The 96,666-nt window shown below is 40.4% G+C and carries 74 protein-coding genes and 1 riboswitch; of the genes, 35 read left to right on the plus strand and 39 right to left on the minus strand.

Annotated elements, in window-relative coordinates; all coding sequences use genetic code 11:
• Positions 1-147: 147 nt before the first annotated feature.
• On the minus strand, positions 148-819 hold the full coding sequence (locus Q0954_RS04045; RefSeq protein WP_299453954.1) for a hypothetical protein: 672 nt from the start codon (positions 817-819) through the stop codon (positions 148-150).
• A 636-nt stretch (positions 820-1,455) separates the two neighbouring features.
• Here Q0954_RS04045 and Q0954_RS04050 point away from each other — a divergent pair.
• Complete coding sequence (locus Q0954_RS04050) at positions 1,456-2,391, plus strand: N-acetylmuramoyl-L-alanine amidase (RefSeq protein ID WP_299453956.1); 936 nt, start codon at positions 1,456-1,458, stop codon at positions 2,389-2,391.
• A gap of 47 nt (positions 2,392-2,438) precedes the next feature.
• Here Q0954_RS04050 and Q0954_RS04055 read toward each other — a convergent pair whose 3' ends face one another.
• The gene (locus tag Q0954_RS04055) at positions 2,439-3,065 is read right to left on the minus strand and encodes a metallophosphatase domain-containing protein (protein WP_299453957.1); all 627 of its coding nucleotides are present in this window, start codon (positions 3,063-3,065) and stop codon (positions 2,439-2,441) included.
• Positions 3,066-3,083: 18 nt separating this feature from the next.
• Complete coding sequence (locus Q0954_RS04060; protein ID WP_299453959.1) at positions 3,084-5,156, minus strand: 7TM diverse intracellular signaling domain-containing protein; 2,073 nt, start codon at positions 5,154-5,156, stop codon at positions 3,084-3,086.
• 506 nt (positions 5,157-5,662) lie between these two features.
• Between Q0954_RS04060 and Q0954_RS04065 the strand changes: the two genes are divergently transcribed.
• From Q0954_RS04065 to Q0954_RS04090, 6 genes are all read left to right on the plus strand, one after another.
• Complete coding sequence (locus Q0954_RS04065; protein WP_299453961.1) at positions 5,663-5,794, plus strand: hypothetical protein; 132 nt, start codon at positions 5,663-5,665, stop codon at positions 5,792-5,794.
• Positions 5,795-5,900: 106 nt separating this feature from the next.
• Positions 5,901-6,905: an MvdC/MvdD family ATP grasp protein gene (locus Q0954_RS04070; RefSeq protein ID WP_299453964.1), complete on the plus strand. Its 1,005-nt coding sequence runs from the start codon at positions 5,901-5,903 to the stop codon at positions 6,903-6,905.
• 40 nt (positions 6,906-6,945) lie between these two features.
• On the plus strand, positions 6,946-8,184 hold the full coding sequence (locus Q0954_RS04075) for a hypothetical protein (protein ID WP_299453967.1): 1,239 nt from the start codon (positions 6,946-6,948) through the stop codon (positions 8,182-8,184).
• A 247-nt stretch (positions 8,185-8,431) separates the two neighbouring features.
• On the plus strand, positions 8,432-12,643 hold the full coding sequence (gene dnaE / locus Q0954_RS04080) for a DNA polymerase III subunit alpha (protein ID WP_299453970.1): 4,212 nt from the start codon (positions 8,432-8,434) through the stop codon (positions 12,641-12,643).
• A 458-nt stretch (positions 12,644-13,101) separates the two neighbouring features.
• Positions 13,102-13,686 (plus strand): DUF4291 family protein, encoded by a 585-nt coding sequence (locus tag Q0954_RS04085; protein WP_299453973.1) that lies wholly within the window; start codon positions 13,102-13,104, stop codon positions 13,684-13,686.
• 472 nt (positions 13,687-14,158) lie between these two features.
• On the plus strand, positions 14,159-15,379 hold the full coding sequence (locus tag Q0954_RS04090) for a serpin family protein (RefSeq protein WP_299453976.1): 1,221 nt from the start codon (positions 14,159-14,161) through the stop codon (positions 15,377-15,379).
• Between the two features lie 56 nt (positions 15,380-15,435).
• Here the strand turns inward: Q0954_RS04090 and Q0954_RS04095 are convergent, their stop codons facing one another.
• Positions 15,436-17,217, minus strand: coding sequence for a transporter substrate-binding domain-containing protein (locus Q0954_RS04095; protein WP_299453979.1), 1,782 nt, complete (start codon positions 17,215-17,217; stop codon positions 15,436-15,438).
• Positions 17,218-19,025: 1,808 nt separating this feature from the next.
• On the opposite strand from Q0954_RS04095, the gene Q0954_RS04100 reads away from it, so the two are divergent.
• Positions 19,026-20,348, plus strand: coding sequence for a hypothetical protein (locus Q0954_RS04100; RefSeq protein WP_299453982.1), 1,323 nt, complete (start codon positions 19,026-19,028; stop codon positions 20,346-20,348).
• Positions 20,349-20,709: 361 nt separating this feature from the next.
• On the opposite strand, the gene Q0954_RS04105 is transcribed toward Q0954_RS04100, so the two are convergent.
• From Q0954_RS04105 to Q0954_RS04180, 16 genes are all read right to left on the minus strand, one after another.
• The gene (locus Q0954_RS04105) at positions 20,710-22,101 is read right to left on the minus strand and encodes a pitrilysin family protein (RefSeq protein WP_299453985.1); all 1,392 of its coding nucleotides are present in this window, start codon (positions 22,099-22,101) and stop codon (positions 20,710-20,712) included.
• A 38-nt stretch (positions 22,102-22,139) separates the two neighbouring features.
• Positions 22,140-23,468, minus strand: a complete 1,329-nt coding sequence (locus Q0954_RS04110; protein ID WP_299453987.1) for a pitrilysin family protein — start codon at positions 23,466-23,468, stop codon at positions 22,140-22,142.
• A 436-nt stretch (positions 23,469-23,904) separates the two neighbouring features.
• Entirely contained in the window at positions 23,905-24,834 is a 930-nt protein-coding gene (locus tag Q0954_RS04115) for a hypothetical protein (RefSeq protein ID WP_299453990.1), read from the minus strand.
• A gap of 119 nt (positions 24,835-24,953) precedes the next feature.
• Positions 24,954-25,595, minus strand: a complete 642-nt coding sequence (locus Q0954_RS04120) for an acetyltransferase (RefSeq protein WP_299453992.1) — start codon at positions 25,593-25,595, stop codon at positions 24,954-24,956.
• A 262-nt stretch (positions 25,596-25,857) separates the two neighbouring features.
• Positions 25,858-26,697: an SDR family oxidoreductase gene (locus Q0954_RS04125; protein ID WP_299453995.1), complete on the minus strand. Its 840-nt coding sequence runs from the start codon at positions 26,695-26,697 to the stop codon at positions 25,858-25,860.
• Between the two features lie 383 nt (positions 26,698-27,080).
• Positions 27,081-28,094 (minus strand): SDR family oxidoreductase, encoded by a 1,014-nt coding sequence (locus Q0954_RS04130; RefSeq protein WP_299453998.1) that lies wholly within the window; start codon positions 28,092-28,094, stop codon positions 27,081-27,083.
• Between the two features lie 114 nt (positions 28,095-28,208).
• On the minus strand, positions 28,209-29,420 hold the full coding sequence (locus Q0954_RS04135; RefSeq protein ID WP_299454000.1) for a retropepsin-like aspartic protease: 1,212 nt from the start codon (positions 29,418-29,420) through the stop codon (positions 28,209-28,211).
• Positions 29,421-29,515: 95 nt separating this feature from the next.
• On the minus strand, positions 29,516-29,956 hold the full coding sequence (locus tag Q0954_RS04140; protein ID WP_299454002.1) for a lipocalin family protein: 441 nt from the start codon (positions 29,954-29,956) through the stop codon (positions 29,516-29,518).
• Between the two features lie 23 nt (positions 29,957-29,979).
• Positions 29,980-30,423, minus strand: coding sequence for a hypothetical protein (locus Q0954_RS04145; protein ID WP_299454004.1), 444 nt, complete (start codon positions 30,421-30,423; stop codon positions 29,980-29,982).
• Between the two features lie 37 nt (positions 30,424-30,460).
• The gene (locus Q0954_RS04150; RefSeq protein ID WP_299454007.1) at positions 30,461-30,949 is read right to left on the minus strand and encodes a hypothetical protein; all 489 of its coding nucleotides are present in this window, start codon (positions 30,947-30,949) and stop codon (positions 30,461-30,463) included.
• A 92-nt stretch (positions 30,950-31,041) separates the two neighbouring features.
• Positions 31,042-31,479, minus strand: coding sequence for a lipocalin family protein (locus Q0954_RS04155; protein WP_299454009.1), 438 nt, complete (start codon positions 31,477-31,479; stop codon positions 31,042-31,044).
• 140 nt (positions 31,480-31,619) lie between these two features.
• The gene (locus Q0954_RS04160; RefSeq protein WP_299454012.1) at positions 31,620-32,027 is read right to left on the minus strand and encodes a hypothetical protein; all 408 of its coding nucleotides are present in this window, start codon (positions 32,025-32,027) and stop codon (positions 31,620-31,622) included.
• Positions 32,028-32,171: 144 nt separating this feature from the next.
• Entirely contained in the window at positions 32,172-32,582 is a 411-nt protein-coding gene (locus tag Q0954_RS04165) for a hypothetical protein (RefSeq protein WP_299454015.1), read from the minus strand.
• Between the two features lie 151 nt (positions 32,583-32,733).
• Positions 32,734-34,149 (minus strand): histidine kinase dimerization/phosphoacceptor domain -containing protein, encoded by a 1,416-nt coding sequence (locus tag Q0954_RS04170; protein ID WP_299454018.1) that lies wholly within the window; start codon positions 34,147-34,149, stop codon positions 32,734-32,736.
• 171 nt (positions 34,150-34,320) lie between these two features.
• Entirely contained in the window at positions 34,321-34,758 is a 438-nt protein-coding gene (locus Q0954_RS04175) for a response regulator (protein ID WP_299454021.1), read from the minus strand.
• Between the two features lie 107 nt (positions 34,759-34,865).
• Positions 34,866-36,755 carry a PAS domain S-box protein gene (locus Q0954_RS04180; protein ID WP_299454023.1) on the minus strand — a complete coding sequence of 630 codons (1,890 nt, stop codon included), beginning with the start codon at positions 36,753-36,755 and terminating at the stop codon, positions 34,866-34,868.
• A gap of 496 nt (positions 36,756-37,251) precedes the next feature.
• On the opposite strand from Q0954_RS04180, the gene Q0954_RS04185 reads away from it, so the two are divergent.
• A complete protein-coding gene (locus tag Q0954_RS04185; protein ID WP_299454025.1) occupies positions 37,252-37,515 on the plus strand; it encodes a hypothetical protein in 264 nt (87 codons plus the stop codon).
• 118 nt (positions 37,516-37,633) lie between these two features.
• On the opposite strand, the gene Q0954_RS04190 is transcribed toward Q0954_RS04185, so the two are convergent.
• Positions 37,634-37,876 (minus strand): hypothetical protein, encoded by a 243-nt coding sequence (locus Q0954_RS04190; RefSeq protein WP_299454028.1) that lies wholly within the window; start codon positions 37,874-37,876, stop codon positions 37,634-37,636.
• A gap of 253 nt (positions 37,877-38,129) precedes the next feature.
• Positions 38,130-39,317, minus strand: coding sequence for an aminotransferase class V-fold PLP-dependent enzyme (locus tag Q0954_RS04195; protein ID WP_299454031.1), 1,188 nt, complete (start codon positions 39,315-39,317; stop codon positions 38,130-38,132).
• A gap of 377 nt (positions 39,318-39,694) precedes the next feature.
• Between Q0954_RS04195 and Q0954_RS04200 the strand changes: the two genes are divergently transcribed.
• From Q0954_RS04200 to Q0954_RS04240, 9 genes are all read left to right on the plus strand, one after another.
• Positions 39,695-41,335: a pyruvate dehydrogenase complex dihydrolipoamide acetyltransferase gene (locus Q0954_RS04200; RefSeq protein WP_299454034.1), complete on the plus strand. Its 1,641-nt coding sequence runs from the start codon at positions 39,695-39,697 to the stop codon at positions 41,333-41,335.
• 446 nt (positions 41,336-41,781) lie between these two features.
• Positions 41,782-42,045 carry a hypothetical protein gene (locus Q0954_RS04205; protein WP_299454037.1) on the plus strand — a complete coding sequence of 88 codons (264 nt, stop codon included), beginning with the start codon at positions 41,782-41,784 and terminating at the stop codon, positions 42,043-42,045.
• A 775-nt stretch (positions 42,046-42,820) separates the two neighbouring features.
• The gene (locus Q0954_RS04210; RefSeq protein ID WP_299454040.1) at positions 42,821-43,084 is read left to right on the plus strand and encodes a hypothetical protein; all 264 of its coding nucleotides are present in this window, start codon (positions 42,821-42,823) and stop codon (positions 43,082-43,084) included.
• Positions 43,071-45,359: a hypothetical protein gene (locus Q0954_RS04215; protein WP_299454043.1), complete on the plus strand. Its 2,289-nt coding sequence runs from the start codon at positions 43,071-43,073 to the stop codon at positions 45,357-45,359. The genes Q0954_RS04210 and Q0954_RS04215 overlap by 14 nt, the downstream gene beginning before the upstream one ends.
• A complete protein-coding gene (locus tag Q0954_RS04220; RefSeq protein ID WP_299454045.1) occupies positions 45,359-45,748 on the plus strand; it encodes a hypothetical protein in 390 nt (129 codons plus the stop codon). Before Q0954_RS04215 ends, Q0954_RS04220 begins: the two co-directional genes overlap by 1 nt.
• A 74-nt stretch (positions 45,749-45,822) precedes the next feature.
• A complete protein-coding gene (locus tag Q0954_RS04225) occupies positions 45,823-46,800 on the plus strand; it encodes a CHAT domain-containing protein (RefSeq protein WP_299454047.1) in 978 nt (325 codons plus the stop codon).
• A gap of 743 nt (positions 46,801-47,543) precedes the next feature.
• Entirely contained in the window at positions 47,544-48,929 is a 1,386-nt protein-coding gene (locus tag Q0954_RS04230) for a Mur ligase family protein (protein ID WP_299454050.1), read from the plus strand.
• 145 nt (positions 48,930-49,074) lie between these two features.
• A complete protein-coding gene (locus Q0954_RS04235; protein WP_299454053.1) occupies positions 49,075-49,887 on the plus strand; it encodes a 3'-5' exonuclease in 813 nt (270 codons plus the stop codon).
• Positions 49,888-50,636: 749 nt separating this feature from the next.
• Positions 50,637-51,215, plus strand: a complete 579-nt coding sequence (locus tag Q0954_RS04240) for a Maf family nucleotide pyrophosphatase (RefSeq protein ID WP_299454056.1) — start codon at positions 50,637-50,639, stop codon at positions 51,213-51,215.
• Here Q0954_RS04240 and Q0954_RS04245 read toward each other — a convergent pair.
• From Q0954_RS04245 to Q0954_RS04280, 8 genes are all read right to left on the minus strand, one after another.
• Positions 51,212-52,459 carry a hypothetical protein gene (locus Q0954_RS04245; RefSeq protein ID WP_299454058.1) on the minus strand — a complete coding sequence of 416 codons (1,248 nt, stop codon included), beginning with the start codon at positions 52,457-52,459 and terminating at the stop codon, positions 51,212-51,214. The genes Q0954_RS04240 and Q0954_RS04245 overlap by 4 nt on opposite strands.
• A 275-nt stretch (positions 52,460-52,734) precedes the next feature.
• Positions 52,735-53,406, minus strand: coding sequence for a hypothetical protein (locus Q0954_RS04250; RefSeq protein WP_299454061.1), 672 nt, complete (start codon positions 53,404-53,406; stop codon positions 52,735-52,737).
• 42 nt (positions 53,407-53,448) lie between these two features.
• Entirely contained in the window at positions 53,449-54,165 is a 717-nt protein-coding gene (locus Q0954_RS04255) for a hypothetical protein (RefSeq protein WP_299454063.1), read from the minus strand.
• A gap of 545 nt (positions 54,166-54,710) precedes the next feature.
• Complete coding sequence (locus Q0954_RS04260) at positions 54,711-55,442, minus strand: hypothetical protein (RefSeq protein WP_299454066.1); 732 nt, start codon at positions 55,440-55,442, stop codon at positions 54,711-54,713.
• A gap of 12 nt (positions 55,443-55,454) precedes the next feature.
• Positions 55,455-56,279 carry a hypothetical protein gene (locus Q0954_RS04265; protein WP_299454068.1) on the minus strand — a complete coding sequence of 275 codons (825 nt, stop codon included), beginning with the start codon at positions 56,277-56,279 and terminating at the stop codon, positions 55,455-55,457.
• Positions 56,280-56,288: 9 nt separating this feature from the next.
• Positions 56,289-57,050, minus strand: a complete 762-nt coding sequence (locus Q0954_RS04270; RefSeq protein WP_299454071.1) for a hypothetical protein — start codon at positions 57,048-57,050, stop codon at positions 56,289-56,291.
• 87 nt (positions 57,051-57,137) lie between these two features.
• Positions 57,138-60,740, minus strand: a complete 3,603-nt coding sequence (gene smc / locus Q0954_RS04275; protein ID WP_299454073.1) for a chromosome segregation protein SMC — start codon at positions 60,738-60,740, stop codon at positions 57,138-57,140.
• Between the two features lie 269 nt (positions 60,741-61,009).
• Entirely contained in the window at positions 61,010-61,675 is a 666-nt protein-coding gene (locus Q0954_RS04280) for a type 1 glutamine amidotransferase family protein (protein WP_299454076.1), read from the minus strand.
• A 121-nt stretch (positions 61,676-61,796) separates the two neighbouring features.
• Between Q0954_RS04280 and yaaA the strand changes: the two genes are divergently transcribed.
• Entirely contained in the window at positions 61,797-62,558 is a 762-nt protein-coding gene (gene yaaA, locus Q0954_RS04285; RefSeq protein WP_299454078.1) for a peroxide stress protein YaaA, read from the plus strand.
• A gap of 283 nt (positions 62,559-62,841) precedes the next feature.
• Here the strand turns inward: yaaA and Q0954_RS04290 are convergent, their stop codons facing one another.
• Positions 62,842-63,600: a metallophosphoesterase family protein gene (locus Q0954_RS04290; RefSeq protein WP_299454081.1), complete on the minus strand. Its 759-nt coding sequence runs from the start codon at positions 63,598-63,600 to the stop codon at positions 62,842-62,844.
• Between the two features lie 107 nt (positions 63,601-63,707).
• Here Q0954_RS04290 and Q0954_RS04295 point away from each other — a divergent pair, with 107 nt between their 5' ends.
• Positions 63,708-64,733 (plus strand): ABC transporter ATP-binding protein, encoded by a 1,026-nt coding sequence (locus Q0954_RS04295; RefSeq protein ID WP_299454084.1) that lies wholly within the window; start codon positions 63,708-63,710, stop codon positions 64,731-64,733.
• Between the two features lie 42 nt (positions 64,734-64,775).
• Here the strand turns inward: Q0954_RS04295 and Q0954_RS04300 are convergent, their stop codons facing one another.
• The gene (locus Q0954_RS04300; RefSeq protein ID WP_299454086.1) at positions 64,776-66,038 is read right to left on the minus strand and encodes a nucleotidyltransferase domain-containing protein; all 1,263 of its coding nucleotides are present in this window, start codon (positions 66,036-66,038) and stop codon (positions 64,776-64,778) included.
• 109 nt (positions 66,039-66,147) lie between these two features.
• On the opposite strand from Q0954_RS04300, the gene Q0954_RS04305 reads away from it, so the two are divergent.
• Positions 66,148-68,424 carry an OmpA family protein gene (locus Q0954_RS04305; RefSeq protein WP_299454089.1) on the plus strand — a complete coding sequence of 759 codons (2,277 nt, stop codon included), beginning with the start codon at positions 66,148-66,150 and terminating at the stop codon, positions 68,422-68,424.
• A 167-nt stretch (positions 68,425-68,591) separates the two neighbouring features.
• Here the strand turns inward: Q0954_RS04305 and Q0954_RS04310 are convergent, their stop codons facing one another.
• Positions 68,592-69,020: a hypothetical protein gene (locus Q0954_RS04310; RefSeq protein WP_299454091.1), complete on the minus strand. Its 429-nt coding sequence runs from the start codon at positions 69,018-69,020 to the stop codon at positions 68,592-68,594.
• A 195-nt stretch (positions 69,021-69,215) separates the two neighbouring features.
• Between Q0954_RS04310 and Q0954_RS04315 the strand changes: the two genes are divergently transcribed.
• Complete coding sequence (locus Q0954_RS04315; RefSeq protein ID WP_299454093.1) at positions 69,216-69,728, plus strand: hypothetical protein; 513 nt, start codon at positions 69,216-69,218, stop codon at positions 69,726-69,728.
• Here the strand turns inward: Q0954_RS04315 and Q0954_RS04320 are convergent.
• Positions 69,725-71,593, minus strand: a complete 1,869-nt coding sequence (locus tag Q0954_RS04320; protein ID WP_299454096.1) for an ABC transporter ATP-binding protein — start codon at positions 71,591-71,593, stop codon at positions 69,725-69,727. The genes Q0954_RS04315 and Q0954_RS04320 overlap by 4 nt on opposite strands.
• Positions 71,594-71,758: 165 nt before the next feature.
• A complete protein-coding gene (gene hslV / locus Q0954_RS04325) occupies positions 71,759-72,298 on the minus strand; it encodes an ATP-dependent protease subunit HslV (protein WP_045112921.1) in 540 nt (179 codons plus the stop codon).
• Positions 72,299-72,951: 653 nt separating this feature from the next.
• Here hslV and Q0954_RS04330 point away from each other — a divergent pair.
• From Q0954_RS04330 to Q0954_RS04350, 5 genes are all read left to right on the plus strand, one after another.
• Positions 72,952-74,382 carry a hypothetical protein gene (locus Q0954_RS04330; protein ID WP_045112920.1) on the plus strand — a complete coding sequence of 477 codons (1,431 nt, stop codon included), beginning with the start codon at positions 72,952-72,954 and terminating at the stop codon, positions 74,380-74,382.
• Between the two features lie 261 nt (positions 74,383-74,643).
• Positions 74,644-75,027, plus strand: coding sequence for a glycine cleavage system protein GcvH (gene gcvH, locus Q0954_RS04335; protein ID WP_002693929.1), 384 nt, complete (start codon positions 74,644-74,646; stop codon positions 75,025-75,027).
• Between the two features lie 203 nt (positions 75,028-75,230).
• Entirely contained in the window at positions 75,231-75,527 is a 297-nt protein-coding gene (locus tag Q0954_RS04340) for a VanZ family protein (RefSeq protein ID WP_366916707.1), read from the plus strand.
• Between the two features lie 102 nt (positions 75,528-75,629).
• Complete coding sequence (locus tag Q0954_RS04345) at positions 75,630-76,319, plus strand: energy transducer TonB (RefSeq protein WP_299454114.1); 690 nt, start codon at positions 75,630-75,632, stop codon at positions 76,317-76,319.
• Positions 76,320-76,765: 446 nt separating this feature from the next.
• On the plus strand, positions 76,766-77,455 hold the full coding sequence (locus tag Q0954_RS04350) for an energy transducer TonB (protein WP_299454116.1): 690 nt from the start codon (positions 76,766-76,768) through the stop codon (positions 77,453-77,455).
• Between the two features lie 192 nt (positions 77,456-77,647).
• Here Q0954_RS04350 and murB read toward each other — a convergent pair whose 3' ends face one another.
• A complete protein-coding gene (murB, locus tag Q0954_RS04355; RefSeq protein ID WP_299454119.1) occupies positions 77,648-78,664 on the minus strand; it encodes a UDP-N-acetylmuramate dehydrogenase in 1,017 nt (338 codons plus the stop codon).
• Positions 78,664-80,199 (minus strand): leucine-rich repeat domain-containing protein, encoded by a 1,536-nt coding sequence (locus tag Q0954_RS04360; protein ID WP_299454122.1) that lies wholly within the window; start codon positions 80,197-80,199, stop codon positions 78,664-78,666. Before Q0954_RS04360 ends, murB begins: the two co-directional genes overlap by 1 nt.
• A gap of 210 nt (positions 80,200-80,409) precedes the next feature.
• Between Q0954_RS04360 and Q0954_RS04365 the strand changes: the two genes are divergently transcribed.
• The 8 genes from Q0954_RS04365 (at position 80,410) to Q0954_RS04400 (ending at position 89,165) form a co-directional block, all read left to right on the plus strand.
• Positions 80,410-81,468 (plus strand): class I fructose-bisphosphate aldolase, encoded by a 1,059-nt coding sequence (locus Q0954_RS04365; RefSeq protein ID WP_299454124.1) that lies wholly within the window; start codon positions 80,410-80,412, stop codon positions 81,466-81,468.
• A 232-nt stretch (positions 81,469-81,700) separates the two neighbouring features.
• A riboswitch (cobalamin riboswitch) is annotated at positions 81,701-81,893 on the plus strand.
• Between the two features lie 152 nt (positions 81,894-82,045).
• On the plus strand, positions 82,046-82,456 hold the full coding sequence (locus Q0954_RS04370; RefSeq protein WP_299454127.1) for an acyl-CoA thioesterase: 411 nt from the start codon (positions 82,046-82,048) through the stop codon (positions 82,454-82,456).
• A 617-nt stretch (positions 82,457-83,073) separates the two neighbouring features.
• Positions 83,074-83,916, plus strand: coding sequence for an acetyl-CoA carboxylase, carboxyltransferase subunit beta (accD, locus tag Q0954_RS04375; RefSeq protein WP_299454130.1), 843 nt, complete (start codon positions 83,074-83,076; stop codon positions 83,914-83,916).
• Positions 83,917-84,046: 130 nt separating this feature from the next.
• A complete protein-coding gene (locus tag Q0954_RS04380) occupies positions 84,047-84,532 on the plus strand; it encodes a DUF6265 family protein (protein WP_299454133.1) in 486 nt (161 codons plus the stop codon).
• A 977-nt stretch (positions 84,533-85,509) separates the two neighbouring features.
• Complete coding sequence (locus Q0954_RS04385; RefSeq protein ID WP_299454136.1) at positions 85,510-86,598, plus strand: hypothetical protein; 1,089 nt, start codon at positions 85,510-85,512, stop codon at positions 86,596-86,598.
• A gap of 480 nt (positions 86,599-87,078) precedes the next feature.
• On the plus strand, positions 87,079-87,255 hold the full coding sequence (locus Q0954_RS04390; protein ID WP_299454139.1) for a hypothetical protein: 177 nt from the start codon (positions 87,079-87,081) through the stop codon (positions 87,253-87,255).
• Between the two features lie 277 nt (positions 87,256-87,532).
• Positions 87,533-88,108, plus strand: a complete 576-nt coding sequence (locus Q0954_RS04395) for a Crp/Fnr family transcriptional regulator (RefSeq protein WP_299454142.1) — start codon at positions 87,533-87,535, stop codon at positions 88,106-88,108.
• A gap of 112 nt (positions 88,109-88,220) precedes the next feature.
• Positions 88,221-89,165 (plus strand): NAD(P)-dependent alcohol dehydrogenase, encoded by a 945-nt coding sequence (locus tag Q0954_RS04400; protein ID WP_299454145.1) that lies wholly within the window; start codon positions 88,221-88,223, stop codon positions 89,163-89,165.
• A 64-nt stretch (positions 89,166-89,229) separates the two neighbouring features.
• On the opposite strand, the gene Q0954_RS04405 is transcribed toward Q0954_RS04400, so the two are convergent.
• Entirely contained in the window at positions 89,230-94,722 is a 5,493-nt protein-coding gene (locus Q0954_RS04405) for an alpha-2-macroglobulin (RefSeq protein ID WP_299454148.1), read from the minus strand.
• Between the two features lie 1,137 nt (positions 94,723-95,859).
• A complete protein-coding gene (locus Q0954_RS04410; RefSeq protein WP_299454151.1) occupies positions 95,860-96,423 on the minus strand; it encodes a hypothetical protein in 564 nt (187 codons plus the stop codon).
• Positions 96,424-96,666: the final 243 nt, after the last annotated feature.

Genomic DNA, 96,666 nt, shown 5'->3' on the forward strand with positions numbered 1-96,666 from the left:
TTCTCCTAAGTGCATTGCTTTTTTGAAGGTAAAGATAAAAATTAAGAAGAATATTCCGAAGTAGTGCGTTTAACCTATCTATTTTTTGACTTTTACCATTCCTAACGGTAAAACCCACCCTTGGTTGCCTCCAATAAACTAAGCCCGCTAGTATTCTCTTACCTGTGCGGCGGCTTCCTCAGATATCACCGCTTTGGGTTTGGTGATGATGGGTATACAACTGGTAAAACGAATATTGTCCAAACCAAAGTCGTTGCCTCCTTTCAAAGTTGACAAATTTACAATACAAATATTGGCGGTCGTTTCATTGCCCGAAAACCAAGTCACTTCAAACTTTTTCCATTGATATTGCCAATCAGGTGCATTGATATTGGTACCCAATACCTGCCCATTGACACTAAAATGCAGGCGTGCCGGGCTACGTGCCACCAAAGTAGTAATCCAGGCAGAAAAGTTATAATAGGTTTTAGGGCGTATTTTTATCTGTTGGCACCACACCGATACATTGGGGCGTGGACTACCGTTTACAATCAAAAACTTATCTCTGACGCCTCTCCTGCTCCGTCCCTTAAAATGCCCATGGTATTTGGTAGGGTTGGTTCCTACCTGATAGGTTCCTTCAGGGTACAAATCGTTAGAAACACGATAGCCCGACTGAAAATAACGGTTGCCTTGCGAAAAGTTTCCATTAACCACCAAATTATTTGACTCTACCGAACCTTCGGGGCACTGGGCATAGGTAGTGGTAAACAGGGTGGTGCTAAATAATATAAAACTGAACCACTTTGATAGGCGAATCAATGGAAATACTGTATTCATAATAATGATTGTTTAGATAAAAGAGCGGGCTTATGCATATAAACGCCAGATAAAATGTGGAGTTACAGATAATAAAGCTTAATTTATACTGGTTGACATGGTAATATTTTGGTATTACCTTAGTACAATAGTCCATAGTATTTAGTCAATAGTCCATAGCTGATTCGAGTAAATGTTCACCTTATTAAATGCTGTAAACCAGTATTTTATATTAAGATTGCGTACTCACTTTATTTTTAAAAGTGTTTCGGTTTTATGCCTAAACACCCAATTATACTAAGATTAAAGTGATTACCTGCGGTGAGCTCGTCACAGCAAGCTGCCCCGATGAGTCGGGATTTATAAATAGACTCGGTTTTAGGATTTACAGGATTAGCTGAAGCAGAACTCAGCACAGCAAAGCTGTAGCTTCGGTTGATTAATGTTGGTATTCAAACAATTAGTCAAAATCCATCTTCAAAACCATTTTTGTTTAAGTATAAATAGTTTTTAAATTCATAAATAACTGATAACCGAGCCTCTGGCGAGTCCTTAGATACCGATGTATATCGGTGCTCAACAAAGTTAATCAGCAACCAACTTTGACTAAAATCACTACGGAGTATTGTTAGTACTTCACTATAAAAAAATCATATAATGCACATTAGGCTTTTATCTTTCGGGGTTGTCATTGCTTGGTTGGTTACGCTCACGCTGACGCCAGGAGTAGCTCAAAAAAAGAAACGCTCCAAAACAATTCAAAATAAGGGTTTTGTATTGGTGATTGATCCCGGACATGGGGGAAAAGATACCGGACGTTTACGCGGTTCAAAAAGTATGAAGCACGAAAAGAGTCTCAACCTTGCCATTGCGCTTAAGCTGGGGAAGTATGTAAAAAAATACCTGCCTCATATCAAAGTATACTATACCCGCACTACCGATCGCTACCTGTCGCTGGAAGATCGGGTAGATTTTGCCCACGACAAAGATGCCGATGCTTTTATAAGTCTACATTGTAACTCGGTAGAACATAAGCAAGTACACGGCACCGAGTTGCACATTCATAGTTTTGACTTACCCGCCAGCAAATACCTGGCAAAATTGATCAACAAACAGTTTAAACAACGAGCTGGGAGAAAAGTCAGGGGCATTTATGATGCAGACAAACGCCAAAAGAATTTTTATGTAGTGCAATATACCCGTATGCCTAGTGTGCTGGTAGAGTGTGGCTACATGACCAACACCCGCGAAGAAAAATACCTGAACTCTGACCAGGGACAAAGCATTATTGCTTCGGCTATTTTCAGGGCTTTTAGAGCTTACACCCAGTCTAAACGCCCCCGCGAGCGTCGCGAAATTGTATACCAGGTGCAATTGATGGCTACTCAAAAACCCATACCGCCAGACTCTGAGCATTTCAAAGATGTGCCAAAAAAAGTAAAACGAGTACCTAACAAACACTCAAAAAAATATAAATACCGCTATGTGACAGGCTGGGAATATACGCTTAAGGGGGCGCGTCGTTTACTCAACGAAATTCACGCTATAGGTTTCAAAGAAGCTTTTTTGGTAGCAAGCAAATCGGGACGATAAACCATCTTGCAATAGGCAGGTGTCCTTAACAACCAGTAGCGCCAAGTTTACCTCATATAATCTATGACAATGGCCTGATGTACTGCTTCATATTGTAGGTTCAACATGCTGGCATTGATATAGTGGGTGCCGTTAACTTCTACCCTGCCACGTGCTTCGTGAATGTGACCAAAAATATGGTATTTTGGACGTATATCCTGGATTACTTCGGTTAATTCTTCACAACCTACCTCCTCCCCTTTTGCCGTTTGATCTAACACTCCTTTGGGTGGTCCGTGGGTAACCAAAATATCAGTATTTTCAGGAATCAAATCCCAATGTTTACGAATGTCGACTCCTCTGGCACGATTAAACGCCCAATCGAAAAACCAAGGGGTAATGGGAGATCCCCATATATTGATGCCTTCTATAGTAACCCCGCTATCGTTGAGATAAATGGCATTGGTTAAAAGTGCTTCTGCCTGGTGGGGTTCATCTTCAAACAAAAAGTCGTGATTTCCGGCAATGACTACCTTATGACGGTGAGGCAACGTGGCCAACCAGTTGTTAAAACGACGTATTTCTTTGGGTCTGCCCCTGGAGCTTAAGTCTCCAGCGTGAATCAACAAATCACCTTCAGGCACCGCTATTTGGTTGTGTTTTCCGTGGGTGTCTGATATACAAACTATTTTCATGAGGGTTCATTTTAATATTTAGAGCCTCAAGCCCAACATTGTTACATCATCGCGGGCATCCTGGCTTCCCTGGTGTTTGGCTAGAGTAGCTTCAAAAGCCACTTGTTGTTCTTTCATAGACAAATGCGCATAATGACTAATCATTTTTTTGATGTTACGAGACCCAAATCGGCGACGTTCGGCATCGGGAGTATCGCCAAAACCATCGGTCATCATATACAAAGCGTCGCCTTTAGCCAATATGAGCTCTTGGTTGGTAAAAACCCTGGCACGTTCGTCTTCGTATACCTCACCACCAATAGAAAAACGGTCAGCCTTGAGCTGGTTAAACTCCCCTTCCTGTACATAATACAGGGGACGTTTGGCACCTGAAAAAGTCACCTTAAACTGTTGAGCAGTCAGCGGCTCAATCACACAGAGCGACATGTCCATTCCATCACTGTTGTTGGTTTCTGCCTGCCGCAAGTCACTGCGAATTTTTTGGTGCAAAAGGGTAATCACCTTTGCCGGATCAAAGATGTGCTTTTCGTTGATCGTTTCGTTGAGCAATGTATTGCCTATCATACTCATAAAAGCACCTGGTACCCCGTGTCCGGTACAGTCTATCACTGCTACTACGGTTTTGGTAAAGTTTTCACCTTTGATGGTGTTAAACCAGTAAAAATCGCCTGACACAATGTCTTTGGGTTGATAGATAATAAAGTACTCTTCAAAAATCTGCTTGATTTTGGGTTCAAAAGGTAAGATGGCATTTTGAATGGTTTGGGCGTAGCGTACACTATCTGTGATTTGATTGTAGGCAAACTGTAGCTCTTCGCCTCGTTCCTGCAACGAATCTCGTTGGGTCAGTATTTCTTCTTTCTGAAGCTGGAGTTCCTCGTTCTTTTCGGTAATCTCTTTGGTACGTTCTTTTACCTTGCGTTCCAAGGTTACATTTTGTTCTCTCAGTATTCGGGCGTTTTCTTCTTGCGCCAACCGCTTGTCTTGCTCGTTTTTTCGTTCACGGTATCCCAAACCTACCGAGAAAAGTACTAGCTCAAGAAATAAGCCTGCTTGAGAGAAGTAGTTTTTATTAAAGTCTACGTGTACTAAATCTGAGAAACTGATAGTACTTAATATCCAGCCCAACATTAAGAAAAATGAACCAGTAACAAAATAACGTGCAAGTATACTATTAGATATAAGTAAAACAACAATCGTTATCAAAAACAGTATAGCGTCAATATAAAAATTTGATACCATGTAAATCTCCAAGAAAGATGTATTAAAGGAGATGTTCAAATATACTACGGATATTAGTAAAACAGATGATTTTAACACAATCCAAGTATATATTACTTTATCCCATTTGCTAATAAGTTGTCTTGCTCCTACAAAAAGACGCATAAACTGGAAATAAAACAACATACTAACCTGACTACTAATCATGGATGTATAAATTTGTAATTTGGGCAACCCATTATACAAATCATTATACATGATGTAGTATAATGAATATGATAATGTATACATTACATAATATAAATAGGTTTTGTCTTTAACCAAGAGGAATAAAACGAAATTATACAATATAATAATCCACAACCCTCCTTGAAAAATACTCTGAATAACTTTCTGCAAAGCCTCTTGTGACAAAAATGCCTCTGGCTCTACCAATTTTACAGAATAAGAGGGTTTAAATAATGTCCCTTGTATTTTGATATAAAGTACTGTTTTTTGTTTAGAGTAAAGTTGTAAGTAAAACTTGTATTTAAACTCCACAATACTACTCTTGATCTCTCTTTGATTACCAGGGATAAGATTCCCACTTACTTTTTTTAAATACTTATTTTCATCATCAGGAGCATATAACTCTATATAAGATGCATTACCTACATATAAAACCCAATGATTACGATTAGACTGATTATCTAAGCTTAACTTTGCCCAATAGTTTCTATTTTTTTGAAAGCTCGTTTTTTTCTTTCTAAATGTAGGGTAAGGGATAAACTGAGATTGGTATTTTAAAGATTTGAGGTGTTTAAATGTTATGGTGTTTGTAGAGTCTTCTAAGATGAGTAAATGAGGGTTCAGGTCTGTTAATTTACTCAAATCATTTGTCACTTTTACAACTAATGAACTGGATGGATTTTGGGCAAAAGTCAATGAGTTTATACAAAAACATAAACTTGTTACCCAAAGACAAGAGTAAATAGTTAGATATTTTTTTTTATACTGATGAAATATTTGAATTAAATTAAACAAGGTCACTGCCACAATTTTATTAAAACTTCACTTTCGCATTTATGTATTAATGCCTTGATAAGCCTATACTAAAACATTGTTGCACAAATATTATTTCACTTTTAGGAGTATTTGCTATGTTTTATTATTGCAAAATGCGCTATATGCTTTACTTATACACTTTACAAGTAAACACAAATTTCATTATATCAGGAAAAAAAAATGCTACGACAATTAATAAAAAAAGTTTCACTACTTGTAATATTTTTCAAAAAAACCATTTTTTTATCTACTTGTTCCCCCTTTACTTTGCAGCCATAATACAACAAACAACTATTATTTAAAACAAAGGTTAAATTAAAAATTCGAAAAACATGGGAACAATTATTGGTGATTTAGACAGCCCCAACACATTTGGTAGCAAAGAAATAAAAACTGCTAAAAGTACTACCAAACCTTTCTTTGCCAAACAACTAGAAAAAAGAAAAGTGGTTAAAAGAAAATAATCACATTTACCCACCAGTGAATCAAACAAAAGGGACTAGCAATAGTCCCTTTTTTTATGTAGTTTGGTAAGCAATATACCAAAAAAATTTAGCTACTTATAACTTTATGGAAGTGTTAATTGTCACGTACAGTGACGACGACGAAGGTATCAACAATGTAACCGAGGCATTGCAAAGTAAAGGAGCCAATGTGTACAGGTTTAATACCAACTATTACCCCACCCAAATACAACTTGCCAGTCATTATATTAACAATACTGAACAGGTAAAAATCATCAGTGAAGATGTTGTGCATAATTTGGCAAAGTTTGATGCAGTATGGTATAGACGCATTCGTATTGGGCAAGAACTGCCCGAAGAAATGGCCGATGAGTATAAAATACCTGCCATAGAAGAATCAAAAACCACTTTTTGGGGCACGCTTGCCAGTTGGGGCATTGGCAAGTTTGTGTTAGACGCTGTAGCCGACATTAGACGTGCCGAAAATAAACAGTTGCAGCTTAAGGTAGCCAATCGCCTGGGTTTGCGTATTCCTGCCACCCTTATTACCAACTCGGCACAAGAGGTAAAAGCTTTTGCTCACAACTATTCGGCGGTGATCTCCAAGATGCAATACGCTTTTAGCATTTATGATGGTACTGAAGACGAGTACAAGGTATATAGCCACAAGTGGCAACCCGAAGAGTTGGAGGATATGACGGGGTTGGAGTTTTCGCCTATGATTTTTCAGGAGTATGTAGAAAAAGAGTGTGAGTTTAGGGTGGCCATTGTAGGAGAACAGATTTTTTGTGGTAAAATACCCTCTCAACAATCTACCGAAGGGCAAGCTGACTGGCGCAAAGATGGGAGCCTGATAGATGACATAGTACCTTATGACTTACCCGCCAGTATTCAGCTAAAGTTGCTCCATCTTATGGACTATTTTGGGCTCAATTATGGAGCAGTAGATTTAATTAAGACTCCAGAAGGTAAGTTTGTATTTTTAGAGGTTAACCCGGTGGGTGAATTTAGTTGGCTGGATCAGGCTTTTAATAACAAAATATCTGAAGCCATTGCCAATGTATTGCTCAACCGGGCTCGAAGACGAAACAGTCCACTCAACCTTTATTAAGTAAACATTTTCAAATCACTATCACTATATTTAGTAACTAATGGCATCTACAACTCCTCCTCCTACCGTTTTTAGCCAAGCCTGGTGGAATGAACTTTTAGAAGAGTCTAACTACCTGACAGAGGCTTGTTTGATCAAAAACAGTGTGCCTGCTCAGTTTTTTACTGAACAAGACATTCTAAATATTATCCAAGAAGTGCCAGATAAGCTTTCGTTTAGTGCTCCGGGGCTTAGGGTATATACAGATGGCAAGCAGGTGATTAAAGAGTTGAGCGAAATGTACCGTTCTCCTTTGCAACCCCATGAAGGTCTTCAGGAATTTACTCAACGTATATTTGGCCAGCAAAAATTTGGCATTATTCTCAATCGTGCTACCCAATACCACGATACGCTTGCCCGACGGCTTGCGCCGCTTTATCAGGGGATTGTAGAAGAGCTTGGAGTACCTTGGTTAGACCTCAATGCTACTATATTTGTGGGCAATTATGGGTATACTCCGTTTGGGGTGCACTACGACGGTGAAGCCAATAGTGTGATTCATTTTCATCAGGGGCCGGGTAAAAAACTAATGACGCTGTGGGATGAAGAGGTGTTTGTAGAGAAGACCGGGTCAAGGTTGCATTATTGCGAGCCAGAGAAAATATTGCCCTATGGTACTACCTGTCAAATAGAAGCCCACGATACGTTTTACTTGCCCGAAGGTCCTTTCCACATTGGCAACACTGAGGAGTTTTCAATGGCATTGACGGTGGTGATCAAGGGTATTTCGGTCAAAGACTGGCTCAGTAATGCTTTGGCTGAAATGAATACGGAGTCGTTTGACCCAGAGATTTTGGCAGGGTATGAGTCTGAGGTGAACGATATTTTAGCCAGTGGTTTGATTGGTACTGAGGTAAATGAACAAAAATTTGGTAGCTGGGTAAAGGCGGCTATGGAAGATTACCAGTGGTCGCTCAAAAGCAATTGTGGGTTTCGCCCTCCACGTTGGTCTGATCAAAAAACTTTTCCTGAATTAGCCAGGCAAAGTGTACAAATCATCACCCCTTTTTGTATATACCATCAACCGCTAAAAAATGACCAGGTAAGGCTCTATTATCGACGAAACAAAAGTAACTTTGCCCATGCTTCTCTGTTGCTGCCTTTGCTAGAGCGGTTGAACGCGGGCGAGGTAATAGAAATAGGGCAAATAATGGCTCAACATCCTGATTATCAAACATTTTTAATTGATTTTTTCACTTTGTTGTTAAATCACCAGGCTATAGAGCTAAAGCAAACCTGATTGCCTTGTATATTACTATTACCCAACTTTATAGGCAATCAACTTTAGCCACAAAACAATGCCTTTGATGAAAGAAAAAACAAAAGGAATAGCCTGGGTAATGTAAGATGTAGCCTTTATCAACATACCCTATTGAAGCCTTTCAAATCCTTCTTTTTTTTCGTAATTTAGAAGCTGCCTTAAAGTTAAGATTTCAACATGAGTGCCCTTGGGGGCTTAACTCATTGACTATAAAAAGACTCGCTGCATGTATTTAATTTTTGATACGGAAACTACCGGGCTTCCAAAAGATTTTAATGCGCCACACACCGATGTGGACAACTGGCCAAGGTTGGTACAAATTGCCTGGCAGCTGCACGATTACAACGGTAAGCTTGTCAGTGCCGAAAATATGATTGTAAAGCCCGAAGGTTTTACGATTCCTTTCAACGCTGAAAAGGTGCACGGTATTTCTACCGAAATTGCCATGGAAGAAGGTTTACCGCTAAACGAAGTGCTCGAAAAGTTTGCGGTTGACATTGCCCGTTCCGAACTCATCATTGGTCATAACATTGGCTTTGATGTAAACATCATGGGGGCCGAGTATGTGCGGGCTGCCGTAGATAGCAAGCTTCACGATGTGCCTACTTATGACACTAAAAGCGAAGAAACCGCTGAGTATGTAGGCATTCAGGGCGGACGAGGTGGTAAGTTTAAATGGCCTACCCTTACCGAGCTTCACACCAAGCTTTTTAATGAAAGCTTTGACGACGCTCACGATGCAGCCTATGATGTGTCGGCAACTGCCCGTTGTTATTTCGGCTTGATCTCAATAGGTATTGCGCCACCTCTGGGCGACCTGGAAGCAGATGCCGTGGTGTATGAGCCTCCTGTGCTGGATGCTGCCAACTTTGAGAAGCGTAAAAAGAAAAAAGGGATTAAAATCCCGGAAGTATTTAAGGGAAAAGTAGACAAATTTATCCCTTTCTCTCACCTACATGTACATTCTCAGTTTTCTATCTTACAAAGTACAGCAAGTGTAGGCGGTTTGATCAAATTTGCTAAAGAAAACGGAATGCCTGCCATTGCTTTTACTGACCATGGCAACATGCACGCAGCTTTTAAGGCGGTAGGCGAAGGTGCCAAAAATGATGTAAAGGTAATTATTGGGTGTGAGTTTTATGTAGCACAAGAGCGTACTAAGACTAAATTTACTAAGAGCGACCGCGACCGAAGGTTTAACCAAGTATTGCTTGCCAAAGACCAGGAGGCTTACCACCGCCTCGCCAAACTGAGCTCTTTAGGCTATATAGAGGGTTATTATGCTGGTTTTCCACGGATTGGCAAAGACCTGATAGAAGAATATCACGAGGGCTTGATTGCCTTGACGGGTAACTTACAAGGCGAGATTCCTGATTTGATACTGAACCAAGGCGAGCATGAAGCAGAAGAGGCCTTTAAATGGTGGCATAACTTGTTTGGCGATGATTTTTATGTGGAAATTATGCGCCACGGACAAGAAGAGGAAGAACGGGTAAATGAGGTATTGCTTAAATTTGCGGCAAAATATGGGGTAAAGCCCATTGCCACCAACAATGTATATTATATTGGTGATGAAGATGCCGATGCGCACGACTCGTTGCTTTGTGTAAAGGGAGCTGACAAGAAAAGTACGCCCAAAATGTTTACGCCTGATATAAAGCGGCGTAACCTGCGTTATGGAATGCCCAACGAGGAATATTACATGAAAACGCAGGAAGAAATGAACGAACTTTTTTCTGACATTCCTATTGCTCTGGAAACCACTCAGGAAATTGTAGATAAATGCTCGCCTATCAAACTCAAGCGAGACATACTAATGCCTGTATATGAAATGCCGTCTGAGTTTGCCACTCAGGATGATTACTTGCGTCACTTGACCTACGAAGGGGCCGCCAAACGGTACGGAGAAATTACAGAAGAAATAAGAGAGCGCCTTGACCATGAACTCAATATCATCAAATCGATGGGTTTTCCGGGGTACTTTCTCATTGTGCAAGACTTTATCAATGCTGCACGTGACATGGGTGTGTTTGTAGGCCCTGGACGGGGTTCGGCGGCAGGTTCGGCGGTCGCGTTTTGTATTGGTATTACCAATATTGACCCTATCAAGTATAACCTGCTTTTTGAGCGTTTCCTCAACCCGGAAAGGGTAAGTATGCCTGATGTGGACATTGACTTTGACGACGAAGGGCGACAAGATGCCATTAATTATGTAATTGATAAATATGGTAAAAATCAGGTAGCCCAAATCATTACCTATGGTACGATGGCGGCTAAAATGGCCATTAAGGATGTAGCACGAGTACTGGAGCTACCCATTCCTGACTCAAACAAACTTGCCAAATATGTACCCGACAAACCGGGAACAAAGCTCAAAGATGCTTTTGCTGAAGTACAAGAACTAAAGGATGTACTGGCAAGACCCGAAGGCGACTTGGAAAACCAGGTGTTGCGTCAAGCCAAAATTTTGGAAGGTTCGGTCAGAGGTACGGGTATTCACGCCGCGGGGGTAATTATTGCTCCCGATGATTTGCTCAAATATATTCCAGTATGTACCTCTAAGGATGCCGACTTGCTGGTAACTCAGTTTGACGGTAAGGTGATTGAAGATGCCGGAATGCTGAAGATGGACTTTTTGGGGCTTAAAACCCTGACCGTGATCAAGGATGCCTTGCGGATGATCAAGAAAAACTATGACATTGACATAGACATGGACAAGATTCCACTGGATGATCAGGCAACCCTTGAACTTTACCAAAATGGCGAAACCGTGGGAACATTCCAGTTTGAGTCGGAAGGAATGCGGATGTACCTCAAGCAGCTTAAACCTACCAACATTGAAGACCTCATTGCAATGAACGCCCTTTATCGCCCTGGTCCATTGCAGTTTATCCCCAACTTTATCAACCGTAAGCACGGAACCGAAGAAGTTGAATACCCCCACGATTTGCTGGAGCCTATCCTTAACAATACTTATGGGATTATGGTATACCAAGAGCAAATTATGCAAACTGCCCAGATTTTGGGAGGCTATAGCCTGGGGGGTGCCGATTTGCTACGCCGGGCAATGGGTAAGAAGAAACTTGAGGAAATGGACCGCCAAGAGGTCATTTTCATGAAGGGTGCCAAAGAAATTCATGGAATTCCTGAAGAAAAGTCGAAGAAGGTTTTTGAGGTAATGAAAGAGTTTGCCAAGTATGGGTTTAACCGTTCGCACTCAGCAGCTTATTCGGTGGTGGCTTACCAAACCGCTTACCTCAAAGCTAATTATCCTTCTGAATATATGGCATCGGTGCTTACGCACAATATGAATAACATCGATAAAGTGACTTTCTTTATCGAAGAAACCAAAAACATGGGGCTGCAGATTTTGGGGCCTGATGTAAACGAAAGTGAACAGAGCTTTACGGTAAACCCATTGGGACAAATTCGTTTTGGTTTGGGGGCGGTAAAAGGCACGGGTGATGCTGCCGTAGAGAATATCATAGAAGAACGTAAAAAGAATGGTGCTTTTAAAGATATGTTTGATTTTGCCCGCCGGGTAAACCTGCGAACGGTTAACAAAAAATCTTTTGAATGCTTTGCCCAAGCAGGTGCATTCGACAATTTGGGTAAACTACACCGCGCACAGTTTTTTGCCGCTATGCCCAATGATACGGCCACTTTTCTCGAACGCATCATCAAGTTTGGCAATGCTTATCAAAAAGAGATAGAAAACGCCAAAACCTCTTTGTTTGGGGCAAGCGGGGCGGTTACTATAGCCCAGCCCAAGGTGCCTTATACTGAGCCCTGGAGCCAATTGGAAAAACTGAACCGTGAAAAAGAAGTGGTAGGTTTTTATATGTCGGGGCACCCCCTAGACCGATACCGTGCCGGAATGAAAAAGTTTGGTGCAGTAGCTCTTGATAAAATAGAATCTTTGCAGCACCAGGAGGTAACTGTGGCCTGTATTGTGACCAAAAAAGAGCTGAGACAAACCAAAAATGGCAAACCTTTTACCTCTTTTAGTATCGAAGACTACAGCACATCAATGGATTTGGCTTTGTTTGGCGAAAGCCACGAAACCTTAAGCGACCTGATTGAGGTGAATCAACTGATATTACTCACGGGTAAAGTACAAAAGCGGTATGGGTCAGAAGATCGTTTTGAGCTGCGTACCTCACAGATAAAACCCCTCGAAGAGATGCAAGAGAAGATGTGTCGGGGGTTGGTCATTCAGGTAGACATTGCCAAGCTAAACGATGAGCTCATGGAAAAAATGGAAAAAGTAGCCCAGGAAAATGCGGGCGAACACGAGCTTAAGATTTGGGTATATGACTTGCAAGAACAACCTACCATGATGGTAGAGCTCAACTCACAGAAATACAAGGTACAGGCAGATGAACGATTGCAACAAAAATTTGAATCGCTGGAGTTGGCTTGTAAAATGGTGTATTAATATAGTTTCACAAGCTATTTATAATATACAATACTTCGCAGTGATTTTAGTCAAAGTTGTTTGCTGGTGATCAGTTATTGATGAATTTAAAAACTATTTATACTTAAACAAAAATGGTTTTGAAGATGGATTTTGACTAATTGTTTGAATACCAACATTAATCAACCGAAGCTACAGCTTGCTGTGCTGAGCTCTGCTTCAGCTAATCCTGTAAATCCTAAAACCGAGTCTATTTATAAATCCCGACTCATCGGGGCAGCTTGCTGTGACGAGCTCACCGCAGGTAATCACTTTAATCTTAGTATAATTGGATGTTTAGGCATAAAACCGAAACGCTTTTAAAAATAAAGTGAGTACGCAATCTTAATATAAAATACTGGTTTACAGCATTTAACAAGATGAACATTTATTCGAATCAGCTATGGACTATCGACTAAATACTATGGACTATTGAATATATGCAAAAACAAATTTATGCTGCTTACGACGACGAAGGTTTGTTTGTGTACCAGGCCTTTAAACCTAAAGTAGTGGCCACTGCTGCGGCTAAAGGCACTTTTGGGACTGGTTTTAATACCAATCGACTTACTTGGATCAAACCTTCGTTTGCGTGGGTATTGCAGCGCACCAAGTATGCAACCAAACATCGGATGAACTCGATAGCTCGTATCAAGTTATCGCACGAGGGTTGGTTGCACCTATTACAGCAAGCCGTGCCTACTCAATACGATGCCCAACGCTACACCAATGAAGAAGACTGGCAACAGGCACTAGACAAGGCTGTGGTAATTCATCAATGGGACCCAGAGCGTGATTTGCTGGGCAAAAAACTGGACAGGGCGGCTATTCAAGTGGGCGTCCGGAGCGAAGAGTTATCGTTGCGCTATGTGAACGAATGGATTTTGGATATAGAAGATGTCACAGAGCTGGCACATACCATTGGAAGTTTGCAAAAACAACGCAACCCTCGATTGCCTGAAACTCCCAAAGAACGACTTTACCCGGTATCAGAAGAAATGGCACTTGCCTTGGGGTGTTTTTGATTAAAAAGCCCCTGCCCTACTTCTTTTTGTTTATAGAGATGTCTTGGTAATAAATGTTGATTTATTTCACTGACCTTTCGCAGGTCAAAAACTTGTTTAATAAAATACCAGTCAGCAAACAAGCTAATAAAATACAATGATTCGGGTATCTATCAGCCGTTACTTCCCCGAATCAAGTTCGGGATCATGGATTTTCTCCAGGTAAAAAAGTAACCAAAAACCCCGCAGCTGTAGTTTGTTTCGCCTAAATCTGTTACACTACGCCGAAACTGCTCAAACTCGCTTCGCTCAGACAGTGATCAGTTTTTACGGCTTCGTTTCACAGATTCCCCGAATACAAGTTCGGGATTTTCAACTTAACGGCAACAAACTAAGGCTGAATCCAGCTGACGCAACCTTAGTCCTATGCTGTATTTTTTTGCTTACAAACAAAAATACGTGCTGCGAAAGGTCAGTTATTTCATTACTTACAATGACTATGATATACCGTACCTCTTTTTTTATTGTTTTACTCCTAAGCTTACTATGTGTTGGTTTACAAGCCCAAAGCTTACGAAAAACCCCTACAGTCAAGGGCAACAATCAGTTTGCAATTAAACTTTATAATCAACTGAATAGTGATCCTCAAAAAAACGTGTTTGTATCACCTTACAGCATCTCGTCGGCACTGGCGATGACTTATGCCGGGGCAAAAGGTACCACAGCTCAAGAAATGGCAAATGTACTGCACCTTCCGGCAAACTCGGTGCATCAAGACTTTAAAAGCCTCAACACTCACCTCAACAACTTTAATACTAAAGGGCTACAGCTCTCGATTGCCAATGCACTGTGGGGAGAAAAAAGTATAAAGTTTTTAAAGACTTATTTAGGGCTTGCCCAAAATGCTTATCAGGCAAGGCTTGCCCAACTAAACTTTAAACAACAACCCGAAAAATCAAGGCTGATCATAAACAAATGGGTAGAAGACAAAACTCAGGATAAAATTAAAAACCTGATTCCTAAGGGTATAATTAATAAAGCCACTCGTATGGTACTCACCAACGCTATTTATTTTAAAGGGCAATGGAAGTATAAATTCAAAAAAAGCCAAACCCGTAAAATGGACTTTATCGCTGGCAAGCAAAAACTAGGTGGAATTAAGTTTATGCAAATGCAACGTAAATTTAGGTATGCCGAAAATGAGCAGTTGCAGGTAATTGAACTACCTTACGCCAAAAATAAGGTAAGCATGGTAGTTTTGCTACCTAAAGATGTCAATGGTATAGCCCAACTGGAGGCTTCACTTACGGCAGAACGTTATCAAAAACTGATAGACAGGTTATTTTATACTCAGGTAAAGCTAAGTTTACCCAAGTTTAAAATGACCTTGGATGTAAAACTAAAGAACGTGTTGAAAAAAATGGGAATGAAAGCAGCGTTTAGTAATGGGGCTGATTTTAGTGGCATGACAGGCAACAAATCGTTGAAGATTTCAGAAGTAGTACATAAGGCGTTTGTAGAAGTAAACGAAAAGGGAACCGAAGCTGCGGCGGCTACGGCGGTTGTTGTAAGAGCAAAAACAGCTTCTGCTCGCCGCCCGGTAACGCCTAAGGTTTTTAGGGCTGATCATCCTTTTATATTTATGATCAAAGACAATACTACAGGCAGCATTTTATTTATGGGTAAAATCACCAACCCAAAGCAAGCAGGCTAAAACACCTATATCAACCATATTCGCTGCCACTTGCTTTTGATAACAAGTGGCAGTATTTAATCCGCTTCCATTTTTACTCCTATCACCAATATATCGTCAATTTGACGCTCGTCTCCTTTCCAATCCAAAAAGGATGACTGCACTTTTTCACCTTGCTCTTTGATGGGTAACATGTATATTTCAGAGATCATAGATTTGAAACGACGCGTGGTAAACTTGCGTCCTTCAGGACCACCAAATTGATCGGGGTAACCATCAGATGTCATATAAAACATATCGCCAGGCAACATATCTACTTCATGATCACGGTACTCACGTTTTTCTTTGTAGTGCCTTATACTTCCGCCAATGGGTTTTTTGTCTCCTTTGATTACATTCACTTCGCCATCGCGCACAAAATAAAATGGGCGCTGGGCTCCGGCGAATACCACCTTGCGATTTTTGAAGTCAAAACTACACAAAGCCACATCCATACCATCAGCAGCGTTGGTACCCAAAGATAAGTAAATAGAATTTTGGAGCTCGGTCAAGATATTGCCAGGTTCGTAAATATTCTTCTCATTGACGATTGCGTCTAACGAAGATTTGCCCAACATAGACATAAAAGCACCAGGAACCCCGTGCCCGGTACAATCAGCCACCGCCAACAATACCTTATCGTCTTTGTAAGCCAGCCAATGAAAATCGCCACTTACTACGTCGCGGGGCATAAACACCTTGAAATAATTATTGCGTAAAAACAACGACATATTGTCTTCGCCTGGCAGCATTGCTTCTTGGATATTACGGGCATAGTTGATACTATCGCGCATTTCTTTGTTCACGCGCTCTAGCTTACCTTTTTGCTGTTCCAATTCATCGCGTTGGCGGCTTACCTCTGCGGTTCTTGCTTTTACTTTGTCTTCGAGGTGCTCATTGAGCTCTTGTACCTCTTGTGTTTTCTTGTATAATTGTGCGGTACGCTTGTTTACCTGGCGTCGCAAAAACAAACTGATGGTAACAAATAAAAGAGCGACTCCGGCGGCAATGATTAAACCCCACTTAAAATACTTAAGGTATTCACCTCCAGCCTCTTTGCCCAACCAACGCGACAAAGACTGATAATAAACAGAGCTACGGTCATCAATCATGCTCCGCATTTCCTTGTCTATGATTTTCTTTAGTTTTTTAGTCTTTTCGGTATTTTTAGTAAAAGCAAACCTTAGTTCTATAGGGTGAAACACAATAGGACTACCGTGCACATTGTATTTTTTTCCGTTAGTGGCTCCGTGTAATACTGCTACCAGCCCGGCATCAGCTTCTCCCTTGCTTATTTTTTCCAGTACATCGTCATACGATCCACACTCGATAAATTCTATGGGTAGTTTAAACTGAGAAGAGGTATGTTTGAGCCCGTGGCTGCCTTCATAGTAAATGTCTCCGGCAAGTACTGCTACTTTTTTGTTTTTGAGATCGAGTATGGAGCGTATTTTTGAGTCCATAGGGATATAAATTTCACCCCAATTGGATACTACGGTGGTTTCAGAAAAATCGAATCTTTTTTCTCGCTTTTCAGAGTGCCCAATAGCACACAGTATATCTATATCACCTTTTTCGAGTTTTTTCTGGTTTTCAGAAAAAGAACCATGTACGTACTCGGGCTTCCACTTATACTTGAGCGCTATATGCTCCAGTATGTCCTTATATACCCCTTTTAGCTCGTTATCAGTATCCTTAAAAATTAAAGGGGCATCTTCATAAGTTCCAACAATCACAAGGTTGTCTTGAGCTATAGCAGTATGGGTACACCACAAAGCAAACACCCAAAAAAAACCAAAAAAACGATTTACTTTACTCATAATGCCTTTGCTCTTGGCTTGAATACCATAAATTTTTATGCTTTAAGAATGGTAAAAACAACTTTTAAGTTCAATGGTGGGCTTTTTACTCATAGCCAAAGCTTTTAAATAAAAAAAGTGCTTTGTTTCGCCCCATCACCTTGCCTCCTACAAAACCATTTATTTTTAAACCTTTCCTATGCTTTTGACTAGTTTTCAACTTGTTGAAAAAGTCAATTTAGAGCTTGTTTAAAATTCATCGAAAATCAATCTAAACGCCAAAACTTAAACAAGTTCTTAGATGCCAAATAGTTTTATACGAATCAAATCATTTTTTGGCAACAATTAACAAGGTAATAGTAAAAACCAGTCATTCAAAAATATTATATAAAATAATACATACAATGTTTTCTTCAAAAGATTATATACAAGTCTTTTCAAAAAAAATACGCGTTTACACTTTATTTCACTCACCACTTTTATAAGCATTGGGAGTGCCTTTGCTTTGAATAACCCAAATTATAATACATATTTACGCTATAAGTAAAGCGGAAAAAATAAGATGTGCCAATAAAACAAAATATTTGTTGAGTGGGCGAGTCAAAAAACCTTTGCATAGCCCAAGCTATGGAATTGTTTTTTGAGGAAGTCCACTAGGCAAAGATACCGTTTTATGGCTCAGATTATTTTTGTAGGTTTAAGTAGCAGCAAGTCCTTAGATACCGATGAATATCGGTGCAATTAGCTATAAGCTACAAGTAAAGATAACTCTCTCATAATATGATAGTTATACTTGCATATTAGATATATTTAATTTTGTCTTGGTACATACTAAAGCGTTAAAAACGCTATTCTTTCATACACTTTCAACAGCTTTCGTTACTTGTGCTGCATTCCCAAAGTTTATTCAGCTTAGGGAGCAAACAAGAAATAACGAACCCATTTTGTAGCTGCTCTTTTGCCCCGAGACTTTGTTACTTTTAGCCTTTGGCAGAGCCCCGAAACAAGTTCGGTTCACAACCCCGAACTTGATTCGGGGGATTTATAAACTCGGCACAGCAAAGCTGTAGCCTAGGTTTGCAGCCGTAGCTCTGCTATGACTTTAAATTCTGAAAACTTAACCTGAGTTTCCACCAAAAACAGTAGTTTTTTATAATAAAGGAAGAGCATATTTTTTACTTGTTATAGACTAAAATTTCGTCTGAGCATAGCACTAATTAGCAAAATCATCGTTGTATTAGCAAATACAAAAAACCTTATTTTTAAAAGGATAAAAAAAGGAAAAATGACTTGATAAGATACCAATTACCATACACTTTTCATTGGTATTACTTTGTTGAAGACAACACAGCACAAGTAGATTTGTGCTGACTCAATAATGGCCATGAAGTTGTAGAGTTTACCTGATAGTTATTATTACGCATCACCACAAGCATAATTCTGCATTCTCCTGATTCTCAACCCACTACCTTTATTTTTGCTTGGGTAATTATTTGCATAAAAATAACCATATAATTCCGGCAAACTACTTCTCATTGCACGCTTTCAAGCCCTCACAGGTGTTTTATCAGTCGAGCGTTGGGTAATGATCCGGCAAACAAACCACTGCTTATTTATATAAGTGTTTGCGGGACTATTCGTACCTATTTTTTCCTTTGTTTTTATTACATAAAAAATTAATAGTAACATCTACCAGTCAATAGCTGTGTATTTAAATCGCACGATTGTTTGGCCTGCACTGCATGCCCAGAATAATCAATCATTTTAACTTAATTATTAATAGCAATACCTGCTTGCGATGAAGCAGGCAGTTTTTAAACAAAAGTATCATGACATCAAAACTAAAAACTTCGGTATGCATACTTGTAGGGTATGTAGTGGTATTACTTTGCCAAATTTCAAACGCACAAACCAACGACACTACCCGTGTGCCTCATAAACCCTTGAGTGGTAAAAATAAAGAACACATAGAAGTAGAAAAACACGAATTTCATGAACAAATAGAAACCAGGGTACTATTTAACGGAGGACAAAATACACCCAACAAAATAGGTAGAGAACATTTAGATTTTATTATTTCAGGACTAAAAAAAGACATTGACAAGTACAAACACTTGTATCCTAAAGACAAGATTGTGCTTAGTCTGAAAGTAAAAGGTTACTCTGACGCCAAGCCATTTTACCCCAACCAATCGGCTGAGGAACGTCAAACCCTGAATGAATACCTCGCCAAAAAACGTGCTTACTATATCAGCAATTCTATCAAAAAAGGGTTGTATCCATTGGTACACGGCATAGAGCAAGCCTTGATGGTAAAAGGTGAAGAGTTGCCTCCTTATTATACATCTGACGAGCCCGAAGATCCTCAACGCCGTATGTGCATAGTAACCGTGCTGGCCTATAGTGTACCAGTAGACTCTTTTGCTTCTCGTAAACCTAGCATTATTGCTGTAGATCACCGCAAAAAATTTGTCCCCACTTTGGTAGAACCCAAACACCAGTACCTAGCATTGCACTTACCCAAAAAAACCACCACTAAGTACCATGCTGGAGGTAAACTTACCGCAAGTAACCCTACTATTACTCATCCTGTGCTGCCCAACAACAATCACAACAAAAACAAGGTGATTACTCCCAAAGCTACCAAACCTACACCTACTACGCCTCATGCCTCTGCTGGCAAAATTGCCGCTGTTAAGGGAGGCAATGTAGTATACACCAACACCAACGCATCGGTACAGTTTCATACGGGCTGGCACACACCCAAACCACAAGATTACCAGTACCTACAACAATTAATCAAGGAAATTAAAGAAAAAGTGGCTATTTACCGACGCAACAATGACAACAAACCTATGGTGATACAACTGGATGTGCGTGGGTATGCCGATAAGCAGGGCTTTTACTATAACCAACCTATAGCCCAAAGGCAAGCGCAAAACAAGCGTTTGTCGGAGTGGAGGGCTCGCACCATTGGACAATTTTTACAAAAGTACCTTAAGTCACAATCTATTAAGGTAGAACTGAGCACCCAAGGACTGGGTGAAACACTACCACCTGGGGTAACCGATGGGGCAGTCAATGATCCCTTGCGGCGAACATGTAGGGCAAGTATACAAGTAGTAGAGGGGCAAACAGTCAATACTCGCTGACAAGGTGATGTTACGCCGTAAATTCCAAGTCTACTTATTTATATTGTTCTATGGCTTTATTGTTTTATGGTTGCGCGATGCCTTGCATAACTAATGTAGCAATACAACCGTCTCACAATAGAAATTAAAACAACAAAGTAAATCTGCGTAACTTGAGTTATGATACTACCCTCAAAAATATTAAGTTAAAAAACATAAACCCCACTGTTGTTGGCAGCGGGGTTTATTTTAGCTTATCTCAAGAATCTATGTGCATTAAAATAATAATCACTGATGATAGGGGGGTAACTTATACACACCCATTGGTTGGCGGCTAACCGTATACCATTGATGACCATCAGTTACTCACTCACAGCAACCACTAAAATCCTTGACTTGTAATTTTCTTTTCGGTGACTTTGCCGTATTTTTTCACCTTGTCGCGAATGGCTGATGCCTTGCCCACCAATACAAACTGTAGATTCTTTTTCGGAAAATACTTTGCAATCACTTGCTTTACTTTTGCTACTGTCAGGTTATCTACATTTTTTGTAAAATTGTTGATAAATGACTCATTGTAGCCATATACAAACATAGAAGTGAGCAGTGCCGCTAAGTTACTGTTGCGCTCATATCGGGTAGGAAAACTTCCTTTCACATAGTTTTTTGCCGATTCCAGTATTTCTTTGTTCACCCCAGTAGTGTGCAAACTATCTAACACGCCTATAGCCATATCTATTGCTTGTATCGCAGTTTCAGTTTTGGTAAAGCTATAGATATAAAAAGACCCGGAAAGCTTGCTGGTCACAAAATTACTGCGAGCCCCATAGGTAAGCCCAGAGTTTACACGCAAGGCATCGTTGAGCCAGGAAGTAAACCTCCCCCCTAAAATAGTATTGACCACCTGAACAGCAACCAAGTCTGGGTTACTGCGTGCTACCCCTTGACCTCCTATATAAAAAGTAGTTTCATTGGCATCATCTTTATCTACCAGTAACACCCGGCTTTTTGAGTAGCTCATATCAGGCTTTACCAGCGCTTTACTGGTCGCTTTTTTAGTTTTCCAACCCTTCAGCAACTTCTTGATAGTGGCTTTCATTTTGCGCCTGTCAAAATCACCTACAATGGCAATGGCGGCTTTATCGCAGGTATATTGTTTTTTGTAAAATGCCTTGATATTATCCAAGGTAATGGCGTTTACCCCTTCTTTGGTTCCTGCCACCGGGTTGCCGTAAGGGTGGTTGCCATACAACAATTTATTGTAATAAGTACCAATTACGTTGCGTGGGCTTTCTTTGATCTGATCAAGCCGAAGCAACTTGCGTTTTTTGCTTTTCTCAAACTCTTTGGCGTTAAATGCAGGGTGCGTCAACACTTCCTTTAAAATAGCCAACATTTTATCTTGGTCTTTTTTGGCAAAAGACAAACCAACCCTGGCGTACTCTAATGCAGCAGCCGAACTAAGACTAGCGCCCACAAAATCGGTTTGTTGTTCTATTTGTGTTTTGGTCATTGTTTTGGTACCAAACAATAAAGCTTGTGCGGTAAAGTTGGCCAAGCCGGGCTTATTGCCATCGTGAACAGCTCCTGCATCAAATACTATAGAAGCTTGAATCAATGGAACCTCTTTTTGCTCCATCAAGTACACTGTAAGCCCATTGCTTAGCTTAAACTTATCATATTTGGGCAATTTAAACACTCCTTGCCCTTTGCTTGCCTGAGCACCTGCCAATAGCAGCAACGCAAGCATCCATATTTTATAGTTCAATTTCATTTTTAAAATCTTTTGAGGTTATATTTTCACCAAACATGCTATTTACTCTTTCCTTTCTTTTCTGGCGATAGTAAATAACCCACCGTGCGGTTGGTTTTGATAAAATACTTTTTTGCCACTCGCTGGATATCTTCCTTGGTTACGTTTTCATAAAGTTTTGGGGCATTGAACAGTTTTGTATAACTGCCAAAAAACAATTCATAGGTTCCTATTGAGTTTGCTTTGCCATTAATGGTTTCCATTTGCTGGTAAAACCCCATCAACTTTTGGTTTTTGGTTTTCTGCAACTCAAAATCGGTGACTCCTTTTTCCTGAATTTTCTCAATTTCGGCAAGCATCGCTGCTTCCAATTTTTCTGGGGTAATGTTGCGTGCCGCTACTCCGTATAAATAAAACAGGTTAGGGTCGAAGCTTTGAGGCATGTAAGTAAATATTGCAGAAGCTACTTGTTGGTCAAAAATCAGGGATTTACGCAAACGCGAAGAGTTACCCGATGACAAAATACTGCTAAGCATGTCAAGCGCATAATAGTCTTGGCTACTGGTAGAGGGTACATGGTACGCCAATGCAACATTGGGCGACGATATTTTTTTGTGTACCACTACTCTTTTTTCACCATTTTGCGGAGGTTCTACCGTTCTCACTTTTGCCGGAGGGGTATTGCCAGGAATAGGCTCAAAATATTTGGCAGACAGCTTTTTAACCTGAGCCAAGGTTACATCACCCACTATCACTACCACACAATTGTTGGGTGCATAATAGGTTTTAAAGTAGTCCTCTAAATCTTTTTTTGTCCACTGCTTAATGTCAGACTCATACCCTATGACAGGCCAACGATAAGCGTGTGCAAAGAAAGCAGTAGACTTTAACTGTGCCTGTAAAGACTGAAAGTTGCTGTTTTCTAAACCAGTGCTGCGCTCCGACAATACTACCCCTCGCTCACTTTCCAGCATTTTTGACGAAATGTTTAAAGCACCAATGCGGTCTGCTTCCAGGTCAAACATGACCTCTATCGAGCTACTCGGAAACCAGTCGGTATATACGGTTACGTCTTCGGTAGTATAGGCATTGTTAGAGCCACCGTTGGCTTCCATTACCCGGTCAAACATTTTAGGTCCGTATTTTTTGGCGCCATTGAACATCATGTGTTCAAAAAAATGTGACAAACCAGTAATGCCAGGGCGTTCATTGCGTGAACCTACCTTCCAAAACAAGTACATATTGGCGTTGGGTATAGAATGGTCTTCTAACACAATGACCTTCATCCCGTTTTTAAGCGTCAATGTTTTTACGTCTTCTACTTTGGTTTGTGCTTGTGCCAACAAAGCAAACAAGAGCAAACAACTAAGCCATAAGATTTTTTTCATGATTATAAATTCTGTTAAAACAAATATAATCTACAAAGGTAATAAGATTCCAGAAATATTAATTTGTGGGGTGTAGATACTCTACCCTACTATCTTTCGCCCTGATTTGTGTCCTCACAACCGAGCTTACGAACCCTTAGATACCGATGTATATCGATGCCCAAAAAACGACTTATTTTAGGGTTTCGATCGCCCCCGTACAACGGGATTTATCAATTGGTAAAAACACCATAGCCATCGGGCTAATATTTTTTCACTCTGTGAAACGTCTTTCAGTGTCCAAATGTTGGCGATTCGATCAACGCGTGAGGGTACTCACTGAGGCGGTGACGGTATTTTTAAGTGCATTTTCTACATTTTTTTTAAAAATACAAAAGGCAGGCTTTGCCTTATGCAAAACCTGCCTTTTGTTAAAAGCAAAGTATATCAACAGGGGTTATCGTATAGTAAACGAACCTGTTCCTATTCGTTCCCCTTCGGCGTATAGTTCTACAGTAAATTTACCTTTACCTAAGTCTTTGTTGGTATTTATATAATTAAACACCAGGGTTTGCTGCGAGTTGTCAAACAAAAAGCTTTGAGCCGCCGTGTAAGAAGTAGCGGTTCCATTCAACTTGAAACGCCCACCACCTACCGAGGGTACCAATGTTTGCCCGGTATCGTCTTTTAACAGCATCATAATAGACTTTTGCCCTATCTTAGCAGCCTTATTGTCAGCAAGGGTAAAATATATTTTCAACTTATCAATATTACGCTCTCTGTAGCTTCCCCCTCCTTTTTCTTTGCCCCTTCGGTTTACCCGGTTAATCGTGATATTTTCGGCTTTGAGCACCCCTGCTTTAGCGAAACGTTTTTTATATTGGTTAATCTCCTGTTTGGTCTTGCCTACCTGCTCAAGTACTTCGTTGTTTTTCTTACGCAAATCGGTCATTTGTTCGCTTTGCCGGGCTATAGTAGCCTTAAATTTGCGCATCAACGAATCTTTTCGGATCAATAACTCTTCGTAAGCGGCAATTTTGAGTTTATAATATTGCATTTGCTTTTGGGTAAAGGTTTTAGAAGCCTTCAGATTGTCTCTTTCTCCTTCTACCTCTTTCAACACTTTAAGCAATGAATCCTGGTATTTTTGATTTTCTTCACCATCTTGTTTAGAGCGGGCAATTTCCTGCTTCAAACGACGGGAAAGGTTGTTCAGGTTGGTTTCGTAGCTTTCTTTTTGTTGAGCTCTCAGCTTTTTTTGCTTATCTATTTCAGAGTTTTTATTCTGGATAATCATGTAAATGAGAACCACATTTAACAGTACCAATACCAAAATAAAACCTATTACAATTACGCGTCTTTTATCTTGTTTTTGTTCAGTAGTCATAAAGCTTAAAAGTTTTTTCTACTAACTCAGGTTAGGTTTATGTCCAAATAAATGTGCCTGTAAAAATAAGTGCACAAATCTACAATTTTTATTCTAAAATCAATCAAAAAGGCTATTCATTACTTCACCGCCTGTGCAGGGTTGCCAAATACAGTTTCACCTTCAGCTACATCTTTTATAACTACCGAACCAGCACCTATACGGGCATTTTTGCCTATTTTTATACCACTTACTACAGTTACGCCTGAACCAATAAAGGCACGCTCGCCTACTTGCACATTTGCACCTATGTTGCTACCTGCTCCTACTTGCACAAAGTCGCCCAACTGTGCCTTATAGTTTACTACAGCATTGGGTTGTATCAAACAATGATTGCTCACTTTTGCCTGACTGTTCACTACAGCCCCCATGTGTACAAAATTGCCATAGCCTATCTCAGCGGTAGCCGCAATCATTGATTGTGCGTGTACTGCATTGGCAGGCATGACCTTGCGACGGTCGTTGAGCATTTCTACGGTCGACTCGCGGTAGTCGTTGTCGTCAGACGCCACAAAAGCTGCGCATTTTTTACCAATTAATTTTAAAAAGCCATCATCGTCGGGATTACCCAACACGCTTACATAATTTATTTCGGTGCCGTGTAATTCTTCTTCTTCATCCAGAAAACCATACACTACTACGCCATTACTTTGAAAAGCATCTAAGGCAGCGGCACCCAATCCACCTGCGCCAAAAATAATTACAGGGAGTTTATCATCCATTGTACATGTATCAATTTAATAAGTTACAATATCCCTAAGGAATGGTACCAAAATAAATTTACATTCTTAACCTCATCTTTTGAGGCTATACTTTGTTAAAAAATAGCCGAATAGCGCTGCTATTAGCCGATTTTTTACCGCGTCTAGCAACAAAATATTTTAGCGTTACTATAGAAATTTATTTTTACACCATTCCTAAGCATTTTATTATCAAATACCTGGAGGGTATCAGTTGCAACTTAGATTTATATTTTAGTTAAAACTACACCGTTACGTCGGCCTTGTGCGAAGCGTCTTGAGTTTTTTTAAAGTCTTGCTTGGGCTTAAGATTTTTAGCCGCAATTTTTAGCCGTGTACCCAAAGGAATCAGCTTGCTTATTGCCAATATGAGTCGATTTATTCGTCCAGTTACTACTTGCGCTTTGCCTTTGAGCATTGCCTCTATAGCTTTGGGGGCTATATCTTCGGGGTTGAGGATAGATTTTTTTGCCAATCCTTTCAAGTCCTCATTACGGGCTTTGTTAATGGGGTTGGTATTGGTGCCACCAGGACACATCACCGTTACCGAAATGTTGGAGTCGGCAAGCTCGGTTCTGAGAGCACGGGTAAAGTTATAAATAAATGCCTTTGATGCCCCATATACTGCCTGATAAGGCACGGGCTGAAACGAAGACATACTGCCCAGGTTCATCAAATAGGCTTTGGGGTGTTTTTGTAGCTCAGGAATAAACAAACGATTGAGCAACACCAATGCGCGCATATTGAGCTGCATGAGTTTGTCAAAAAATTCGGGGCTGGCATAGTCGGCAAAAGCGCCTGCATAACCAAACCCGGCATTGTTGATGAGTATGTCTACTGCATACCCTTTTTGCTGTGTCCAAGTGTGCACCTCATAAGGGGCATTTTCTTGGGTAAGATCTACACCCAGGTATTCGGTTTTTACGTGATAGGTATCACGAATGTGTTGGGCGGTTTTTTCAAGTTGTGGGGCAGGTAATGCCACCAATAGTATATTCATCCCTCGTTTGGCACAATCTTCGGCAAGGGCTCGCCCTATGCCTTCGCTGCCTCCAGTAATGAGGGTATAAGTTTCGTTTTGCATTGTTTATTCAAGACTGTAAATAGTAGCAAGTAATTAGCTATAAGCTACAAGTATGATTGAGTTACTCGTTAGCCTGCAATTACTAGTGTTTATTAGTTGTGTTTTAAGTATGCAATACTCCGCATTGATTTTAGTCAAAGTTGGTTGCTGGTGATCAGTTATTGATAAATTTAAAAACTATTTAATTGGATGCTTAGACGTAAAGCCGAAACACTTTTAAAAATAAAGTAAGTAAATAGTCTTAATATAAAATACTGGTTTACAGCATTTAACAAAGTGAACATTTACTCGAATCAGCTATGGGCTATCGACTAAATACTATGGACTATTGAAGTATGACTAAGCACTTAAAATACAGCACATGATTGTTGGATGCCTGCCACTCAAGCATTTTGCGCCTGAGCGTTGTTGTTTTCCAGAGCGGCCAACCATTCCATTGTTTGTCGGATGCCTTCGTCCAATGAGGTAATTTCATACCCCAGTTCTTTTTCGGCTTTGGCGCTGCTCAATCCCCAGTGATAAGTGTATTTTTTGGCATATTTTGGTGTAATAAGCGGCTTCATGTTGAAAAGCTTGGCTTTTGCCAACTCAAAATTTGACACAATCATCATCAACCATACCGGAGCATTGATCAATTTGAGCTTTTTTGGGGCATACTTGCCCAATGTGTCAAACAATTGCTTGTAAGAGGCATTGATCCCGCCTATGATGTAACGCTCGCCTGCTCTTCCTTTTTCCATCGCCAGTATATGCCCGTTTACTACGTCATTTACATACACATAGTTGCCTAATTTGGTGCCATCGCCAGGGCTCATCTTCCATTTACCCTGGTAATACAACTGCATCAGGCGAGTAGCCGCGTTGCTTTCGCTCAACAAACCCGGACCATATACACGGGTAGGGTTTACAATAACAATGTCTTGTCCCTGGGCGGTCAATTCTCTGATTTTTTCTTCAGCTTCGGTTTTAGTACGCTCATAATGGTTAAAAAACTCAATGTTGCGGGGGGTGGCTTCATCTACGGGTTGGTCAGGGGTAGAAAAACCAAACACGCCTCCGGTAGACGTAAATACAGTACGTTGTACACCCGCTTTTTGGGCAGCTGCCAATACGTTCATCGTTCCATCTACATTGATATGGTCGTGCAGCTCTGGCTGTTTGGTAAACACTTTGGCGAAAGCCGCCAGGTGATAGGCTTGTTGGCAAGACGCCATAGCGCGGTCTATACTATGGCTATCCAGCAAATCACCCTCAAAAAATTTAATGTTGGGGTGTTGCAAATCCCCGGTTTGAGAAGAAGAGCGACAAAGCGCATGAATGGTGTGTCCTTGTTCGGCGAGTTTTTGGGCCAACAACCTGCCTATGTAGCCAGTAGCCCCTGTCATAAATATATTCATATTTCTAAATAAAATACCTCTGCTGAATTTTCTCAGAAATTTTCAGGGGGCAAAAGTAGGAAAAAGAATTATCAATAGTGAACAAAGGCTGTATAATCTGACCTTAGGCAAGGCTTACTTTTGTTTTTGCCACCAAAGCTTTGTGCCAAGCGGCTTTTTATGTAAGCTTATTTTTTTGCCATTTTTCAGTGTAATTTTTAATACCTTGATGTTGTAAACGTCAAAAAACCACTGGTAAAAACTACAATTATTGGTAAAGAAATTGGTCAGGGGCTGGCCATTGATTTGTACTACTTCATCGTTGAGTTTTACCCCTTTTGTTGAGGCATCGGAGGGCAAGTACAACGACCCTACGATAAGTTTACCTTTGACAGAACGCTTAAACAGGGCTCCCGTAACTGGTGGCCAAAGAGCTACAGGAGCCGTAGGAGTCCAAAGCATGCGCTTATGAGAGTAATCTATTTTTACTTGAAAGCTTTGCATAATACGATTGCCTATTTTTTTGTTTACATAGCGTCCAAGCTCTACCGGAACCTTCAATGGAGGCAAACTACCCACCTTCACCGAGTCAAGAGCAAGTACATAGGTGGTGTCGAGCCGGGTACCATACAAACCTTGGGTGGTGCCATCAAGCAATTTGGTAGAAGGCATACGCTTGAGCCACCCGGCTTGGAGCCCATCGCTTACCCTTAAGTCTAACCCTCCTGATGAACCAGCGTCAAACAATACATTTCGAATGGTTTTGCCCTTGATTTGCATATCAAAATAGATTCTTCCGGTACTTCCGGTTTTAAAAGCAAAAGATTTGGGGTTGTTTTGCAAGTGATAGGGCTGGTTGGTAAAAATTAATGTTTGCCGGGCATAGTCGATAGTCCAGTTGCAACGGGCTATGATATTGGTGCCTATAATGCCTCCTTCAGCAATACAGGGCAAAACAGAGGTACTGTCATAGTCTACTACCAGCCCTGCTATGTTTTTAAACTGTACTCCTCCCAGGGTAAAGTTTTGAATGTTTACCAGTTCAAGGGTTTTTCGCCGCTTGCGCGAATCGCCAACGTTCATTTTGGCACGTGGTTTTAGCCCAAGTTCTTGTACCACCTTACGCGACAACACGGTTACGCCTGCTCCTGTGTCCCAAATAAACCGGTAAGTACGTTGATTGTTGAGGGTGGCTTTTACCACTATCATACGCTTAGTGTTTACGTATTGTAGTTGTTGGGTAAAACCACTTGTTTGTACTTTAGCTTTACGAATCATACGAAACGCTTTGGGTGTACAGCTTGCTCCACAACAGCTAATGATCCACACAAAAATAAAATAGCGCATAGTTCAATGTTTTTTTGAGTTTGTTGTAGTGCTGGCGAAACATACAAAAGCCCTGACGGGACGCCAAGGCTTGAGGGTTTTTGTATATACTGTTTTTAAGCTGGTAACAGCACCAGTTCGGTGTTTTCGTCAATGCTTAGTACCACTTTGTTTGCGGTGAGGCTTTTGATGGTAATTTTTTGCTGTTTGCCCCGGTCAGATTTAATAAAAAGAACTTTACCGTCTTCTATCACTTTCCAGGTACCTACTTCGGGCTCGCCATCTTTTTCAAACACTATGCGGTACTTGCCGTCTGGCTTAAATTCATACACCATTTGGGCTGTTTTTTGGGCAATGCCTTGCTTGAGTTTATTTACGTGTTTTTTGCCCATTTTAGCATAATGCTGTTTTGCTCGTTTTTTTATCTCGGTTTCAGGGTCAAACGAAGGTTTCCACTTTTTGGCAAGGGTATTTTCGTATTGACTGGGACCACAGCTTAACAATAACAAATTGAAGCATACCATTAGGCATGCCTTCCACACATTCTTTCTTTTCATCTCGTTGTCTAATAATTCATGTTTTATTTAAAGGGGATGAGCGTCATAGTTTTGCCCAGCGAGTCACTGCCTATGGCCAGCGTAAGCTTGGCATTGGTAAGCTCCTTGATGTACAAAATAGAGCTTCCTCCTTTGCTGTCAGTCAGTAATAGCCTTTTACCATCTTCGGCAAACTCCCAAGAGCCTTTTTCACGCGACTGTGTTTTGTTGATAATGTATTTTTTATCTTTGGTAAACTCATAATATGCCTTGCTGTAAATGTCTTGCAACATTTTATCAAGTTCTTCCTGCTCTTCTTTTGTGTTTTTTTCGAGGTCTTTAGGGTCTAGCTGCGACGCTTTTTTTATTTCGTTGATGGAGGCAAACCGCCATTTATTGACCAACAATTTTTTAGTGTTGTTGCGTTCGCAAAAAGGCAACCAGGATACCAATAGAATACCCAACATACTTTTGATACTTAGAGACATAATTTAATGATTTAGGGAATGAACAAACAATAGTAAATCAGGCAGGTATCAGTACCAGCACATCCTCTGCGTCTTTTATCTTTAACTTTACTTTGCCAGGGGTAAGTACTTCTATGCTCAACTCGTCTTTTTGTCCTTGTGCCGAGTGTAAGATCAGTTTCTTAGCATCGCTACTCATTTCCCACTTTCCTTTACCGGGCACTTCGTCGGGTTTGGTAATGGTGTAAGTCTTATCTGCGTTGAACTCATAAAACGAGTTGTTAGCCGCGTTTTTCATTTCTTTAAGCTCAAATTCATCCAACTTTTTTTGCTGCGCTGGAGTATACATTTCGTCAAACGACTCTTTCCACTTTTTAGCAATCACTTGCTCAGGAGCTGCCTTTTGGTTGTCTTTAGGCGTTTTTTTCGTTTCAGTATTGCGGTCGTTGTCAGTCTGGGTGGCATCGTTGGCAGGCTTGCCCGCATTGCCACAACCCAGTAGCAAAAACATGTGGATAGTAAATACAATAATTAAAGTAGTTTTCATTGGTGTATTATTGAGGTTTTCGTTTCATCCCAAAGTTGACAGAAGTAGCGCAAAAAAACAACCCCTGACAGGTTTATCTCTTGAACTTAAATTTAATAAGGCTCAAGCACAATATCGGTTCTACGCATCCCGTAATCGGTTCCTACCCTTAATTGCTCATTGGTGAGCTTTTTCACAACCAACTTGAGTGCTTTACCATCGTCATAAGTAATCGTCAGCAGCTTTCTATCGGCACTTAGCTGCCACTTGCCCGTGTCTGTCCTGTTTTTGTGTATTTTCTCAAACCGTCCGTCTGCATGAAAATAATACTCTATTTGGGTAGCTTCGCGAATCTCTTCTTTTTTGTCATCGGATAAATTATCGTAAAACTGTCGCTCTTCGGCAGACATTGCCTCTACCTGTGCCTGGTGCGAAATTTTCCATTCACCCACTACAGTAGTTCTTTCTTGCTCGCTTCCTCCTGCACAGCTTTGTAGCCATCCCACAAGTGCAAGCATACATATCATCTCAATTTTGTAAAAATACGACATAGTTTATTTGGGTTTTTCACACTGGGTAAAAAATCACAACAACGAAAATTTAAACAGGTGCGTGTACAAAAATACAAAAACCATTTGAAACAATCGTTCAATGGTTTTTGCAAACAGTATTGAAAGGCATATATTCCCTTTTATTTTTTTGCTTTCAGGTACATGGGTTTACCATCTTTAAAATCAAGTACCAATTGGTTTTTTGTCAGTTTTTTAATGGTGACCCTTTTTACAAAACCTCCATCTTTAGTCATGAGCAACAGTTTGCCATCTGCTACTTTCCACCTGACCAATTCAGGACTGGAGGCTGCAGTCATAGTACCATCGGCTTCGAACTTGTAGGTAACCTGCTCACCTATCAGGTTTTTCATGGCTTTGGTCGACTCGGCAAGCTTGGCACGATCAGCTTCGTTTTTTAGCTTGGCATTGGCTTGTATAGCGTCCAGGTCTATTGTCCAGCTTCGGGCAATCAGTTCACTTTTATCGGCACAAGCCACCACCAGTAGCATTAAGGCAAGTATACAGGCACCTTTATAGATATATTTCATAAGGTCATTGTTTTTTATGGTGTAACATTGTTTAACAATAATGCTTAAATTTGGCTTAAAACACAAAAACCACCCAACAGTATTGTCAGATGGTTTGGGCACTAAAGGTTACATAATATTTTTATAAAAATGCTGCCCTTGTGTTTACTTTTTGGGCTTCAGGTATATTTTTTTTTCTTCCCCTTCTTTTGACAGTACCAGTTGTTCTTCAGTGAGCTTTACAATGTTCATTGCGCTTACTTCTTTGCCTTCTCCATCTAGTATTTTCACCTGGTTGCCTTCAATTTTCCACTTTCCGGCATTTGCTCCAATCACTTGTCCACCAGCTCTGAAGGTACCATCTGGTTTAAACTCAAAAAGCACCAGGTTCTCTGCCAGACCTTTGCCTATATCACCCAGCTTGTCTAATACCGATTTCTCCTTATTTTCGGCCTCAGCCTTCCCTGCGTTCAGGTCAATTACCCAGGCTTTAGCAATGAGCTTGTTTTTGTCTGCACACGAAGCCATCAAAACGACCAAAGTAAACATTAAAAGACCTTTTAATACATTTTTCATTATTTTTGATTGTTATAAGGAACGGGCAAAAAATAACTTTTCGTTTTTAAAGACGGCTTTTTCAACCTCGAAATAAGTTACTTATTTTTCCACCATTCCTAAATTAGAAATTTATTAAATACCTTGTCCAAAACGAAAGCGAAGCTACAAATTAATTTAAAGATTTTGCAGTAAAAACTAAAGTATAAGTCACTCCATTTTTGTTCTCTAGCGTAAGTTCTGCATTTAGCTGACTTGCCAGTAAATTAATGAGTTGCATTCCTAATGATTTTGGGCGTTTGAGGTCTGGAGTTTCCTGAAACCCCCTGCCGTTGTCACTGATTTTGAACACCACCTGATTGCGGGAGTTTTTATTAATGTTTACCTCAATGCGACCACCTTCTACCCCGGCAAAAGCATATTTAAACGAGTTGGTCATTACCTCATTGGTGATCAAGCCCATAGGCATAATGGTATCAATGTCAAGTTTGATGTTTTCTATGTCCAGGTCTATCATTACCTCGTACCCTCCATACAAGCCCGAAATCTGTCCTACCAGGTCTTTAAAATAATCGTCTACCGCAATACTACTTAAATCGTTAGAGGCATACAGTTTTTGATGCACCAAAGCTATAGAGAAGATTCGGTTTTGGCTATCTTCCAATATTTTTTTCATCTGGTCATCGTCCAAATACATCGCCTGAATGCTCAACATGCTGGCTATTACCTGCAGGTTATTTTTTACCCGGTGATACACTTCTTTCAGCAAAATATCTTTCTCCTCCAAGGAGGCCTTCAACTGCTGCTCTGACAGTTTTTGGTCGGTGATGTCGCGTAAAGAACCAAAAGTGCCTATAATGTTGTTGCGTTCATCGTACAAAATCTGGGGATTGATCTCAAACCACAACTCGCGGTCATCTTTTGCCTTAAAGCGTACCTCATAAGTTTTACCAATATTTTCATTATGCCATATTTTCTGATAAAGAGTAAATACCACTGCACGGTCGTCGGGATGTAAAAAATGAGTAAAAGGCTTTTGCAGACTTTCAAGGTTGGTATATCCGGTGATGGTTTCCCAGGCAGAGTTTAAAAAAGTAAATTCCCCATCTTCATTGGTCTGAAAAATGACTTCTCCGATATTTTCTACCACAAACCTGTAACGCTCTTCGCTGTGCTTGAGCTGCTCTTCGGCCAGTTGTTTTTCACGCTCTACCTCTTGGTTTTTCAAGGCATTTTTTATTGCCGAAGGCAAACGGGTCAAGCTATGCTTTAAGATATAATCATTGGCACCTTTTCTTATACAGTCTACAGCTACTTCTTCGGTTTGCGACCCTGTCACTAATATAAAAGGGATTTTATGCTCGTGTTCTGCCAATAGCTCCAGGGCTTCTATAGCATTGAGCTGAGGCATACTAAAGTCTGAAATAATAATGTCGGGTGCAAACTCCGAAATGTGGGTAATCAACTCTTCCCGAGTATCTGCCCGTTTTGCCACAAAATGTAGCTTTGCCTTGTGCAGCTCACGTTCTATGAGTTCAGCATCGTATACATTGTCTTCCAGTAATAGAATATGAAGGGCTTGATCCATGTTAGGTTAAGTTCAGTGAGGATAATATGTTTAAACCTGAGTTTACGGCTGCCAGCAGTAGTAAGCAATTAGCCATCAGTTACAAGTGTACTAAAACTACTCATAATACAATAATTACATACAGCAATTAGCTGTAAATCAGCACTTATTTTCAGCAATGCAACATTGGTTTTACTGGGTAGGCTGATTGCGTATCACCCAATACATGCCTACATCTACTACTGCTTCTACAAACTTGTCGAAAGCTACAGGTTTTACAATATAGCTATTTGCCCCTGATTTATAGCTTTCGGCAATGTCAGGTTCCTGGTTTGAGGAAGTAAGCATTACCACAGGAATCAGCTTGGTTTTGTCATGCGCCTTGAGCACCTTTAATACCTCCAAGCCATCTATTTTGGGCAGCTTTATGTCTAACAAAATCAACTTAAGGCTTGCCGGAAAAGGCTGTTCAGTATAGGCACCCCGCGAAAAGATAAAGTCAAGCGCCTCTTCGCCATCCAGTACATGATGAATTTTGTTGCAAACATTTTTGCGTTTGAGCGCTCTTATAGTGAGCTCTGCATCGTTTATACTGTCCTCTACCAACAGTATATCTGTTCCTGTGTTCATTGGTTCGTTCAAATAATAAATAAGTAAATTTGCATCACTGCCTGATAATCAGCTTTATTGAGCCCCTTCGAAGAAGTCTGCCCATCAGGTTGTAACCACCAACAACCCTACACTTGCTTTACTATGCTTTCGGGGGGCAAGGTAAAATAAAATTGTGTACCCTCATTTGGCACACTTTCTACCCATATTTTACCCTTGTTTTTGGTCACAATCCTATGTACAATTGCCAAACCTACCCCGGTGCCGGCAAACTCTTCTTTGCGGTGCAAACGCTGAAACACCCCAAACACTTTATGGGCATAGCGCATGTCAAAGCCTACCCCATTGTCTTTGATATAATAAGTACAAGTACCATTGATGTACTTTTGCCCTATTTCAATCGTTGGTGGACAACTATTTTTGCTAAACTTCAAGGCATTTGATATAAGGTTTATCCATAGCTGCTTTAGCATAGCCATATCGCTTTTGATATGGTTGAGCGGATAAACAGTAATCTGACTCTCGGTGTGTTCGCCCAGGCGCGTAAAATCATGTATAATCTCTTTGACCAATTCGCTCATATCAAAAGTATTTTTTTCCACTTCTTTACGGCTTACCCGCGAAAAAGCCAGCAAATCATCAATCAGCTCTGCCATTTGTTTACTATTATCAGAGATAATGCCCAGCAAACGTTTGCCCTCTTCATCAAGCACTTCGGCGTAATCTTCTGCCAGTATTTTCGAAAAACCATCAATAGAGCGTAAAGGAGCCCTTAGATCGTGTGACACTGAATAAGAAAACGACTCCATTTCTTTGTTGGCTGTCTCCAGCTCTTGGGTTTTCTTTATGAGCTGTTGCTCATTGCGTTTATTTCGGGTAATGTCGCGCCCCACCGCCTGATAACTCATCAACTGACCAGAGTTTTGATCAAAAATACCACAAAAACTCCAGTTGTGCCAGTGTATTTCCTGGTTTAGTACTATTCTAAAATCAAGGTTAACTATCTCGTTTTCGGGTGTAATAGATTTAACCGCCTTCTCAATTTTGTTGCGGTCTTCTTCGGGAATGGGAGGAAGCAAAGTAGTGCCTACCAGCTCGTCACACGTTTTTTTGAAATAATGACAATAGGCATCGTTTACAAAGGTGAGTTGCCCATCGGTGGTAAAACGGCAAACCAGCTCGGTTTCGGTTTGCACAATGGCTCTGTATAAGCGTTCACTGTTGAGCAACGCCTCTTCGGTTTGTTTGCGTTTGGTGATATTTTGCAGATGGCATATATAGTGTAAAGGAGCATTTTCGCGGTTTTTCACCAACGACATGCTCAATATAGCTGATACTACGCCCTGTTTTTGAGTAAGCAAACGTAGCTCGGTTTGGTAGTGCTTTTGCTCCGATTGCTCTATATGTTGCTGAATGGCGGCAAAGCTCAGGTGCCCTTCTTCGGGGTGCACAAAGTTATACAACATTTCTTCTATTAGCTCGTCTTTGTTGGCACTCAGCATTTTACACAACGACCGATTGACTCTAATGAGCCTACCCTGGATATCTACTAAGGCCATGCCAATGGGCGCAAACTCAAAGGCTCGCCGAAACCGAGCTTCGCTTTCTATAATATCAGTTTCATACTTCTTGTTTTTCGAAATATCTTTCGACACACAAAGTATCTCTTTGATCTCATGGGTTTTGGCATCTCTGATTACCTTATTCAAGGTTTTGAACCAAATAAATTCATGGTCTTTGCGGCGTATCCGGTATACAAAAGTAGTATAGCCTTCGTTTTGGTGCGCAATATCAAACTTGGTTTTCAACGAAGGTAAATCATCTGGGTGAACCAGGTCACACGGCATTTTACCTACCATTTCTTCGGGGCGGTACCCCAGCAAATGAAAACAACGGGGAGATACGTAAGAGCACTCTCCAGTAATGGTATGACGCGAAATAAGGTCGTTTGAATTGTCAGCAAGCAAGCGATAAATCAAACGCCCATCATTTTCTCCTTCTTGTAAGCTTGATTTCATATTGCCAGGGGTCTTTTATTCAATAAGATTTTTGTAGATCAATAGTGCTCATTCATTGTATACTAATTACACTCACTGGTGAGTGAATACTTTTAACACCCACAACTAAAGTGCCTGCTAATGCAAGGTTGTTTCAAAGAAAATTAAAAAAACGGAAAAAATCGTCCACCTAAAGATAAATCCTTGGGTTTTACCTAATTTTACCCAATAAATAATTAGGAAAACAGGTATATATGACGTTGGCATTCGTAAGAAATGAGAAAAACAGGTGGCCTATTACATCAGGTAAATACATGTACTTTTGCCTCCAGGCGAATATAAGCTCTTGAGATTTTACTCTTGCCACAGCATTTCTTTAAAATCTGGGGCTTCTAACCTGCACTATCAATCACAGGAAACCGCCCAAATTTCAGCTCTGAAAAGCGCAAAGAATGCCAGATTTTGACTAACTTCACTCAACAACCTATTGATTGATCAATACAAAACGATATATACAATGGCAAACCAACGCACAATACTTGATACTTTGATAGCAATGGTAAAGCAAGGCTACGAGATTGCCTCTATAGTGGGGAGCGAACTGGCAGCTAAAATTACCGAAATAGCCCAAATGCAAAACATAGAAGTGGCCGAAACTGAAATTATTCGCTTGATGCTGGAGTATGATATAGATGAGGAAGAAATAGCGCTCAACAAAGAGTTTCGCAAACTAGATATAGAAAGTGACTTAAGTAATCTTAAACGTAAAATGGGGAAGTAAAACACAATTGTATTCCTCCATTGCTTGATGGCTAAATTGTTTCGCAATGCATCGCACCACTATGCCGCAATTTAGCCATATAAACTTCCTCATTCCTGACACTTGTAAAGCCACATTGTTATCCAATCTTTTTTACTTTTTGAAATTTAGTGGTCGCATCTATCATTTTTACCCAGATGACCCTTTGGCCATTGGCGAGCGACTCATAATGTAGGTGCCCATCAACCTCCACTATTTTTGCCTCTCCCAAATCATAACGTAAGGCTTTTACAATATCGCCTTCCCGCAAAGGGCGTTGCTCAAGGTCTACCAACGGTGGTGCTTTTTTATTTTTCTTCTTTTTAAAAAATTTTCCAAACATGATATTATATGGTTATATAGAAACAACCAAAGACTACTCTTCCCAGTTTTTTTCAAAAGTACCGTCATCGCCTCAGCTCGTGTCTCCACGAGCTGATCGAAACCTTGAAAAACACTGTTCCCAGACGCTGTAATGAGGCGATTTGTGGAGACACAGACCGAGGCGAAAAAATAGTAGGGTAGAGTAACCAAAGACTACTGGTTATAGTCTTGGGCTGTTTTATTATGGGTAATTTAAGTTCACTTGTAGCTTATCACTCATTACTTGTGGCTACTTTCGAGCTAAGCACTTGCTCAAAACAAGTCAATAGCTTTTGAATGTCTTCCTCGTTGTTGTACACATGGCTCGATATTCTAATAGAGTTGCCCCGCACCGACACATACACTTTTTGGCTTGTCAAGAGGTCTTTTACTTGCGTTACATCTACTCCACTAGGCAAATGTACACCTATGATATGGGCTGCGCGATGATTTTCGTCCTCTATCCAGCAACCATGTGCTCTAAGCTTAACTACCAAGTCTTGAGTCAGTTTTTTGGCGTACGCCTGTATGTTTGCTACGCCCCACTCATTGATTTGAGCAATGGCGGCTTTGAGCATAGGAATGAGAATAAAATTGCTATGCTCGCCTACTTCGTAGCGTAGCGCCCCTTCCTGGTATTTTTCCTGGTAATTGACCAAGCCCGCAAAGTTCTCACTTTCGTGACGATTCATCCAGTTTTCTTCTATGGGGGTGCCTTGGTCAAAGTATTTGCCATAATAAGCCAACCCCAACGAGTATCCTCCCATCAACCATTTGTATCCGGCACACACCAAGGCGTCGGGCTGAATAGTGGCCACGTTGAAAGGCAAAGCCCCTACCGATTGGGTACCATCTATAATCAACAACGACTTGGTTTCGCGGGTACGCCGACGAATGGCCTCTAGGTCAAACAGGGTGCCATCTGCCCAATGTACATGCGCCATTGCCACTACTTTGGTTTGAGGGCTAATGGCAGCTAAGATGCGTTCGTTCCAGGTTTTTCCTCGTTGCTCGCTGGCTTCAGGCGGTGCCACTACTCTTATAGATAGTTCTTGCTCTTTGGCCAGCCTTTGCCATACATACACATTGCTCGGAAACTGTTCATCTATCAAAAGGATTTCGTCGCCTGGCTCAAAATCAATATTACGGGCGGCATTGGCTATGCCATACGAAACTGAGGGGGTGACTACAATACGTTGAGGATCGGTCACATTGATCAACCGGGCATACTCAGCACGTAAAGTGTCAGTGTCTTCAAAAAAGTGTCTAGGCAATACTTCATAAGGGCGGTTTTTTTGTTCAACTCCAGCTATTCCGGCGGCACTTACCACCTTGAGCGAAGGTGCCATATATGCATTGTTGAAGTAACTTATTTCGTTGGGTAACGAAAATAAATGTTTTTGACACGTAAGGTTTTTCATAAGTAATGATTGTTATGGTGTAATCAACATATAGTTGAATGGTTTGAGTCAGGTGAAACGTTTATAACTCAATATGGTACAAAATTGACCCAAATAAGCTGACAGAATATTAGTGGCTCTCATCCCCCTTTTTGGGCAAATGAAGGTAAGCAATTTATCAAAAATACTACAAATTGAATTTAAAAAAGAAAAATAGCACTAATGGCTCTTTATATTATTTTATTTCAACTGGTTTGATTCTCTCGAATCTGCCCAAAGCATTGCCCTGCTCCAAATTAATTTTGATTATGTGAATAATACGTTTATTTTTGACTTAAATAACAAAAATATCTACACAATCAACACCAGGTGCCTGGTTATAAATCAAATAAAATAATATGGCTCAAATCATCCACATGCCTAAAATGAGCGATACCATGGAAGAAGGGGTTATCGCCAAATGGTTAAAGAAAGTGGGAGACACTATACAAGAAGGCGACATCATTGCCGAGGTAGAAACTGACAAAGCTACAATGGAACTTGAATCTTACGACGAGGGTACTTTGTTGTACGTTGCTGTAGAAGACGGTGGCGTTGTTCCTGTAGATGGCTTATTGGCTATATTGGGAGCACCTGGCGAAGACTATAAGCCTTTGTTGGAAGAAAACGGAAACGGGCAGGCAAGTTCGTCTGCCACTGAATCTGCTCCTTCTGGTGAAACCACTAGTACTCCCACCACTACTGAAGTAACTGTAGACAACGCTACTGTGGTAACCATGCCTAAAATGAGTGACACCATGGAAGAGGGAGTGATTGTAAGCTGGCTCAAAAAGGTAGGCGACAACATTCAGGAAGGTGACATTATTGCTGAGGTAGAAACTGACAAAGCAACGATGGAACTGGAAGCTTATGACGAGGGAACCTTGTTGTATGTGGCAATAGAAGAAGGTGGCAGTGTAAAAGTAGATGGTTTGATTGCCGTAGTAGGCGAAGAAGGAGCCAACTATCAGGCATTGGTCGACCAGTTTAAGTCTGGTGGGAGTGCTCAGGAAGAGACCAAGTCTACTTCTGCATCGGTTCCTAAGCCTGCTACTTCAAACAATGGCTCGGCACCTAAAACACCTGCCCCTCCTAATAAAGCAGCTGCCCATGCCAGCAATAACAACAATAGCAATGGACGTGTCAAGATTTCGCCTTTGGCGCGTAAACTTGCCAGCGAAAAGGGCTACGATATTAGCCAGATTGAGGGAAGTGGCGATCACGGCAGAATTATTAAAAGGGACATTGAAAACTTTACTCCAGCAGCTCAACCTACAGCTCAGGACTCAGCAGTGGCAACCGCTCCTGTGGGCACCGAAAGCTACGAAGAGATCAATGTATCGCAAATGCGCAAGACCATTGCGAAACGCTTAGCAGCAAGCAAATTTACGGCACCTCATTTTTATGTAACCATGGAAATAAGAATGGATGCCATTATGAAAGCCCGCAAGCAGATCAATGCAGTAGCTCCAGTAAAGGTGTCGTTCAATGATATTATTATCAAAGCGTCGGCTTTGGCGATTAGAAAGCACCCAAAAATCAATGCTTACTGGCTAGAAGACAAGATTCGTTACAACAACCACATCCACGTAGGAATGGCAGTAGCAGTAAAAGATGGCTTGTTTGTACCAGTGGTTCGTTTTGCCGATAACCTCACTTTCTCGCAAGTAGCCACTACTACCAAAGACTTGGTAAGTAAAGCTAAAGACAAAAAACTACAACCTGCCGATTGGGAAGGGAGTACTTTCTCGGTGAGTAACCTGGGGATGTTTGGCGTAGAAGATTTTACGGCTATCATTAACCCGCCCGACTCTTGTATATTGGCAGTAGGAGGAATCAAACAAACGCCAGTAGTAAACGATGAAGGGCAAATAGAGGTAGGAAATATAATGAAGGTGACGCTATCGTCTGACCACCGCGTGGTAGATGGTGCTTTGGCAGCTTCATTCCTCAAAACATTGAAACAGATGATTGAAAACCCTTATATGATGTTGGTGTGATTTAGTTAGTAGTCGGGAGTTGGGAGTTGGGAGTGGCTGACGCACGCCACAAAATTGTCAATAAGACAGCAACATGGGCGACGAGCAACGGTACTGGCGCAGCCATCAAATAATGGCTAAGTAAATGGCATTGGGCTATGGTATCAAAAACGGCTGATTATTAGTTCTCAAGTTCAAGGGCTAACTTTTGGATAACAAAAAAAATCGTGTATATTTGTCTACCTGCTGTTTGTTTTTCCCAAAACACAACACAGGTACCCATAAGTTAGTTATTACTGATAAATAATGAGTTTAGTTTTTTTCATAGTGTTTCATAGGAAAACCACTTCTATATTGAAGTGGTTTTTTATTTGGTAGACACACAAATCACCCACCCCTTAAGTAAAACTACTAAAATAACCTGAGCCATTTGACTAATCTTGTAGCCCCAGACTTCTTGAAAAAATATGTCCATAGCTTTGGCTATGCAAATATTTTTTCAATCGCCTAAAACTAAAATATTGCACCAAATTAGCCGTTGGCAGAGCTCGGCACAGCAAAGCTGTAGCCATCGGTTTGGCTCATTTTATTTTTTCCGTTTTACTTATCATCAGGCAAACCTGATTAGTCATTCGCTTCATTGCAAATATAAGAAACGAGTGCTTAACCTGGTTGCCTGTTTGAGCGATCAATGCTATACTTTGTGGGCTTACTGCCACCACCCCAAATAACAAGAAGTCATTTGATGCCCTCTCTAAATATTTTTGTGAAATTTAATCGCCAATGCACTAGCCAAACAATATAACATACAATCTTCGCCAAATAAAAGTAATGCTTGGGCATTTTAGACTATTATTTTTTTTATAGATAAATTATTTGGCAAAACAGGAAAAACCTTCGTTTTTTCTTATTTTTTTGAAACCGTACACTTTTTTATAGCAGATAAGTCTTGATTTTTTTAATAGTTTTACAGCATAAAAATAGCTGCTAATCTGCTAAGTTGTAGAATAAAACCTGGTTTCGTTTCCCTCAGGCATCCGTTCATTTCCCCGAATCAAGTTCGGCTCGCAGCTCCGAGCTTGCCCTCGGAGGATCATGGATTTTCTTTAGCTAAAAAAACGAACCAAAAAAAGCTCCGAATCAAGTTCGGCTCGCAGCTCCGAGCTTGCTCTCGGAGAGTTCAAGCACCACCGCTGTAGTTTGTCTGGCTAAAATTTGTTCCATTACGCCGAACCGCAGGGCGAAGCCCAAGCTCTGCCTTTTCGGCTAAACAGCTCAAACATTCCCTCGTTCCTCGGTCAGTGATCTGTTTTTACGGCTTCATTTCTCAAATTTCCCCGAAGGCAAGTTCGGTTTACAACTCCGAGCTTGTACTCGGAGGATTTTCAACTTAACGCCCACAAACTAAGGCGGAAAGTAAAGACGCTGTTTTTCAAGCACTTTTGGTAATGATAAAATTAAACTCTACAAAAGTATTAGTAGTGAAAAATTAGTGTACGGTTTTGAATGATGTTAACAAACGCTGAAGATATGGCTTATTATGATAGAAAAATTCGCCAACACTTAGACAAGGGTTCAGCCTTTACTTCTTTCAAACGTTTGAGAAGTATTTTCATTAGGTCACCAGCAGATGACCACCCCTTCGCCTCCTTAGTTTTGAGGAGGCAAAAACCCTCAGTATTGAGGGCAAACCCTTTGCCCAAAGACGATACATTTGTTCATCAATATTACAATACATCACTTAACCTATTATTGAATGAACTTAGTTAAAAATCTTCAAAAAAATGAGGCAAAGGAAGTCCTCAACCAAGTAATCACAAACAACACTCCCCATCAGCAAAACAATGTGTCGGCAACTGGCAATGAAAACACCAGTTTTGGCGAAGTGGGCGGCGATGTAACCATTTATGCCGCTGGAATGCCTCAAGAAAAAGAAGTTTTTAAAGACCCTACCGAAAATTTCACCCTGCAAGAAAACGTGCAACCTTTGTATATGAACGAGGAGGCTTTGCAGCAAACCCTTGCCGAGATGTATCAAGAAAGAATTATTTTTTTGGGAGGCAAGTCGGGTAGCAATGTGGTGGCAACATTGCACAACATTATAAAAAAATATGAGCCTGATGCTCCTCAAGAACATCGTTGGTTATCGTTTTGGGGTAAAAACAACGCCCAACGCAACATTTACCTCGATTCGGTGACAGAAGAAGCCTTTCCCCAAAATGCCTTGGTAGCCATTGACATTACCAAAAACAAAGCGTCGGATACCTTTCTCAAATCTATAGTAGAAATGCCCGAACAAGGCGCCATTGAGATAAAAAATACCTTGAGGGCAAAAAACTTGACCATTATCTGCTATTTCAACGACACACGACAAGTACAAACGCTTACCAACCAAAAAAAGGGCAATTTTAGTTTTCATTTTTGGGATACTTCGCCCCCTATCAACACCATTCAAGAGTTTATATCAGCCTTTGACTACTCAAAGCTATACGACAAGAACCACTCTGTATTTAAATATATATTGTATGTAGCTACGTTTTTTCCTCGCACCAGCCCCAAAGAGTTTAAAAAAATAGTAGATGTGTTGTTGTCTGAAAAAAAGGACGAAATATTGGCAGATGCTACCCGCGAAATGAGCGACAAGGACGAAATACTCAAGCGCACGGAAGCCCTCAGGACCCGAAGCCTGCTTTATTTGTGGGAGCAACAAACCGACGATTTTTTCGAAGCGTGTGGGCTTGCCATAGAGCAAGAGAACGATTTGCAAAAGGTAGATTTTGTCGATGCTAGAGATAGGGAGGCTTACAAACATTATTTCAAAAGTAAAATGCCTTTTTTCTTGCTCGAACAGTTCGACAATTTGGTAAATTCTGGGTTGCCTTTTGCCCCCGATACCTCCGACCAAACCATTGAGTATTTTATCCAGATTTCTTGCGAACTTGCCAAAAACGATCCCCATTTTTACGGCACCAAACTACTGCACAAAGTATCAGGTCTTTTCAAGTCTTTTGCTACCAATGAAGACTCCCCAACCGACATAGTCTCTACCCTTCGCCTGTTTTTGGTGGAGCTTACTTATGCCATGCTCAAGCTAGACAATATGCTGTTGACCGAACGCATAGAGTTTTTCTTGTTCGAACACCTCGACTACCGCTATGAGATCAATAAAACCCCACGCAACTTGTTGGCAGACATTACTTTTGAGCTGAAGGCAATGGAAGGCTTTGACAAGTACCGTTGGATTGAACTGATGATGGGATTGGGCAAAAAAGAGACAAAAAACATAGCATATTATCTCTTGTTGAGGTTGGCAGACAGTTACCAAGAAAATCCCCAAGACTTGTACGACTTTCTTGAGGAAGGCATAGGCGAGTGGTTGCCCAAAAGCGAAAAAACAACCCCATGGGAACAAAAAGAGGCACAAACCAGCATCGAGAGCTATTCTCTTTCCTTCATTGTTGATTATTGGGGTTTTTATAAGCTCGATGAGTTTAACCTGCTCGCCCACGTCAACCCTCACCTCTTGGCAAGTTGGCTGTTTAACTCCAGGTTAGAAATAGGCTACCACAACCGATCTAAATATTTGCCCCTGAGAGACATCAAACACGATGGCAGCAAGCAGGGAAATGTATTGAGTGTTGATCAAAAAAACATTTGTCGAGTGATTGACAAAGCCCGTGCTATTCTGACCGAAGTTTGGTTTAGAAAACTCACCTCGCTAGAAACACCACAAGAACCAGTAAAGGGTAACAAGCCCGCCAGCCAAAAGTATGTAGAGTTGTTTGTGCAATATGCCAATCGGGAGCAAAAACTTGCCCTTATCGAGGGGTGGGAAAAGCAAATACAAGACTATAGCGTCCAAATTAGAAACTTGGATAGGCACGACAAGAAAAAACGAAAACAGCAAAGGCAAGAGATTCTGATAAAGCAAGAAAATTTGCGAGATTTAAAAGGGCAGTTTAGCAAGTTGGCGGGTGTAAACCTTACCTCAAAAAAAGGTTGCTTCCCATTGGTTGGTTTATTCGCAAAACTCACTGGAATGTAATGATGAAGGACATGAAAGAACCACTCGAAAGAATCAAACGTTTGGTAGGGCAAGGGCGTTTAGATACCGCCATTGGTGCGTTAAAAGAGCTATTGTTGGCGCACGATATGCTCAACGAAGCCATCCTACAATCGGGCAGGCTTACCTTGTTACAAAAGCAACTAAGGGAGGGAACTATAGATTGGAACGATGCCAGTATTACCCATGTAAACATCATGGAGGCTATTTTGGGTTTGGTAGATATAATGGAAGAAGAAGACTTGAAATTGCCCGAAAAGGCTAAAAATAAAAACCACGAGGCAGCCAAAACCGAAAACAATATACAAGTAACTGGAGACAGCAACATGGTTTTTGGGAGCGTGAAAGGAAACGTGAATAATCATAAATAACCCTTCTAGAGAACAATTTAAAACTTGCGTGATCATTTACGCAAGTTTTAATAAGCCCTTAAACCAACACCCAAATGAACAAAAACACCGTTATTTTTTCCGCTTTTGCCGATCCACACGAAAACCTGCCAAGCCTCAACAAAGAAAAAAACGCCATGCAAGACGAGTTAGCCTCCTTGGAGACTCAAGGAGTACTCAGGCACTTTAGTCGGTCAGGGCTAGACTTACCTGCTTATTTTGAATACCTGCAAAACTTGAAAAACCAAGTAACTATCTTTCACTTTGGAGGGCACGCCAACTGGCAAGGGTTGAGGTTGCAAGACAAAGCGGCTTTTTTTTACCCCTTGGCAAACGAGTTAAGCCAAAAAAATCCAACGTCGCTCAAGTTAATCTTTTTGAATGGTTGTTCTACCTATGCCCATGTAAACGCATTGTTTGATTTGGGGCTAAAGGTGGTGATTGCGGCAAAGGTGAATATAAGTGATGCAAAAGCGGCAAAATTTGCCCAATACTTTTATAAAAACCTAGCGAAGGGAGCTTCCATACAGGAAGCCTTTGCCAGTGCTCAAAACTTTATTGAAGCGGCTGAAGAGGTAAGCAAAAAAACACGATTGGCAGAAGCCCCCAAGCGATGGAGCAAGGTTGAGGACTCACCTCACGCAAAGCTCGAAGACGAAGGGTTTGATTGGGGGCTCTATTTTCTTGACGAACAAGCGCTAAATTTTAGGTTGGTTCAAGCACCCAACCACCAAGCAAATGGACAACCATCTGTCGAGCAACAAGCATTTTTGGCAGAAGAAATCAAGATAAAAAAGTGCCTCGACAAAGCTAAGTTGGAGAAAGCCCTGACGATGACTCAAGAGTTGTTGGTAAAACATAACTTGTATGATCAAGCCTACGAGCAACAAGTGATTATCACTTCTGGAAGTTATCACAGCCTAAAGCTCAATCATCATAAAGGCTTAGTCAATGAAAATGACTATAAACAGCAAGTGATTGACATCGCAAAAGTCATCAGCAAAATATTGGAGGAGGCAAAAGAAGAGCTTTAGAATTACGAACCTTATTTAATTACGAATGGCGCGAGGCATAGCTGTTTGTTGCTTTTGTTCAATTGCTGCGCTGCGCTTAAAAACTAAAGCGCGTGTGTCTTCGAGAATCGAGTTTCTAAATCCTCCGAGAACAAGCACGCCTGCTCTCCGAGTACAAGCTCGGAGCTGTAAGCAGAACTATATTCGTGTTTTTTCGAGTTAAAGCTTTGGCTTTAGGGTTGCATTTTCAGAATTTTGACTAAAAATCAAGTTTTGGAAATCAATACTCTGCAGTGATTTTAGTCAAAGTTGATTACTAACGATCAGGTGCTTATGAATTTAAAAACTCTTTAAATGCGTGTGTAGGTGTAAAACTGAAACCCACTTAAAAATAAGACGAGTATACAGGTTTATCATAAACTACAGGTTTTCAAGTGTTCACAAGGTAAACATTTACTCGAATCAGCTTCTAACTACGCTTTTTATAAGTTGCTAAAAATCAACGTGATAGAAAAAGTGTAGTTACATGTCAAACAGGGTGTACCTAGAACCTTGCACCTAGTCCCTAGAACCTTGTCGGGGCTATGGACTATTGTTATAAGAAAGCCCTACTTATTTTTAGGGGTTTCGAGTGCCCTTCGGAACAGTTAAAACAATGAGGGTATCACAAACTCCCGCATTGTCACCCGCCTCATTTATTTTAAAACCACTCGTCTATCGTGCAAACAAAAAATTCTTATATTTGAATTTCATTCTTATGGCACATGAGCAAAACAGTAAATAAGATACATTTTATTGCCATTGGTGGCAGCGTCATGCATAACCTAGCAATTGCGTTGCACCAAAGGGGACACCAGGTAAGTGGTTCGGATGACTATATTTTTGACCCTTCGAAGGGTAAACTTGCCCAACACGGCTTGTTGCCTGAAGAGTTTGGTTGGTTTCCGGAAAAAATCACCGATCAAACCGATTTTGTGGTGTTGGGCATGCATGCTCGCCCTGATAACCCTGAACTAAAAAAAGCCCAAGACATGGGTGTCAAAATATATTCTTACCCTGAGTACATCTACCAGAGTTTTGCTGACAAGCAAAGGGTGGTAGTGGGTGGCAGCCACGGCAAAACCACCATTACGGCCATGCTCTTGCATGTGTTTAAGTACCACGGTTTGCCTTGCGACTATATAGTGGGGGCACAATTGGCGGGCTATGACTCTACGGTAAAGATAACGGCTGATGCTCCTGTGGCCATTATAGAGGGTGACGAGTACTTATCATCGCCCATAGATCGTACTTCTAAGTTTTTGCATTATCGCCCGCATGTGGGTTGTATCACGGGTATTGCCTGGGACCATATCAATATTTTTAAGACTTTTGAAGCCTACACTCAGGTGTTTGCTCAGTTTGCCGATACTTTTGTAGAGGGAGGCAAACTGTTTTTTAATGCACAAGATCCAGAATTAGCTACTATTTGCAGCAAGCAAAGGCAAGGGCTCACCCAAACGCCTTACCAAGAACATCCCCATAAAATAGTAGATAACCAAACCGTATTGCTGACCGAACAACACGGGGAGGTAAAGGTAAAGCTGTTTGGCAATCATAACATGCAAAATTTGGCAGTAGCCAAGGCAATGTGCCTGCAGTTAAACCTGAGTGAAGCTCAATTTTATGAGGCGATTCCGTCCTTTATGGGGGCTTCGCGCCGAATGGAAAAGATTGCGGAAAGCAATGGCAAGGCGGTTTTCAAAGATTTTGCTCACGCGCCTTCTAAGGTAACGGCCACTACTCAGGCGTTGAAAAAGCAATACGCCAACCGGAACCTGGTGGCTTGCCTGGAGCTACATACTTTTAGTAGTTTGAATAAAGATTTTTTAGGACAATATCACCATGCTTTACAAGCGGCTGATACGGCAGTGGTGTTTTTTAATCCTGAGGCAATTGCGCTTAAGAAACTAGAGACTATTAATGCCGATGACATCAAGGCAGCCTTTGGACAAAGTAACTTGACGGTGTTTGATCAGTCAGCTCAATTGGTTGACTTTCTGCACGCTCAGTCTTGGGGTGCTACCAACTTGCTCATGATGAGTTCGGGCAATTTTGATAATTTAGACCTTAAGCTGCTGGCAGAGGAGATTGTGATAGCGGGGAAGTAATTAAATGATGGCTTTATGGTTCAATGGTTTTATGGTTTCGCGATGCGCTGCCCAAAGGCTAACAGCTAACAGCCAACAGCTAGAATAAAAAGGAATTAAATAAAAATCAACCTGAAGCAAACAAATCAGGTGAAGCTATAAATTTATGCAACATACACTCAACCTGAAAAACCCTTTGGTTTTTTTCGACTTAGAAACAACTGGTACCAATATCGCCAAAGACCGTATAGTAGAGTGGGCTTTTATAAAAGCGCTGCCTAATGGTGAAATTGAAAAAGATGTAAAGAAGATTAACCCTGAAATGCCTATTCCGATTGAATCTAGTTTGGTACATGGCATTTATGACGAACACGTAAAGGATGCACCTACTTTTAAGAGCATTGCCAAAAATTTGGTGAAGTTTTTAGAAGGTTGCGACTTAGCCGGCTACAACATTGTACGCTTTGATGTGCCTGTATTGGTAGAGGAATTTTTGCGGGTAGGGGTTGACTTTTCGGTGAATAACCGCAAGTTGGTAGATGCCCAAAAGATTTTCTTTATGATGGAGCCTCGCACGCTTACGGCGGCTTATAAGTTTTATTGCAACAAGAGCCTAGAGGATGCACACACTGCCGAGGCTGATACAATGGCTACGCTTGAGGTACTCAACGCCCAAATTCACCACTATGAAGGGGTAGAGATCAAAGACAAGGAAGGTAAATCTTTTGTGCCTGTACACAATGATGTAAACAAACTGCACGAGTTGGTTAACGACAAGATTGTTGACTTTGCCGGACGCATGGTGTTTAACGACAAGGGACAAGAGGTATTTAACTTTGGTAAGTTTAGAGGCAAGCCTGTAGAGTGGGTGCTGGAGCGTGAGCATGGTTATTATGACTGGATGATGAAGGGTGATTTTGCTTTGGATACCAAGCGTAAGTTGACTGAAATTAAGTTACGAAAGTTTAATAAGAAGTAGGTTAATTAGTTCATAGTTGGGAGTCCATAGCCTCTACAAGGTTCTAGGGACTAGGCGCTAGGTTCTGGGTACACCCTGTTCCATCGGCAACTAACAAATTCATAGTATGCTTATTTTCAGTGGCTTATGAATTTGTTAGTTAAAAATTAGGGTTGTACGAAGTTTTAAAAATCTTTGATATACAGGGATTTACATATAAATCAAGGTGTTAATTGTAGGGGCAATCCCTTGCTGTAATGCAATGGAAGTTCGCGGTTTATCGGAATGGTCGCCCTAGCAAAGAACAAAAATGAGCGTATACGCCACCTTTTAAAAGTGAAAACAACCTTTTTTTTGTCCGCTTTAACCTTGCAAAATACTTATTATCAATTGATTACAAGACTTCGTACACTCCTAGTTAAAAATTGGGAGTCGGCAGAGTTTACAGCTTCAAGTCCTTAGATACCGATGAATATCGGTGCTTTTAGTCTAAGGGCTAAACACCAATAACGAAACCAGGTAGGTGCTACCGACTCCTAACTAACAACTATAGGGCTTTCTTATAATAAAGTGAGAAACCTCTCGGAAGCTTGCAAAGCACAAGGTTTCAGTCGGGCGTGGAGACACTGCCCTCTGAGGACAAGCTCGGAGCAGGCGAGGCGGAGATACTGATGAATATCGGTGCTTTTGGTCTAAGGGCTAAACACCAATAACGAAACCATGTAGGTGCTACCGACTCCGGACTAACAACTATCGACTAACTCACAAATATGATAAAAATTACTTTGGCTTCTGGTTCGCCTCGCCGCAGGGAGTTACTTGCGTCGTTGGGGGTTAACTTTGAGGTACGTACCAAACCTATAGATGAGTCGGTGGGCGATGCTCAACCACCACACGAGGCCGCCCAATACCTTGCGCGCCTTAAGGCTCAAGCTTTTGAGGATGATATTCTACCCAATGAGTTAATTATTACCGCCGATACGGTGGTGATTCATGGCGATAAAATATTGGGCAAACCCCAGGATAAGGCACACGCCCAACAAATGTTACTGGCGCTCTCTGGCGACACGCATGAGGTGGTGACGGGGGTTTGTATTTATTACCAACATAAGTATGAAGTTTTTGCCGAAACTACTCAGGTGGTGTTCAAACGTCTTACTACACAAGAGGTCAATTATTATATTGAACATTATCAACCGTTTGACAAGGCGGGGGCGTATGGTATTCAGGAGTGGATTGGAATGGTGGGCATTGAACGCATCGAGGGCGATTATTATAATGTGGTAGGCTTGCCTTTGCAAAAAGTATACGCCAGGCTTAAGGCAATAGCCCCTGAAATATGGGGCTAACCCAGCCCTCGGTTGTGAGCCACTACTTCTTCTAAAAATACTTGAATATGCAGTGCCTGAGGGTTTTTCTTAGGAATGATGGGCTCGTATTTTTTGTGCGGATACTCCAAGGTTGTCCAACACGGTTTGCCTTGTTGGTTCAATATTTTTATGCCTCGACGGGTTCTTTTTAAACCATATATTTCTTTGAGGGGGATGTGGATGTTGCGCAATCGTTGGTTATAGCTAAAGGCATACACGAGGTGCTCTTGGGTAATGTGGATGTGATGCAGGGCAAAACGTTGTTTGTTTTTGAAAAAAAGGTCTAAGGAATACACCAGGCCTAAGACTCCTGCCAACCCAAACATAGGGATACCAAAAAACGAAATGGCTCCGGCACTTGCACCTGCCACTCCTAACATTGCCCCTGTCCAGTCTAAAGGCAGGGTTCCTATTCCTTTCATCCCGGTTTGGGGTACAATAAAACGACGTTCATGCTTAATTTCGGCAATAGGGTTTGCCCAATGGTGTGCTTTGATAGAGGGCAAGTCGGGGTAGATATTGGGCTGGTGCTCGTTTACTGCTACTACTTGCTTCAAAAACTGGACAATGTTGCCATATTCTTCGGTGTTTTTGGGAACAAGCAATTGCCCTGCCTGACTACCTGCAGCATGGGTACTTTTGATCAACAAGCCTTGGGGGATTTCTTCTACAAAACCAATGTCTTTGAGTGCCACCATCAACTGATGGGCTTTGTCTCTAATATAACTAGACTCAATGGCAATGTCGTTGGTGGTTTTGCCAGCAAACAGGTTTACCAGCTTCATAATAATATACACCCCAAAGCCCAACTGAAAAAGGGTAAGCCAACCCTGCACTCCTGTAGGGATGATTCCTGCACCCAACGCAAAAAAATTAATGACCCAAATCCCACCCAAACCTACATAAAATTTGGCTTTAGGGTGTAAGCCTTTGGGCTTGTAAAAGTACTTGCCCAGGGGAATCGGTACAGACTTGAATTGTTGTTGGTTTGATAAAAACACCTCTTCTGCCAATGCCAAGGCTTTGTCTACACTTTTGGTCAGTTGGCGCTGGCGGGCTTCGTCTACCAGGCGGTCGTAGTGTTTCCAAAAGTGAGGGGGTTCGTTGAAACTCTCAGCGTTAAGGTCATCGTTAGCCAAGGGGTATTGTTGCCACAATTCATCTCCCTTTTGTGTCAGGTTGCTCTCAATAGCAGATAATTGATTTAAAGAAGCCTCTTCCATATTGAGTGTTGTTGTTGGGTGTATTCTTTTATATGCAACGATGCCAAACCTGTAAGTGTTTGTGGCAAGGAACAATTTATTAATGATTCAACAGATGTTTCCTTTGTTGGTAATTATAAGGAATGGTGTAAAAATAAATTTCTATAGTTTAATAAAATATTTTGTTGCTAGACACGGCAAAAAATCGGCTAATAGCAGCGCTATTCGGCTATTTTTTAACAAAGTATAGCCTCAAAAGATGAGGTTAAGAATGTAAATTTATTTTGGTACCATTCCTAAGTGGCCACCTCATATAAAAACAGTCGCAGGGCGGTATAACCTTTCATCTCTTGAGGCAATATTATTTCATAATTGTTGGTTTTATCTAAGTCTTGCCAACTTTCGGCTCCCCCTCGTCCTACCAGTTTTATTCCTTTTTTGTGTTGCAACAAGGCTTCTATTTGATTGTAAGGTACATATACAATGGCCTCTTTAATATTGTAACAGTACTGTAAACGATATACCAAACGCCGTACCTCAAGCCTCACCTGAATGTCTACTTTTCCTTCCAGTGAATTTTTGTCAGGAAAATAACCAATAACAATCACCCCAATGGCTAACATCGTACTGATAGACGCCCAATGAAAGTTAGCTAGCAATAAAACTATAGCAGTCGTTGCTAACACACCAAAAACTACCACCACAGCAGTGGAGGGTTCACCTTGTTCAATGTCGCTGTCTGCACAATCAAACTTGGGTACTTTTGTCCAGTATTTGGCAAGCAATTGAGCGACTTTATCTTCGGATTTTACGGGAGTACGCTCTACGGGTTCACTTTGTTCCGCTTTTGCCTCCTCAATTAGCCGTTCATAAGCCTTCCAAAAATCCTCATCAAAACGTTGGGGATTCTGACGTTGCCATTGTTGTTGCCATAAGGCATTGCTTGGTGGTTCTATTGGTTTATTCATTGTGTATCGTTTTTTTTGATCTACTTATTTTTTTATCATTTTTCAACGAGTTCTTTGTTGATGACTATGCCTCACCAACTCTTGCAAAAAGAACTTTATACGATTAAAATCGGCCATGTCTTTGTATAACAACACAGGGTAAAACACCCCTTTGGTATTACCTTGCCATGTTTCTTGCTTTTTATGTCCTACTATTCTTACCACTTCCCCTTCTTCTTGTAGTCCTGCTATCCAATCATAACGTATCTTGACAGTATTATAAGTCTTTGCCTGATCGCCTCTGAAATGATATACTAACTGATGTGGTTCAACGACAATTTTTATTTCCAAGGCTATCTTTTGGTCTGGCTTGTTACTCGCAGAGCTTAGCATTTTTATCAAGATGGCAATCATTGCCACTACCATGCACCCAACGGCAAGCTCCAAAACACCTGTGAATAAGGCAATTGCTCCCGTCGCCAACGCAAACAATGACGTAATTAAACTCAGAGAAACGCTACATCCCGCATTGTTCTCTGGTGTATGTCTTACATAATGTAATTCGGGTAACTTATTCTTATTCACCCAATATTTGGCAACAAGTCTTTTGGCGGTATGGTTTACAGGCACAGGGGCAATCACAGGTTTATTCCGGAACAACATCCTGGACTGTTCAATTAACGCCTCATAATCTGCCCAAAAATCCGGTATGTAGTTTCTGTATACTTGCCACATACCAGCTGCCTTGTTTTCTAACTCGTGCGGATTTATTTTTTTCATGAGGGCTATTTTATGGGCTACTTGTCTGATTCACCTTCATCACATCTTGTATAAAGTGTTTTACCCCATCAAAGTAGGCCACCTCATTACTAATAGTCAAATGAAAGTAGGGTTTATGGTGATTGTCGTACCAGGGTGTATCATTATCACACCAAATGGTCATTCTCCGCCTCGCCTGCTCCGAGCTTGTCCTCGGAGGGCAGTGTCCACACTGCCCGATCGAAACCGCAAACTTTGCAATTCTCAACAAAGTTGCTCATTTTTTATAAGAAAACCCTGCCAGTAGGAGTGAAAGCTAACAATTCATAATCTATCAAATGAATACGAATCAGCAGGCACTATTATAAAATCAATGATTCGAATATCTATGAGCCGTTACTTCCCCGAATACAAGTTCGGTTTACAACTCCGAGCTTGTATTCGGAGGATTTTCAACTTAACGCCAACAAAATAAGGCTGAGTCCAGCTGACGCAACCATTGTTACTCGACCTTTATAAAAAAACAAGTACCTTTCCTAATAGTATCTAATCACATACATTCTCGCTTAGGGGTTTAATTGACGGTTAGATTTTGCTACTGCTGATAAAAAATCATATATAGGTGGATGTTGGGCTATACCAGCCGGAATAACCACTTTGTTGTACGTTCTACCGGAAGCATCGTACCAAACCTGCCCTTGTGGGCTTACCAACTGTATGGTTTGACTCTGATTTTTTCTTACATTTATCACTGTAGCATAAGGCACTTGTACGGCAATTACATATTGCTTACTTGGGCTGTATGCTACTCGCTTGGTACACGTCAAACCATCAAGGGCAAAATCAAAACTGTAATACGCAGTATACTTTTTGCTTCTAAAACTTCTCCTAATGAACATTGCCAATATTGCTCCCAAGAGAAAAATCAAAAACTCTTTAAACAACAAGGCAATTAGGCTAAATAACATAACTCCAACAAACAACATCACCTTTAATAAAGTAAAGCACCCCCTTACACTTGCTCGCTTTCCTTCTATACAAGTAAAGCTCCGCTGATTGGGTAGGTATTGCCTTGTCAAATCTGCCCAAACCAAATAAGGGGCAACCATCCCCAAAGGTAAAGAAGCAGGTGCTTGCATCAACGCCTGTTGGTTTTGTTTTGCCTTTGCCAGTATGCTTTCATAATCTGCCCAAAAATCCGGTATGTAGTTTCTGTATACTTGCCACATACCAGCTGCTTTCTCTTCTAATTGATCTACATCTTTTTGATCTACATCTTTTTGATCTATATCTTTCAAGATGGTTTTATTTTATGGTTGTTTCATCCGGTTTGCATAATTTGCATTGATCACATCTCTTATAAAAGACGCCACTTGATTGAAAGCCACTATGCGTTGGTCAATCATCAGGTGAGAATGAGACTTACGGTCGCTGTCTACCCATTTCGTCCCACTTTTTGGCTGAATGCGCACCCCTTGTTCTTCAGTATATATATAGCCAATGGTTTTGTAAGGAATTTGTAACTGCCTTACCCGTGGTTTTAATTGGCTGTTTTGATATACTGCTTTTTTTTCATAAGTGATATAATCAGGCGAAAACTCATAACTATAGTAGAGGATAGGCACAGCTCGGCGGTCAGCAGAGTCTTTGACACTAAAAATAGTGATCAAAATAGCCACACAAATTATTGACACTAAGTAGTAAGCAAAGAAAAATGTAAGTACAGCCGTTAAGCTGATTAAAAAGAGTCCTAGCAGCTTTACCATATCAGCACAACCTTCTGGCGCTACCTGTCCTGGAGTCACCATTTCCTCGTGGTATTGTAGCTTCAAAGGCAGTTTGTCCCAATAGGGTACCATGAGCTTTACCCAAGGCAAATAAGCATGTTCGGCAGTAACAATTGTGGCTGTTTGCTGGGTTTGTGCTACGGCTACAGCTACAGGTGCAGTTGCTTGTACTTGTTGCTGCCTTAGTTGCCCCTGGCGGGCTTTTGCCAATAGTTGCTCATAGTCTGCCCAGAACACTTTTAAGCGTTGTTTTTTCCGGGTTGAGTGAAGTTGTGTCACTCCTTGAGCATATTCCCGCCATTTTTGCGCGGCTTGATGTTCTAGTTGATTCTGATGTACGTTTTCCATCTGCTTGTTTTATTGCTTACGTAAATAGTTGTACGACACTATATCACTGATAAAGGACAATACCTCGTTAAAGGCACTAAAACCTGAAGGTACCTTTAACTCTATGATTTGCCCTTGTTCTCTGCCCGATACCAGAAAACCATCCTCAACTCTCCACATATTCTGTACGTTTTCGTATTTCAATTCCCTCGTTACTTGTCTATTTGTGTGGTCTACCTCTGTCACTTTTAGCGCATAATGGTTTAACGAAATAAAGACTGTTTTTTGGGGAGGTTTATCGTAGTCATAGTCATAGTCATTGGCATCGTGTAGTTGGGTAGGTTTCTCTACCCACCACCACAACACCAATGCAGTAACCGTAGGCAATGTAAATATAAGCGCCTGAAAGAAACCCGTAAAAGCAGCTATTAAAGACCCCACCACCAGCCCTCCTGTCAACAGCATAACCACACACCCTCTTAAAACAATTTCTCCTGCATTGACAGTTTTATTGTCATAAAAGATTCTTTTTGCCTCAAAAGGCGTATGCCAGGATTGATAAAACCTGGTCATCAACACATCTTGTATACATAAGGTAGTAGGCTGTGTTTCCTGAGTATTTAAAGAGAAGTCCTTTTGAGCGCTCACCGCTTGTCTTTGCTGAATCAAGGGTTCATAAGTTGCCCAAAATTGAGCTTCAAAAGTGTTGGAAAGGGGCAAATCTGTTTTGACTTGTTGCCAATAGCTTTGCCATAGTTGCTTTGCCTGACCGTTTAGTTCAGCATATGTCATCTGTTGTGGCATTAGTTTGATACTTATATAACCACATAAACGAGAAAAAAGCGAGGCAGGTTGAGAAAAAAAACGGGATATACTTTACTAATCTAACCCACGCAAATCTACTGGTACTACAGTAGACACTCCCTGCTCACGCATGGTTACACCATACATTAGGTCGGTGCTTGCCATGGTGCGCTTGTTGTGGGTAACAATGATAAACTGGGAGTCTTTGGAGAAGGTCTTGATGATTTGGTTAAATTTCTCAGTATTGGCGTCATCCAGTGGGGCGTCTACCTCATCGAAAATACAAAAAGGCGCTGGCTTGAGCAAATACAAAGCAAACAACAACGAAGTGGCAGTGAGGGTCTTTTCTCCTCCCGATAGCTGGTTAATGGTCAGTGGGCGCTTGCCCTTGGGTTTGGCAATAATGTCTATTTTTGACTCTAGAGGGTTTTCCGGATCGGTCAAAATCAAGTCAGCCGTGTCTTCTTCTGAAAACAAAGAACGAAACACCGTCAAAAAGTTAGACCTGATTTTGTCAAAAGCTTCCATAAAAGCATTTTTGGCGTATTCCTCGGTTTCAGCAATGGTTTGCAACAACGACTCTTTTGACTTGAGCAAATCTTCTTTTTGCTCTACAATAAAATCACGCCTTTCTTTAGATTCTTGATACTGATCCATTGCCATAGGATTAATAGTACCAATTTTTTCAAGCTTGCGCTTAATCGTTTCTACCTCTGCCTGCAGCTCTACTTCGCTCAATTGCTCACCTTCTTTGTCTTCTTGGGGTTCGTCTTCGTCAGTAGCCAACATCAACTGGTCTATATCTACCTGAAACTCTGCCGAAAGGCGTTCACTTATACTGGTAAGGTTAATTTTAGTTTCGTGAATTTTATTCTGCAACTCATTCAAAATCACGCTCAATGATTCTTTACGGCGTTGCAATTCACGCAACTCTTTGTCAAGGTCATTGACCAACTTGCGAATGTCATAGTATTCTTTTTCGGCAGCTTTTACCTCTTCGCTATAGGGCGCTGTTTTTTCCTGAAGTTCTTCAATCAATGCATCTTGCGACTCCTGGCTGTCTAACAACTGCCCCGCTTCTACCTCTACTTGTACCAACTCTTGACGGTACTTTACCAGGCGATTTTCCAAGGTAGTCAACGTTTGTTGCTTGTAGCCAATTTCCTGATCAATGGTGGCAAGTTTGTTTTGTTGTTGATGAAAAGCAATGTTTTGCTGATTATAGCGCGACGACTTAAGTTGCAAGCCTTCGTTTTCGGCAAGCAATTGCTCCTTGAGGTTTTCTACCTCATAAGCGAGGTCTTCCAATACAGTTTTTTGATGATTGGTTTGGGGCAACAGCTCTCCTATTTCTTCCTGAAGGAGTGCCACCTTTTCGGTAATTTCTTCTTGAGCCTGCCTGTTTTTCTCTTGCAAATTGGTCAACTGCTCACGCTTGGTGCGCAGCGAAATCACTATTCCTTCACTATGGCTTGCTTCTTTTTGGCTTTCTTTGATGGCATTTCTAAAAGTTTGGTCTTGCTTTCGTTGCTGCAGGTCATTCTGCTGAAAAGAGAGTTGCGCGTCAATGTCTTCTACTTCTTGCTGCAACGATGCTATCTCTAAAGAAAGCTTTTCAAGGTTTTTTACCCGCCCAATGCGCTTGCCCTCAAAAGCTCCCACTGACCCACCTGCTGCCGCAGGATGGCGCCTTACAAATTCTCCGTTTAACGATACCACATTTACATTCAAGGTAACATCATTCAATACCGCAGGCAATGGTTGATCAGTCAGGGGCAAAAGCACCTCGTTCTCTACAATCCATACATTGGCCAATAAGTGCTCAAACAAAGGACGAAAACGAGTATCAAACTCTGCAATATCCAGGGCACACACCGCATTTGTCAAATCGGTGGGTTGCGTTGCTTTTGTAGCTTGAGGCAACAGATGATCAAGGATAAAAAAGTTGGCTTTACCTTTTTCGCTTTCGCTTAACAACCTGATTGCCTCATAAGCTTCAGCTGCATTTTGTACAATGTAATAGTTAAGGAATGGCTCAAGGTAATTTTCTATAGCTACCAGGTACTGAGGGTCACGCGTAGTAATAATATCAGACAACAAATAAGGCGTATTGTTGGTCCATTGGGCACTATTTTTTTTCAAAAACTTCAGTGCCTCCGGAAACCCCTCCATATTGTCAATCAACGACTTGGTAAGCTTATACTCATTTTGTTTGGCGTCCAGTGCCCGGTTTTTGGCTGACAACTTTACCCTAATACCTTCTACATTTTCTTCCAATGTGCTCACTTCAGCCCGTCGTTGCTCTTCTTTTTGTTGCCAGTCGGCAAGGCGAAGCTTTACCTCTGCCAAATCTTTTTCTATTTGAGTCAATTCCAATTCATAGCGTTGCAACTCTTCATTTTGCTGGCTATCGGCATTGGCTACTTTTTCAAGCGCTTGCTTTGCCGATGAAAGTTGACTTTGCTTAATTTCATAATCTTTATTCAGCTGAAAAGCCTCTTGCTCCTTCTGCTTAAAGAAGGCTTCTTTGTTCGTGGCCAGTTGTTGCACTTCAGCAGTTTTTTCTTTTTGCTCATCCAGACCTTCCTTGTAGTTTTGCAGCTCCATTTCGAGCTCTTGCCACATTTTTTCGGCAGAACCCCGCTGGGCTTCCAACTGTAGCAAACTTTGGTACACTGTATCTTTATTTTCGGTATCCTGGGCAATCTGGTCTTTGAGCGTGGTGGTTTTTTCGGTGGAGAAGCTTAACCTTTCATCTTTCAGTTTTTTCTCGTTTTCGAGGTGGCGCAACTGCCCCAAATGGTTATTGAGTTTTTTTTGTTTTGCCGAATAGTGTTGTTCATACTGGAGTACCTCTTGTTTTTTTTGCTCCAAAGTATGCTCTTTGGTAGCCAAGGCTCGTTGAATTTCGTCTTTTTTGGCAGTCTCGGTTTCCAGTTTGTCATTCAGCAACAAAAAAGCATCTCTTTCTCGCTTGATGCGCGTAGAAGCATACGAAATACTGGCTTTTTTGTATTGTTCTTTGAGCCTAAAAAAACGCTCGGCTTGTTTGGCTTGTCGCTCCAGCGAATTAAGGTTTTTCTCTATTTCTGCCAACAGGTCATTTACCCGATGAAGGTCTTTGTCTACCCCGTCCAAACGGTTCAGGGCTTGTTTTTTGCGGTTTTTATACTTCGATACCCCTGCCGCTTTTTCAAACAAACTACGGCGGGCGTTCTCTTTATCGTTGAGTATTTCGTCTACCTTCTTTAGCTCTATAATGGCATAACTGTCAGAACCAATTCCAGTGTCTAAAAACAAATCCTGAATATCTTTCAAACGACAAGGTACGTAGTTGATCATGTACTCGCTGTCGCCACTGCGGTGATAACGGCGGGTAATAGTTACTTGCGAATATTCAGGAGGCAAAATATGTTTGTTATTATCAAAGGTAAGCGAAACCTCTGCAGTACGCCCTTGTCCACGGGCACGGGTACCATTAAAAATCACATTGCTCATTTTATCTGAGCGCAGGTTTTTGGTGCGTTGCTCTCCCAATACCCAGCGAATAGCATCTACTACATTAGATTTACCACAACCATTGGGACCAACGATTCCGGTCACCCCTGTGGTAAAGTCTATATGAACTTTATCGCCAAAACTCTTGAACCCCTTTATTTCCAGTTTTTTTAATAACATTGCTACTATTCCGCCTTGTAAGTGCCTTTTTGCTTTTTTAGAGAACAGCAAATATAAAGATTAATTCGTTTTTTGATGAGATGTTTTTAAGAGTATGTTTAAAATTTCGTGTTTAGGGCAATTATCTTGATAAAAGTAATTGAAATAAGGCAAAACAAAACCTGACACACACATCTGTATCAGGTTTGGAGGTATATACAATAAGGTTTTGTCAAATACCCAGTGAAGCCAATGTTAGCTAAAACTCAAAATGTTTCCATCACCTTGCCTTACTCCTGCCAAACACCATTTTTAAATAATTGATACCACTGCTCGGTCTCAATATCACTATACAAATTCAGTTTTTTAAATACCTCTCGTGCAAATTCAATGGGGGCGATGCCATTAGCAGTTATAATATTTTGGTCGGCTGCAGCCAAAGTATTTAGATAGTATTTTTCACCCAAATATTGTGGGGCAACTCCCTTTAGGTATTGTAAATCATTGCTGGTATGTTGCAACTTATCCAAAAAGCCTTTTTGCCCTAAATAAGCCGATGCAGCACAAATGGCAGCAATGGTTTTGCCTTGTTCAAAAAGTTCCATTACTAATTGATCCAGCACGTTGTTCTCTCCCTTTTCCCAGGCAGTCCCCCCAGGCAAAATTAAAAGATCAATCTCGCTTGTATTCACTTGCTCAAGCGCAACATCAGGCACTACCTTCATCCTTCCCATCGAGTGTACAGTTTGCCCCTGAGTTGAAAAGTACAAGAGTTCACAAGCTTTGCTTTTGTTGATTTCTGGGGTAAGATAGGCAATTTCCCAATCAGAAAATCCATCAAACAGAAATACGTATGCTCTTTTTTTTACAGGCTGATTCATTTTATTTTTTCTAAAATTATTGCTGTCTATCACCTGCAATATAGTGGAGTTTTGAGCAAAAACATAAGCTGGCATTAGCAGTCAAACAATTTGGGTTACATAGAGTTTACCAATCTGCTGATTGATAAGAAATATAAAGCTTTATTTTTTTTGTCAATGGGCTACTCTATTTTTGAAAAAAAAGTAATAAACCTGTATGAAAATAGTTGTATCTCCTGCCAAATCATTGGACTTTGAAACGGCACTGCCCACCCAAAAATACACCCAGGCGGTCTTTTTGGCTCAAGCTGAAAAACTGAACACCGTACTCAAGAAAAAATCGCCGGCTAAACTCACTGAACTAATGGGCATTAGCGACAACCTGGCACAACTCAACTGGCAACGCAACCAAGACTGGGCGCTCCCATTTACTCCTAAAAATGCCCGTCAAGCTGTATATGCGTTCAACGGTGATGTATATACGGGCTTAGATGCTTATGCTATTCCCGAAGAAAAACTAGAAGCACTAGAAGATAAACTCAGAATACTATCAGGGCTTTATGGCATACTTAAGCCACTGGATTTGATTCGACCTTACAGACTAGAAATGGGTACCAAACTTAAAGTAGGCAATAAAGCCAACCTATACGAGTTTTGGAAAAAGTCAATCACTGCACAACTCAATAAGGAATTAATCGAGGGAGAATTATTTGTGAACCTTGCCAGCAATGAATATTTTAAGGCAATAGACAAAAAAGCGCTCAAAGTACCCATAGTTACACCGCAGTTTAAAGACTGGAAAAATGATCAACTCAAAATGATTAGTTTTTTTGCCAAAAAGGCCAGGGGAATGATGGTGCGTTACATTGTAGACACGGGTGCAGAAACCATCGAAGATTTGAAAGGGTTCAATTACGATGGCTATGGCTTTAGCGAACAGCATAGCACCAAACCCAACGAGTTGGTTTTTGTGAGGTAATTTTAGCCTGTTTTAAAATGCCTCAGGTCAGCACTGCAGATGAGTTTATGGTAAAACAACCTTTACCTACAATCTTTTTTAAAAAATCACCAAGGCAAATAATCGCTTTTGCAGCTTTTTAAAGGCATTTTACGCAAAAATTGGCATTTAAACACCCAGATATAAAGTTTTTTTCAAAACTTAAAAACATTTTTCATTAACGAAAAGTTACCGATTTGTGCTTATCCTAAATGGTGAGTCCCGGTGGTTATCTTGATTATAACTTCCCGGGGCTTATTTTTTGTTAACCCATGTCCTCCAATCGCTCTTGCATCAACACCTCAAAAGTATCAAGATTGAGCGCACATAACCTGCCCAAATCGTTATCCGAAAACTTACCCCTGGAAGCTCCCCCAAACACACAACCATTGTCTATAGGTAATATCAAGGCTTTATTTTTAGCTTTGGATATAATGTCTTCAATACTATTGGGGGTATGCCCATGTATTATGCGCTTGGGTTGGTCTAGCATAGCCAATATTTGCAAATCTGACAGCCTTGGCGGAAACTGTCTAATCCAAAGCATCGCCTCCCACTCCTCGAAAGGCTCCTCTTCGCCAAAATCAAATCCAGCATGCACCAAATAAAAATCGCCAGTGTCTATATAATAAGGCAAACCTCTGATAAATTCGAGGTAACGTAAATTTATTTCGCCCATTTCGTTGAGCAAGTCAGGGGTTTTCTTAAACTTGGTCATTACTACCTCAAATCGTTTTTTGTCATGCATTTCGTAGTCACTCAACAAGGTTTGTTCGTGGTTGCCCCGCAAGGCATACACTGGATACCCTTTAGCTTGCAAGTCTATAATAAAATCTATTACTCCGGCACTGGCAGGTCCTCGATCTATATAATCACCCAAAAAAAACAATTGATCTTCGGGTTGCAGTTTAATATGCTGCCACACCAACGCTTTCAACGTTTGCAAACACCCATGTACATCACTTATGGCAAACCTGCGCCCATAAGGTGGTGCAGGTATTTTCAAAAATTTTGGAGCCTCCATACAGTTATCACATTATTTTTATACAATATTTTTTCATTCCTACGCAAATTAACCCACAGAGTAGTAAGTTTGTCCCCTCTTTACTCATAGGAAATTGACAGGTCACTATGGCAAATATTATCTTACACACAGATCAACTTAGTAAAACATTTGTCCAAAATGCTGAAGCTGCTGTTCATCAGGTTTCGCTACAGGTAACCCAAGGCGAGGTACTGGCGTTGACTGGACCCAGTGGCGCTGGTAAAACTACCCTATTGAGGTTATTGGCAGGCTTGATGTTGCCAAACCAAGGTACAATCTATTATAAAGATGAGTTGGTTAATGAGTATGCCGAAGAGTTGGTACCTGGACACCCTGATATACACTTGGTTTTTCAGGATTTTAAGCTTTTTCCTCACCATACCGTTGGCGAGAATATCAATTACCAGTTAAGGTATTATGACCACACTACCCAGCAACAAAGAACAGAAGAACTTCTCCAGACTTTTCATTTGCAGGCTTTCGTCAAAAAATACCCCAGAGAACTATCGGGTGGTCAACAACAGAGAGTTGCTTTGGCAAAGGCACTGTCTGCAGAACCAGAAATACTACTTTTGGATGAGCCTTTTAGCCAAATAGATGGCATACTAAAACAAGAAATAAAGCAAGCGCTCAAGCAATTGGTCAAACGCTACAATACCACCCTTGTTTTTGTCACACACGACACCCGCGATGCCTTGTCGTTTGCTGATAAGGTAGCCCTGATGCAAGGTGGGCAATTGATCCAAACCGCTTCTCCTGAAGACATTTACCAAAAACCAACCAACCAGTTTGTCGCTCGCTTTTTTGGACTTTGCAATGTGTTTAGCAGTCAATTGTTGCCCAAAGGCTTCATCAAAAACCATAATGTAGACCAAATAGTCTGTGTTCGCCCAGAACAATTGAAAGTAACCAAAGCCAAAAAAGCGCACCTCAGTGGTCAAGTAATTCAACAACAATTCATGGGAAACCATTATTTGCTTCAGGTACAAAGCAACAATGGACTGAACCTGTGGGTGTATTCGCTCGCCTCTTTGAAACCTGGCACCACCATCTATCTAAGTATTACTGATTGGTGGGTTTTGTCTAAGGAGCCCTTGGTCAAAAAGAAGTGAGGAAAAGCCTTCTGCAATGGTGCCGCAAGAAGGCTTTGATCATTATTTGTCTGCTGTGCCCTCTTCACCTTTAGAAGCTTCCTTGGACGACTCTTCTGTTGTAGGTTCCTTGGCTTCCACTTTGGTTGTTATTGGTGTAGGCTGAGGTTGGGCAGATGCTGCTTCTTTAGATTTAGTGGCTGCCTTCTCCCTTACCAGGTCTTGGGCCGTTTTGGTAGGCGAAACTGGAGACTTTCCACCTTTGCCTATAGCATAAAACTCTTCCCTGATTTCTACCAATACTTTTTCCAAGCCTGCTACATCAGGTGTATCAGGTAAATCAGCTTTGGCGTATAAATCGTCTAAGTTATTGGCTCTCTCTTCGGCTTGTTTTACCAAATCATCATATTCAAATTCACCTTTTTTAATCTTAAGTAAGAACTCCCGATCGGGTCGTCTTACAATCAACCTGCCCTCTTTGGCTATTTCTTCTGCCATAGTGAGCAATCTAAAAGTATGCATGAGGTTTTTGGCGTCATAGTTTTTGCCATGTTCAAGTGTCCCTTGATAACGTGCATCGTTGCGCTCTTCTACCCACTGCCAATATTCTTTATAATCTTTGCAATACGACGAATACCCGTCATTATTGAATGACATATAACTCACCACCTTTTCGCCTTTGGGTATTGAACTCAAAATCACATCATTGGCATTCTCTTTTTGCATCACTCCCCGATACCCCATTTGGCTGGAAGGGTCATAATACACGGCATACATATTGCGCATGTGAGGAATATTCACCAAACCGCATTGTTCTTGGGCAAAACCTCTTAACTTGAGCCACTTACGCAAAGGAATGCTTCCTTGCTCGTATACAATGTAGCAAAAATCAAGAATTGTTTTGCGGTCTGGCGACATAGGGTTTACGATCTTTTTATTTAAACCTCTGGCTTTCTTTATCTGAGACATTGCATAGTTGCCATAAGTATTACGACAAAGTTTAGATAGAACTTGCACTTGTTTGATTTTGGCAAACAATGGGTGCTCATAAATCAAACAATCGGTCGGAATATAGAGTAACTCTAAAATATTGGGGTTATTTTTTGCCAAAAGCTCTATAAAGCGCTTGAGCTCATAATAAGTTATATCGTTCGATTCGTTATTAACCTGTGGAGTATACTCCATACCGTACAATGTTTTTTTGGGCAATATAAAAACCCCACGAATGTCGGTATCTGAGTGTGTACCATCTAGTCCATAAGCTTTACTGCCACTGATACTATCCAGCAATAACAGGTGGTTTTCTTTCAAATATGCTGTATCCATTAGCATTGATTAAATAAAGTATTTTGTATATTTTTGTATACTATCATTAAATAACTTGGCAATTAATTTTGTTTGATTTTAGGGTATTAAACCAAGGCAACAATCCATTATGAAAACATTCAATTCCATTCATCTACTCCTGCAAAAAAACTGGCTAATTTTATTGTTTTGTTGCTGTGCACCAGGCTTATTAAACGCCCAAACAGATGTAAAACCTAAAAACAACACCACAACCGTACATGGCGATACCACCAAGCCTGCGAAAGATATGACTTTTTATGCAAAAAGAATCCAGGGTTTGGTGCAAAAGTTCGAAACCAAGGCCGAACTAGGGGCTTTCTTTATTCAAATTGTTCAATCACTCTCCAAACAAGAAGCCAATAATTTTTTTAAACGTTTTGAACGTTCAGGAGAACTTGCCAAAAGGCTGTTCCCTAAAAACTCCGGTGAAATTGCTTCAGGTAGCATAAAAGACCCCAATTTAAAAACTTATGGAAAAACCATCAAGAAGACATTACGCAAAGCATCGGAAAAAATAGAAATGGGAGTATTCTTTTTGCAGCTAATGCAAGCTTCTTATAAAAAGGATGCCAAGGGTTTTTTAAAGAAAATTTATAAAAACAACCCCTCTCTAATATCTCTTAATGAACTTTTTCTTGCCGAGATCAACCATTACAACAATAACCTGGACACGGCAATGCATTACTACCAAAAGGCCTTTAGAAAATTTACCAAAATTAAAGAGGACTCTATACGAATTATAGAAAATAAAATGGCAGTAAAAGACCTCAAAGATATTGTAAGGTCAAAAATGCAGGAATGTTACAATGCCATTCAACATACTCAAAACGCCTATAGCCGACCTATTAACAACTTAGGCAAGGCTATCAATAGCGAATATGACGAATATGCGCCTATTATTTCGGCAGATGAGTCTACCCTTATTTTTACCTCAAGACGCCCTAATACCACTGGGGGAAAGCGAGATAGCAATGACAGTTTATTTCACGAAGACATTTACATCTCATACAAGTCTAAGGGCTATTGGAGCGCACCCGAAAAAATCAAAGATTTTAACACCTCTACCCATGAGTCGGGGGTGGCGCTATCGCCCGATGGCAAACAACTTTTTACCTACCGCGACAACCGAGGAGGCAACCTCTATGTGTCTGACCTTAAGGCAGACTATACCTGGTCTAAACCTCGCTCTTTGGGCAAGCATGTCAATACCATTTACCATGAACCATCGGTGACAATTTCGGCAGATGGTAAAACATTATTTTTCTCTAGCGACCGACCAGGAGGGCAAGGAGGACTAGACATTTATAAAAGTGAAAAGGGTGCCAATGGCAAATGGGGCAAAGCTGTCAACCTGGGACCTAACATTAATACTGAACAAGATGAGGACTCCCCGTTTATTCATATAGATGGTAAAACCTTGTTTTTTAGTTCACGGGGACATCGAGGAGACTCAAGTCGCTATGACTATGATATTTACCAAACCAGTTTTGAAAACGATGAATGGTCTAAACCAAAAAATATGGGGTATCCTATCAACACCATACGCGATGACATTCACTTTGTGCTTTCGGGTGATTATCGTCGTGGGTATTATTCGTCGATAAAAGGGGAAGGCTCTAACAAACACGATATTTATGTAATTTCTTTGCCTAAGTATAACATCAACAAAGTAAATGAAATTGGTTTTCAGGTGGCAGTTAAAATATTACCCATTAAATTTTTGCCAAGTTCTAAAACTGAACGTTCTATTGTGATGCTGCGAGGGGCGGTAACTGATGAGGTGTCTAAAAAACTGATAGACGCCAAAATGAAACTGATTGATGTAGAAACCAACAAAGTAGTAGACGAGTTTAACTCGGTCAATCCATCGGGGGCATACTCTACCACAATGGAAGCGGGTAAAAAATACCTGTTGTATGTGCAAAAGACCGGGTATATGTTTTATTCTACCTATTTTGATATTCCGGCAAATAGCAAGTCGAGTGAAAAAATATTGAATATTAAACTCAAAAAACTAGCAACTACTACCCCTTCCGATTTTCGTATTTACTTTAAATTTGGCAGCCGGAAAATAGAAAAATATTGCCATCCATCGCTTGACAAACTGGTAAATTTTCTGGAAACCAACCCTAAGGTAAAAGTAGAACTTGCGGGGTACAGCGATGAGTTGGGAAGCAAAAAAGGAAATGTGGGACTATCGGAAGATAGAGCAAAGGCAGTAGTAGATTACCTCATTGAGAAAGGCATTGACTTCTCACGACTTACCTATAAGGGTTACGGCAAGGTATCGCCTAAGCACCCTAACAAAACCAAACACGGAAGAATACTCAATCGCAGGGTAGAATGTAAAGTAGTAGGATATTAGTGAAATTACTTTGTAGGCCAATGTATACCGATGCAGCAAGCTGCATGTTGAGTTTTCTGGTATAAACAAAAACTGACAATTTGTACTTGGTTTGCAGCTGATAAGACCACCTGTATTGATCAATATATATGAGGTAATTTGTAATACAATCACCTTACAAACTGGCTTTAATATATATCTTTTCCGGTTAATTTTAGCTCTAGTTCATCTGCCACAGTAGCCGCTTCTATCACCATATTACGTAGTTGTTCGTCGGTACAAACATCATACTGTACAGATGCCACCAGTTCTACAAACTCTGCTTCGATAATGGCTATTTTGGTATAGCACAACTCATAATTTATCTCAAGCAAGTGTTTAAAATCAATATTGCCGTACTCGGATAAACGACAAACCGAAGAAGTAAATGTAAGCATCATCTCTCCCTTTTTTTCGGCAATTAACACTTTCACCCCCTGAAAACGTCCTTTTTGTAAAGGAATAGTAATAATAATGGTATTGTCTGAATACTCAATATAACTTGCCTTTAGTTCTTTTGCCAATTCCTGTAAATAGCCTCGAACATTCCGGTTTTCTACTGCATTTGTTATTGCCATAAATGTTTTTACCAAGTAATTTTTTATATAGAATATCAATATAGCAAAATTAGTGAGAGCATACAACCTTGCTACATTACTCCAAATCATCTCTGGAATTATTTTGATGTATAAAGAGTTATAATTATTCTTACAACGATCTAACACCTTAGTGTGTATAAGGATCGATTTTTCACATAACAAAATTCATATGATATGTTGGCAAACCTTGTTCTGGCGGTTTTTTGGGCGGTTTTTATCATATATATTGGCTCTAATATTTACCTCAATATACTTGCAGAATATAAAAATACCCCACGTCGACGTATTCGGAGGTATTACCAGGAGCTAGAGCAAGCCGCTAATTATGGCGAAGCCGCTCTGCAGGTACCTTTTCAAAACTTGCTTTATGACTACGCCAAAGAATATGGGCTTAAACTACACCTAACCAGGCTCGCTCCACCTACCGATGCTCCACCCAACCCTTTACACAAAATTACAGGGCAATGGGAAAGCATCAGCTTGTTTGCCGACTTAAGCCATGAAGTAAACCAACGCATGATGGCAGGGTATCCCAGGCAAAATATTTTATTTGAAAATACCCATACTGCTCTATTGGTTCAAAACGGTCAAAAGGTAGCTTATATAGACATGAATGACTGGAAAAAACTCCACCAATTACTACTCAAATTTGTCCAGTTCAACCCTCATCAAAAAAATAAAAATTAACGATACCCCTTTGCCTGAAGGTTAAACAACTCTGCATAGTAGCCGTCTTGTGCCAGTAACTCTTCGTGAGAACCCAGCTCTACCCGTTGCCCTTGTTTGAGTACCATGATACGATCTGCCATCCTTACGGTTGAAAAACGATGAGAAATCAACACCGCACTTTTGCCTTGGGTCAATGCGGCAAATCGTTGAAATACCTCATACTCTGCCCTGGCATCCAATGCCGATGTAGGCTCGTCTAATACAATCAGCTGGGCATCTCGCATATATGCTCTGCTCAACGCTATTTTTTGCCACTCACCCCCCGAAAGCTCCACACCATTGGCAAAACGACGCCCCAACATTTGACCATAACCATCTGGCAGTTTTTCTATCACTTTATCTGCCAGGCTTTGTTCTGCTGCATGTATAATCTTAGGGGGCTCTTCTCTCTCATCTATTTTACCAATGGCAATGTTTTCTGATACATTCATCTGAAATTTTACATAATCTTGAAAAATCACCCCAATTAACTGGCGCAAGGCAGTCAAATCATACTCTTTCAAGTCATACCCATCCAGCAAAATACGCCCTTCGGTAGGGTCATACAAACGAGTAAGTAATTTAATCAAAGTAGTTTTACCAGCGCCATTCTCTCCCACTAATGCAAGTTTTTCACCCGCTTTCAATGTAAATGAAATATTTTTCACTGCCCACTGATTGGTGTTAGGGTATTTAAAGCTTACATTTTCAAACACAAAGCCTTCCTGTATTTTCTCAGGGATAGGGCGCGATTGGGCAGGCGAAAGAATCAACGGTTTTATGTCAAAAAAATCAAACAAATCCTGAAGGTATAATGCCTGCTGAGCAATGCTGGAAAAGTCTGACAATATTTTTTGGGTAAGTTCTCTTAGGCGATTAAACGATCCGGCAAGAAACGTAAGTGTTCCGATAGATAATGTACCCTGAACAGTTTGGAACACAATCAAAGCATAAGCAACATAATAACCCACACTTCCCAAGGCATTGAACAAACCTCCCCATATAGCCCTTCGCACAGCAAGTTTCCGATTGGCGTAGTAGTACTCATAAGCCAACAACTTAAACCTTGAAGTTAAAAAATCAGACAAGCCAAAAATCTTGACTTCTTTAGCGGTTTCATCACTGGCACCTACATAGCGTAGGTAATCTAACTCTCGCCGTTCAGGAGTCCAGTTAAGGCTTAGAGAATATTTGGAACGGTTAAAGTAGGTTTCGCTCAAAAAAGCTGGAATTACAGAAATCACCAGCAATAAAATTAACCAAGGATTAAAAAACATCAGTCCTGCCCCCAAAAACAACATAGTGATAATACCTTGTGCCTGGCTCAGTATCAATGAAAGCAACACTACTCTAGTAGTAGTTTGGCGACGGGCACGTTCCAGTTTATCATAAAACTCGGAGTCTTCAAACTGGGGTAAGTCTAACCGAGCGGCTTGCTCCATTAACTTTATAGAAGTTTCATTATTAAACAAATCGCCCAGCAAAGCATCCAACAAGGTAATCCCTCTCTTCAACAGATCAGCCAGTACTGCCAACCCTAACTCTACCAGTATCCATTGCCATAGTTCTGGGGTTTGGTGCCAGTGTTGAATATTGCCTGCTTTGTACAACACTACAATGATGTCCATAATCATCTTGCCTACATACAACATTGCCAAAGGCAAACCTGACGCAAGCAAGCGTAACAGAATATTGGTAAAAGTCAATGTTTTGTTCGTTTCCCATATCAGCCTAAAAAACTTAGGAAGGTTCTTAAAGGCTTTTAAGTTCTCTCTAAAGGAGGTTTTAGGGGGATTGCTACGCCGTCGTCGGGACATTTTTGGCGCAAATTCGGCTAATGACATAATAGTGTTTTGAGTAAAAAGAATAAGATAGTGTTGTTGCTTTTATCTATGGGGCTAAACAACTCAATGCATTGATTAAAAAGTAATGGTAAAAAGTAGAGGGAGGGTCAATAAAAAGGTTACCAACAAACCATGTTAAAACGTTTACTGATAACCTTTAAAACTTTACAGCTTTTCTAGGATAATATTATGGTTGGTGTAAATGCAAATGTCAGCCGCTATGTGCAAACTTTCTTTCACCATTTCTTCGGCAGTCATTTGAGTTGAGTGTTTTTTCAAGGCAGTGGCGGCCGACTGAGCATACATGCTACCCGAACCAATAGAAGCAATACCATTGTCAGGCTCAAGCACATCACCTGTTCCCGAAATCACCAAAACCTCGTCTTTCGATGCAGTAATCAACATCGCCTCAAGGCGTCTCAAATAACGATCGGTACGCCAATCTTTAGCAAGCTCTATGGCGGCACGTTTCATATTTTTACCATAAGCATTTAGTTTTTCATCAAACCGCTCAATCAAAGTAAAAGCATCGGCAGTTGACCCGGCAAAACCTGCCAAAATATTACCATCAGATAGTTTCCTTATTTTACGTACATTGCTTTTGGCTACAGTATTGCCCATGGTAGCTTGTCCATCGGCACCTATAGCCACCTCACCATTATGCACTATAGCCAATACTGTAGTAGCGTGAATCTTTTGCATCATAAATCAAATATTTCTAAAAATGAATAACTAAAATCAATCTCTTTGTTACACCCATCAAGGCGTTTTGATCAATCCACTCACTTACATTCAATTCCTCTACCCTTGGATCGATGCTAAGCATTGAACAATCCTAAAGCCAAAACACAATCTCTGCCAGAACGTCAGGTAAACAACCTCTATAAGAACATTCGTTCCCCTCCTTCGTTCATACCATAAAAGTTGGCGCTTTCTACCAACAAAAGTGCTGACCACCAAAGAGTCTCAAATTAGTAAAATAACAGATTTGAGACTCAAAAACAGCACAACAATTTAATAACAACCAATCTTTTGTTTGGCAAAGATGTTGTTTATATTTTTGGCAAAATAGTGTGTTTCAAAAGTTTTTGCAGATTATTTTTAGCATATCAATATAGAACTTGTTTACGTTTTATGCTTTGAGAGCAAAAATTAAATTTTTGATTTCAGGCGAGGCGTGTAAGGCGAAGTTTAGCAGGGCTAAATGAGTGTTTACACAACGAAGCATTGTAATCAAAAAGCTAGTTTTGAATCATTTGGAGAACCGCAGCCCTTTAGGGCAAGCTCAGCGAAGCTAAACCTTAAACAAGTTCATAGTTAAACAATCATTGCCAACACTTCGCATCAAACAAAACTCTATGGACAGAATAATAAGCACCAAAGAAAAAGCCCTCAGTATAAACCTTGACCCCGCAAAGTACGGATCATTTGCAGAAATTGGGGCTGGTCAGGAAACCGCTGCCATATTTTTCAAAGCTGGTGCTGCCTCCCAAACAGTTGCCAAAACTATGTCGGCTTACGACATGAAATTTAGTGATGCTATCTATGGAGCAGAAGAAAGTGGGCGTTATGTGTGTGAACCACGTTTGCTACGCATGATTGAAAAAGAATATGGTCTGCTTGAAGAGCGTCTAGGAGAAATTAGAGGCGAAAAATCCTCTTTCTTTGCCTTTGCCAACACAGTAGTAGCGCTTAACTACCACAAAACCAACGTGGGGCACGGTTGGTTAGGCATTCGTTATCAGCTTCGCCCCGAAACCCCTCCCAACGATATCGTAATTCACGTATTTATGCGCGACAACGACACCCTTGCCCAACAACAAGCTTTTGGTGTCATTGGTACCAACCTTATTTATGGCGCTTTTAATTATTATGATGCCCCCGAAATTTTATTACAGTCTTTGTTGGACAACCTGGGCAGAGACCGGGTAGAAGTAGACATGATTCGTATGTCTGGTCCTGATTTTAAGCGCATAGACAACCGCTTGCTTACCCTACAGTTAGTAAAAAATGGACTGACTAATGCCGCCATGTTTGGTCCTGACGGCTCGGTAAATCAAGTATCTGACTTTATATACAAAAAAAATATCTTGGTGCTGAGAGGGCGTTTTCGTCCACCTACCAACGTAAACCTGGACATGCTACAGTGTGGACTTGAGCAGTTTAAACAAGAAGATGATGTAGACGAAAACAAGCTCATTGTATTGACGGAACTTACCCTGCACGATTTGATGATGGGTAAAAAAGACATTGATTACCGTGATTTTCTTGATCGGGTAGACATTTTATGTTCATTGGGACAACATGTGCTTATCTCCAATTATCAAGAGTACTACCGCCTAGTATCTTATTTATCTCATTTTAACCGTGGACGAAAGATCGGTATCATTCTGGGTATATATGTACTGGAGCTTATTTTTGATGAAAAATACTATGAGAATCTCGCGGGTGGAATTTTAGAGTCTTTCAGTACACTTTTTAGCCGCAATGTAAAGCTTTATGTATACCCGGCATATATGCGCGATATGCCTGACGAGCTTTATACTTGCGCCAACTTTGACTTGTCGCCTCATTTAATGGATTTATACGAATATTTGATTGTAAACGACAAAATAGAAGATATTGCAGACTTTGAAAAAGATAGCCTTAAAATCATCTCAGACAATGTGCTCAACATGATTAAACAAAGTACCCCTGGCTGGGAAAAAATGGTTCCTGAAGCTGTTGCCAAAGCCATTGTATCTAAACGGTTGTTTGGGTACAAACCCAACGAGGTAGAAGCGAAATAAGCTTTGTTTACTTTTTTAAAAAATAAAAGGTGGTTTTTTAATTAAAAGCCACCTTTTATTTTACCCTATCTCTACTCACCCTCCTTTTAATAGCATTTTAGCCTTGCTCCTAAGATACATGGCAATTCTTAAAGCTTATTTTGATTTTTTAGCAAAAACACTTTTATTGCAAAATCAAATCCTAGAACAAGATTTGAAAAACTGTTAAACAACTCATAATTAACAGGTTACATATCTATCATTATTTAAATCATTACCTTTATGAATTTTCCGGATAATCTAAAATACACCAAAGAGCACGAATGGATCAGGTTGGAAGAGGACAACACTGCTGTGATAGGTATTACAGCACACGCTCAAAGTGAACTGGGAGATGTTGTGTATGTAGAGATAGAAACTGAAGGCGAAGAACTGGAAAAAGACGCTGTTTTTGGTACGGTCGAAGCAGTAAAAACAGTGGCAGACTTGTATTTGCCTGCTGAAGGTACTGTGCTTGAAGTAAACGAAAAGTTAGCTGATACTCCGGAACTGGTAAACCAAGATCCTTATGGAGAGGGTTGGATGATCAAAATGAAGTTTGCTAACATAGCAGATGCCGAAGAACTTTTGTCTGTTACAGACTACAAAGCACTTGTGGAGGCTTAGGCTTAACTAAAACAACATTACTCCAAATTGCCTGAGTCATAAAATAAATAAAGTTGGTTTATTTATGACTCAGCCTTTGTACATACCAACGCAATGGACATTGCCACGCCAACTTAACCTCGATTATGTTTCTCCGATACAATTTATATACCATCACCTGGGCCCTCATCATGCTATTGCTCACTATTGCTTCCAAAGATAGCATGCCATCCATGAATCAATGGGACTTGTTAAGTTTCGACAAGTTTGCCCACTTTTCTCAATTTTGTATCTTGATCTTTTTGATGATTGTTGGCTTTCATAAACAACACACATTTACATCACTTAGGTTCTACCCTTTCCGTACATCTATGGGTATAGGTATAGGTTACTCAATAATGCTTGAAATAGTGCAATTACTGGCAAACACCGGACGAAGTTTCGACTCAGCCGATGCTATGGCAAATATTCTTGGGTGTTTTGGTGGGTTGTTGATTTTTTATTTGATATATAAAATTTAAACTAAGAATTTAGTTTTTTAAAAAAAGACTTACTATCTTTGTTATATATTACAGAATGTTTAAAACTAATTGAAAAGAATTTATATAAATAAAGTTTGAATTATGGAGTTAAAAAAGAACCCCAGTGCTGATATCGGACGCAATAAGTTGCTGTTCTTTAGTATTGGGCTTGCTGTAACAATGCTATTTATCGTTGTTTCTTTTGAGTGGAGAGTATATGATTCTATCACCAAGGTAGAGTTTAAAGATGATGGCGAAGATTTTGAAGAGCAAATTGAAATTCCTATTACAGAGATGCCACCTCCTCCCCCACCTGTATTACAACAGCCAGAGGTAATCGAGGTACCTGATGAAGAAAAAATTGACGAAGAAATCGAAGTAAACCTGGACGTAGAATTTAAAGAAGAGGCGCCCCCTCCTCCTCCGGTAAAAGTTGATCTACCTCCTCCTCCTCCTCCTGTGGTAGAGAAAGAAGAAAAAATATTTATGATTGTAGAAGATCAAGCAATGCCAAAGGGTGGCTTGAAAAAATTCTACAAATACATTGGAAAAAACCTTAAATACCCATCACAAGCGCGTCGTATGGGAGTAGAAGGTAAAGTATACATCCAATTTGTAGTAGAAAAGGATGGAAGTATTACCGATATAAAAATACTAAAAGGTATTGGCTCTGGTTGTGACGAAGAAGCTATTCGTGTATTGAAAAATGCACCTAAATGGAAGCCAGGTAAGCAACGTGGTGTTCCAGTAAGAGTTCGCCGTTCTATCCCTATTGTATTTAAATTACAATAGTCTACCTAGAAAATAAAACTTAACAATAAGTTCAAACCCCGACTAGATCTAGTCGGGGTTTTTTATTTCGAAACAAATGCAACCCTTGAAGTTTCTTTGGTGTCTATAGAATAAAGTAAGATAAAATAACTCAAAACAATATCTCTGTATAATACAAATTAGGTGTTTCTGCTTTTTACTTCATCCAACCTATAAAAACTGAATGTTAAAAAAATATTAAATCATTTAAAAAGCATTCATATTTCTTCAAAAATTTCAATAAAACACCTAAGTTTGCCCTGTATTTACATGCTTTAGTACAATTCACTTTTATTCTTATGTAAATGCATCTAATAGTAAATATTTTACGTAAGTATTTAAGGAGATATAACTTCAAACAATACTATATGATCTAAAATTACTCACTGAATTTTTGTTGTACTTACAATTTTTAAAAAATTGAAATAATGGAACTTAAAAAAAATCCAAAAGCCGATATAGGACGACGTAGGTGGTTTTTCTTTAGTATTGGGCTTGCTGTAACAATGCTGTTTGTCGTTGTTTCTTTCGAATGGAAAATCTATGACTCTATTACTAAAGTAGAGTTCAAAGACAATGAAGAAGATTTTGAAGAACAAATAGAAATCCCCATTACAGAGATGCCTCCCCCTCCTCCTCCTGTGTTACAACAACCAGAGGTAGTAGAGGTACCTGATGAAGAAAAAATTGACGAAGAAATAGAAGTAAACCTGGACGTAGAATTCAAAGAAGAGGCGCCCCCTCCTCCTCCAGTAAAAGTAGAACTTCCTCCTCCTCCTCCACCTGTAGTAGAGAAAGAAGAGAAAATCTTTATGATTGTAGAAGAACGCGCTACACCAAAAGGCGGGATGAAGGCTTTTTATAAGTATGTAGGAAGCAAACTCAAATACCCTAGTAAAGCTCGCAAAATGGGCATTGAAGGCCGAGTAGTAATAGAGTGTGTAGTAGACAAAGACGGCAGTCTGAGCGATTTTCAGATAAAGAAGGGCATTGGTGGCGGTTGCGATGAAGAAGCTATCAGAGTACTCAAAGGAGCTCCTAAATGGAACCCAGCCAAACAAAGAGGGCAAGCCGTAAAGTACCGTATGTATGTACCCATCGCATTTAAACTTGGATAACAAAATTAGACATTCAACATATAAAAAAAGCCTGTTTCTAACGAGACAGGCTTTTTTTTGGCTTGTATTCATCTTCAGGTTTAGCAAAACCAGATAAATTACAAGCACTTAAAAATAAATAACTTATAGTTGCTGGTAGAACATGGCTAACTGGAAGCTTATCGCTTGAGACTTGTACCTTTAACCAATGATTTATATAATATTAATTTCTGGCTGAATGGTAATGCCAAACTTTTGTAAAACGGATTGCTGAATATCTACTGATAATTGGCGTATTTGACTGCCCTCTCCCCCTCCATAATTAACCAATACCAAAGCCTGGCGGGTATGCACGCCAATGTCTCCAACACGTTTACCTTTCCAGCCGCTTTGCTCTATTAGCCACCCTGCTGGTACTTTTACCTGGTTGTTAGCCACCGGATAGCCTACAATATGAGGAAAAGCTTGTTTGAGTTGCTCAAATTGAGCTAAAGGTATAGTGGGGTTTTTAAAAAAGCTTCCTGCATTCCCAATCTTGGCAGGATCGGGTAGTTTGCTCGACCGAATCTGACAAACGGCATCACTAATTGCCTGTATGCTTAATTCTTTGACTTGGTTGGTTTGCAAAACCTCTTGAATAGCACCATAACTGGTATTAAACGCTGGCTTTTTGGAGAGCTTTAGGATAATACCAGTGATTACAAATTGATCTTTGTAAATGTTTTTAAATACGCTTTCGCGGTACCCAAACTTGCACTCTTCATTGGTAAAAACCTTGAGTACCCCTGTACTACGCTCTACTGCCTGCACTGTCTCCAGTACCTGCTTTATCTCTACGCCATACGCTCCAATGTTTTGCATGGGGGCTGCCCCTACTGTTCCAGGTATCAGCGAGAGGTTTTCAATTCCTCCATACCCTTTTTGCACACAATGCATTACCAAATCGTGCCATACTTCACCGGCCGCAGCTTCCAGCCAAACATTTGAATCATCTTCCCGCAGGAGACTGATCCCCTTAAGCTTTATTTTAACTACCAACCCTTCAAAGTCACGGGTAAACAACACATTACTCCCTCCACCCAATATCAACAATGGCGTGGGGTTTTGTTGTTGTTCCTTTAGTAAGGTTTGTAAATCAGAAAGTTGGTGAACCTCTACAAATTGTTGGGCTTTTACATCTATGCCAAAAGTATTATGAGGCTTAAGTGATACCTCAGGTTGTATATGCATTAAAATCCTATTCTAACGTGGGAAAGCTGTTTTCTAATGTGAGCTTTTTGTTCATTAGTGAATCCATTACGTTTCATTGTAAATATTTTCAGGTTGAGCAAAGCTCCCATATTAGGGGGCAATTTAGCCAATTGATTATTATCAAGGTATAACTCTCTTAAGTTTTTTAGGCGAGTAATGCCAAATGGCAAAGTACGCAAACGATTATGCGACAATACCAATATACGCAATGAACGAAGGTCAGAGATTTTGTTGGGCAAACTGGTAATTTGATTTCGGCTGGCATCGAGGTAATAGAGTTCTTCGAGCCCCCATAGTTCAGAGGGTATTTCGGTCAATAGGTTGCCACTAATTGCCAGACTTTTGAGCTGGGTAAGTTCTGCCAACTCTACAGGCAATAATGAGATTTGGTTCTGAGAGGCGTAAATACGCTCTATTTTTTTGAGCTGACTAATGCTTTTGGGTAAAGTTTGTAAATTATTTTTTCTCACCCAGATAGACTTCAACGAAGCCATGTTGCCAAGGCTGGCAGGCAACAATTCCAGGCGATTGTTGCTCAACTGCAAGGTAGGTAACCGGGTAAGATTGCCTATGCTTTCGGGCAGAGAACGTAGAAGGTTATGATGCAGGCTCAATACTTTGAGTTGGCTCAATTTACCAATATCGTTGGGCAGCTCTAGCAACTGGTTATGTTCAAGTTTTACTACCTGCAACTGAACAAGAGATGTCAGTTCTTTGGGCAATTGCGTGATCTTGTTTTCATTTAAGTACAAACGACGCAACTGGGATAAAGCGCCTATTTTTTCAGGTAGTTTGGTTAGGTTGTTTTGCTGCAAAAAAAGCGAAGTAAGCTTTTTTAAACTTCCTAAGTTATCAGGTGTTTTAGTCAAACGATTGCGGCTTATATCAAGCGATTGCAGGTTTTTATATTTGCCCAATGAGACACTTTCCAATTGGTTTTTCCCCAACCCCAAGTTTTCTAGTTTTCGCAAACTACTGAAGCTCGCCGGAAGCTGTTTTAACTGATTGCCATACGCCTCAAATACACGCATCTTTCTAAGCTTTCCTATATTTTCGGGCAATTCTTTGAGCTTATTGTTGGCAATATTCAGCTGGGTAAGGTTACGCAAACGAACAAACTTGCCAGGCAAATCAACCAATGAGTTACGCTGAATGTCCAACACTTCAAGTGACTTTAAACTGTCTATGCCTTGAGGCAAATGTTTGATGTTATTATTATACAAGCGGAGTATTTTCAATTTTTTTAATTGAAAAAGCACTTTAGGAAAAGCTGTCAATTGATTATTCCCTAAGTTAAGTTCTTCCAGGTTTTTGAGCAATACAATATTTTGAGGGATTTTTTTTAGCCTTTGGCTACTTAGGTTGAGCCGTTGTACTTTACTTTTATTCTGAAGAGCTTGGTCAAGGTTACTGTAAAACGGTTGGGTAAGGGCTATTTTTTTTTGAGCAGAAGCAGAAAATCTTCCACAGTAGAACAACAAAATCAATATAACGAAGCAGCGTAAAGTAGACATGTGAGTATGCAAGTTAGAAATGAGATTTTAAAAAGATATACGAAAATACAATTGATAAGATATTGCATACTATTGAAATTTAAGAAGAAACTTTATCAAAAACCAGATAAAATATCTGTCTCAAAGCAAGCTAATAGCTTTTTGTTTCAACTTTTCATGATATATTTGCCAACTTTGGATAGATCACAAAAACTCCTAAAAAATAAAGTAATGACATACGACGAAATTGTAAGTTTACTGGGTAAAGAAAACGAAGACTTGTTTACTCACGAAAGTAAAACTATCTCAAAAGACATGTTGCACAAAACCAGTGGCAATGTGGTAGATGATCAATTTATAAATTCTAACCGTAATCCACAGGTTTTAAAAAGTATTGCGTCTTTGTACAACCACGGGCGTTTAGGAGGTACAGGATACCTGTCTATCTTACCTATCGACCAAGGCATTGAACATACGGGTGGTGCTTCTTTTGCTCCTAACCCAATTTATTTTGACCCTGAGCATATCATCAAATTGGCTATAGAAGGCGGCTGCAATGGAGTGGCTACTACGTATGGAAACCTTGCAATGATGTCACGAAAGTATGCACACAAGATTCCTTTTGTAGTAAAAATTAACCATAACGAATTACTCACTTACCCATCTAAGTTTGACCAAATTATGTTTGGGTCTATCCGTGAAGCCTGGAACTTAGGCGCAACTGCGGTAGGTGCCACGATCTACTTTGGTTCTGAAGAATCGTCTCGTCAGATTGTAGAAGTAGCTCAAGCGTTCGAAGAAGCACACTCTTTGGGTATGGCTACTATATTGTGGTGTTACACTCGTAACTCTTCGTTTAAGAAAGATGGCATTGACTACCACGTAGCCGCTGACTTAACCGGGCAAGCAAACCACTTGGGAGTAACCATTCAGGCAGATGTTATCAAACAAAAGCTTCCTGAGAACAACGAAGGGTTTACAACAATTAACTTCAGTAAGTCTCACCCAAAAATGTACAGTGACCTTGCTTCTGACAACCCTATTGACTTGTGTCGTTATCAAGTGGCTAACTGCTACATGGGACGTATTGGGCTTATCAACTCTGGTGGGGCGTCTGGTGGAGACAGCGACAAGGCTGATGCAGTAAAAACCGCTGTGATCAATAAACGTGCTGGTGGAAGCGGCTTGATCTTAGGACGTAAGGCTTTCCAAAGACCTGTAGCCGAAGGAGTAGACATTTTGAATGCTGTTCAGGATGTGTACTTAGAAGATAAAATTACATTGGCCTAAGAGCTTAACAAGTAAAACCACCTCTCACTAACAAATTCATAATACGTTTAAAATAAGCATACTATGAATTTATTAGCTACCTATAGAATAGGGAGTAGCACCGATATTCATCGGTATCTAAGGACTTGCGACTTGTCGCTTAAAGCTTGTCCCTGTTGGAGCTTTTAACCACCATGGTTTTACTCAATTCTTATTTTTAGTTTCCGCAGTATTCAATGCTGCGGATTCTTTTTTTCAACACACTTTACAAGGTTTTGCTAAGGCAAACGAAAAGGGAAGCTGGTGAAAAACCAGCACTGTACCCGCAACTGTAAGCTGTAAAAGCTCTTTTTTGCACATAATGCCACTGTAGGTATACGTATTTATGGGAAGGCGCAAAGAGTATGCAGTGAGTCAGTAGACCTGCCTTGTAATAGTTAGTATACTTAACTTTCGGGAGCTAGAGTTGGGTGTAAGGCGTTTGGAAAGATAGCTATGGAATTGCCTTTTGTATAAGGTAAATTCATAGCCTTGCTGCGCTTTGCCCTCCTTGTAACTCTCTCCTGAAAGATGGTTTTACCCCAAATAATCATTTAAAATGGATAAAAATTTAACAAAACGTATCGAAGAATCAGAAACGCATATATTCAAGGCGGTTTTTCCGAATACAACCAATCACTATGACACTCTGTTTGGGGGCACTGCCTTACAACTCATGGACGAAGTAGCGTTTATTACAGCTACTCGGTTTACCCGCCTCAAGGTAGTAACGGTAAGTTCTGACCGGGTTGATTTTAAACAGCCTATTCCGGCAGGCTCATTCATAGAACTAATAGGTAAGGTAGTCAAGGTAGGCAATACCAGTCTGGGGGTGCAAGTAGATATTTTTTTGGAACACATGTACGAAGAAACCCGACAACGAGCCATTTCGGGTAATTTTACATTTGTGGCCATTGATGAAAACAGGCATCCATTAACTATCCGGGAAAATTTACCTAAAACAAAATAATTATTAGTACTCTACCCAGCTTTTTTTAAAAACATTATCCTCGCCTCAGTTGCGTGTTTTCACCAATTGATAAATCCCGCTGTATGGGAGCGATCGAAACCCTAAAACAAGTCGTTTTTTGGGTACCGATATTTATTGGCATCTAAGGATTTGTGGGTGGTTTGATTTGTGAGGACACAAATCAGGGCGAAAAATAGTAGGGTAGAGTAAATTATTAGTATAAGCTACAAATACAATATCTTGGAAGATAGGGGGTATACCACACATTTTTTGGGTGAACAATCTTACATAACTTTCATAAATTGATTATTTACGTTTAAATTTGGCGACTAATTTTAAGTCGGTTACATAAAAAACAAAAACCTGATAACAACGGGTTTATTTATAAAACTTTATAAGTCAGTTATTTACATTTAAAATTTGGTGAAACGGGCATCTTTTAACTTTAACAAAGATCAATGCCTACACCTGTTTTCAGATATTAGTAGCAGGTAATAAATGCTCTGAAAAAAGAGTGTTTGATGCATCAGACCAGTCATAGCATAAGGTTTTTATATAAGGGTAGATACCCTCCTGTGCTTGTACCTCTGACCACTTGTTACCCAAAAAACAAACATATGGCTTGGTATAAAAGAGAAAAAAAAGGGATTATTACACCTACCTCAGCAAAAAAAGAAACTCCTGAGGGGCACTGGTACAAATGTCCAAAATGTAAAAACGTAATGAACTCGCGCGATCACAAGCAAAATGCTTATACTTGCATAGAGTGTAATTTTCACGCCAGAATAGGCTCGAAAGAATATTTTGAGGTGTTTTTTGACAAAAATGAATTCACCGAGTTGGACGCAAATATGATGTCTGGCGATCCGCTTAATTTTTCAGACACCAAGACTTACCCTACACGTATTCAACAGTCACAATATAAGTCTGGATTGAAAGATGCCGTAAGAACTGGTCATGGGAAAATGAAGGGGGAAAATATTGTATTGGCAGTCATGGATTTTGGCTTTATTGGAGGATCAATGGGCTCGGTTGTTGGTGAAAAAATATCAAGAGCTATAGATTTTGCCCGTGAGAAAAAATATCCTTTGATTGTAGTATCTAAATCGGGGGGCGCCCGCATGATGGAGGCAGGGTACTCGTTGATGCAAATGGCCAAAACATCGGCTAAGCTTGCTTTGCTTGCCGAAGCCAAAGTTCCCTATATATCATTGCTTACTGACCCTACCACTGGTGGAGTATCGGCTTCTTTTTCTATGCTAGGCGACTTTAACATTGCCGAACCAGAGGCTTTGATTGGTTTTGCTGGTCCGCGTATTATTAGAGAAACCATAGGCAGAGACTTGCCTGAAGGGTTTCAAACTTCAGAATATTTACTTGAGCACGGTTTTCTTGATTTTATCATAGATAGAACCGAAATGAAAAATAAATTGGCGGGTTTGATTAAAATGCTGAAATAACCTGCTTTTTATACATTACAATAAGATGCCTGTAACGCTTTTGATGTTACAGGCATTTTTATTTTGAGACTTTTGCCCTTGATAGTTGCGTGTGGAGGGTTAAAATAATAACACTTAAATATTATCAAAAATGAGATGGATTAGTCAATGGCTGGCTACAGGTTGTCTGGTATTCATTACCCTATCCTTTGGGTATGGTCAAATACCTAATAATTTGCCTACTGATAAGTTTTTCAACCAAATAGTGGGTACTTGGAAACTCAACAATCGCCCCGTGCTAGAACAATGGACACAGGCTACGTCGGGCTCCTTTCAGGCAAGGGTGCTAGACCTAAGCAAAGGTGACAGTACCCTTACTGAAACCATCAAGGTAGTAAAAGATAAAGGGCAAGTTTGTTTTGTGGCAAAAGTATTGGAGCAAAACGATGGTAAACCAATTAAGTTTAGGTTAGCTAAAAAACGTAAAAAAAAGGTTATATTCATCAATGAAAAACACGACTTTCCTCAAAAGATTGAATATCGCCTGAAAAGCACCCAAACGTTACAAGTGCAAATAAGTGGTGTAGTAAGGAAGAAGGTCAGAAAAATAACCTTTGTATACCAACGAATAAAATAATGCAAATAAGTGTAGATAATAAGGCGTGGTTCTTTACCAGTGCTGGGTGTTCGGTATGTACTGCCCTCAAACCCAAAATAGCCCAACTGATAAGCACACATTATCCTAAGGAACATGTTCAAAATAAGTGTCGAGATTGAGGGCGTATACTCGAGGCTGGCTGAGGCACTTTTAGCCTTTGGCAGAGCTCAGCGCAGCAAAGCTGCAGCTATCGGTTTACAGTCGTAGCCATAGCTACGGCGAAAAAAGCTCGCAGTCCCGGCGGAACTGCCGGGGTAACGAAAGTCAGTAAAGAGGAGATGTTCTAAACCGGACAGCTTCAAAGTCCCGATTTCTTATCGGGGTTATTGTTGAGGGCTACGCCCGAAATCCCGTTTACGGGACGATCACGTTCCTAAACTTGAATGGCAGGAAATAAACACAACAAGTGCCCCTGAACTTGCTGCGCAATATAGTGTATTTACAGTACCTGTATTTATTTTGCTCTTAGAAGGCAAAGAATATATAAGGCTTATTCGGTCTTTTTCATTAGATAAAGTCAGAGAAAAAACAGACCGGGTATACAGGTGGCTATTTGACGAATAAACTATTAATTAAAAGCTAGTTAGGCAAACATTTTGCGCATACGATTTTTATCATTGGGGTTGTTTTAAACTTTGCCAAACCAGTGCCTGTTGCATCAAGAGCATATACATAATTTTGGCAAAATAGCCTCTTGGGAATGGTACCAAAATAAATTTACATTCTTAATCTCATCTTTTGAGGCTATACTTTGTTAAAAAATAGCCGAATAGCGATGCTATTAGCCGATTTTTTGCCGCGTCTAGCAACAAAATATTTTATTAAACTATAGAAATTTATTTTTACACCATTCCTTGTGTTATTTGGGTATGCTTTATTTTTACAGAAATTACTAAGATTTTTGATTATAAAACAATAGCCGGTACGGCTTCATCAATCATTCGGTCATAAAATATATGGAACATCATATCTACAAAAAGAAAGAATTAGTAAAAGGTGGTTTTTTGAAAAATCTGCTTGGACAAAAAGTAAAAGAGAATGCCTTGATTGAGATCAATAACCTTTTGGCTGAAAAAGAACTCACCAGCATCACTGTAGACGAAGTTCAAAATATTGCGGCCAAATACAAGGTAAACCTTGAAGGTGAGTTTAATAATGATGTATTGGTGTTTTACACCGATTATCTCAGAAGCTGCCTGGATGACAAATATTTATCGGAGGAAGAACTGGCTGACCTAAAGCATCTTAAGTTTATTTTAGGCATTAACGACAAAGAAGTAGATATTATACATAGCCAACTTGCTGGTGAAATTTATAAAGTAGAGGTGGAGAAAGCCATTGAAGATGGTATGCTGGATGATGACGAAAAGCAATTGATGGAAAAACTACAGAATGATTTAAAACTACCTGCAGATGTTGCCGAAAAAATATACCAAACCAGCGGACAAGAACTATTGAGTAATTTTATGAATAATGCGCTTTCTGACGAGATGTTATCGCCAGAAGAAGAAGCTGAATTGCAAAAAATTGCTCAAAACCTCAACGCTGAGGTAAAACTAGACTCTTCTACCCGTGCCAACCTTGACAAATACAAGCTGTTTTGGCAAATAGAAAATGATGAGATTCCAGAGTTGGAAGTAAATATTGGCTTGCCTCGCAAAGAGAAGTGTTACTTTCAGACTAAAGCCGACTGGTTAGAAAATGCCATCCACCCCGACATTGATCATAGTACCCGGTCGGGGCTTAGAATCAAAATTGCGAAAGGTGATTACTGGAGAAATATCCACAAACAGGAAAAGACCCTGCACAAAAAGGAGTGGAACCATATAGACAGTGGGCAGCTTTATCTGACCAATAAGAAAATCATTTTTAAAGGTGCCAAAGGTGATAAAATTATTTTACTCAATCGTATTACCGAGTTTGAAGTATATGTCAATGGTGTATTTCTGGAAAAGGAGAAAGGCATCAACCCCTTTTTAAACTTTGGTGCCAATACCGATATATTTGCTATGCTGCTCGGCAAAGCCATCAGTCAACTCGATTGATACATTTTTCAGAAAAAACAAGACAAGGTTGTATATTTCACGTTGAATATACAACCTTTTTTTATAGGGCTCGTAGTTTATATATTTGCACTTTACCAATAAAAAAGTATATTTTTCAAATTCACCCCTTATTTAATCTTTTATCTCTTCTTGCGCTTGTAACTTTTTCATACCTAAAACCAAGGTTTTTCCACCCCCAAACAAGCTTTTCCCCCTCCTTCTTAACAATAATAAAATGCTGTAAATCAACACATTAAGTATTTTCCCTTGCTATATTTGAGGGTAAATACTCAGATAAAAGTGTCTGACAATATTGCTCAAACAACCTGTAAGGTTTTGGCAAATCTTGAAAATATAATATTTAATTTGTCAAAAAAACTTAGTGCAAAATGTTTTTAAACAAAATCCAAAAAAATCAAGTTATTTTTTTGTACTACATTGCCGTTAATAATAACAACAAAAACCAATTATATAAATTATATGAATCAGGAAAATCGCAAAAAAAACTTTATTAGTCAGTTGATTAAAATGGAAAATGCCTCATTAGCAGGTAAAACCCGAAACTACAATGAGGAAGTAGCCAAAGAAACCACCAACGAAATAAGCCAGGAATGGTATGATGTGTTGGGCGGACAACTTGACAATAACGATTTGTAATTTTTACAGCATACTGCATAACTTCAGCTAATAAGTTTATCAAAAGAAACACATATTTTTTATTCCTCCTTTATTTACCCATAATTGAAGTTGCAAATTTGCTAATAAAAAAATACCCAATTATATTAGATTCAAATAGAAACCAGAAGCATTGATTTGCTTCTGGTTTTTTGTTTTTATGGGTAAGTAGCTGCAAGCCTTGGAAACCAATATATAAACAAGGTAAAACTCACTCATTATACACAAATCAACCCTACTTTTTATACCATCAAAGTATATGAACAATTTGGTTTTTAAACAGGCTTTACAGCAATACTTCACGCCTACCTCAAGCGAGTGGGAGCACATACAAGACAAATTATCATTTAGAAGCCTGGCAAAAGATGAATGCCTGATTGAGCAAGGGGAAGTTTGCCGTCAATTGACTTTTATCACCCAAGGGATGATTCGCTACTGTCAGTATGATTATGACAACAATGAGCACACTACTTGTTTTGCCTGGGAAAACTTCTTTTGTGCCCCTTTCTCAAGCTTCATTCATAGTACTCCCTCCTTTGAAAGCCTCATTGCGCTTGAAAATACTCATTTAATAGAAATCAACAAAGTAGATTTTTTTGCTTTGGTAGAAACGATTCCTGGTATAAACCTGGTATACCGCAAAGTACTTGAGGCGGCTTATTTATTGACCGAAAAACACAATTACATACTACAAAACTACCCGGCAGCTGAACGCTACCAAACCTTGGTGATGCAAGACCACCCCACGCTTTTGCAAAGGGTTCCCCTTAAGTATATTGCATCTTACCTGGGCATCAACCCAGAAACCCTGAGCAGGGTAAGACGAAAAATTTAAGGGTTTTCTCCTCCCCTGTTTCATTTGTTGACTTTTGTCAAGTGTGGTTTGTGAAAGTGGTCGCTACTTTTGTAACCAAATATATCGCACCACCAAAAACACTTGATACCTTATGAAAGGACTCACTTTAGAAAGTAAACATCTTAGACTAAGAGAAGATTTATCTTTGCCTGTACCCAACGCCCACGAGTTGTTGGTAAAAGTAATGTATGCTACGGTAAACCCCACTGATGCTGATACGGTGGCAGGCAACCACGCCTTATTAGCAAAGCTACTGGGCGCCAAACGTCATTTAGTAAATACCGGGCTAGAGTTTTCGGGTATTGTACAGAAGTCGGGGAAACGCTTCAAACAAGGAGACCGAATTTTTGGTTATGTAGACCTACTGAAAGGTATCAAAACTCATCAGGAATATATTTGTATTGCTGAAGATTTTGTGGCTTTGATGCCTGCTCAACTAAGTTTTGAAGAAAGCGCGGCGATGCCACTGGGTGCTTTAACCAGCCTCATAGCTTTGCAAGACTTGGGGCAAGTAAGCAAGGGTAGCAAAGTATTAATCAACGGAGCATCGGGAGGGCTGGGAGTATATGCCATACAAATCGCCCGGTTGCTAGGGGCAAATGTTACGGCCGTAGCAGGCACCAACACCGAAGCTTTTTTAAGCAACCTTGGCGCCAACCAAGTGATCAACTACCAACAACAGCCACTTAAGAGCCTCCAACATAAGTTTGACCTGATATTAGACCTGAGTACCTTGGTCAAATACCCGCAAATAAAGCACTTGCTGCACAAACACGGCAAATTTATACCTGCCAATCCTTTTAATAATCTTCCTTATTTTATTGGCAATGCCTTTAGAAACAAAAAAGTAAAATACTTGATGGTAGAAAATGGGGACAGTGAAAAACTCGCCTTAATTAGTAGTTGGGCAGCACAAGGCAAATTACGCCCGGTAGTAGATAGTGTTTTTTCTTTGGCAGATTATGCTCAAGCCTTTCGGCGAATTGGTGAAAAAGGCAGGAGAGGACGAGTAGTGATGCAAATGAGTGAAGAGTAAATCAAAAAAAAGAGGCTTCGTTTACCAAAGCCTCCTTTTTTATTCAAAAATCTATATTGCTACACTATCCCTCATCACTACCCCGTGCTACAATTTTAATGGTACCACTGCCATTGTACGAATACAAGGCTCCATTATACATCGCATCAGCGCTTACAGGTCCCATGGTAAAGTTTCCTTGAGACACTGCCCTTACCAAATAATAAAAAGTTTTGGTTTTGCGCGAAGCCGTTGTAAATAAATTGATTCTATCATCACGAATATCAAAATAATCGGGGTTACTGGCTTTTTTGATCCAGCTTACCGCAGGTGATGAAGAGGTCAGACGAGGGTTTTCTATTTCAAAACCAGCCGGAAGCATATCAGTCACCGCCACGTTTTTCACATTAGAGCCATCAACAGTCGCCACGGTTACTTTTACTACTACCAAATCATTTTGCCTAAACACCTTGTCTTTAATCAAGTTACCCTCACGGTCATAAAATTGTTTACGCACTTTGATTACATTGTCTTGGTCTTCTACTTTGCCAGTAGCACTTAGCCCCTTCATTTGCCAGAAATAGTACAAACTGCCTGAACCTGTAGCCCTTATATTCAATGCTTTGTTGGCAATGTTTTGAGTAACTGTAAGGTCTTGCCCGGCAAACGTACCTACACGGCTACCTCCGGCGGTCACCTCTGCCTGTACATTACCTTTATTGGCGGTAGCCAACTTGCCCAATGCCAATAGAGAAAAGGCGCTTTCCTGAGTATTGAGGTAACGGGCTGAACGTACTTGCTGCCCCAAACGACGCGCCAGTGAAGCAACTTGTGGGTTTTGAGGGTCGACCTCCACCAAGGCGTTCAAAGCCAGCGCTTGATCGCGTATATAAGAATAAAAGCTCCCGTCTAAGGCTTGTTCGGCTTTTTCACCACTAAAGCTTTTAGGCAACAATACTTTGTAGTTGATTTGATCGCCCAATACAAAATAAGCGCTTGCTAACAAATATTTTGAGTCTAGTGACAACAACTTGGCGTTTTCTTTATAGAAGTTCATCGTCGATACATCAGCTTTTTTGGCAAGTGCCAACACATACAAAGAATAAATAGCTTCGCGTTTGGCTATAGTTTTGAGCTTGCGGGCACCTGTGTTGTCAGTATAATAGTAGCGTACCCGGTTGCGACTATAGTAGGCATCAGTACTAGTTTTAGATTTACGCGCCAGGTAAGTATACATCCTATTGAGCATACTGGTATTTACATTGTAGCCCAGCTTTTTAGCTTCCAGCAAAAAATGAGTGGCGTAAGCAGTTCCCCACCAGCTTGCGTAATTGCCTCCTGGCCAATAACTCAAAGCACCATTGTACATTTGCATAGATTGTAACCTCAAGATCCCTTCTTGTATGTTCTCTTTGATCTGTTTGCTATAGGTAGCATCAAACCCTCTGGTTTTGGGCATCAATACCTTCATGAGGTTTTGGGCATACAGCTGAGGAAAAACCGAAGAGGTGGTTTGCTCTACACAACCATGCGGATACTGAATAAGGTAATCCAAACTTTTGGCAAACTGTATCAAAGGCGATTTACTCAATACCAATTTGGCTTGAGCAGTAGAAGGTAACAACCCTTTTTTCAAGCTCAACGACTGATTGGTGCCTGCGGTTACCACCCCACTGCCACTGCTCTTGATCAATCCGCTTGAGGCTCGAATGTTTATCGATTGTTTTTCGCTAAACATACGCCCCATGGCATTGACAACCACTTCTACTTTGGCGCTATCTATTACCTTGGCCGCCTGTACTTCAAACATGATTTGCTTTTCACTATTGGCAGCCAGTGTTACATTGGCACTGTTTCGCCCAATTACCTTAAGGTTAGGAGTAGTACGCAATTGTACCGAAGCAGGCGAAGCTTTGTCTGTAGTATTGGTAAGCGTTACAGGCATTTTGAGCTGATCGCCAGGGCTCAGAAAACGGGGCAATGCTGTAGATATTACTACAGGATCGGCTACAATCATATTTTTTTGGGCTGCTCCAAAAGCACTGCCTTTATAAGCCACTGCCATTAAACGCAAACTACCTGAAAACTGGGGAATGTTAATGGTATAAGTAGCCTCTCCTTGTGCATTGGTTTTGAGAATACCACTCCAGAAACTCACCAACTTAATGCGTTTGTTTACCATCGGGTTGGTGCGTTCATCGGCCAGCGACCCACCACCACCTGAGCTACTGCGACGAATGAAGAGTTCGGGAAATAACTGGGGGTATAAATCATACGCGTTGACTTCAAGGGCTCTTTTTTGGAAGAAATAATTGAGTGGATTGGGCGAACGGTAACGCTTCATCTGTAAAATACCTTCATCTACCACTGCCAGGGTTACCTGAACATCGGCTTCGGCACGGTTGGTTTTTACTTTGATCGTTTGTTTTTGTTTCGATTCGGTTTTTTCTACGGCATCTATGCTTACCTGTAGGCGGTTTTCGGGGCGTGTCACCTTCAAAGGAGCAAACCCATGGGCTACCGTCAATGGAATGGCACCATCGCTCAATGGCTTGATCAAGGTAGCCGTAATGTATACATTGGGCTGATAAGCTTCTGTCACGGGAATAGTGACTGAGGCAGATTTTTTATCAGTATCTACATAAAAGTGCTTGTATACTTGATTACGCTCTACGGTTACCAGCATACGCCCTTTAAACGGAGTAGTAAACAATACTTTAGCCTGGTCGCCCACATTGTATTCTTTTTTATCCAGGGTAATGCCGATCTTGCCATCTTTGTCTACCTCAAACGACGCATTGTCGGTAGTACCGTACTGGTAAGCATAAAACGACTGTGATACATAAAAATCACTCTTTGGTAACTTTACCCGTACCTCATACTCTCCTGAATAGTTGGGGGTAAAGTTAAAAGGAGCCGCTACTCCTCCATTGAAAGAAACCGTGTTTTCTTGTAATATCTTAGGCTTACGACGTGAAACATAACGCGTTCCGCTGTAGGTTTTCTCAAGCACTGTTTGCCAGCGATAACGGATAATTTGCACCTTGGCAGTGGCATTTACCGGGTTGCCTTTTTTGTTTACTGCCACCAGTTGTATGGGCAGCGAAGACCTGGTGTTTACATAGTAATCAAATTTTTTGATTCCCAAAAACGTACTTTGAGTAAACACATCAAAGGTTTTCATACGGCTTACCTGCCTTCCGGTCTCGTCGAACACAGTAGCGAATACTTTGCCCTGTAGCACTCCTTGATTCACGTATTCAGCAGGTATTTTAAAGCTTTCCTTGATCAAGCCTTTCGTATCAGTCTTACCCTCCCGGCGTTCGGTTTTCAAATAATCAGTAGAATATACTCGCTTATCATCGCCCGAACGAATGGCAAAATTATAGTCTCTATATTTTGGTGCATTTGGTCGAAACGACTTGCGTTGCAAGTAAAAACTCAAGTCATAGTTACGGTTAGCCGCAGGGGGACCAAACAAGTTCAAGGCTTCTACCTTTACCTGTACTCTATCACCATTTTTAACGTCTTTTTTCCAGATATTTTTAAATTCATGGTCTACCAAATCCAGCTTTACCTTGATACGGTCAGGCATAAACTCTTCTATACTAATGCGCTTAGAAGTAAGCAATATGCCAGTAGCCGAATACACTTCGGCATTGTAGGTACCCGTAATCGCCGAAGCGGGCAACTTAATAGAAGCCGCAAAAGCCCCATGTTTGTCAAGTACTCCCCGCATAGTAGTAAAATCTTTGCCATTGGGTAGTAATAACTTAAATTTTACCGGGATTTGCCCTGGTGTTTTCCATTGCTGGTCTCGCACAATTGTATTTAAGTGGATGGTTTCGCCAGGACGATACAGGTTGCGTTCGCCGTAAAGAAAAGCCTGGTAACCCGATTTATTCTCACGAATTCCCCCGATGTCAAAAGCAGAACGCTCTACTGAGGTTTGATTGAAATGAAGGTAATTGAAATCTTTGCCATAACGTGCCGTAATCATTCGCACGCTTGCCTGGGGAAACTTTTCTTTGATTTTAGCAAACTTTGCTACCCCGTTAGCATCAGTAGTAGCCTTATAAAAAGGTTGGTTGCTTTTGCTAATCAAGCTTACAGCCACTCCTTTTAGTGGTTTGGCATTCATGATAGAATTGGCAAAAACCAGCACATCTTCTTTGGTATGTTTTACTATAAAGCCAATGTCTGACACTGACACAATTTTGTTGCTATTGAGCCACTGTTTTTCGGTAGAAGCTACCTTTACCGCATAAATACCCTTAAAGTTATTGGCTTTGTCCAAGTCAAGGTTTAACACATGCATGCCATTGGTTTGCGGCAACGACCTGGTGTCATATTCCTGATCAAGGACTGCGTCGCCATAGCTGCTGTAATTGGTATAATAACTAGACGCATTGTCTTTTACTGAGCCACGTTCAGTAACAAATCGCTGAATATTATTTTCATAAATTTTATATACCGTCACTTTTACTTTAGGCACATTTACTATGCGAATACCAATGTTTTTGTTACCCTTGCTCGACAAGTAAAGCCCTTTTTTAGCCACAAAACTAATGTAGGGCGACAAGCTGCCAAACTGTACCACTTGCTCATGCGCCTCGGCAAGTTTGCCCCCAAAAACACCTCTTATATTGTCAGACAGTGTAATCGTGTAGCTTTTGTTGGCTTTAAAATTTCCTTTAATCAAAAATCCATGATCCAGCATTTTTACCTGATATACTACCGAAGGCTTAATTTTCAGGTTATTCAACACCTCTAGTTCTTCTATCGCCTGGTTGGTTTGTACCCGAATATAAGGAACGTTGTTTTCATACGTAGCCTTGGCGTTTACAATCTCAAGGTTACGCTTATTGGGCGTGCTTACTTTATGTACCATTGGTTTTGTGGTTACATAAGGGCTTTCGGCACAACGCAAACCGGGAGCAATGGTCAAGTCTATCTGACTGGCCCCGGTATTTTGCAAGCCAGCTTCATCAACGACGATTTGGGCGGTTTTAGATATATCATCGTTCACTACCCGAAAGCTCTGGATTTGCTTGCCACCCGACTTGATGCTTAAAAGATTTTTAATGGATTGGGGCTTTATCTTGTAGTTAAAATTCAGGTTTATCCTCAATTGCTTTGTACGACGGTTGTCTTGTGCCCAGTACACGTCTGAATCTTTCAGGTTGAGGTAAGGAGTATGAAAAACAATGCTGCTTGTTTTGTTTACATCAGGTACTTTATTAGGGGCAGCCTTTACCAAAGCATCTTGTAATACTGCTTTGTAATCGGTGCTAGGTTGAAAACCTTTGACGGGGGAAAAAATCAACTCATTTTTCGACACCCATTTAAATTTTCCTTTCACCTTAGGGGTAAAGGTCAAATAACTTGTCGTATCCCAAACGTTCAATTTATTATCTGCCACTAAGTCCTGACTAAAGGTAAACTTCAGGTTTTGCTGAGTAGCTACCTCTTCCTTAAAGTCAGTTTTCTGGACTTCGACCAGATTTTTTGAACATTGGGTAAAAATGACCACACTTAGTAGTAAGGTCAATGTTTGTATCCAGGTAGTTTTTTTCATAATGTGTTAAAAATTAATAGGTATTTTGATTGTAGGTATCATTGTATTAGCACAACGTGTAAAACAGGGGGCTGATGTAAGGTTTATACTAAAAAAACTTAAAGGTATACTAAGATGAAAGTGATTACCTGCGGTGAGCTCGTCACAGCAAGCTGCCCCGATGAGTCGGGATTTATAAATAGACTCGGTTTTAGGATTTACAGGATTAGCTGAAACTGAGCTCAGCACAGCAAAGCTGTAGCTTCGGTTAATTAATGTTGGTATTCAAGCAATTAGTCAAAATCCATCCTCAAAACCATTTTTGTTTAAGTATAATACCTTGTAGATTTTTTTCTGGAATGCAACCTTTCCCCTTATTCATTGTCTTACTCATGAACCCGATCATCATTGCTCAACACTTAGTAAGTGTTGGCTTCATACACTCAACAAAACTACTAAAAACATATCCAATGTTCAAAGTTTGTTTTCAATAAATAAAACATTGATTATCAACACATTAAACTCTAACATTCTTATTGTTAAATAAATTACAATTTTATTAACATTCCTTTAACAGTATTACATAGAACCTTTTTATACCCAGTAGCGTATTAGGGTTATACAAAAGCAACAAAAAATATTGAAATAAATCACGGGTTAGTTTAGATTCCACAGATACCTTGAAGATTGTTGATCTCAAGGTATTTTTTTTGATTACCAGAAAACAAGACACCTACTCTACCCCAGAAAATACAACAGTAAAAAAAGGCAGGTATATCCATCAAACAAATTAGGCCTTTGGTTCTAACTAACAAATTCATAACCCATTGAAAATAAGATCATTATAAGTATGTTAGTTGCCTATGGGACAAGGTGTGCCTAGAACCTTGTACCTAGTACCTTATCCTCTAAGTAAATGCACTATTTATTTTGGATGAGATTTGTTCTCTGACGAACTTCAAAAACCGATGGCTACAGCTTTGCTGTGCCGAGCTCTGCCAACGGCTAATTGAGCATAGCCATAGCTACGCGATATTTTTTAAGTAAAATCAGGGTATGAATATCGCCAAAATAATGTATCAGGTATTTAGAGGTTGAGGTACTAGTCCCTAGTAGAGGTTATACCAACATCCCGTTTACGGGGAACCTTGTCGGTGCTTAATACTCTTCTTCTTTCAATTCCTCAAAAGAGTTAATCATATCGTGCAAACGAGCGTCATCTTCGCCAGGCTCATCATCTGCCAACCAGGTAGTTATTTGGTAAATATGGGTTTTACCTTCTATATAAGCCACAATCCCCCAGACAGACTCCCATTGATCATCTAGTTTGATCAAGGCACTCATTCCGGCTTGTATGGCATTATGTCCATTGATTTGCTTAGCGAAAGGTTTCCCAAACCGGGCGTTTTTTATAGATACCCCCAACAACTCAGGGTTGTCTGCCAAGGTTTGCAAATGACTAGTCAACAAGGCTTTGCCACTCTCTTTTAAATGGTCGGTCACTGCAATACATTCCCCCCTTTCTTTGTCACGATATAGCATTGCAATGGTATTTGAGTGGTTTGTATATTGCTTCATTCCTCTCGAAATGGAAATACTGTACCTGTTTTCTATTGTTTTGGTCTGGTACGTGCGGTCACCGCCACAACTACTAAGGGTGAAGGTAAACAGGGTATAAAAAGCTATAGGCAGCTTATTCAGGAAACTATTTAAAGTATTCATAAGAAAATCTTATATGCTTTATCAATGGGTTGCCTTGCGACATCCCGCATGTCTTTGTGATTTAGTTGGAGGCAAGTTCTTTGTTTTTTCATAAAAAAGCCAAAAACCGTGTTTACATTTTGTATACACACACAGACAATTCCTTGAATATTATCACCTGAAGTACTCTAAGGAACGGTGTCAAAATAAATTTACATTCTTAACCTCATCTTTTTTGGACATGCTTCGTTAAAAAAACTTGCC

This window comes from uncultured Microscilla sp. (genome assembly GCF_947493425.1).
Taxonomy (GTDB): Bacteria; Bacteroidota; Bacteroidia; order Cytophagales; family Microscillaceae; genus Microscilla.

What these genes read in the sequence shown, in the direction of transcription:
- Q0954_RS04340 (WP_366916707.1), top strand. Translation starts at nt 75,231, where the DNA reads ATGCCATCCATGAATCAATGGGACTTGTTAAGTTTCGACAAGTTTGCC.
- smc (WP_299454073.1), bottom strand. Translation starts at nt 60,740, where the DNA reads ATGTTATTAAAAAAACTGGAAATAAAGGGGTTCAAGAGTTTTGGCGAT.
- Q0954_RS04195 (WP_299454031.1), bottom strand. Translation starts at nt 39,317, where the DNA reads ATGAAAAACCTTACGTGTCAAAAACATTTATTTTCGTTACCCAACGAA.
- Q0954_RS04365 (WP_299454124.1), top strand. Translation starts at nt 80,410, where the DNA reads ATGACATACGACGAAATTGTAAGTTTACTGGGTAAAGAAAACGAAGAC.
- Q0954_RS04330 (WP_045112920.1), top strand. Translation starts at nt 72,952, where the DNA reads ATGGACAGAATAATAAGCACCAAAGAAAAAGCCCTCAGTATAAACCTT.
- accD (WP_299454130.1), top strand. Translation starts at nt 83,074, where the DNA reads ATGGCTTGGTATAAAAGAGAAAAAAAAGGGATTATTACACCTACCTCA.
- Q0954_RS04095 (WP_299453979.1), bottom strand. Translation starts at nt 17,217, where the DNA reads ATGAGTAAAGTAAATCGTTTTTTTGGTTTTTTTTGGGTGTTTGCTTTG.
- Q0954_RS04090 (WP_299453976.1), top strand. Translation starts at nt 14,159, where the DNA reads ATGACTATGATATACCGTACCTCTTTTTTTATTGTTTTACTCCTAAGC.
- Q0954_RS04390 (WP_299454139.1), top strand. Translation starts at nt 87,079, where the DNA reads ATGAATCAGGAAAATCGCAAAAAAAACTTTATTAGTCAGTTGATTAAA.
- Q0954_RS04170 (WP_299454018.1), bottom strand. Translation starts at nt 34,149, where the DNA reads ATGGATCAAGCCCTTCATATTCTATTACTGGAAGACAATGTATACGAT.
- Q0954_RS04105 (WP_299453985.1), bottom strand. Translation starts at nt 22,101, where the DNA reads ATGAAATTGAACTATAAAATATGGATGCTTGCGTTGCTGCTATTGGCA.
- Q0954_RS04315 (WP_299454093.1), top strand. Translation starts at nt 69,216, where the DNA reads ATGTTGGCAAACCTTGTTCTGGCGGTTTTTTGGGCGGTTTTTATCATA.
- Q0954_RS04120 (WP_299453992.1), bottom strand. Translation starts at nt 25,595, where the DNA reads ATGGATGATAAACTCCCTGTAATTATTTTTGGCGCAGGTGGATTGGGT.
- Q0954_RS04395 (WP_299454142.1), top strand. Translation starts at nt 87,533, where the DNA reads ATGAACAATTTGGTTTTTAAACAGGCTTTACAGCAATACTTCACGCCT.
- Q0954_RS04265 (WP_299454068.1), bottom strand. Translation starts at nt 56,279, where the DNA reads ATGGAAAACGTACATCAGAATCAACTAGAACATCAAGCCGCGCAAAAA.
- Q0954_RS04150 (WP_299454007.1), bottom strand. Translation starts at nt 30,949, where the DNA reads ATGAAAACTACTTTAATTATTGTATTTACTATCCACATGTTTTTGCTA.
- Q0954_RS04175 (WP_299454021.1), bottom strand. Translation starts at nt 34,758, where the DNA reads ATGAACACAGGAACAGATATACTGTTGGTAGAGGACAGTATAAACGAT.
- Q0954_RS04225 (WP_299454047.1), top strand. Translation starts at nt 45,823, where the DNA reads ATGAACAAAAACACCGTTATTTTTTCCGCTTTTGCCGATCCACACGAA.
- Q0954_RS04230 (WP_299454050.1), top strand. Translation starts at nt 47,544, where the DNA reads ATGAGCAAAACAGTAAATAAGATACATTTTATTGCCATTGGTGGCAGC.
- Q0954_RS04045 (WP_299453954.1), bottom strand. Translation starts at nt 819, where the DNA reads ATGAATACAGTATTTCCATTGATTCGCCTATCAAAGTGGTTCAGTTTT.
- Q0954_RS04240 (WP_299454056.1), top strand. Translation starts at nt 50,637, where the DNA reads ATGATAAAAATTACTTTGGCTTCTGGTTCGCCTCGCCGCAGGGAGTTA.
- Q0954_RS04290 (WP_299454081.1), bottom strand. Translation starts at nt 63,600, where the DNA reads ATGGAGGCTCCAAAATTTTTGAAAATACCTGCACCACCTTATGGGCGC.
- Q0954_RS04065 (WP_299453961.1), top strand. Translation starts at nt 5,663, where the DNA reads ATGGGAACAATTATTGGTGATTTAGACAGCCCCAACACATTTGGTAGC.
- Q0954_RS04380 (WP_299454133.1), top strand. Translation starts at nt 84,047, where the DNA reads ATGAGATGGATTAGTCAATGGCTGGCTACAGGTTGTCTGGTATTCATT.
- Q0954_RS04070 (WP_299453964.1), top strand. Translation starts at nt 5,901, where the DNA reads ATGGAAGTGTTAATTGTCACGTACAGTGACGACGACGAAGGTATCAAC.
- Q0954_RS04100 (WP_299453982.1), top strand. Translation starts at nt 19,026, where the DNA reads ATGACATCAAAACTAAAAACTTCGGTATGCATACTTGTAGGGTATGTA.
- Q0954_RS04385 (WP_299454136.1), top strand. Translation starts at nt 85,510, where the DNA reads ATGGAACATCATATCTACAAAAAGAAAGAATTAGTAAAAGGTGGTTTT.
- Q0954_RS04050 (WP_299453956.1), top strand. Translation starts at nt 1,456, where the DNA reads ATGCACATTAGGCTTTTATCTTTCGGGGTTGTCATTGCTTGGTTGGTT.
- Q0954_RS04075 (WP_299453967.1), top strand. Translation starts at nt 6,946, where the DNA reads ATGGCATCTACAACTCCTCCTCCTACCGTTTTTAGCCAAGCCTGGTGG.
- Q0954_RS04320 (WP_299454096.1), bottom strand. Translation starts at nt 71,593, where the DNA reads ATGTCATTAGCCGAATTTGCGCCAAAAATGTCCCGACGACGGCGTAGC.
- Q0954_RS04145 (WP_299454004.1), bottom strand. Translation starts at nt 30,423, where the DNA reads ATGTCTCTAAGTATCAAAAGTATGTTGGGTATTCTATTGGTATCCTGG.
- Q0954_RS04210 (WP_299454040.1), top strand. Translation starts at nt 42,821, where the DNA reads ATGATGTTAACAAACGCTGAAGATATGGCTTATTATGATAGAAAAATT.
- Q0954_RS04300 (WP_299454086.1), bottom strand. Translation starts at nt 66,038, where the DNA reads ATGGATACAGCATATTTGAAAGAAAACCACCTGTTATTGCTGGATAGT.
- Q0954_RS04250 (WP_299454061.1), bottom strand. Translation starts at nt 53,406, where the DNA reads ATGAATAAACCAATAGAACCACCAAGCAATGCCTTATGGCAACAACAA.
- Q0954_RS04205 (WP_299454037.1), top strand. Translation starts at nt 41,782, where the DNA reads ATGTCCATAGCTTTGGCTATGCAAATATTTTTTCAATCGCCTAAAACT.
- Q0954_RS04350 (WP_299454116.1), top strand. Translation starts at nt 76,766, where the DNA reads ATGGAACTTAAAAAAAATCCAAAAGCCGATATAGGACGACGTAGGTGG.
- Q0954_RS04405 (WP_299454148.1), bottom strand. Translation starts at nt 94,722, where the DNA reads ATGAAAAAAACTACCTGGATACAAACATTGACCTTACTACTAAGTGTG.
- Q0954_RS04165 (WP_299454015.1), bottom strand. Translation starts at nt 32,582, where the DNA reads ATGAAAAATGTATTAAAAGGTCTTTTAATGTTTACTTTGGTCGTTTTG.
- Q0954_RS04185 (WP_299454025.1), top strand. Translation starts at nt 37,252, where the DNA reads ATGGCAAACCAACGCACAATACTTGATACTTTGATAGCAATGGTAAAG.
- Q0954_RS04215 (WP_299454043.1), top strand. Translation starts at nt 43,071, where the DNA reads ATGAACTTAGTTAAAAATCTTCAAAAAAATGAGGCAAAGGAAGTCCTC.
- Q0954_RS04055 (WP_299453957.1), bottom strand. Translation starts at nt 3,065, where the DNA reads ATGAAAATAGTTTGTATATCAGACACCCACGGAAAACACAACCAAATA.
- Q0954_RS04190 (WP_299454028.1), bottom strand. Translation starts at nt 37,876, where the DNA reads ATGTTTGGAAAATTTTTTAAAAAGAAGAAAAATAAAAAAGCACCACCG.
- Q0954_RS04305 (WP_299454089.1), top strand. Translation starts at nt 66,148, where the DNA reads ATGAAAACATTCAATTCCATTCATCTACTCCTGCAAAAAAACTGGCTA.
- Q0954_RS04310 (WP_299454091.1), bottom strand. Translation starts at nt 69,020, where the DNA reads ATGGCAATAACAAATGCAGTAGAAAACCGGAATGTTCGAGGCTATTTA.
- Q0954_RS04085 (WP_299453973.1), top strand. Translation starts at nt 13,102, where the DNA reads ATGCAAAAACAAATTTATGCTGCTTACGACGACGAAGGTTTGTTTGTG.
- Q0954_RS04270 (WP_299454071.1), bottom strand. Translation starts at nt 57,050, where the DNA reads ATGACATATGCTGAACTAAACGGTCAGGCAAAGCAACTATGGCAAAGC.
- Q0954_RS04410 (WP_299454151.1), bottom strand. Translation starts at nt 96,423, where the DNA reads ATGAATACTTTAAATAGTTTCCTGAATAAGCTGCCTATAGCTTTTTAT.
- yaaA (WP_299454078.1), top strand. Translation starts at nt 61,797, where the DNA reads ATGAAAATAGTTGTATCTCCTGCCAAATCATTGGACTTTGAAACGGCA.
- Q0954_RS04295 (WP_299454084.1), top strand. Translation starts at nt 63,708, where the DNA reads ATGGCAAATATTATCTTACACACAGATCAACTTAGTAAAACATTTGTC.
- Q0954_RS04130 (WP_299453998.1), bottom strand. Translation starts at nt 28,094, where the DNA reads ATGAATATATTTATGACAGGGGCTACTGGCTACATAGGCAGGTTGTTG.
- Q0954_RS04135 (WP_299454000.1), bottom strand. Translation starts at nt 29,420, where the DNA reads ATGCGCTATTTTATTTTTGTGTGGATCATTAGCTGTTGTGGAGCAAGC.
- Q0954_RS04125 (WP_299453995.1), bottom strand. Translation starts at nt 26,697, where the DNA reads ATGCAAAACGAAACTTATACCCTCATTACTGGAGGCAGCGAAGGCATA.
- Q0954_RS04160 (WP_299454012.1), bottom strand. Translation starts at nt 32,027, where the DNA reads ATGAAATATATCTATAAAGGTGCCTGTATACTTGCCTTAATGCTACTG.
- Q0954_RS04220 (WP_299454045.1), top strand. Translation starts at nt 45,359, where the DNA reads ATGATGAAGGACATGAAAGAACCACTCGAAAGAATCAAACGTTTGGTA.
- Q0954_RS04140 (WP_299454002.1), bottom strand. Translation starts at nt 29,956, where the DNA reads ATGAAAAGAAAGAATGTGTGGAAGGCATGCCTAATGGTATGCTTCAAT.
- Q0954_RS04280 (WP_299454076.1), bottom strand. Translation starts at nt 61,675, where the DNA reads ATGCCAGCTTATGTTTTTGCTCAAAACTCCACTATATTGCAGGTGATA.
- Q0954_RS04360 (WP_299454122.1), bottom strand. Translation starts at nt 80,199, where the DNA reads ATGTCTACTTTACGCTGCTTCGTTATATTGATTTTGTTGTTCTACTGT.
- hslV (WP_045112921.1), bottom strand. Translation starts at nt 72,298, where the DNA reads ATGATGCAAAAGATTCACGCTACTACAGTATTGGCTATAGTGCATAAT.
- murB (WP_299454119.1), bottom strand. Translation starts at nt 78,664, where the DNA reads ATGCATATACAACCTGAGGTATCACTTAAGCCTCATAATACTTTTGGC.
- Q0954_RS04255 (WP_299454063.1), bottom strand. Translation starts at nt 54,165, where the DNA reads ATGAAAAAAATAAATCCGCACGAGTTAGAAAACAAGGCAGCTGGTATG.
- Q0954_RS04400 (WP_299454145.1), top strand. Translation starts at nt 88,221, where the DNA reads ATGAAAGGACTCACTTTAGAAAGTAAACATCTTAGACTAAGAGAAGAT.
- Q0954_RS04155 (WP_299454009.1), bottom strand. Translation starts at nt 31,479, where the DNA reads ATGTCGTATTTTTACAAAATTGAGATGATATGTATGCTTGCACTTGTG.
- gcvH (WP_002693929.1), top strand. Translation starts at nt 74,644, where the DNA reads ATGAATTTTCCGGATAATCTAAAATACACCAAAGAGCACGAATGGATC.
- Q0954_RS04115 (WP_299453990.1), bottom strand. Translation starts at nt 24,834, where the DNA reads ATGACTACTGAACAAAAACAAGATAAAAGACGCGTAATTGTAATAGGT.
- Q0954_RS04245 (WP_299454058.1), bottom strand. Translation starts at nt 52,459, where the DNA reads ATGGAAGAGGCTTCTTTAAATCAATTATCTGCTATTGAGAGCAACCTG.
- Q0954_RS04370 (WP_299454127.1), top strand. Translation starts at nt 82,046, where the DNA reads ATGGATAAAAATTTAACAAAACGTATCGAAGAATCAGAAACGCATATA.
- Q0954_RS04180 (WP_299454023.1), bottom strand. Translation starts at nt 36,755, where the DNA reads ATGAAATCAAGCTTACAAGAAGGAGAAAATGATGGGCGTTTGATTTAT.
- Q0954_RS04110 (WP_299453987.1), bottom strand. Translation starts at nt 23,468, where the DNA reads ATGAAAAAAATCTTATGGCTTAGTTGTTTGCTCTTGTTTGCTTTGTTG.
- Q0954_RS04235 (WP_299454053.1), top strand. Translation starts at nt 49,075, where the DNA reads ATGCAACATACACTCAACCTGAAAAACCCTTTGGTTTTTTTCGACTTA.
- Q0954_RS04345 (WP_299454114.1), top strand. Translation starts at nt 75,630, where the DNA reads ATGGAGTTAAAAAAGAACCCCAGTGCTGATATCGGACGCAATAAGTTG.
- Q0954_RS04200 (WP_299454034.1), top strand. Translation starts at nt 39,695, where the DNA reads ATGGCTCAAATCATCCACATGCCTAAAATGAGCGATACCATGGAAGAA.
- dnaE (WP_299453970.1), top strand. Translation starts at nt 8,432, where the DNA reads ATGTATTTAATTTTTGATACGGAAACTACCGGGCTTCCAAAAGATTTT.